Origin of the sequence: Achromobacter sp. UMC46, assembly GCF_014170335.1 — a bacterium.
Taxonomy (GTDB): Bacteria; Pseudomonadota; Gammaproteobacteria; order Burkholderiales; family Burkholderiaceae_B; genus Achromobacter.
Window position 1 is genome coordinate 113,936 of the sequence record NZ_LZZS01000040.1, and the last position, 111,604, is coordinate 225,539.

Sequence of the window (111,604 nt, forward strand, 5' to 3'; positions counted from 1 at the left end):
CCGTTGACTCGGGCACGACCGTGCAAGCGCTGCGTGGCGGCCTGGTCGATCACGTTGACGCCGAGCGCGTCGTGATTCGTGTGAACGACGAAGAAAACGTCGCCGGCGAAGTCGGTGTCGATATCTACAACCTGATCAAGTACACGCGTTCGAACCAGAACACGAACATCAACCAGCGTCCTATCGTCAAGCGTGGCGACAAGGTTGCCAAGGGTGACGTGCTGGCCGACGGCGCATCGACCGACCTGGGCGAACTCGCCCTGGGTCAGAACATGCTGATCGCGTTTATGCCGTGGAACGGCTACAACTTCGAAGACTCGATCCTGATCTCCGAAAAGGTTGTGGCCGATGACCGCTACACCTCGGTGCACATCGAGGAACTGACGGTTGTCGCCCGCGACACGAAGCTCGGTCCGGAAGAAATCACGCGCGACATCAGCAACCTGGCTGAGACGCAACTGAACCGTCTGGACGATTCGGGCATCACGTACATTGGCGCCGAAGTCAGCGCCGACGACGTGCTGGTCGGCAAGGTCACGCCGAAGGGCGAAACCCAGCTGACGCCGGAAGAAAAGCTGCTGCGCGCCATCTTCGGTGAAAAGGCGTCCGACGTTAAGGACACCTCGCTGCGCGTGCCTTCGGGCATGACCGGCACCGTGATCGACGTGCAAGTGTTCACGCGTGAAGGCATCGTGCGCGACAAGCGCGCCCAGTCCATCATTGACGATGAACTGCGCCGTTATCGCCAAGACCTGAACGACCAGTTGCGCATCGTTGAAAACGACCAGTTCGACCGTATCGAAAAGATGCTGGTCAACAAGACCGTCAACGGCGGCCCGCGCAAGCTGGCCAAGGGCGCCACGATCACCAAGGCTTACCTGGCTGATCTGGACCGCTGGCAGTGGTTCGACATCCGTCTGGCCGACGAGCCGCACGCTGTCGTCCTCGAGCAGGCCAAGGAATCGCTGGAGCAGAAGCGCCACCAATTCGATCTGGCCTTCGAAGAGAAGCGCAAGAAGCTGACGCAAGGTGACGAGCTGCCCCCGGGCGTGCTGAAGATGATCAAGGTCTACCTGGCCGTGAAGCGTCGTCTGCAGCCTGGCGACAAGATGGCAGGCCGTCACGGCAACAAGGGTGTGGTCTCGCGCATCACCCCGGTGGAAGACATGCCGCACATGGCTGACGGCACGCCGGCCGACATCGTTCTGAACCCGCTGGGCGTGCCCTCGCGGATGAACGTCGGCCAGGTGCTGGAAGTGCACTTGGGCTGGGCTGCCAAGGGCGTGGGCCACCGCATCGCCGATTTGCTGCGCGACGAGCGCACTGCGCAGGTCAAGAACATCCGTGCCTACCTGGACAAGGTCTACAACACGACCGGTTCCGGCGCCCGCATCGACGAGCTGACCGACGAAGAAGTCATGGAAATGGCCCAGAACCTCAAGAACGGCGTGCCGTTCGCGACGCCCGTCTTCGACGGCGCGACCGAAGAGGAAATCACCACGATGCTGGAGCTGGCCTATCCGGACGATGTCGCCGAGCGCATGGCACTGACGCCTTCGCGTACGCAGGCATGGCTGTTTGACGGCCGCACGGGCGAGAAATTCGAGCGCCCCGTGACCGTCGGCTACATGCACTATCTGAAGCTGCACCACTTGGTCGACGACAAGATGCACGCGCGTTCGACGGGTCCGTACTCGCTGGTGACTCAGCAGCCGCTGGGTGGCAAGGCGCAGTTCGGTGGTCAGCGTTTCGGGGAAATGGAAGTGTGGGCGCTGGAAGCATACGGCGCCGCCTATACCCTGCAAGAAATGCTGACGGTGAAGTCGGATGACATCACTGGCCGTACCAAGGTATACGAAAACATCGTCAAGGGCGACCACGTCATCGACGCCGGCATGCCGGAATCGTTCAACGTGCTGGTTAAGGAAATCCGCTCGTTGGCCCTGGATATGGATTTGGAGCGTAACTAATGAAAGCGCTACTCGACCTATTTAAGCAAGTCTCGCAAGACGAGCAATTCGATGCCATCAAGATCGGCATCGCCTCGCCCGAGAAGATCCGTTCGTGGTCTTACGGCGAAGTTCGCAAGCCCGAGACCATCAACTACCGCACGTTCAAGCCTGAGCGCGACGGCCTGTTCTGCTCGAAGATCTTTGGTCCGATCAAAGACTACGAGTGCTTGTGCGGCAAGTACAAGCGCTTGAAGCACCGTGGCGTGATCTGCGAGAAGTGCGGCGTTGAAGTCACCGTCGCCAAGGTTCGCCGTGAACGCATGGGCCACATCGAGCTGGCCAGCCCCGTCGCGCACATCTGGTTCCTGAAGAGCCTGCCGTCGCGTCTGGGCATGGTGCTCGACATGACCCTGCGCGACATCGAACGCGTCCTGTACTTCGAAGCCTGGTGCGTGATCGAACCTGGCATGACGCCGCTCAAGCGCGGCCAGATCATGTCGGATGACGATTTCCTCGCCAAGACCGAAGAGTACGGCGACGACTTCCGCGCTCTGATGGGCGCGGAAGCCGTGCGCGAACTGCTGCGCACCATCGACATCGACCGCGAAGTGGAAACGCTGCGCGGCGAACTGAAGGCCACCAGCTCGGAAGCCAAGATCAAGAAGATCTCGAAGCGCCTGAAGGTGCTGGAAGGCTTCCAGAAGTCGGGCATCAAGGCCGAGTGGATGGTCATGGAAGTGCTGCCCGTGCTGCCGCCGGACCTGCGTCCGCTGGTGCCGCTGGACGGCGGCCGCTTCGCGACCTCCGACCTGAACGACCTGTACCGCCGCGTCATCAACCGCAACAACCGCTTGAAGCGCCTCCTGGAGCTCAAGGCGCCGGAAATCATCCTGCGCAACGAAAAGCGGATGCTGCAGGAAGCCGTTGACTCGCTGCTGGACAACGGTCGCCGCGGCAAGGCCATGACGGGCGCCAACAAGCGCCAGCTGAAGTCCCTGGCCGACATGATCAAGGGCAAGAGCGGTCGTTTCCGCCAGAACTTGCTGGGCAAGCGCGTCGACTACTCGGGCCGTTCGGTCATCGTGGTGGGTCCGCAGCTCAAGCTGCACCAGTGCGGCCTGCCCAAGCTGATGGCCCTGGAACTGTTCAAGCCGTTCATCTTCAATCGTCTGGAGATGATGGGCCTGGCCACGACCATCAAGGCTGCCAAGAAGCTGGTGGAAAGCCAGGAACCGGTGGTCTGGGACATCCTGGAAGAAGTCATCCGCGAACACCCGGTCATGCTGAACCGTGCGCCTACGCTGCACCGTTTGGGCATCCAGGCGTTCGAGCCGGTCCTGATCGAAGGCAAGGCCATCCAGCTGCACCCGCTGGTTTGCGCGGCGTTCAACGCCGACTTCGACGGTGACCAGATGGCTGTCCACGTGCCGCTGTCGCTGGAAGCCCAGCTGGAAGCGCGCACGCTGATGCTGGCGTCGAACAACGTGCTGTTCCCGGCCAACGGCGAACCGTCGATCGTGCCGTCCCAGGATATCGTGCTGGGTCTGTACTACACGACGCGCGAGCGCATCAACGGCCGCGGCGAAGGCATCTTCTTCACCGACGTCGCTGAAGTGCAACGCGCTTACGACAACGGCGAAGTCGAGCTGCAATCCCGCGTGACCGTGCGTCTGAAAGAGCACGAGCGCGACGAGGCTGGCGAATGGCAACCGGTAATCCGCCGTCACGAGACGACGGTCGGCCGCGCGCTGCTGTCCGAGATCCTGCCGAAGGGCCTGCCCTTCACGGTGCTGAACAAGGCACTGAAGAAGAAGGAAATCTCGCGCCTGATCAACCAGTCGTTCCGCCGTTGCGGCCTGCGCGACACGGTGATCTTCGCCGATAAGCTGATGCAGTCCGGCTTCAAGCTGGCCACGCGCGGCGGTATCTCGATCGCCATGGGCGACATGCTGATCCCGACCGCCAAGGAAGGCATCCTGGCTGAAGCCAGCCGCGAAGTGAAGGAAATCGACAAGCAGTACTCGTCGGGTCTGGTCACGTCCCAAGAACGCTACAACAACGTGGTGGACATCTGGGGCAAGGCTGGCGACAAGGTCGGCAAGGCGATGATGGAACAACTGGCCACCGAGCCGGTCGTCAACCGTCACGGCGAAGAAGTGCGCCAGGAATCGTTCAACTCGATCTACATGATGGCTGACTCGGGCGCCCGCGGTTCGGCCGCCCAGATTCGCCAGCTGGCCGGTATGCGCGGCCTGATGGCCAAGCCGGACGGCTCGATTATCGAAACGCCCATTACCGCGAACTTCCGTGAAGGTCTGAACGTGCTTCAGTACTTCATCTCGACTCACGGCGCGCGTAAGGGTCTGGCTGATACGGCACTGAAGACCGCGAACTCGGGTTACCTGACCCGTCGTCTGGTCGACGTGACGCAAGACTTGGTGATCACCGAGGACGATTGCGGTACGTCGCTGGGCTACAACATGAAGGCCCTGGTGGAAGGCGGTGAAGTCATCGAACCGCTGCGCGATCGCATCCTGGGTCGTGTTGCCGCCGTGGACATCATCAACCCGGACACGCAGGAAACGGCCATCGTCGCCGGCACCCTGCTGGACGAAGATCTGGTCGACACCATCGACCGCATCGGCGTGGACGAAGTCAAGGTCCGCACCCCGCTGACGTGCGAAACGCGTCACGGCCTGTGCGCAAGCTGCTACGGCCGCGATCTGGGTCGCGGTTCGCCGGTCAACCAGGGCGAGGCAGTCGGCGTTATCGCTGCCCAGTCCATCGGTGAACCGGGCACGCAGCTCACGATGCGTACGTTCCACATCGGTGGCGCGGCGTCGCGTTCGGCTCTGGCCAGCGCGGTGGAAACCAAGTCCAGCGGTCTGGTCGGTTTTGCCAGCACGATGCGCTATGTCACGAACGCCAAGGGCGAACGCGTGGCGATCTCGCGCTCCGGCGAACTGGCGATCTTCGACGACAACGGCCGCGAACGCGAACGCCACAAGATCCCGTACGGCGCGACCGTGCTGGTGGGCGATGGCGAGGCCGTGAAGGCGGGCGCACGTCTGGCGACGTGGGATCCGCTGACCCGTCCGATCGTGTCGGAATACGGCGGTGCCGTCCGCTTCGAGAACATCGAAGAAGGCGTGACCGTTGCCAAGCAGGTGGACGAAGTCACCGGCCTGTCGACGCTCGTCGTCATCACGCCGAAGACCCGTGGCGGCAAGATCGTCATGCGTCCGCAGATCAAGCTGGTCAACGAGAACGGCGAAGACGTCAAGATCGCCGGCACCGATCACTCGGTGAACATCTCGTTCCCGGTGGGCGCACTGATTACCGTGCGTGACGGCCTGCAGGTTGCCGTGGGCGAAGTCCTGGCGCGTATTCCGCAAGAATCGCAAAAGACCCGCGACATTACTGGCGGTCTGCCGCGCGTGGCCGAGCTGTTCGAAGCCCGTTCGCCGAAGGATGCCGGCATGCTCGCCGACGTCACCGGTACGGTTTCGTTCGGTAAGGACACGAAGGGCAAGCAGCGTCTGGTCATCACCGACCTGGAAGGCGTGAGCCACGAGTTCCTGATTCCGAAGGAAAAGCAGGTTCTGGTGCACGACGGCCAAGTGGTGAACAAGGGCGAAATGATCGTGGACGGCCCGGCCGATCCCCACGACATCCTGCGCCTGCAAGGCATCGAGAAGCTGGCGACGTACATCGTCGACGAAGTTCAGGACGTTTACCGTCTGCAGGGCGTGAAGATCAACGACAAGCACATCGAAGTGATTGTTCGTCAGATGCTGCGCCGTGTGAACATCGTTGACGCGGGCGACACCGAGTTCATCCCGGGCGAGCAAGTCGAGCGCTCCGAACTGCTGAACGCCAACGACCGCATGACAGCCGAAGAGCGTATCCCGGCAACGTACGACAACGTGCTGTTGGGTATCACGAAGGCCTCGCTGTCGACCGACTCGTTCATCTCGGCCGCTTCGTTCCAGGAAACCACCCGGGTCCTGACCGAAGCCGCCATCATGGGCAAGCGCGACGACCTGCGCGGCTTGAAGGAAAACGTCATCGTTGGCCGCCTCATCCCGGCGGGTACCGGCCTGGCTTACCACCACGCACGCCGCGACAAGGAAGAGCTGGAGGCGGCGGAACGCGAAGCCGCGCGCCAGCAGGCCAACCCGTTCGAAGACTCGCCGGTCACGGTGGGTGCGGACGCGGAAGCGCCTGTCTCCGACGCCGGCACCGAGGACGCCGCCGAATAGGCGGAGCCTCGGTCAGCCCCCCGCGCGCCGTCCTGGCGCGGGGGCTGAATGCAAAAAAGGCCGCTGATGCGAATCAGCGGCCTTTTTCATTGTCAGTGGCGCCTTATCTTGCGGCCTGCCGCGGGATGCGGCGCGCGGCTATTTCCCGGCTTGTGCCCGGGCGCGTTGGAACGCAGGTCCCCAGGACGGATGTCCGGCTTCGTTGGGGGCAAGGTCAAAAGTGGGGTCCAGCGCCAGGATACGGGCGAAGCTGTCTTCGCACAGTTGGGCGTACCGCGTGACGCAATAGCTGAAGGCCTGCAGCTTGTAGGCCTCGACGCGCACGGCGCGGGGGGAGGAGGCCAGGGCGTCGGAGGTGGCGACGCTGCGGATGACCTCGCCGTAGCGGCCGGCGCCGTAAGCGTCGCGGACTTGTTGCAATTGCGCCAACGCCTCGGGCGTGGCGGGGGCTTCGGCTTGCCGGGAGGGGATCCCGGCGCAGCCCGCCAGCATCAACGACGCGCCGAGCAAACTGCTCAGAAAGCGAATTTTCATAGCTTCAAAAGGGAAGTAGGGAGAATGGGCGGTACGCTATCGTGCCACAGCCTGATGCGCTCGGACATTTTCGGCAATGTCCTGATGTTGCGGATTGGATAATATTCAGGCTATTCAACCTTTGCACACTACGCGCATGAGCGCAATTCCGATAATGCCTTCGTCCACCGGCCTCCTGACGCCGCGTGGCCCCTTCTCCGGCGCCGCGCCGCTTGCCCTGCGTCCCTTGAGCGCGATCGCCGCCAGTACGGCGGGAGGCGTGCCGGAAACACGCATCAAGCGGCTTCTGTCGGATCTGCTGCCGTCGCTGATCGCCCTGCACGCGCAGGGAGAGATCTGTGGCGATATCTCGCTGGAAACCGTAGGGATGGACGAGGGCGCGCGCGCGCACCTGCTGCCCGAACTCGTCGTGGCGCGCTCGCGCCGCGCCAGCCGGAGCCCGGCGCCAGGTTTCGCGCCGTTCGAGCTCTATTCCGACTCCATGGAATGGCCGCGGGGCCCCTGGAGCGATGTCTACGCCCTGTGCGCCGTGATGCATGCGCTCGTGACCGGCCATCGCCCGCCGCCCGCGCCGGAGCGCCGCGCGACGGACAACTACGAGCCGTTGGCCTCGCAAGGCCTCTCCAAGTACAACCCCGACTTCCTGATCGTCATTGACGCCGGCCTGTCCATGGCGCCGGCTGACCGGCCGCAGACGCTGGCCGAACTGGCCGCCTTGCTGGGCGTGGCGGCATACATCGAACCGGCGCCGGCTGAAGCGGACGTCGCGGCGGGGGCCGCCTATGCGCCGCCGCCCGCGGCCCCCGCGGCCAAGCCCGCCGGCGGCCGACGCCCCTTGTTGGGACTGCTGTGCGTTGCGGCATTGATCGGCATGGGCACCTATGCCTGGTTCCATTGGGGCATGGGAACGCCCAATGTCCTGATCACAAGCTCGGAACTGGTTCAACCCAACCCGCCCGCCGTCTATCCCGCCCCGCAGGTGACATTGCCGCCCGTTGCGCCGGCGGCGCCGTTGCCGACCGCGCAATGGCAGCCCTCCGCACCCGTGCCGTCCCAGCCGGAACCGGCGCCTGCCACCAAGGACTCAAGCGCGGCGGAATCCCCTCCCGCGCTCTCGGCGGAAACCTCGGACCCTGCCGCTCAAGCGCCGGCGGCCGCGGCGCCTGCCGCTGCTGACGAGGCGCCCAAGCCCAAGCCGCTGGCGGTTCCCGTGACGGTGCGGCTGGACATCCGTCCTTGGGGCGAGGTGTGGATCAACGGCATCGCACGTGGCATCAGCCCGCCCGTCAAAGAGTTGCGGCTGATCCCCGGGAAATACCAGGTGGTGCTGCGCAACGCGGACTTGCCGCCGTACCGGGGCACTCTCGAGATCAAGGCTGGCAAGCCCGGCGTGATCTCGCACACATTCCAGTAGGGCTGGCGCTACGGTGCGTCGGGTGCTTCGGGCGCTGCAGGCAGGCGTAACGTGAATACCGAGCCGACGCCCAGTTCGCTGCTGACTTCGACCGACCCGCCATGGCGCTCGGCCACCGTGCGCACGAACGCCAGGCCCAGGCCGGCGCCGCCCACATCGCCGCGGGTTTCGACGCCCACCCGCGAGAAGGGTTCGAACAGACGAGCAATGTCCGCTTCGGCGATGCCTTGGCCCTGGTCGCGGATATCCACCCGCCAGAAGCCGGGCTCTTCGTCGATGCCGCATTCGATGCGCGTGTGGGCGGGGCTGTACTTGATGGCGTTGTCGATCAGGTTGCACAGCGCGCGCATCAGCAGCGTCTGGTCGCCGCGCGTATAGGCGGCGGGCAGCGGCATGCGCAGATCCAGCGCAATGCCGCGCTTTTGGGCGGACGCCCAGAACTCGTCCACCCCGTCCTGCAGCAGGCTGCCCAGGTCCAGTTCCACGGCGCAGATCGTCATGGACTCGGCCCGCGTCAGATGCACGAAGTCGTCCACCAGATGCAGGGTGCGGTTGGCCAGCGTGGCGATGCGGGCAAGGGTATCGCCTTGGCCGTCTTGCATGCCGGCTTCCTGCTTCATTTCCACCAGCGCCAGGATGGAGCTTTGCGGCGCGCGCATGTCGTGCGAGATGAAGCGCAGCGTTTCTTCACGCTGGCGTTCGGCCTGGCGGATGCGCGAGATATCGGTCAACGTGGCGACGGTGCCGGCGAAGTTTCCTTCAGCGGTGTGGATGGGCGCGCACTTCAGGATGAGGTCGCGGCCGGCGTAGTCGCGCACTTCCAGGTCGGCGCTCCAGGGCGACGTGGCGTCCACGGCGCGTTGCCCGGCTAGTGCCTCGGCTACGCGTTGCCGCGTGGCGTCGTCGGAAATGGTCTTTTCAAGCAGATGGGTGGCGGGATGGCCCACGCGGGGCGGACGCATGCCCAGGCGCTGGAAGTACATGACGGCGGCCTGGTTGCGGAATTGCATGCGGCCGTCCTGGTCGAAGACCAGCGTGGCGTCGGGCATGCCGTCGAGCCCGTCGGCCAGGAAGCGCCGCAGGTTTCGCACGCGGGCCAGCGCGCGCCGCAACTCGCCCACCCGGCTTTCAAGCGACGCGTTGGGGCCGGTGAGCTGGGCGCGGGCCTCGTTCAGCACGGGCGGGTACTCGCGCTGCAGCCGGCGCAATTCGTTGTCCATGTAGCGCAAGGCGGCTTCCTGGCTGCGCCAGCTCCACAGCGGATAGCACAGCGCCACACCGACCAGGGCGGCGGTGGGGGCGAACCACAGGTTGTTTTGAGCCAGCAGCATCCAGGACGCCAGCAGGATGGCCGCGATCAAGGCGACGCTGACCAGCAGGGCGCGCTTGGGCGATAACCGCCATAACGCCAGGCAGGCCAGCAGTACGGGCAGGGCGGAGAACATCGCGTTCCAGGCGGCGGCCGGCCGCTGGTACGAAATACCGTCGCGCGCCGCTTGCAACAGATTGGCGATGATCTCCACGCCGGACATGCCGCTCAAGTCATGCGAGACGGGCGTGGGGTAGGCGTCGCCCAGGCCCGTGGCCCAGGCGCCGACCAACACATATTTGCCGCGCAATTCGTCGGGCGGCACGTCGCCGCGCAGCACCGACAGGTACGAGGCGGTGCGCATGTGGGCCGCGGAGCCGGTGTAGGGGATCAGGATGCTGCCGTCGGGACCTGTCCGTTGCAGCAGCTGTTGCGCCTTGTCGGATTGGCCGCCGACCTCAAGCATGGACAGGGCAAGGTGGAACCGGCGTTCGCCTGCGAACTCCGCCGCGGGCGTCGCTTCGCGCACGACTCCGTCGGAATCGACGCGGGCGTTGATGAAGCCGGTCGACGCCGCCGCTTGCGCCAGCATGGGGATGGGGGCGGCCAGGGACGACGGGTTGGTCAAATGGTCCAGCACGACAGGCAGGACGGTGCGGCCATTGCGCCGGATGCTGTCGGCCAGGATCCGGTCGTCGTTGGGATTGACGGTGTCGCTTTCCGCGAAGATCAGGTCCAGCCCGACGGCGCGGGCGCCTTGCAGGCGGTCCAGCAGCGCGGCATGGATCGCGCGCCGCCATGGCCAGCGCCCCAGCGTATCGATGCTGGCGTCGTCGATGGCGACGATCAGGATGTCGGGATCCGCGGCGCGGCCCGTCAAGGCCGCGACACGGTCATAGAGGATCTGGTCGACCCGGCCCAGGCCATTGAGAGAACCCAGCACCGCCGCCAGCACTGCCAGCACTATCGTCAACCACAGCCCTGAGCGCGAGGTCCGGTCAACGGTGTCGGCGGCGTCGGCCATGAGGCGGCCCCTAGTACTCGGTCAATATGATGGGCACGCCCGAACCGCTGGCCACACCCAGGCCATAGGAAGTCATCAGCTGGTTGGCGCCCTCGAACGTGGCCACCGCATCCTGGCCGCTCAGGCCAAGCTCATCGATGGCGCGCACCGACACGTAATACGTGCCGGGTCCGGGCGCGGTGAAGCGGATGTCGTTCGTCGGGAAGGCGACCGACGACACAGGCATGGCGCCGTCGGCGTCGTGCGAAACGCGCACCAGGTAGCTTTGCGCGCCGGCCACGGGGGCGAAGGCGCTGGTCCAGCCGCCGCCGCCAGAGCGTTCGGGAGTGGATAGCTGCGGCGCGGCCAGCAGTTCGCGCACGCCTGACACGCTGCCGTCGTTGCGCACGGCGGCGCCATAGCCGCGCGCCACGGCGACCGGCTTGGCGGGCGCGGTTCCCGGCGCGTGCGGTTGCAAGCGCACACTGCCTTCCAGCACTTCGCTTTGCACGCCGCCCGCGCCGCTTTGCACGCGGAAACGCGTGCCGCGCACGCCGGTGACGGCGACGGGGGTGCGCACTTCAAAGCGGCCGACGCCTTGCCCGGTGGGCGCGACGGACGATTCAACGCTGCCGCGCTGCACATGGATGACGGAGTCCGTCAGTTCGGTGCCTTCGAATTGGCGCAGGCGCGCCAGCTCGACCGAACCACCGGCGGGCAGGGTGAGCTTGGATCCATCTGCCAGCTCCAGCGTGACAAAGCCGTTGGGCGAGGTCACCACGGTGCTGCCTTCCGACAGGCTCTGGCCCGGTTGCAAGGGCTTGCCGTTCATACTGGCCTGGCCGCTGACGTGCATCACGCGCGCCTGGGCGGCACGTTCGGGAATCATCGCCAGGGGAATGCGCAGTTCCTGCCCGATGGGCAGCCGCTCTGGCGCGTCCACCTTGTTCAACGTCTGCAGCGGCGCCCAGTTGGCCTGGTTGCGCGTGTATTGCGTGGCCAAGTTAATCAGGGTGTCGCCCTGGCGGACGCGATAGATGAAGTCGTCGCCCAGGGCGCCCGCAGGCTGGCCATGGACAGGGGCCGTCAGCGCACAAGAAAGCAAGGCAAGCAAAGAAAGCGCGCGGCAGCGGCTCATAGCGATCGGTTCTCCAGAGAGGCGCGCAAAGGCGTCTACGGCAGGCTCGCCGGGTTGTCTTCCGACGCGCCGGTCAGTTCGAGCCGGTAGCCCAGGGCGTAGGACGAGGTCAGGCGCACACCGTTCTCAGGGCGTAGCTGAAGCTTTTGCCGGATGTTCGACAAGTGCGTATCCAGCGTGCGCGAGGTCGCGGGGATTTCCCGGTTCCAGACGCATTCCGCCAGGACATCGCGCGACATGAGGCGGCCCAGGTTGCGGAAGAACAATAGCGCCAGCTCGAATTCCTTCGGCGCCAGGCTTACCGCGGCGCCGTTCAACGAGATGACGCGCGCCGCGGGTTCGACGCGGTAATGGGCGACATCGAAGGAATCGTTGGCGGGTTCGGCGGGCTGGGTGCGTCGCAGCAAGGCCGCCACGCGGGCCAGCAATTCCAGTGGCCGCAAAGGCTTGACGATGTAGTCGTCGGCACCGGCGCGCAGGCCTTCCACCAGATCGTCTTCGCTGGACCGGTTGGTCAGGAAAATGACGGGCACGCGGGCGCCGATATTGGCGCGCAGCCAGCGCACCACATCGTCGCCGTCGATATCGGGCAAATGCCAGTCCAGCAGCACCAGGTCGAAGCTCTCGGTGCGCAATGCGGCCAGCAGGTCACGGCTTTGGTGATAGCTGGTGCAGGTGTATCCCGCGGCGGTCAGCACTTGCTGGATTCGCCGGGCTTGATCGAGGTCGTCTTCCAGCGACGCGATTTTCATCAAACGTGTTCTCGCGAAGGTTTGCTACGCAAGCGCGCCCTGTGGCGCCCTACTGCAAGAGGGGTGAGCGAATTTATGTAATCGAATGATAACTCGGGAGGCTCTTGGACTGGCTACGTTGTGGAAAGAACTGTCAAACATTGCAAAGTTAACGAATCTTGACTGGGGTTGTTGCGTAACAAGACGCCACACTGTCTCAATCGCCCCACGCATGGCTGTCACATTTCAGCGATGTCGAGCGATTTCGGGTAAGAGGTGGAAATTAGCTATGAATCAATTGCGCATACTTATGATGTCGCCGGACGAAGTGGCCCGCAACGCCGCCGTGTCCGCTTTACTGCAGGCCGGGATCTCGGCACGCGGCTGCTCGACGTCTCTCGAGCTGTTCGGATTGCTCAATAGCGGTATCTACGATGCCGTTGTCCTGGATGTCGGGACACTGGGCGAAATCGGCTATGCCCTGGTCGCCCGGCTGCATGGCTCGTCCCCCATGGGGATCGTGGTCTCCGGCCGCGGCATGTCCGTGGATAGCCGCCTGCGCTGCCTGCAAAGCGGTGCAGACGCTTGTTTGACCGATCCCCAGGATCCGCGCGAACTCGCCTGCATCCTGCTGGCGTTGGCCCGGCGCCTGCCTGCCGGCCAGGAGAACCCCGTCTCGGACGACACGGTCAATGGCCAATGGGAACTGCGGGACCAGGGCTGGACGCTGGTGGCACCGTCGGGCGCCGCCATTTCGCTGTCTGCCAATGAGCGCCTGATCGTGCGTTCGCTGCTGGAAGTGGCGGGCAGGGCGGTGGGGCGCTCCGAGTTGGGCGACGAACTGCGCGTGGAAGGGGGCGGGGTGCGCTCCAGCGGGTCGCGCAGCATCGATGTGATCGTCAGCCGGCTGCGCCGCAAAGCGGAATTGGCGGGCGTCATGCTGCCGATCCGCACGGTCTACGGCAGCGGATACCTGTTCGCCGACCAGTAGGTCCAACGGGCAGGTCAACTGCCCTGGTACGTGCGGTAAGTGGCCCCATTTTCCACGACCCGCGCCGAAACCGTTGTCATTGCGCCGCGATCTCACCGCCGGCGCGCCGCGCTGCGGCAATTACAAATTCCTTTGACAGTATCCCTTGATCTCAGTTATGCTAAAGGGCTTACTGCTTTATTTCGCGCGCAAAATCTGTACGCTAAAGGGTAAACAGTCCAGGATCCGAAATCAAGGTGCGTCACGAGCCTTTTGTTTTGGGTCCATCGGTCCGACTGCCCCCAGAGGCACCAGTTTTGTGCGTTTGTCATAGTTTGTTGGCAAGCCCGCTCTTTTACGTATATGAACGTTTGAGGCGGTTTTGCGCGAACTGCCTTCTCCGAAGACACTCTTCTGGAGACGAGTACGTAAGTACTTACCAGTGGTACGTAAAAGGGATTTCAAAGGTCATGCCTACCATTAGCCAACTCGTGCGCAAGCCGCGCGAAGTCAGCATCATCAAAAGCAAGAGCCCCGCGCTCGAAAACTGCCCGCAACGCCGCGGCGTGTGCACTCGCGTGTACACCACCACCCCCAAGAAGCCGAACTCCGCTCTGCGCAAGGTTGCCAAAGTGCGTCTGACCAACGGTTACGAAGTCATTTCGTACATCGGCGGTGAAGGCCACAACCTGCAAGAGCACTCGGTGGTTCTGGTGCGTGGCGGTCGTGTGAAGGACTTGCCCGGTGTGCGTTATCACATCGTGCGCGGTTCCCTCGACCTGCAAGGCGTCAAGGATCGTAAGCAAGCCCGCTCGAAGTACGGCGCCAAGCGCCCGAAGAAGGCTTAATAACGAGTCAGCAGTACCCCCGCGTGGCGGAAGTCCGTCACTAGGGAAGTGCGACCGCGCCCTCCGGTTTCTGGGATGGAGCGCGGCACGTAAGGGGTCGTCCCAATGGGCGGCCATGGCCGTGTAATGAAACACGGTTCAACTGAACAGACACAAGGAAGCAACAATGCCCCGTCGTCGCGAAGTACCCAAGCGCGAGATCCTGCCCGATCCCAAGTTCGGCAGCGTCGAACTCGCCAAGTTCATGAACGTCGTCATGCTGGACGGCAAGAAGGCCGTCGCCGAGCGCATCGTCTATGGCGCCCTCGAGCAAGTGCAAACCAAGACCGGCAAAGAGCCGATCGAAGTTTTCAGCCTGGCGATCAACAACATCAAGCCGATCGTCGAAGTGAAGAGCCGCCGCGTTGGCGGTGCCAACTACCAAGTGCCGGTTGAAGTGCGCCCCGTGCGCCGCCTGGCCCTGGCTATGCGTTGGCTCCGTGAAGCCGCTAAGAAGCGTGGCGAGAAGTCGATGGATCTGCGTCTTGCTGGCGAACTGATCGACGCCTCCGAAGGTCGTGGCGCCGCGATGAAGAAGCGCGAAGACACGCACAAGATGGCAGAGGCCAACAAGGCCTTCAGCCATTTCCGCTGGTAATTTAAGGACTAATCCACCATGGCCCGCAAAACCCCGATCGAGCGCTATCGCAACATTGGTATCTCTGCGCACATCGATGCAGGGAAGACCACCACGACCGAACGTATCCTGTTCTATACCGGCGTCAATCACAAGATTGGCGAAGTGCATGATGGCGCAGCCACCATGGACTGGATGGAACAAGAGCAAGAGCGTGGCATCACCATTACGTCGGCAGCTACGACGGCGTTTTGGCGTGGCATGGCGAAGAACTATCCCGAACACCGCATCAACATCATCGACACCCCGGGGCACGTGGACTTCACCATTGAGGTGGAACGTTCCATGCGCGTCCTGGACGGTGCTTGCATGGTCTACTGCGCAGTGGGCGGCGTTCAGCCCCAGTCCGAAACCGTGTGGCGCCAAGCCAACAAGTACGGCGTGCCGCGTCTGGCCTTCGTCAACAAGATGGACCGCACCGGCGCCAACTTCTTCAAGGTCTATGACCAGCTGAAGAACCGCCTGCGCGCCAATCCCGTGCCGATCGTGATCCCGATCGGTGCGGAAGACACGTTCCAAGGCGTGGTCGACCTGGTCAAGATGAAGGCGATCATTTGGGACGAAGCCAGCCAAGGCATCAAGTTCGACTACCACGACATTCCGGCCGAGCTGGAAGGCCTGGCCAACGAATGGCGCGAAAAGCTGGTTGAAGCTGCCGCCGAATCGTCGGAAGAGCTGATGAACAAGTACCTGGAAACGGGTTCCTTGGACGAAGAAGAAATCAACCTGGCCATCCGCCAACGCACCATCGCTGGCGAAATCCAGCCGATGCTGTGCGGCACCGCCTTCAAGAACAAGGGCGTGCAGCGCATGCTGGATGCCGTCATCGACTACCTGCCTTCGCCTGTGGATATTCCCCCGGTTGACGGCATGGACGATGATGGCAATCCGGTCAAGCGTTCGGCTGACGACAGCGAGAAGTTTTCGGCGCTGGCATTCAAGCTGATGAGCGATCCGTTCGTGGGTCAATTGACCTTCGTGCGCGTTTACTCGGGCGTCCTGAAGTCGGGCGATACGGTCTACAACCCCATCAAGGGCAAGAAGGAACGTATCGGCCGCATTCTGCAGATGCACGCGAACAACCGCGAAGAAATCAAGGAAGTGTTGGCAGGCGACATCGCCGCCGTGGTGGGTCTGAAAGACGTGACCACCGGCGAAACGCTGTGCGACATCGACTCCCACATCTTGCTCGAACGCATGATTTTCCCCGAGCCCGTGATTTCGCAGGCCGTGGAACCGAAGTCGAAGGCTGACCAGGAAAAGATGGGTCTGGCGCTGTCGCGTCTGGCTCAGGAAGATCCGTCGTTCCGCGTGCGCAGCGACGAAGAATCCGGCCAAACCATCATTTCCGGCATGGGCGAGCTTCACCTGGAAATTCTGGTCGACCGCATGAAGCGCGAGTTCGGCGTTGAAGCCAACGTCGGCAAGCCGCAAGTGGCCTACCGTGAAACCATCCGCAAGACCTGCGACGAAGTTGAAGGCAAGTTCGTCAAGCAGTCGGGCGGCCGCGGCCAGTACGGCCACGTGGTGCTGAAGGTCGAGCCGTTGCCTCCTGGCGGTGGTTTCGAATTCGTGGACGCCATCAAGGGCGGTGTGGTTCCTCGCGAATACATCCCCGCGGTGGACAAGGGCATCCAGGAAACGCTGCCTTCGGGCGTGTTGGCTGGCTACCCGATCGTCGACGTCAAGGTCACGCTGTTCTTCGGTTCGTACCACGATGTGGACTCGAACGAAAACGCGTTCAAGATGGCCGGCTCCATGGCATTCAAGGAAGGTCTGCGCAAGGCCAGCCCCGTGCTGCTGGAACCGATGATGGCCGTTGAAGTCGAAACGCCGGAAGACTACGCTGGTACCGTGATGGGCGATCTGTCCTCGCGTCGCGGCATGGTCCAAGGCATGGACGACATGGTTGGCGGCGGCAAGACCATCAAGGCTGAAGTGCCCCTGGCTGAGATGTTCGGTTACGCCACGAACCTGCGTTCGCTGACGCAAGGTCGTGCCACGTACACGATGGAATTCAAGCATTACTCCGAGGCTCCCAAGAACGTCGCTGACGAAGTCATCGCCGCTCGGGCCAAGTAAATAACCCTAGCCAGGTCCGCTCATCCGGGCGGCCTGGCAGATTCAAGTTTCCTTGAAAGTTAAAGGATAGAGATCATGGCAAAAGGCAAGTTTGAACGTACCAAGCCGCACGTGAACGTGGGTACGATTGGTCACGTTGACCACGGCAAAACGACGTTGACGGCAGCTATCACGACCGTTCTGTCGAACAAGTTCGGTGGCGAAGCCAAGGGCTACGACCAGATCGATGCGACTCCTGAAGAAAAGGCTCGCGGCATCACGATCAACACCGCCCACGTCGAGTACGAAACGGCAGCGCGCCACTACGCGCACGTTGACTGCCCGGGCCACGCTGACTATGTGAAGAACATGATCACGGGCGCGGCTCAAATGGACGGCGCGATCCTGGTCGTGTCGGCTGCTGACGGTCCGATGCCGCAAACGCGTGAACACATTCTGCTGTCGCGCCAGGTTGGCGTGCCGTACATCATCGTCTTCCTGAACAAGGCTGACATGGTTGACGACGCCGAGCTGCTCGAGCTGGTGGAAATGGAAGTTCGCGAACTTCTGTCGAAGTACGACTTCCCGGGTGATGACACCCCGATCGTCAAGGGTTCGGCCAAGCTGGCGCTGGAAGGCGACAAGGGCGAACTGGGCGAGCAAGCCATCATGGCCCTGGCCGATGCGCTGGATTCGTACATCCCGACGCCTGAGCGTGCTGTTGACGGCGCGTTCCTGATGCCGGTTGAAGACGTGTTCTCGATCTCGGGTCGCGGCACGGTGGTGACTGGCCGTATCGAACGCGGCATCGTCAAGGTCGGCGAAGAAATCGAAATCGTGGGTCTGGTTCCGACGGTCAAGACGACTTGCACGGGCGTTGAAATGTTCCGCAAGCTGCTCGACCAAGGTCAAGCCGGCGACAACGTGGGCATCCTGCTGCGCGGCACCAAGCGTGAAGACGTCCAGCGCGGCCAAGTTCTGGCCAAGCCGGGCTCGATCACCCCGCACACGGACTTCACGTCCGAGGTGTACATCCTGTCCAAGGAAGAAGGCGGCCGTCACACTCCGTTCTTCCAGGGCTATCGTCCCCAGTTCTACTTCCGCACGACGGACGTGACGGGCACGATCGAGCTGCCGGCCGACAAGGAAATGGTTCTGCCGGGCGACAACGTGGCCATGACGGTCAAGCTGTTGGCTCCGATCGCCATGGAAGAAGGCCTGCGTTTCGCTATCCGTGAAGGCGGTCGTACCGTCGGCGCCGGCGTCGTCGCCAAGATCCTGAAGTAATTCGGATCACTTAAGCAGCAAACAACCAGCGAGGGCGACTTCGTCGCCTTCGCCTCTCGTTCTTTAGGAAACGCCATGAAAAACCAAAAGATCCGTATCCGCTTGAAAGCCTTCGATTACAAGCTGATCGATCAATCGGCCGCTGAAATCGTCGACACCGCCAAGCGTACCGGCGCCGTTGTCCGCGGCCCGGTGCCGCTGCCCACGCGTATCCGTCGCTATGACGTCCTGCGTTCGCCGCACGTCAACAAGACGTCGCGCGACCAGTTCGAAATCCGTACCCATCAGCGCCTGATGGACATCGTTGATCCCACCGACAAGACCGTTGACGCGCTGATGCGTCTGGACCTGCCGGCCGGCGTCGACGTCGAAATCGCGCTGCAGTAAGGCGTACCGGACCTGCCACCTTCGCCGGCAGGTTCGAAAAGAATGGCCGTATTCCTCCGGGAGTACGGCCGTTTTGTTTTTTGGCCTATACGTTAGCGGGTGCTCACTGTCCCGGTAGCGGCTGGTTTTCTGCTGTGTTGGCAGCGTTGCACCGCAGTGTGGCAAAACAGCTGCTTTGCACACGCCCGAAGTGGGCTAAGTACTTGTGCCGACTCAGAAAATCATGCTAATATGCCAAGCTTGCCATTTTGTGGCAAGACTGACTATGGGAACGGGATGGCGGGATGGGCTAAAACCCAACTGATCCCCCCAAATTACTCCCCGACCCAGGTTGAACATAGTCGTAGGGCAAAGGCCGTTACCTTTTGCCCGATTAGCCCCGACCAATCGCAGTCGGGAATGGAGAAAACGATGTCGAATTCGACACCCACGCCCGCCGCTCATCGGCTGGGGCTGGTGGGTCGCAAGGTCGGCATGACCCGCATTTTTACCGAGGAAGGTGAATCCATCCCGGTAACCGTGCTGGACGTGTCGAACAACCGCGTGACCCAAGTTAAGTCGCAGGAAACCGACGGCTACGCCGCGATCCAAGTGACTTATGGCACTCGTCGTGCCTCGCGTGTGGTTCAGCCGCAAACGGGCCACTACGCCAAAGCCGGCGTTGAAGCCGGTAGCATCCTCAAAGAATTCCGCCTTGATCCCGCTCGCGCCGCTGAATTTGCGGCCGGTTCCGTGATCGCCGTGGAATCCGTGTTCGAAGCCGGCCAACAGGTCGACGTGACGGGCACGACCATTGGTAAAGGCTTCGCCGGTACCATCAAGCGTCACCACTTCGGTTCGCAACGCGCTTCGCACGGTAACTCCCGTTCGCACCGCGTTCCCGGCTCGATTGGTCAAGCACAAGATCCGGGCCGTATTTTCCCGGGTAAGCGCATGGCTGGTCACCTGGGTGATGTCACCCGCACCGTTCAAAACCTCGACGTCGTTCGCGTTGACGTTGAGCGTGGCCTGTTGCTGGTCAAGGGCGCTGTCCCCGGCCACGCTGGCGCCGACATCGTCGTGCGCCCGGCCATCAAGGCCCCGGCCAAGAAGGGAGCGTAAGTAAATGGATCTCAAGCTCCTGAACGACCAAGGTCAGGCCGCTGCTACGTTCAGCGCGCCCGATACGATCTTCGGCCGTGACTTCAACGAAGCGCTGATTCATCAGATCGTGGTGGCTTTCCAAGCCAATGCCCGTGCCGGCAACCGCGCTCAGAAGGATCGTGCCGAAGTTAAGCACTCGACCAAGAAGCCCTGGCGCCAGAAGGGTACCGGCCGCGCACGCGCTGGTATGACTTCGTCGCCTCTGTGGCGTGGCGGTGGTCGGATTTTCCCGAACTCGCCCGAAGAGAACTTCAGCCAGAAGGTCAACAAGAAGATGTACCGCGCCGGGATCCGTTCGATCCTGTCGCAACTGGCTCGCGAAGACCGCATCGCTGTTGTCGAATCGTTCGATCTGGAATCGCCCAAGACCAAGGACGCAGCCGCAAAGCTGAAGAGCCTGGGCCTGGACTCGGTCCTGATCATCACCGACAGCGTTGATGAGAATGTTTACCTCGCCACCCGCAACCTGCCGCACGTTGCTGTTGTCGAGCCCCGTTATGCCGATCCGTTGTCGCTGGTCCACTACAAGAAAGTGCTGATCACCAAGCCGGCCATCGCTCAACTCGAGGAGATGCTGGGATGAACGCTGAACGCTTGATGCAAGTCATTCTGGCTCCGATCGTGACCGAAAAGGCCACGTTCGTCGCTGAGAAGAATCAGCAAGTCGCTTTCCGTGTCGTGGCTGACGCTACCAAGCCGGAAATCAAGGCTGCCGTCGAACTGCTCTTCAAGGTGCAGGTCGAGTCCGTGCAGGTCCTCAACCGTAAGGGCAAAGTCAAGCGCTTTGGCCGATTCGTTGGCCGTCGCCGTAATGAGCGCAAGGCTTACGTGTCGCTCAAGGACGGCCAGGAAATCGACTTTGCGGAGGTGAAGTAAATGGCCCTCGTAAAAGTTAAGCCGACTTCGGCCGGCCGCCGTGGCATGGTGAAGGTTGTTAGTCCCAACCTGCACAAGGGTGAGCCCTACGCGCCGCTGCTGGAAAAGAAGACCCGTGGTTCTGGCCGTAACAACAACGGTCACATCACGATCCGCCATCGTGGCGGCGGTCACAAGCAACACTACCGCTTGGTCGACTTCCGTCGTGACAAGGACGGTATCCCGGCGAAGGTTGAGCGTCTGGAATATGACCCCAACCGTACGGCGCACATCGCTCTGCTGTGCTACGCCGACGGCGAACGTCGTTACATCATCGCTCCGCGTGGTCTGGAAGTGGGTGCCACGGTGCTGTCGGGTATTGAAGCCCCGATCCGCGCCGGCAACACGCTGCCGATCCGCAACATCCCGGTGGGTACGACGATTCACTGCGTCGAAATGCTGCCTGGCAAGGGTGCTCAGATGGTCCGCTCGGCTGGCGCTTCCGCCGTCCTGCTGGCTCGCGAAGGCATCTACGCTCAGGTTCGTCTGCGCTCGGGTGAAGTCCGCCGTGTGCACATCGAATGCCGCGCCACCATTGGTGAAGTCGGTAACGAAGAACACAGCCTGCGCCAAATCGGCAAGGCCGGTGCAATGCGTTGGCGTGGTATCCGCCCGACGGTCCGTGGCGTTGCCATGAACCCGGTGGATCACCCGCACGGTGGCGGTGAAGGCCGTACCGGTGAAGCACGCGAACCGGTCAGCCCGTGGGGTACTCCGGCGAAGGGTTTCAAGACCCGTCGCAACAAGCGGACGAACAATATGATCGTCCAACGGCGCAAGCGCAAGTAAGAGGCGAACACTATGTCACGTTCGATCAAGAAAGGCCCGTTTGTCGATGCTCACCTGATCAAAAAGGTGGACACGGCCGTCGCGGGCAAAGACAAGAAGCCGATCAAGACCTGGTCGCGTCGCTCCACGATCCTGCCCGAGTTCATCGGTCTGACGATCGCTGTGCACAACGGCAAGCAACATGTCCCCGTGTATATCAACGAGAACATGGTCGGTCACAAGCTGGGCGAGTTCGCGCTGACCCGTACGTTCAAGGGCCACGCTGCGGACAAGAAGGCGAAGAGGTAAGCGATGGAAACTACTGCCATTATCCGTGGGGTGCACATCTCGGCACAGAAGACCCGTCTGGTTGCGGACTTGATCCGTGGTCAGAAGGTCGGCCGTGCCCTGGAAATCCTCACCTTCTCGCCGAAGAAGGCTGCCGTCATCCTGAAGAAGGCTGTCGAGTCCGCCATCGCCAACGCCGAGCACAACGACGGCGCCGATATCGACGAACTGAAAGTCACCACGATTTTTGTGGACAAGGCTCAGTCGATGAAGCGCTTCTCCGCTCGCGCCAAGGGCCGCGGCAACCGTATCGAGAAGCAGACCTGCCATATCACGGTCAAGGTCGGAGCTTAAGGAGTCACGATGGGTCAGAAAATTCACCCCACTGGGTTCCGTCTCGCGGTCACCCGTAATTGGTCCTCGCGTTGGTTCGCCGACGACAAGGCCTTCGGCACGATGCTTGCCGAAGACATTCGCGTTCGCGAGTACCTGAAAAAGAAGCTCAAGAGCGCCTCCGTTGGTCGCGTGATCATCGAGCGTCCGGCCAAGAATGCCCGCATCACCGTCTACTCGGCTCGTCCGGGCGTGGTGATCGGCAAGCGCGGCGAGGACATCGAAAACCTGAAGGCCGATCTGCAGCGTCTGATGGGCGTGCCTGTGCACGTCAACATCGAGGAAATCCGCAAGCCGGAAACCGATGCTCAACTGATCGCCGACTCGATTTCGCAACAGCTCGAGAAGCGCATCATGTTCCGTCGCGCAATGAAGCGCGCGATGCAAAACGCGATGCGTCTGGGTGCCCAAGGCATCAAGATCATGAGCGCGGGCCGTCTGAACGGTATCGAAATTGCTCGCACCGAGTGGTATCGCGAAGGCCGTGTGCCGCTGCACACCCTCAAGGCCAACATTGACTACGGCACCTCCGAAGCCCACACCACGTATGGCGTGATTGGCATCAAGGTCTGGGTCTACAAGGGCGACATGCTGGCTAACGGCGAATTGCCGCCGGAAACCGCTGCCCCGCGCGAAGAAGAACGTCGTCCGCGCCGCGCTCCGCGTGGTGATCGTCCGGACGGTGCTCGCACCGGTCGTCCGGGTGGTCGTGGTCGTGGTGGTCCCCGCAAGGCGGACGCTGCTCCGGCGCCTGAAGGAGAATAACCATGCTGCAACCCTCTCGCAGAAAGTATCGCAAAGAGCAGAAGGGCCGCAACACCGGTCTGGCGACTCGTGGTACCCACGTGTCGTTCGGCGAATTCGGTCTGAAGGCCACCGGCCGTGGCCGTCTGACCGCTCGCCAGATCGAAGCCGCTCGTCGTGCTATCAATCGTCACATCAAGCGTGGCGGCCGTATCTGGATTCGCATTTTCCCGGATAAGCCCATCTCGCAAAAGCCCGCCGAAGTCCGCATGGGTAACGGTAAGGGTAATCCTGAGTACTGGGTCGCTGAAATTCAGCCCGGCAAAGTGCTCTACGAAATGGAAGGTGTGAGCGAAGAGATCGCGCGTGAAGCTTTCCGCCTGGCCGCTGCCAAGCTGCCGATTTCGACCACGTTCGTCGCGCGTCATATCGGTGCTTAAGGAGTACTAACATGAAAGCTAGCGAACTCCGTTCGAAAGACGCCGCCGAGCTCGGCAAAGAGCTCGAAAGCCTGCTGAAGGCACAATTCGGTCTGCGTATGCAGAAGGCCACGCAGCAACTGGCCAACACCAGCCAGCTGCGCAACGTGCGTCGCGACATCGCGCGCGTTCGTACCTTGCTGACCGAGAAGGCAGGGAAATAAACATGAGCGAAACTCAAAACACCCAAGTGGCCAAGCGCCAGCGTACGCTGGTTGGCAAGGTCGTCAGCAACAAGATGGACAAGACTGTCGTTGTGCTCGTCGAGCGCCGCGTCAAGCACCCCATCTTCGGCAAGATCATCGTGCGCTCCGCGAAGTACAAGGCACATGATGAATCGAACCAATTCAACGAAGGCGATACGGTTGAAATCGCTGAAGGCCGTCCCATCTCGCGCTCGAAGTCGTGGCGTGTGGTGCGTCTGGTTGAAGCCGCACGTATCATCTAAGTAGTGCATCGGAACGGTTCGCCGTTCTGATATAAAACGGCAAGGGCTAACCCCCTTGCCGTTTTTTTTCGCCCTGGAGATTCCTGCGATGCGGGTAAAAGAAATCTTACGCAGTACGTTCGGCGCCGGCCTGCTTGGCGTTGCGCTGTGCATGGCGGGGGCAGCCAGCGGGCAAGGCGCCGGCGCAGGCGCCGAGGTCACGGCGGTCTCGCCCGTCGACGACGCGCGCGCAGGCAAGAACGTCTTGAACGCCGGGCCGGAACCGCGCGTCAAGTTGCCGCCAGGATCACGCGACCATGCGGCCATTTTCGGCACCGACGACGAAGGCGAACAGGCCCTGTCGCAGCAAGAGCAAGCGCTGCAGGGGCAGCGCGATCAACTGCGGCTGCTTGAGCGGCTGCTTAACCAGAAACCCGTGGATGCCGCAACGGCGCCGCCGGCCATGATGCCTTTGAACTCGGGTTCAACGATGCGGCCGTTGGCGCCCACGCCTGGGGGATCGCAGCTGGACCGCGGCAAGATCGACGAGATGCAGCGGCGCGTCGACAGCTTGCGGCGCGAAGCCGATACCTTGCGCCAGAGCGGGAAATAGCGCGACTTCCCAAGCGTCATTCCCCAGCGATCAACGCCGCCGCGCCAACTCGCGCAGCCGGCCGGCGATGCCGGTCGGGAAGTAGTACACCGACACTACGAACAGGATCCCCAGCCACAGCAGCCAGCGGTCCGGTTCGAACAGCAGGGCCAGCGGCGCCACGCCCGACACCGCGTCGTGGATCACATGCAGGCCGTCCTGCAGATAGCTCTGCGCGAACACGAACAGGCTCGCGCCCACCACCGCGCCATACATGGTCCCCATACCCCCGATCACAAGCATCAGCAGGATGTTCAGCATGATCTCGAACGACAGGGACGTGTCCGGGCCGTTGTAGCGCAGCCAAAGCGCGTACATCGCGCCGGCCAGCGTGGCGAAGGCTGCCGCCAGCAGATTGGACAGGCTGCGGTACAGCACGGTGCGGTAGCCGATTGCCTCGGCGCGGAACGGGTTCTCGCGAATGGCTTGCAGCACGCGGCCGAACGGCGAATTCACGATGCGCAGCAACATCAGGAACAGCACGACGCAGACCGCGGCGATCAGGTAGTACGTGATGATGCGGCCGTCGACGGTGACGCCGAACAGCGGTTCCGACAGCGGTCGGAATGCAGGCCGCAGCATCTGCGGCACTTTGAAGTTCAAGCCGTCTTCGCCGCCGGTCACGTCCGACAGTTGCGACACCAAGGTCTGGAAAGCGGCCGCGACCGCCAGCGTGATCATCGCGTAGAAGATGGCGCGCACGCGCAGGCTGGCCAGGCCGATCAGCAACGCGAAGGCGAGCGACACCGCTAACGCCCCGCCGACGCCCGCGAACACCGCGGTCCAGCCAGGCTCCATCCGGATGCTGGCGATCGCCACGCCGTAGGCGCCGATGCCGAAGAACATGGTGTGCGCGAAGCTCACGATGCCCGTGTAACCCAGCAGCAGGTCGTAACTGGCGACCAGGATCACGAACACCAGGATCTTGGCGGCCACCGCCAGCGATTTGGGTCCGGGGAAAAGGAAGGGCGCGGCGGCCAGCAGGGCGACGACCGCGATCAGCACCAGCGCCAGGAAGGTGCTGCGCGGCGGGTCGCCGGAGAGCAGGCGGAAAGACATGGCGGCGGTTCCTAGCGGTTCGTGACCGGATACACGCCTTGCGGGCGCCACAACAAAATGGCGACCATCAGGGCGATGTTGGAGAACAGGGCGGCCTTGGGCATCAGGAAGCCGGTGTAGTTGGCCATCAGGCCTACCAGCAGCGCACCGATCAGGCACCCTACGGTCGAGCCCAGGCCGCCGATCATGATCACGATGAAGATCAGCACGTTGACTTGCGCGCCCAGCTGCGGCACCACCGATTGCTGGTACATGCCCCACAGTACGCCGCCCAGCCCGGCGAGCATCGATCCGGCGACGAACACGCCCACGAAGAGGTGCCGGATGCGGTAGCCCAGGCTTTCCACCATCTCGCGGTCTTCCACGCCGGCGCGGATCAGCAGGCCCAGCTTGGTGCGGTTCAGCAGCCACAGCATGCCGCCCAGCACAAGGACGCCCACGACCAACGCGACGATCCGGAACTTCTCGATCGCCGCGTCGCCCAGCAGGAATGCGCCGCGCAGCGCTTCGGGCAGCGGCAGCGACAGGGTCTGCGGGCCCCAGATCATCTTGATGATTTCTTCGCCGATGATCATGCCGCCCATCGTGATGAGGATCTGTTTCAGGTGCTGCCCGTACACCGGCCGCACGATCACGCGTTCGAACGCCAGGCCCACGGCGCCCGCTACCAGCATGCCCACGATCATGGCCGGCAGCACCGCGGCCAGGTTCATCCACAGGCTGCCCGTCTGGGTCCAGTCGGCCATGCCGCCCAGCACCGTCGCCGCCATGTAGGCGCCAATGGCGATGAAGAGGCCGTGCCCGAAGTTCAGGACGTCCATCAGACCGAACACCAGCGTCATGCCCGAAGCCACGATGAAGATGATCATGCCCATCGCCAGGCCCGCGAGCGTCAAGGTGACCCAGGTTGAAAAGGAACCCACCAGCGGCAAGGCGATGGCGGCCAGCGCTGCCACCAGCAGGACGGGGCGCAGGTCCGCGCGCGTGCGCGGCAGCGGCGTATCGATATCGATGGTGCTCATTGGTGGCTTCCCAGCGACAGGCCCAGCAGGCGTGTCTGTAGCGCGTCGTCTTCGGCAAGCTGGCGCATGCCGCCGGCGTGGACGACTTGGCCGTTGTCCATGACCGCGACGTGGTCGCCGACCCGTTGCGCGAAGTTGAAGTTCTGTTCGACCAGCAGGATGGTGGTGGCCGCCTGCTTGAGTTCGATGAAGGCGTCGATCATGTTCTGCACGATGGCGGGCGCCAGCCCTTTGCTGGGCTCGTCGATCAGCAGCAGCCGGCGGGGTTCGATGATGGCGCGGGCCACCGCCAGCATCTGCTTCTGTCCGCCCGACAGCTTGCCGGCGGGGTGCAGCCAGAACTTCTTCAGCGCGGGGAAGAAGCCGAAGATCCATTCCAGCCGCGCAGTGTCGAGCTGCTCGGCGCTTCGGGCCTGGCGAGCCGCCAGCAGGATGTTCTCCTTGACCGACAGGTCGGCGAAGATGCCCATGTTCTCGGGCACATAGGCCATGCCCATGCGCGCCATGTCGGGAGGCGACTTGCGCGTGTCCGGGCCGCCGATGGGCATGCCGTCGAACGCGATTTGCCCTTGCGAGGCGCGCCACAAGCCCATGATCGTGCGCAGCGTTGTCGTCTTGCCGGCGCCGTTGCGGCCCAGCAGCATGGTCACGGCGGCAGGCGGCACGGCCAGGTCCACACCATGCAGGATGTGGTACGCGCCGATATGCGTGTGCACGCCCTTGAGTTCCAGCAGCGGGGCCGTCATGCCTGTTGCTCCGTCGGGCTGATGCCCAGATAGGCTTGCTGCACGACGGGGGACGCGATGACGGTGGCGGGGTCGCCGTCCGCCATCAACTGGCCGTTGTGCAGCACGACGATCCGGTCGGCCAGTTCGCGCACCACATCCATCTTGTGCTCCACCAGCAGGATCGTCTTGGACGGATCGTTCTTGATCTCGCGGATCAGTTCCAGCACGACGGGCACATCGTCCACGCTCATGCCCGCCGTGGGTTCATCGAACATGAAGACCTGCGGTTCCAGCGCGATCAGCATCGCGATCTCCAGCTTGCGCTGATCGCCATGCGGCAGGTCGGCGGCGGCCTGGTCGCGCCGCGCGGACAGCCGGGTACGTTCCAGCAACGCATCGGCGCGCACCAGCAGCTCGCGGTCATCGTCCCAGGTTCGCCAGAAACGGATCTGGCGCCAGCTCATGCCTTGCTGGCGCGATTGCAGCGCCAGCCGCACGTTCTCATGCACGGACAGGCGCGGGAACAGCTGCGTCAGCTGGAACGCGCGGCCCAGGCCGGCGTGCATGCGTGCCGGCGCCGGCAGCGAGGTCAGGTCGCGGCCGTTCAGCCGCACCGATCCCGCGCTTGCGCGCAGCTGGCCGGAGATCAAGTTGAAGTACGTGGTCTTGCCCGCGCCGTTCGGGCCGACGATGGCGGTCAATGTGCCAGGCGCGTAACGGCAGCTGACATCGTTGACGGCCACGTGCCCGCCGAAACGGATCGTGAGCGACTGGGTTTCCAACATCGCAGCGGCGCGCCTTCAGCGTTTGTTCTGAATCGGCACGGCCATCTGGTCGGGCGTGATTTCCTTGACCAGGTCCTGCACCGCCCACGGCACCGAGGGGTCGCTCTTGATGCGGAAGTGGTACATGGATTGCATGGCCTGGTGGTCTTCGGGCCGGAACGTCATCTTGCCCTTGGGCGTGTCGAAGCTCATGCCTTCCATCGCCTTGATGAGCGTGTCGGTGTCGGAGTTGCCCGCGGTCTTGTTCAGCGCCGCCACGATGGCGATGCCGGACGACATGCCGCCGGCCGTGAAGAAGTCCGGCGGTTGGCCGTAGCGCTTCTGGTGTTCAGCGACCAGCCAGTCGTTGATCGGATTCTTGGGGATGCCGTAGTAGTAATAGGTGGCGCCTTCCATGCCGGCCAGCGATTTCAGCGGCGTCATCGCGGCCAGCGTGTTGCCGCCCGTCGCGATTTCGATGCCGAAGCGCTTGGGATCCAGATCGGCGATCTTGAACGGGTTGCCCGCGCCGGCCCACAGGATGAAGATGATCTTGCGGCCGGGCTTGTCCTTCAACGCGTCGAACAGGCGCTGCGCGCCGGCGGTGAAGTCGGTGGCGTTGGCGGGCAGGTATTCCTCGTGCACGATCTTGGCGTTCTTCAGCGCGCCCTTGAAGGCCTTCACACCGTCGCGGCCGAAGGCATAGTCCTGCGCCAGCATGGCAATCGAGGTGCCGGCCTGGTCGAAGGCCACCGCGTTGGCGATCGCGTCCTGCGACGAATTGCGGCCGGTGCGGAAGATGTACTTGTTCCACTTTTCGCCTGTGATGGAGTCCGCCACGGCAGGCTCCACCAGCAGGATCTTTTCGTACTCTTCAGCGATCGGCAGCATGGCCAATGCAACGCCCGACGAGGTGGGGCCGACGGCGATGTCGGCGTTGTCGTCGGCATAGGCGGACGCCAGCTGCGCACGCGCCACGTCGGGCTTGCCCTGGTTGTCCTTTTCGATCACGCGGATCTTGCGGCCGGCCACCGTCATGGTGCCCTGCGTGGCGTACTCCAGGCCCAGCATCAGCCCGTTCTGCGTCTGTTTGGCGTAGGCCTCCAGCGGACCGGTCTTGTCGTAGACGTGGGCGACGACGAAGTCCTTCGCGGCCACTGCGGAATTCATGCAAAGGGCCGCCAGCGCGGCAAGCAGAATGCGATTCATGGATGTCTCCTGTTATCGGCGGGCGCGCACGGCCGCGGTATGGTCATGCAAGGGGTCCGGCGTGGCCAGGAACCGGCGGATGGCCTCGATCTGCGGCGCCACGTTCAGCGCCGGCGCGTGGCCGCAATCGGGAAAGTCGATGCGTTGCGCGCACGGTCCGCGCCGCGTCATCGCATCGGCGACGTCGGGCAACAGCAGATCGGATTCGGCGCCACGCAGCAGCAGCACCGGCAGGCGCAGCGAGTCGTAGCCGCTCCACCGGTCATAGTCGCCGGGGTGATGGCTGAACTGGCCGACGATGGCTGGATCGTAATGCGCGGTGACGCGGCCATCGGGCAGCCGCCGCATCGACGTCTCGGCCATCCGGCGCCATTGCTCGTCGCTTTGCCAGCCATAGGGCTTGTAGGCGACGCGCAGCCAGGCCTCCAGTTCGGTGACGGTGTCGAATGCGGGCGGGTTGCCCGCATACGCCAGGATGCGGTCGATGGCCGGCTGCGGCAGCTCGGGTCCGATGTCGTTGACGACCAGGTGCGAGATCCGGCCGCGTAGCGTCGTGGCCGCGGCATGCATGCCGGTGGCGCCGCCCATCGACGTGCCGACCCAGCGCAGGCGGGCAAGGGACAAGCCGTCGGCCAGGGCGCAGGCAAGGCGCGCGTAGAAGTCCAGCCGGTATTCGCCGACCGGATCGGGGCTCCATTGCGACAGGCCGCGGCCGATCGTGTCGGGGCAGATGACGCGGTAGTCGTCCGCCAGCGCGTTCGCCAGTTCGTCGAAGTCGCGGCCGGTGCGGGCCAGGCCATGCCACATGACGACGGGGGGCGCGTCGGCCTTGCCCCATTCGGTCAGATGCAGCTCGCGGCCTTCGCAGCGCAAGTAGCGCGAAGCGGGCGTGTGGCGGGCGGCCGTTGCAGGCGCGTGGGCCATGAGTCTCCTCCCGGGTTGTCCAGGTTGTGTGCTTATCGGGCTGACTATAGACTTGCGCCAAACGCATCCACAATGCGCTGCGCACCCCAAAGCAGGGTGAGTCAAGAAGTTGTAGACGCAAGATCAAATTGCGCTTCCCCCCGCGTACAGGAGACCGCGCCATGCCCGATACGGAATTTGCCATTTCGGCCAGCGCCGGCGCTGACCGGCGCGAGCAATGGCGCGCGGCATTGTCGGACGCTTTTGGTCCGTTCGAGGTGCACGGGGGCATGCCCAGCCATTTCGCCGGGCATGTGCGCTACGCGCGCCGCGCCAGCCTGCAATTCAATGACCTGCACTATCAGGGACAGAAGCTGGAGCGCACGGCGGGCAATGTGTCGCGGCTGGACCAGGAGTTCTATACCTTTGGGCTGCCGCTGGCCGGTCCGCTGGCCGTGCGGCAGCAGGGCCGCGAGTTCCAGGTGGAGCCCGGTTGCGTGTACCTGATGAACCAGAGCCTGCCTTACCAGGCGACGGCGTTGGGGGCGTCCGGCTACCGCAGCCTGAGCGTGTCTTTTCCGCGCAGCGCGTTGTCGCAGCGCGATTCCCGCATCGGCGCCTTCTACAAGCTGCGCGTCGACGACGGGTCCCCGCGCGGCGCGATGCTGGCCAGCTATATGGACCACCTGTTCAAGGGGATGGGCGGCTGGTCGGATACCGAAGTGACCGAGTTGGGCGAGCGCTTGATCGACCTGATCGTGCTGTTCCTGGTGCAATCGGGGCAGGGCCATGCGTCGGAGTCCGACAGCAGCGTGACGGTGGCGCACCGGCAGCGCGTATTGGCGTATATCCGGCAGCATCTGGCCGACCCGGCATTGTCGCCGCAGGCGGTGGCGCAAGGATGCGGCGTGTCGGTGGCCTACCTGCACCGCATCCTGCGCGCGGGCGGCCTGTCGGCCGAGTCCTTCATTTTCGATCAACGCCTGGACAAGTGCCGCGAGCTGCTGCTGAATCCGCAGCACCGCCACCGCAGCATTGCCGAACTGGCCTATCAGGTGGGTTTTTCACACCCCTCGCATTTCAGCCGCCTGTTCAAGCGGCGCTTCGGCATGACGCCGCGGGACCTGCGCGCAAGCTCGTAGGGCGCGCCGGGAGGCGTCAGCCGCCGTAGAAATGCATCAGTGTCCACGTCGTCACGTATAGGCCGACGCCGAACACGGCGTGCGCCATCAGGCTGCGCAGGCGTGCCGTGTTGGGGCGCGGCGTCTTGCTGGCCGCGATGCCGGCGCCCATGCCCGGTTGCAAGATGAAGAATGGCGCGGCGACGCTCAGGATGCCGAAGAGCAGGGCGGGCGCCAGCGTGGGGCGCAGCGTCCAGGGGATGCCCACGACGGCCAGCAGCATGGCCGCGAAGACGATGCCGATGGCGTAATGCGCGCCCCAGCCCAGCCACGCTTCGCCACGCACAGGCGCCGACCGAGCCATGTTCTCGTGGCGGAAGCGGCCGCGGGGCAGGTGCCCGATCCAACGGCCCACCATCGCGAAGTTCAGGGACGGGATGCCGAAACAGCGCTTGATGACTATCGCCCACAGGTCCATCACCAGCGTGGCCCCCACGCCGATCAGCACGGCGCATTGGATGAATTCAAGGACTGCTGGGTTCATGGAGAGACCCCCCTGGTTTATGTCATTCAATTTATTGATTGAATGTTAGAGTGATGATATCGTCGTGTCAATGAATCCGACGGACATCCCGCAACCCTCCCAGCGCTTCGACGCGCTTGCCGAGATCGCCAAGACCCTGGGGCAAGCCCACCGCCTGGCCTTGCTCGAACACATCGCGCAGGGCGAACGCGCGGTCGAGCGGCTGGCCGAGCTATCAGGGCTCTCGGTCGCCAACACGTCTCAGCATCTGCAGCACCTGCGCCGCGCCGGCTTCGTGCAGACCCGGCGCGACGGCAAGCGGGTGCTCTATCGGCTAGGGGCGGGACCGATCGCGCCGCTTCTGGCCGCGCTGCGCGGCTACGCCGAACATCAGCATGCCGAGATCCGGGACGTCATCGCCGACAGCATCCATCAGCGCAACCGCCTGGACGGCATCTCCATCGAAGAGTTGCTGGGCCTGCTGGACAGCGGCAGCGTCGTGCTGCTGGACGTGCGTCCGCCCGAGGAGTTCGCGCAAGGCCATTTGCCGGGCGCCATCAACATCCCCACCGAAGACCTGAAGCGCCGCTTGGCCGAGGTGCCCGCCGGCGCCGATATCGTCGCCTATTGCCGCGGACCGTACTGCGTGCTGTCCTCCGACGCCGTGGCGGCGCTACGCGCGCATGGCGTGCCGGCGCGCCGGCTGGATGCCGGCTTCCCGGAGTGGAAGGCGGCGGGCCTGCAGGTCGAGGCCGCGCAGGCTTGAATCCCCGGCAGGCGTCTCTGCCGGTCCGAAGACGAAAAAAAGCCCCGCGAACCGAACGGCGGGGCTTTACGGTGTTGCGGGCTAGCGGTCAGATGTGCGTGATGAATTTCGTGACCAGGTAGCCGTCGAACGTTTCCAGGCCGCCTTCGCTGCCGATGCCGCTGTCCTTGATGCCGCCAAACGGCGTCTCTGCCAGCGCGCTGCCGAAGTGATTGATGTTGACCATGCCGGCTTCCAGGCCGTTCGAGACTTTCGTGGCCGTCTTCAGCGAGTTCGTGAATACGTAGGACGACAGGCCGAACGGCAGGCTGTTGGCGCGGCGCAGCACCTCGTCGGTGTCCTTGAAGCGGACAACCGGCGCGACCGGGCCAAAGGGCTCTTCGGTCATCAGCATGGAGTCGTCGGGCAGGTCCGTCACGACCGTGGGGGCGAAGAAGAAGCCCTTGCGGTCCAGCGGGCCGCCGCCGACCACGACCTTGCCGCCATGCTTTTTGGCGTCGTCGATGAAGGCGCTCATGGCGGGCACGCGGCGCTCATGGGCCAGCGGGCCCATGTCGGTGCCGGCTTCCAGCCCGTCGCCGACCTTGATGTTCTTCAGCACGTCCGAGAAGCGCGCCAGGAATTGCTCGTAGGCGCCTTCCTGCACGTAGAAGCGGGTGGGTGACACGCAGACCTGGCCTGCGTTGCGGACCTTGAACTTCGCCAGCATCTCGGCGGCGCGCTCGACATCGGCGTCGTCGAACACCAGCACGGGCGAATGGCCGCCCAATTCCATCGTGACGCGCTTCATGTGCGCGCCGGCCAGGGCGGCCAGCTGCTTGCCCACCGGCACGGAACCGGTGAACGACACCTTGCGCACGATCGGCGAACGGATCAGGTAGTCGGAGATCTTGGCGGGCTCGCCCCAGACGATGTTCAGGCAGCCCTTGGGCAGGCCGGCGTCATGGAACATGCGGGCAATCGCCATGACGGCGCTGGGCGAATCTTCCGGGCCTTTCAGCACCACTGTGCAGCCGGCGCCGAGCGCGGCGGCGATCTTGCGGATGGCCTGGTTGTACGGGAAGTTCCAGGGCGTGAAGGCGGCGCAGACGCCGATGGGTTCGCGCACGACGAACTGGCGCACGTCCGGGTTGCGGGGCGGCACGACGCGGCCGTAGATGCGGCGGCATTCTTCGGCATGCCAGTCGGCGTGCTCGGCGCAGGAGGTGACTTCGCCCACGGCTTCGGCCAGCGGCTTGCCCTGGTCCAGCGTCATGTTGCGGCCGATTTCCTTGGCGCGCTCGCGCGACAGCGTGGCGACCTTGCGCAGGATGGCGGAACGGTCCATCGGGGAAGACTTCTTCCAGGACTCGAACGCGCGCTGGGCGGCGGCTAGCGCGCGGTCCAGATCCGCTTCGGTGGCGTGAGGCAGCTGGCCAAGCACTTCCAGCGTGGCCGGGTTGATGACGTCCTGGGTGCGCCTACCCTCGCCGGAGATGAATTCGCCGTCGATATACAGCGCCAACTGTTCATACATGCCTGTCGTTCCTTGCGAAATGGAAGTGGAGTGCGACCGCTGTCGCCCGCGCCAGTCTAAACCAGCTTATGCGCGCCAGGGAGGGCCACTCCCGCGCGCGAACCTGGGGCCAATCGGGGGCCAATCGGGGGGGGCGCCCGGCGGCCCGTCTTGCAAGCCCCGGTCCGCATGGCGACAATGGGGCTCTTTGGCTGACGAACACCGAATCCATCGTGCAACCCGCCGACGCGCGTCCCGCAGGCAAGCCCAGTCTCTATTCCCGCGTGTTGTTCCGCTTCATCGATTGGCTGCGCCATCGGATCGCCCAGGCGTCGCTGGTGGGGGACCGCCCCATCTTCCAAAACAGCCAATTCCCGTGGATCACCGCCCTGGAGGTCCAGACGCCTGCCATCCGCGCCGAATTGACGGCACTGCTGGGCCATCGGCAGCAACTGCCCGCCTTCCACGAGATCTCCCCCGATGTGGGCATGATCACGTCGGACGACCAATGGAAGACGTTCCTTTTCATGGGTTACGGCCTGCGCTCCGAGCGCAACCTGGCCAGTTGTCCGGCGACGGCCCGGGCGCTGGAGGGAATCCCGGGCATCCGCAGCGCCTTCTTCTCGATCCTCGAACCCGGCAAGAGGATCCCGCTGCACACCGGCCCCTACAACGGCGTCCTGCGCCTGCACCTTGGGCTGGTCGTGCCCGAGCCCGCGGACCGGTGTTGGATCGAGGTCGGGGGCGAACGCTACTCCTGGCGGGAAGGCCGCGCCGTCGTGTTTGACGACCTGTATCCCCACCAGGTGCACAACGATACGGACGGCTTGCGCGCCGTGTTGTTCGTGGACTTTGAACGGCCGTGCCGGGTTCCGGTAAAATGGCTGAATCGCCTGGTGCTAAGGGCGGCCCCGTTCACGGACGAAATCCGTCGCGGCAAGGCCAACCACGATGCCTGGGAGAAGGGCTTTTACCGCAACAAATAAGGGGCGGATGGCTCGAAAACCGTTCCCCTCATAGAGGGGGTGTGGTGTTTTGTGCGTCATTCCAACAAAGTGCTTGCGCTCAAAATTTAACCACGCTAGAATGATCAGCTTTCCCAGATTGTCGATTGAGTTCACCGAAAGTTGTTTCGAAAACTCGCCGGCGTGTTGGGGGAATACCCGCAGGATTTCAACCCAGGGTCGTTGCGTTGCCAACCAGTTGCAGAGGTAGAGCGAAAGCTCTAGCGCTACAACACATAAAGCAGGGCGGCAGACCTGACGGGACCAAAACTGGCAGGAATTGCAGAGTTCCTCGGGGGGAAAACCCCGGGAAAACAGTATTTCCAGTTAAGTTGGAACAGGAAAAATCATGATCCAAATGCAGACCACGCTGGACGTGGCCGATAACACTGGTGCGCGTCATGTCATGTGCATTAAGGTGCTCGGTGGCTCCAAGCGCCGTTATGCCGGTATCGGCGACATCATCAAGGTGAGCGTCAAAGATGCGGCTCCGCGCGGACGCGTCAAGAAAGGCGAAATTTACAATGCCGTGGTGGTTCGTACCGCCAAGGGCGTGCGCCGTAAAGACGGTTCGCTGATTAAGTTCGGTGGCAATGCCGCCGTGTTGCTCAACGCCAAGCTGGAGCCCATCGGCACCCGCATCTTCGGACCCGTTACGCGTGAACTGCGTACCGAGAAGTTCATGAAGATCGTGTCGCTGGCCCCGGAAGTGCTGTAAGGAGCCCTACGATGAACAACATTCGTAAAGGCGACGAAGTCATCGTCCTGACCGGCCGCGACAAGAAGCGTCGCGGTACCGTGCTGGCTCGTGTTGATGCCGACCACGTTCTGGTCGAAGGCGTCAACATCGTCAAAAAGCACGTGAAAGCCAACCCGATGGCTAACAACCCGGGCGGGATTGTCGAAAAGACCATGCCGATCCACATCTCGAATGTGGCGCTCTTCAACCCCGCAACCGGTCGTGGCGACCGCGTGGGCGTTCAAGATGTCGAAGGTCGCAAGGTCCGCGTGTTCCGTTCCAATGGTGCCGTTGTCGGCGCCAAGGCGTAAGGGGCGACAGACATGTCTCGTTTGCAAGATTTCTACAAGAGCAAGGTCGCTGGCGACCTGCAGGCCAAGTTTGGCTACAAGAGCGTCATGGAAGTGCCGCGCATCACCAAGATCACCCTGAACATGGGTGTCTCGGAAGCCGTGTCCGATAAGAAGGTTATCGAACACGCGGTGTCGGACCTGACCAAGATTGCTGGCCAAAAGCCTGTCGTGACGAAGACCAAGAAGGCTATCGCCGGTTTCAAGATCCGCGAAAACTACCCGATTGGTTGCATGGTCACGCTGCGTGGTCAACGCATGTATGAATTCCTGGATCGCCTCGTTGCGGTCGCGCTGCCTCGTGTGCGCGACTTCCGTGGTATCTCGGGTCGTGCATTTGACGGCCGCGGCAACTACAACATCGGGGTGAAAGAGCAGATCATTTTCCCCGAAATCGAGTACGACAAGATCGACGCGCTGCGTGGGCTGAACATCAGCATCACCACCTCCGCGAAGACCGACGAAGAAGCCAAGGCGCTGTTGACGGCCTTCAGCTTCCCGTTCCGTAACTAAGGGGCTGATGACGTGGCAAAACTTTCCCTCATCAATCGCGACATCAAGCGCGCCAAGCTGGCTGACAAGTTCGCTGGCAAGCGTGCTGAGTTGAAGGCGATCATCGACGACCAGTCGAAGACCGACGAAGAACGTTACCAAGCTCGGCTCAAGCTGCAACAGCTGCCGCGCAATGCCAATCCGACGCGCCAACGTAACCGTTGCGTGGTCACCGGTCGTCCGCGCGGTGTGTTCCGCAAGTTCGGCCTGACGCGTCACAAACTGCGTGAAATGGCGATGAAGGGCGAAATCCCCGGCATCACCAAGGCCAGCTGGTAGGAGATACATTATGAGCATGAGCGATCCCATCGCCGATATGCTGACCCGCATTCGCAATGCGCAGCAAGTGGACAAAGTTACGGTGAGCATGCCCTCCTCGAAGCTGAAGGCGGCTATTGCCGCTGTGCTGAAAGACGAAGGCTACATCGACAGCTTTGAAATCAAGGGCACCCAGGCCAAGCCTGAGCTCGAGATCACCCTGAAGTACTACGCTGGCCGTCCGGTTATCGAGCGCATTGAACGCGTTTCGCGCCCCGGTCTGCGTATCTACAAGGGCCGTACCAGCATTCCTCAGGTCATGAACGGCCTGGGCGTGGCTATCGTTTCGACCTCGCGCGGCGTCATGACCGACCGTAAGGCTCGCGCCAACGGCGTCGGCGGCGAAGTGCTGTGCTACGTGGCCTAAGGAGAAATTCTAATGTCACGTATCGCTAAGTATCCGGTCGAACTGCCGAAGGGTGTCGAAGCTGACATCAAGCAGGATCAGATCATTGTCAAGGGCCCGCTGGGCACCCTGACTCAAGCCCTGACTGGCGACGTCACGGTTGCGTTGGACGAAGGCAAGCTCACGTTTGCCGCCGCCAACGAAACGCGTCACGCCAATGCCATGTCGGGTACCGTGCGCGCTCTGGTGGCCAATATGGTCACTGGCGTGAGCAAGGGCTTCGAGCGCAAGCTGACCCTGGTTGGCGTGGGTTACCGCGCCTCGATCCAAGGCGATGCCGTTAAGCTGCAGCTCGGTTTCTCGCACGACGTTTTGCATCAGTTGCCGGCCGGTATCAAGGCCGAATGCCCCACCCAGACGGAAATCGTCATCAAGGGCGCCAACAAGCAAGTCGTCGGTCAGATGGCCGCTGAAATCCGCGCGTACCGCGAACCCGAACCCTACAAGGGCAAGGGTGTGCGTTACTCGGACGAACGCGTCGTCATCAAAGAAACCAAGAAGAAATAACGGCGCACGCAAGGACGAATCATGGACAAAAAAGTTTCCCGTTTGCGTCGTGCGGTTCCGACCCGCCGGAAGATCAACGAGTTGCGCGTTCACCGCCTCTCCGTCTTCCGCTCGAACCAGCACATCTACGCCAACATCATTTCGCCGGAAGGCGATCGCGTTCTGGTCAGCGCCTCGACGGTGGAAGCCGAAGTGCGTGCGCAACTGGCCGGCCAAACCGGTCAGGGCGGCAACACTGCCGCTGCGACGCTGGTCGGCAAGCGCGTGGCCGAAAAAGCCAAGGCTGCCGGTATCGAACTGGTCGCTTTCGATCGCTCGGGCTTTCGTTACCATGGCCGCGTGAAAGCGCTGGCCGATGCCGCGCGTGAAGCCGGCCTGAAGTTCTAAGCGAGGATCTGTCAAATGGCTAAAGTACAAGGCAAGAACGCCGCGGAAAAAGAGAACGATGACGGCCTCCGCGAAAAGATGATCGCGGTCAACCGCGTGAGCAAAGTCGTCAAGGGTGGTCGCACCATGAGCTTTGCCGCGCTGACCGTGGTTGGCGATGGCGATGGTCGCGTCGGCATGGGTAAGGGCAAGGCGCGTGAAGTGCCGGTGTCCGTTCAGAAGGCAATGGAACAGGCCCGTCGCGGCATGTTCAAGGTTGCCCTGAAGAACGGCACGTTGCACCACACCGTGGTTGGCAAGCATGGCGCCGCTACCGTGCTGATCTCGCCGGCTGCTGAAGGTACTGGCGTTATCGCCGGCGGCCCGATGCGCGCTATTTTTGAAGTGATGGGTGTGCGTAACGTGGTTGCCAAGAGCTTGGGCTCGAGCAACCCCTACAACATGGTTCGCGCCACGTTGAATGGTCTGCGCGCTTCCCTGACCCCGGCCGATGTTGCTGCCAAGCGCGGCAAGTCGGTCGAAGAAATCCTGGGGTAAATCATGGCTCAGAAGCAGATCAAAGTGACCCTCGTGCGCTCGGTGATCGGTACCAAGCAATCGCACCGTGATACGGTTCGCGGTTTGGGCTTGGGCCGCATCAACAGCAGCCGCGTGCTGGTCGATACGCCCGAGGTGCGTGGGATGATCCGTAAGGTGGATTATCTCGTTTCCGTCTCGGAAGCCTAAGGAATCACCATGTCGGATATGCAACTTAATTCGCTGAAGCCCGCTGAGGGCAGCAAGCACGCCAAGCGCCGCGTCGGCCGTGGCATCGGTTCGGGTCTGGGTAAAACCGCCGGCCGTGGTCACAAGGGTCAGAAGTCGCGCTCGGGCGGTTTCCATAAGGTTGGCTTCGAAGGCGGTCAAATGCCGCTGCAGCGTCGTCTGCCCAAGCGTGGTTTCACCCCGCTCGGTCAACACCTGTACGCCGAAGTTCGTCTGTCGGACCTGCAAGCCCTGCCCATCGACGAAGTCGACGTGCAAGTGCTGAAGGCGGCTGGCGTGATTGGCCAGGCGGTTCGTTACGCCAAGGTCATCAAGTCGGGTGAACTCTCGCGCAAGGTCGTGCTCAAGGGCATTACCGCGACGGCTGGTGCTCGCACCGCCATCGAAGCCGCGGGCGGCTCGCTTGCTTGATCACGAGGTGACGAGTGGCTAACGCGCAGGCATTGGGCAAAACCGGAGCACGGTACGGTGATTTGAAGCGCCGTCTTGTGTTCCTGGTGCTCGCTCTGGTGGTTTACCGTTTGGGTACACACATCCCCGTACCGGGTATTAATCCGGATGCGCTGGCGGACTTGTTCCGTCAGAACCAGGGCGGGATCCTGGGCCTGTTCAACATGTTCTCGGGTGGGGCGCTCTCGCGTTTCTCGATTTTTGCCCTGGGGATCATGCCGTACATTTCGGCATCCATCATCATGCAGTTGATGTCGGTGGTGGTGCCGTCGCTGGAAGCGCTCAAGAAAGAGGGCGAATCCGGTCGTCGGAAGATTACCCAGTACACCCGCTACGGCACAGTCGTGCTGGCGCTGGTGCAAGCAGTGGGCATTTCGGTAGCGTTGGAGTCCCAACAGGGACTGGTGATCGATCCGGGTATGCTGTTTCGCTTCACGACCGTTGTAACTCTGGTCACTGGCACCATGTTCGTCATGTGGCTGGGTGAGCAGATTACGGAACGCGGTCTGGGCAACGGGATTTCCATCCTGATCTTCGCAGGTATCGTTGCGGGTCTGCCCGCGGCGCTGGCTGCACTGTTGGACCTGGTCCGCACCAACGCGATGTCCGTGCTTTCGGCACTGTTCATTGTGGCTCTGGTGGTGCTGGTTACCGCTTTTGTGGTGTTCGTGGAACGTGGACAGCGCAAGATCACGGTGAACTACGCCAAGCGTCAGGTCGGCAACAAGGTCTACGGTGGTCAAAGCTCGCATTTGCCGCTGAAGCTGAACATGGCAGGGGTGATTCCGCCGATCTTCGCGTCGTCGATCATTCTGTTCCCGGCCACGATCACGAGCTGGTTCTCCAGCAGTGAGAACATGCGCTGGCTTAGCGACCTGGCTGCGGCCCTGTCGCCTCGTCAACCGCTCTACATCACGCTGTACTCCGTCGCGATTATTTTCTTCTGCTTTTTCTACACGGCTCTGGTGTTCAACAGCCGCGAAACGGCGGACAACCTGAAGAAGAGTGGTGCGTTTGTTCCGGGTATTCGTCCGGGCGAGCAAACAGCGCGCTACATCGACAAGATCCTGATGCGTCTGACGCTCGCAGGTGCCTTGTACATCACTTTGGTGTGCCTGTTGCCTGAATTCTTGGTGATGCGCTGGAACGTTCCTTTCTACTTCGGTGGTACGTCTCTGTTGATTATTGTGGTGGTGACGATGGATTTCATGGCACAGGTTCAGGCCTACATGATGTCGCACCAATATGACTCGTTGCTCAAGAAGGCCAACTTCAAGGGCGCGGGTTTGCCGATGCGGTAAGCAAAAGAATGTCCAAGGACGACGTCATTCAGATGCAAGGCGAGGTTCTTGAGAACCTCCCGAACGCGACATTTCGCGTCAAGCTCGAAAACGGCCACGTGGTGTTGGGCCATATTTCCGGCAAGATGCGTATGCATTACATCCGGATCCTGCCGGGTGACAAGGTCACAGTGGAGCTCACGCCCTATGATCTGACGCGAGCCAGGATAGTTTTCCGCTCCAAATGAGCGGAACCGGATTACGGAAAATTAGGAGTCAACCATGAAAGTAATGGCATCGGTTAAGCGGATCTGCCGCAACTGCAAAGTTATCAAACGTCACGGCGTGGTGCGTGTTATCTGCACCGACCCGCGTCACAAGCAGCGTCAAGGCTAACTCGGGTTAGCGACTACGCAACAGATTTATTCAAGGAATAGTCATGGCCCGTATTGCTGGCATTAACATCCCGCCGCAACAGCACGCCGAGATCGGACTGACCGCCATTTTTGGCATTGGTCGTACGCGCGCTCGCAAAATCTGCGAAGCGGCAAACGTACCCTTTGACAAAAAGGTCAAGGATCTGAACGACGCTGAATTGGAACGCGTCCGCGAACATGTTGGTTTGTTCACGGTTGAAGGCGACCTGCGTCGTGAAGTACAGCTCTCGATCAAGCGTTTGATCGACCTGGGAACCTACCGCGGTATGCGCCACAAGCGCGGTTTGCCCGTGCGCGGCCAGCGCACTCGCACCAACGCACGGACCCGTAAGGGCCCGCGTCGTGCAGCTGCGTCCCTGAAGAAATAATCGAGGAACAGGATTATGGCGAAAGCTTCCACCAGCGGCGCTTCGCGCGTGCGCAAAAAGGTTAAGAAGAACGTCTCGGACGGCATCGCGCACGTTCACGCTTCGTTCAACAACACCATCATCACCATCACCGATCGTCAGGGCAACGCACTGTCGTGGGCCACGTCGGGCGGTGCTGGTTTCAAGGGTTCGCGTAAGTCGACCCCGTTCGCCGCGCAGGTCGCTGCTGAAACGGCTGGCCGCGTCGCGCTGGAGTACGGCATCAAGACTCTGGAAGTGCGTATCAAGGGCCCCGGCCCCGGTCGCGAATCGTCTGTCCGTGCGCTGAACGCGCTGGGCATCAAGATTTCGTCTATCGCCGACATCACGCCCGTTCCGCACAACGGCTGCCGTCCGCCGAAGCGTCGTCGTATCTAAAGGGAATCCACATGGCACGTTATATTGGACCCAAATGCAAGCTCTCGCGCCGCGAGGGTACTGACCTGTTCCTGAAGAGCGCCCGTCGCTCGCTGGATTCCAAGTGCAAGCTGGATTCCAAGCCTGGCCAACACGGCCGCACTTCGGGTGCCCGCACTTCCGACTACGGCCTGCAGCTGCGCGAAAAGCAAAAGCTGAAGCGCATGTACGGCGTGCTGGAAAAGCAATTCCGCAAGTACTTCGCTGAAGCAGAGCGTCGCCGTGGCAACACCGGCGAAACCCTGATCCAGCTGCTGGAATCGCGCCTGGACAACGTCGTCTACCGCATGGGCTTCGGCTCGACGCGCGCCGAAGCTCGCCAGCTGGTGAGCCACCGCGCCATCGAACTGAACGGCCACACGGCTGACATCGCTTCGATGCTGGTCAAGGCTGGCGACGTCGTTTCGATCCGCGAAAAGGCCAAGACGCAAGGCCGCATCAAGGAATCGCTCGACCTGGCCACCAGCATCGGCATCCCCCAATGGGTGGAAGTCGATTCGACCAAGCTGACCGGTACGTTCAAGTCGGTCCCCGATCGCGCTGACGTCGCTCGCGACATCAACGAATCGATGGTCGTCGAACTGTACTCGCGTTAATCAGGTCTCTGCCGGCGCCTCCTTCGCAGGTGTGCCGGCAAGAAGCTGGTCTCGCGACCCGTTTGCACGCACCGCAGCAGCCCGCTTTCCGCCTTTTGGTGGGGCGGGCTTTGCGGTAAGTATCGGCCGGCGATTTGCCGTCGTCCGAGTTTCATGTTTCACCCTGTCCATCAGCCTTATCGGTGTAACGAGCCGAGGGTATTGAAAAGGAACACAGTAAATGTCCACTCAAGGTTTCCTGAAGCCGCGCTCCATTGAAGTCGAACCGGTCGGCACGCACCATGCCAAGATCGTGATGGAGCCGTTCGAGCGTGGCTACGGTCATACGCTGGGCAACGCCCTGCGCCGCATCCTGCTGTCTTCGATGACCGGCTACGCGCCGACCGAAGTCCAGATGACGGGCGTGGTGCACGAATACTCGACCATCCCGGGCGTTCGCGAAGATGTCGTCGACATCCTGCTGAACCTGAAGGGCGTGGTCTTCAAGCTGCACAATCGCGACGAAGTGACCCTGGTTCTGCGCAAGTCCGGCGCGGGCACCGTGCTGGCCAGCGACATCGAGCTGCCGCACGACGTCGAGATCATCAACCCCGGCCATGCCATCTGCAACCTGACGGACGCAGGCAAGCTGGAAATGCAGATCAAGGTTGAAAAGGGCCGCGGCTACGTGCCGGGCAACGTGCGCGCGCTGTCGGAAGACCGCACCCACACCATCGGCCGCATCGTTCTGGACGCTTCGTTCAGCCCGGTCCGCCGCGTGAGCTACGCGGTTGAAAGCGCCCGCGTGGAACAGCGCACCGACCTGGACAAGCTGGTTCTGGACATCGAAACCAACGGCGTGATCTCGCCCGAGGAAGCGGTGCGCCAGTCGGCTCGCATCCTGATGGACCAGATCTCGGTTTTCGCCGCCCTGGAAGGCGCTGGCGATTCGTACGAAGCCCCGGTCCGCGGCACGCCGCAGATCGACCCGGTGCTGCTGCGCCCGGTCGACGACCTGGAACTGACCGTGCGTTCGGCCAACTGCCTGAAGGCCGAAAACATCTACTACATCGGCGACCTGATCCAGCGTACCGAAAACGAGCTGCTCAAGACCCCGAACCTGGGTCGCAAGTCGCTCAACGAGATCAAGGAAGTCCTGGCTGCACGTGGCTTGACTCTGGGCATGAAGCTCGAGAACTGGCCGCCCCTGGGTCTGGAGCGTCCGTAAGTCTTAAGAGGGTGGCGCCCCGGAAACGGGGTGTTTCCCGCAGCGCCCGGCTTTCCCGCCGGGCGATTTGCGAAATCGTCGTAAAATGCACCGTTTTCTACCGGACCGCGGCCTGATTGCAGGTTGATAGAAGAGCCGGCAACCCGATGGCGAACGCCATCTTTAGATTCAAAGGAAACTTATCATGCGTCACGGTAATGGCTTGCGTAAGCTCAACCGCACCAGCAGTCACCGTCTTGCCATGTTTCGCAACATGGCCGTTTCGTTGATCACCCACGAAGCCATCAAGACCACGCTGCCGAAGGCGAAAGAATTGCGCCGCGTCATCGAACCCCTGATCACGCTGGGCAAAGAGCCCACGCTGGCGAACAAGCGTCTGGCATTTGCCCGTCTGCGCGATCGCGATGCGGTGGTGAAGCTGTTTGCTGAAATCGGCCCGCGCTACGCGGCCCGTAACGGCGGCTACACCCGCGTGCTGAAGATGGGCTTCCGTCAAGGCGACAACGCTCCCATGGCTTTCATGGAACTGGTTGACCGTCCGGAAGTCGATGAAGCCGCTGCGGACAGCGCCGAGTAATCCTCGGTAGCTCGATAAGCGACAAGGGCGGGTCTTCGGACCCGCCCTTGTTTTATTTGCGCGCCCGCCACGGCGTTTCGATCACGAGGCGTGCAATTCCCCCCGCAGCTGCGCCGCGGTGGCCGCCAGCGCCTCCTGAGGGGGCTGGGGCGGCATTTTGAACGTCAGGTCTTGCTGCTCGATGTACTGCGTCGACGTCACGTCCTGCGTGTGATGCATCGGGATCACGTGGGCGTGGGCGTGCGCGACGTGGATGCCGGTGAAGGCAAAGGCCACGCGTTCGACCTCATACAAGCGTTTCATGTGCCGTCCGAGCTTCTGTCCCAGGTTCAGGATGTGGCCGGCCAGGTCGGCGGGCATGTCCTCGTAATAGGGATAGTGCTGCTTCGGGATGATGAGGACGTGGCCCGGCCGCACCGGCTGAATGTCCAGGAATGCCAGCAGGCGCTCGTCTTCGTGGATGATGTGCGCGGGGATCTCATGCCGCGCGATGCGGCAGAACAGGCAGTTGTCGGACATGCGTGCCTCGATGGAAACGGATGGCTTGGCGGGCAGGGTGGCGCCGGAGGATCCGGGCAGTTGCCTCAATACCGATAAAATACCCCGAGTGACATCCCACACGGGTATCCCAAGGAGGCTCCATGTTGCGCGATGACGACGTCGTGCTGGTCATCAGCAATGCGCCCGACCTGCTGCTTGCGAAGCGCATCGCCCACGTGCTGGTCGAAGACGGGCTGGCGGCCTGTGTGAACCTTGGCGCGCCGGGCCTGTCCATCTACCTGTGGAACGGAGAGGTCGAAGGGGCGGAAGAAGTCCCCATCCACATCAAGACCACCTACGCGCGCCATCAGGCAGTGGTTCAGGCCCTGGCGCAGATGCATCCCTATGATGTGCCCGAGATCATCGTGCTGCCGGTCATCGGCGGCGCGGCGCCTTATCTGGATTGGGTGCGCGAGCAGACGGCCGTCACGCAGAACAAGAGAGACTGATGTTGCAACTTGCCGGTATCGTCGGCGCGCCGCGGCGCCCGATTCACGCCTCCCGCGCGACCCGCGCGGCCCATGCCCTGTTCAGGCAATGCCTGATGTTCCTGGCGATGGCGCTGCTTCTGATGGGGTGGCAGGCGGCGGCGCATGCCGAAGCCGAGTTCCTGGAACCTGAAAAGGCCTTCGTGTTCAGCGCGCAGATGATGGCGCCCGATACGCTGGAGCTGCGCTACAAGGTCGCGCCCGGCTACTACATGTACCGCGAGCGCTTCGGCATCACGATCAGCCCGGTCGGCGCGACGACGCTTGGCGAGGCGGTCTATCCCAAGGGCGAGGTCAAGTACGACCCCACCTTCGAGAAAGACATGGAGGTCTTCCATCAGGACGTCGCGATCCGCGTGCCGGTCCGCGCCGGCGGGCAGCCCTTCACCCTGACCTTGACCGGACAGGGCTGTGCGGATGCCGGCCTGTGCTATCCGCCGATGGACAGCAGCGTGAAGCTGACGCCGGTGGCGGGCGGCTACGCGCTGGCGGGCGGCGCATTGGCGGCGGTATCGTCGGGCGGGTCCTCTGGCGGGTCTTCGGGCTCTGCTTCGAACGCCTCTTCCGTCGCCTCCGCGGGCGGTCTGAGCGCGCTGTTCAACGCGGGCGACACCGGGCTGGCCGACGCGTTGGGCGGGCTGGGCTGGGCCAAGACGGCGGGCGTGTTCCTGGTGCTGGGCCTGTTGCTGGCCTTCACGCCCTGCGTCCTGCCGATGATCCCCATCTTGTCTTCGATCGTCCTGGGCGGCGTGGCGCAGCCCCGGCCGACGCGCGGCCGCGGCCTGGCGCTGGCGGCGACCTATGTGCTGGGCATGTCGGTGGTCTATACCGCGCTGGGCGTCGCGGCGGGCCTGAGCGGCGCGGGGCTGGCTGCCTGGCTGCAGACGCCCTGGATCCTGACCCTGTTCGCCATCCTGCTGGCCGTGCTGGCGCTGGCGATGTTCGACGCGTTCACCTTCCAGATGCCGTCGGGCATCCAGGCGAAGCTGGCGGAACGTTCGTCGCGCATTCCCGGCGGACGCTACACGGGTGCGCTGGTGATGGGCGCCTTGTCCGCGCTGATCGTCGGGCCCTGCGTGGCGGCGCCGCTGGCCGGCGCGCTGCTGTATATCTCGCAAACGGGCGATGTGGTCCTGGGCGGGTCGGCGCTGTTCGCCATGGCCTGGGGCATGGGCGTGCCGCTGTTGATCGTAGGCGCCTCGTCGGGCGCGCTGCTGCCCAAGGCAGGCCCCTGGATGGACGGGGTGAAGCGCCTGTTCGGCATGTTGCTGCTGGCGACCGCCTGGTGGATGCTGATCCCCGTGGTGCCGACCTGGGTGCAGATGACGGGCTGGGCCTTCCTGGCGGTGGTGTCGGCCGTGATGCTGCGGGCGTTTGACGCCTTGCCGGCGGGCGCGGGCGCGGCACGCATGTTCGGCAAGGGGCTGGGCCTGCTGCTGGCGCTGGCCGCCGCAGCGTGGCTGGTCGGCGCGGCCAGCGGCGGGCGCGACGTGCTGCAGCCGCTGTCGCATCTGGCGTCGCGCGCCGGCGCGCCGGCGGGCACGGCGGCCGCAAGCGGGGAAGTCCATTTCACGCGCGTGCGCAACAACGCCGAACTGGACGCGCTGCTGGCGCAGAGCCGCCAGCCGGTCATGCTGGATTTCTACGCCGACTGGTGCGTGTCGTGCCGCGAGATGGAGCGCTTCACCTTCACCGATCCGGGCGTGGCGCAACGGATGTCGGGCATGCTGCTGGTGCAGGCCGACGTGACGGCCAACAACGCGGATGACCGCGCGCTGCTCAAGCGCTTCCGCCTGTTCGGCCCGCCGGGCATCATGTTCTTCGAACCGGGGGGCAAGGAATTGCCGGACGCCCGCGTGGTGGGGTTCCAGGACGCCAAGCGCTTCACGGAATCGCTGGACAAGGTGCTGGTGCGCTGACGCCCGGGCGTATACCATGGCTGCTGCGCCGCGTGGGCGGCGCACTCCATTCCCTTCAGGCCGGCGCCCGTGACGTCCCCGACAATTGATGCAAGCCAGGACCGGCACGGTCTTATCTATCTTCAATTGATGTTCGTCATGGCCACATGGGGCCTGAACATCGTCTCCATCAAGTACCTGACGCAGCACATGGACATCCAGGCGCTGGCCGCCGTGCGGATCGTCGTCGCGTTCATCACCGTCACCCTCATCATCAAGGCCCGCCGTGGCCGCATCCCCAAGCTGGGACGCGTGGAGCTGGGCTGGGTCGCGCTCGCCGGCTTCCTGGTGGTGTACGCGCACCAGGTGGCGCTGGTGTCGGGGCTGCGGTATTCATCGGCCGCCAACGGCACGCTGATCATGGCCACGAGCCCTCTGCTGTCGGCGCTGCTGGCCGCCATTTTCTACCGCGAAAAGCTGACACTGGTCCGCGTCTCCGGCGCCATGCTGGGCCTGCTGGGCGTGGGCATGGTGGTCGCGGGCAGCGGCGCGCAGTTCGGTCTGACGGGCTGGGGCGACGCAGTCGTGTTCATGGCCGTGCTGGTGTTCGTATGCGGGGGCCTCGTCATCCAGCGCATGTCGCGCACGATGGATCCGCTGGGCATGCTCTGGTACATGTACCTGGCGGGCGGGCTGATGCTGGTGGCGCATGCGGCGGTGACGCCCGCGTCGTACCAGAGCGGCACGTGGCAGATGCCGTGGTGGCCGTGGCTGGTGCTGATGTTCTCGGCGGTGATCGCCTCGGGCGTCAGCAACATCATCTGGAACGCCGGCATCGCGCGCCTGGGCATCAGCCGCGCGGCGCTGTTCGTCAATTGGCTGCCGATCTTCGGGCTGCTGTTCGCGTCGCTGTTCCTGGATGAGCACGTCACACCGACGCATGTCGTGGGGCTGGCTTGCGTGCTGGGCGGAACGTGGCTGGGGCTGCGCCGCACGGGGCCTGTCGCGGCGCGCGACGGGCGGGCGCGCTAAGTCCCGACAAGCCTTGCTTGCCGGCGGGACACGCCCGGCCAGCAAGGCGTTGCGCGATCAGCGCTGGGCTTTCAGCAGCTTGGCCGCTTCGATGGCGAAGTACGTCAGGATGCCGTCGGCGCCGGCGCGCTTGAACGCCAGCAGCGCTTCCATCATGACCTTGTCGTGGTCCAGCCAGCCATTGGCGGCGGCGGCCTTGATCATCGCGTATTCGCCGCTGACCTGATAGGCGAAGGTGGGCACGCGGAACGTGTCCTTCACGCGGCGCAGCACGTCCAGATACGGCATGCCGGGCTTGACCATGACCATGTCGGCGCCTTCCTGCAGATCGGCGGCCACTTCGCGCAGCGCTTCGTCCAGGTTGCCCGGGTCCATCTGGTAAGCCATTTTGTTCGACTTGCCCAGATTGGTGGCCGAGCCCACGGCGTCGCGGAACGGGCCGTAGAACGCGCTGGCGTACTTGGCGGAATACGCCATGATCTGCGTGTGGATATGGCCGTTGGCCTCAAGCGCGCGGCGCACGGCGCCGATACGGCCGTCCATCATGTCGCTGGGCGCGACCATGTCGACGCCGGCTGCGGCTTGCGTCAGCGCCTGCTTGACCAGGATCTCGACGGTGGGCTCGTTGATCACGTAGCCGTCGTCGTCGATGACGCCGTCCTGGCCGTGGCTGGTGTAGGGATCCAGCGCCACGTCGCACAGGATGCCGAGTTCCGGAAAACGCTGCTTCAGTTCGGCGACCACGCGCGGAATCAGGCCGCGCGGATTGGTCGCTTCGATGCCGTCGGGGGTCTTCAGTGAGGCGTCGATGACAGGGAACAGCGCCAGCACCGGGATGCCCAGCTTCACGCATTCTTCGGCCACGGGCAGCAGGGTGTCCAGCGAATAGCGGACCACGCCGGGCAACGACGGCACGGCTTGCTGCAAGCCCGCGCCTTCGGCCACGAAGACGGGATAGATCAGGTCATTGACCGTCAGCGCGTTCTCGCGCACCAGGCGGCGGGTGAAGTCGTCGCGACGCAAGCGGCGCGGGCGGGAAACCGGAAACTCGGGGGTGATGATCTGCGGGTTCATGGTACGACCTTGGGAGAAATCCAATTTTCGATATGGGCGCCGGCTTCTTCCAGACCGATGCGCTCGGGCGCCGAGAACGGAATGGTGTGCAGGGCGCCGATATCCGCCAGGTCCTTGCGGACCGAGAAGACGGTGCGCATGCGCTGGCCGTAAGGCAGCTTGTCGGCCTTGGTCAGCAGCGCCAGCACGGGGCGTCCGGTGGGGGCGATGAAGTTGGCCAGGCGGCGGTCCAGTTCAGTGACGCCGCGGCGGATGTCGATCAGCAGCACGATGCCCGCCAGCGACTCGCGGTCGCGCAGGTAGCCGCCGAGGATGTCGGCCCATTTTTCTTTCTCGTTGCGGGCGACCGACGCATAGCCGTAGCCGGGCAAGTCGACGAGAAAGCCGATGTGGCCTTCCGGATCCAGCGGGTCGGGCAAGCCGAACATGTTGATCAAGCGCGTGCGGCCCGGCGTCTTGCTCGAGAAGGCAAGGCGGCGCTGGTTGCACAACACGTTGATGGCCGTGGATTTGCCGGCGTTCGAGCGGCCGACAAAGCAGACCTCGGGAGCGCCGGCGGCCGGCAACTGGTCGAGGCGAGCTGCGGAGGTAAGGAAGGAGGCGCGATGTAGGAGGGACACGGATGGGCTTTGGATACGGTTGGTTTCGAGCCCTATTGTATAATCCGGCGTTTGCAACAGTGGTCCCCGTGCGCGGAGCCGTCTTTTTTGCTTACTCTTTGGGTTGCCGACGGCAGTCTGGGAGGCAGAATGGGCAAATCAGGTTCGAGACGGTTTTCCAGGGTGTGCGGGGCAGGCGTGGGCGCCTTTTTGCGCCTTGATCGATGCGATCGTCGAGGTCTTCATGAAGCGTGTGCTGTCCCGGATGTTGGTTGCGAGCGGGCTGTTGCTCGGCGCCTCCGCCTTATCTACACCCAGTTTCGCCGCTGACGGCGCTGCGGGCCCGGCCAAGCCAGATGCCGCCAAAGGCGGGCAGCTGTTTGACCAGGGCGATGCCTCAAGAGGCATCATCGCCTGTGCGTCCTGTCATGGCGCGGCGGGCAACAGCACCATCCCGGTGAACCCCAACCTGGCCGCGCAACCCCACGAATACCTGGCCAAGCAATTGGCCGACTTCCAGGTCAAGCAAGGCGCCAAGCTGCCCGTGCGCAACGGCGCAGGCGGCAATCCGACCCCGATGACGGCCATGGCGCAGAACCTGACGCCGGCCGACATGCAGAACATCGCGCTGTATCTGGCGCAGCAACCGCTGAAAGAGCCCGCCACGGCCGGCCAAGAGAAGCTGGTTGATCTGGGTCAAAAGATCTGGCGCGGCGGTTTGCCCGAACGCAATGTTCCCGCGTGCGCGGCGTGCCACTCTGCCAATGGCGCGGGCTTGCCCGGCCAATACCCCCGCTTGTCGGGACAGTTCCCCATGTACATCGAAGAGCAGCTCAAGCTGTTCCGCAGCGGTGACCGCAAGAACGACATCATGTTCGCCATCGCGGACCGGATGTCGGACGCCGACATCAAGGCGGTGTCGGATTACGCGGCTGGCCTGCGGTAGGCTTGAGGCCTGCAACACGCGCGGCTGGTCCGCGTTTCATGCAACCTGGGCATGACGGAACCTGTTTCCGCCATGCGCTGTCTATGAGGGGGGTAGCCGATTGCGCGGCCCCCCTTTTTTCATGAATTCAACACGAACCCACACCCGCCCCTCTCTGCGCAGCCTGCCTCGCGACTTCTTCGAACTGCTCGGTTCGATGCGTTTCGCCGTCAGCCTGCTGATGTTCATCTGCGTGGCGAGCCTGGTCGGGACCGTGTTGCAGCAGAACCGCTCATCGAACAACTACATCGATCAGTTCGGCCCGTTCTGGTTCGAAGTGTTCGACAAATTCTCGATCTGGCACGTCTACAACAGCTGGTGGTTCTTGCTGATCATGGGGTTCCTGGTCGTGTCGACCTCGGTCTGCCTGACCCGCAACGCGCCCAAGATGCTGCGCGACGCGCGCTCGTTCCGCGAACACGTGCGGGCCAGCAGCCTGCGGGGCTTTCCGCACCGCGTCGAAACCGAAGCCCCCACCGATGTGCCGCAGACGGCGGCCGGCCTGACGTCCATGCTGCAACGCATGGGCTATGCCGTGCGCCAGCGCACGGACAACGACGGCGTGATGCTGGCCGCCAAGAAGGGCAGCGCCAACCGGCTGGGCTACGTGTTCGCGCACGCGGCGATGGTCATCATCTGTATCGGCGGCCTGCTGGACAGCGAACTGCCGGTGCGCCTGCAGGTGATGCTGGGGGGCAAGAAACCCATCGTCGAGAACATGTTGATTTCCGAAGTGCCGGAAAGCGGCCGTCTGTCGGTGGACAACCCGAGCTTTCGCGCCAGCGTACTGGTGCCTGAGGGCGGCCAGGCCAGCACCGCAGTCGTGATGGTGGGAGACGGCGCGCTGGTGCAGCCGATGCCCTTCACGCTGAAGCTGAAGAAATTCGTCGTCGACTACTACTCCACGGGCATGCCCAGCCGCTTTCTCAGCGAGGTCGAAGTCACCGACCCCGACACGGGCAAGACGTTCGACTCCACGATCGAAGTCAACGAGCCGCTCCGCTTCAAGGGCATGACGGTCTACCAGTCCAGTTTTGACGACGGCGGCAGTACGGTGGCATTGAAAGGCTATCCGCTAGTAGGTTCCAACGACAAGACATTCACGGTTGACGGCACGGTGGGCAAGACCGCCGAAGTAACCGCTCACACTGCTGCAGGACTGCGCAGCATGGGCGTCGAGATCACGGCCATGCGCCCGATCAACGTGGAAGACCTGACGCGCGGCGACCCCAAGGGGGCCGACCGGAGCTTCGCCGAGCATGTGGCGTCGGTGTCGGGCAGTGCGGCGGGCAAGAAGAACGAGAACCTGCGCAACGTGGGGCCCAGCGTCGAATACAAACTGATCGACGATGCGGGGCAGGCCCACGAATTCCAGAATTACATGCTGCCCATGGAGCTGGACGGCGCCAGCGTGTTCCTGGCGGGCGTGCGTAACAACGCGTCCGAGCCGTTCCGCTACCTGCGGATCCCGGCCGACGCCGACAGTTCGATCGCTGAATTCATGCGCCTGCGGGCCACGCTGGCCGACCCGGCGGCGCGCCAGGAGGCGGCCCGCCGCTTCGCCGAGCGCAACAGCCCGTCGGGCGCGGACCGCCAGCCTTTGCAGACGGCCGCCGAACGCGCGCTGGAGACCTTCTCGTCGGGGGGGCTGCAAGCGGTCGCCGCCTTCCTGCAGGCCAATACGCCCGCCGCCGACCTGGAGCGCGCGGCCGACGTGGTGATCCGGCTGATCGGCGCCAGCATGAACGAATTGCGCGCCATCGAACGCGAACGCGCGGGCCTGCCCGCCGTGGCGGTCGAAGGCCCCGACGGTGAGCGCGCGGCCGTGTGGTCGCGCCTGGCCGTGGCCGCGCTGTCGGACTTGACCGTCTATCCGGCGCCGGTCTTCCTGTCGCTGGCCGATTTCAACCACGTGCAGGCCAGCGTGTTCCAGGTCAGCCGCACGCCGGGCAAGAATACCGTCTACCTGGGCAGCCTGCTGCTGGTCCTGGGGGTGTTCTCGATGTTCTATATTCGAGACCGCCGCATCTGGATCTGGGTCAAGCCGCAGGACGGCGGAAGCAGCGTCATGGCGGCCATGACGTCCCAGAAGCGTACACTCGACTTCAATCAGGAATTCGAACGCTTCAAGCAGGCGCTGCTGCGCCAGAAGAGGTCTTAAGGTTCATCTATGTCGACTACGACCACTACCCATCCCTCGTCGCCGGAGACGCTGAACGCGTCGGCGGATACGCTCTGGCAGGACAGCCTGTCGGAAACCGGCGATAGCCGCGCCCGGCGCGGCAAGCCGGACTGGACCGACGTCGTCTTCTTCCTGCTGCTGTCGGTGGGCGCCGCTTTCGCGCTGACCCGCCACGGCGACGCGATGGACTACTACGAGAAGATCATCCTGTGTGGCACCGTGCCGGCGTTGGCGTGGTTGGGCTGGCTGTGGCGTCCGCTGCGCCATCTGATGATCGCCTGTGCCATCGCGGCCGGGCTGGCCCTGGTGCTGTACGGCAACGACCTGGCCCGCGCCGAGCAGGTGTTCTTCCTGAAGTACCTGTTCTCTTCCCAGTCCGCCATCCTGTGGATGTGCGCGCTGTTCGCGTTGGCGATGGTCTGCTACTGGATCGGGGTGGTCAGCCCCACGGCCGCATGGCTGGGCACGGCGCTGACCTGGGGCGCCGTTTTCGCCGGCGTCACGGGCTTGCTGGTGCGCTGGCGCGAAGGCCACCTGATGGGGCCGGACCTGGGCCATATCCCGGTCAGCAACCTGTACGAAGTGTTCGTGCTGTTCTCGCTGATCACGGCGCTGTTCTACCTGTATTACGAACGCAAGTACGCGACCCGCGCGCTGGGCGGCTTCGTGCTGCTGGTGGTGACGTCGGCCGTGGTCTTTTTGCTGTGGTATTCGTTCACGCGCGACGCGGGGCAGATCCAGCCGCTGGTGCCGGCCTTGAAGAGCTGGTGGATGAAGCTGCACGTGCCCGCCAACTTCATCGGCTACGGCACGTTCTCGCTGGCGGCGATGGTGGGTTTCGCGTATCTGATCAAGCAGCACGGGCAGACCACGTCGTGGGCCAAGCTGGCGCCGCTGTTCGTGCTGGGCGTGCTGCTGTGCGCCGAGCCGATGGTGTTCCGCACCGACGGCCTGTCGGCGACCTGGATGCTGTACTTCGGCATCGGCGCCGTGATCGTGGGCGCCATCCTGCTGGGCCGCCGCCGCATCGCCGCCGCGCTGCCGTCGCTGGAAGTGCTGGACGACATCATGTATCGCGCCATCGCGATCGGCTTCGCCTTCTTCACGGTCGCGACCATCCTGGGCGCGTTGTGGGCGGCCGACGCCTGGGGCGCGTACTGGCAGTGGGACCCCAAGGAGACCTGGGCGCTGATCGTCTGGCTGAACTACGCAGCCTGGCTGCACATGCGCCTGATCAAGGGTCTGCGCGGCACCATGGCGGCCTACTGGGCCTTGATGGGCCTGCTGATCACGGGCTTCGCCTTCCTGGGCGTGAACATGTTCCTGTCCGGCCTGCATTCCTACGGGGAACTGTAGCCGCCGGCAGGCGGGTCACGCCGCCAGCGCGAACATCGATTTCTGCGGCGTGGCCGCCTTGAAGCCCGGCGTGTTGATGGTGTTCTGCACTGTCAGGCTGGTCACGCGGACAAGGGGGGCGGCACGCACGAGCACCGTGAACGCCCCGGTCATGTAGCGCGCCTGACCCATGAAGGTCTGAGAGATCACGCCTCCGCCCACGCCAGCGGTATCGCCCAAGGTGACGGGGATCGGCGTGACCATGTTGTGCATCGGCGCGCAGCACAGCCACACGTTCCAGACCACGGGGATGCCCATGGACGACGTCGACACGTCGATATGCGGCACGGGCAGCACGGGGGTCTTGCAGACGTCGGGGAATCCTAGGCCGACGCTGGGCAACTGGCAGAGCACTTGCATGTTTTCCACTCCTGGTGCGATGGCGATGCAGCGATGCTGCACCGGGTCAAGGGGTTGCGCGGGCGGCCGACCACAGTTCGGCTTCCAGCAGCGGCGCGTCGTTTTCGATGATGCCGTGGCGCTGCGTCCAACGCGCGCCGCGCGTCAGCGCGCGGTGCATGCGCGTGCGCAGGAAGGTGGCGTCGCGCAGGTCGGCGCGGCTCAGGTCGGCCAGTGAGAAATCGGCGTCGACAAGATGGGCGCCGCGAAAGTCCGTGTCGGCGCAACACGCGCGCTGGAAGATGCACAGGGACAGGCTGGCGCCTTGGAGGGTTGCGCCATCCAGGGTCGCCCCGGCCCAGATGGCGCCGTCGAAACGGCCGTTGCGCAGGTCGGCGCCGGTCAGGTCGGCCAGCGGGAATAGCGCCTGAGGCGCGGAGACGCCGGTAAAGCGCGCACCCCGCAGGGACGATCCTTTGAAACCCGCCTGGCGCAGGTCGGCATTGCGGAAGTCCGCGGCGTCCAGTTGGCAGTCCGTGAAATGGCACAGCGGAAACGCGCGACCGGAAAAGTCCTGCTCCGACAGATTGCATTCGATGAACATCGTGCTGGCGGCGTTGGCGCCTGCCAGCGTGACGCTGCGCAGGTCCAGCTGATGGAACAGGGTGTCGCTGGCCTGGGTGTTGGACAGGTCAGCGCCTGCCAGTGCGCCGCGCGAGAATACCGAGCGTTGCAGCCGGGCGGACTGCAGCGAGGCGCCCTCCAACGAGGTGGCGGTAAAGGTCGATTCATGAAAGTCGGCGTGGTCCAGCCTGGCGCCTGAAAAGTCACATTCCGTGAAGCTGGCGCCATGGAACCGGCCGCCGCCGAGCATGGCGCCCGGAGCCCGGCAGCGCATCAGGCGCGCCGTGTCCAGATTGGCGCGGGCGGCTTCCCAGCGCGTCATCACGCAATTGAGGAACTGGCTGTCCTGCAACTGGCAGTCGCCCATTCGCGTACCGCTGAAGTCCACGTGATCGAAGAACGCGCCAGCCAGGTCCAGGCCGGAGAGGTCGGCGCCCGCAAGGCTGAGGTGCTGGATCGGCTCGCCATGGCGAACGCGATCCATCAACGTGTCGGGGGTCATGCGGGGCTCTCCGGCTGTCTGGCAGGCCAGCGCTTGGCGCCCTGCGTGTACGAGTCGCTCAGCCCGGTGCTGTCGTCCATCCGCGTCTGCGCGACGTCGGCGCGGAAGAAATTCGCGCCGTCGAGGTCTGCGCCCAGGAAGATGGCCTTGCCCAGCAGGCTGTTGATCAGGGTGGCGTTGCGCAGGCATGCACCGGTGAAGTCCGCGCGTACGAAGTGCGTATCGGGGGCGGCGAGGCCGCCGAGGTCGGCGTCTTGCAGGCGGCATTCCGAGAAGTCGCTGGCGTTCAGTCTGGCGCCGCGCATGTCGGCGCCGGTCAGCGTGGCGCCGCGCGCACTGCCATGCGTGAACTGCATGCCGCGCAAGCGGGCGCCGGCCAGCTCGACGCGGCCCGCGAAGGCGCAGCCGTCCAGGGTCGCGTCTTCCATGCTGAAACCGCTGGAGAAGGCCACGTCCATGAAGCTCACGCGCACCAACGCGGCGCCGGTGAAATCGGCGTTAACGAGCGCGCCTTGCATGAATACGCACTGATCCAACCGCGCGCCCTGAAAGCGGCAGTCTTCCAGCGTCGCGCTCATGGCAGCCCATTGGCTGAAGGATGCGCGGCCAAGGTCGCAGCGCAACAGCCGCGCTTGGTGCAGGCGCCCCTGCCGCCATGCGCTATCGAGAAAGCTGCAGTCTTCACAGTGAGCATGGTCCCATGTGGCTTCGCTGATTTGGCATTCTGCGAAGTCGGTCTGCAGGCAGCGCGTGCGCCCCAGATTGGTGCGCGTCAGGTTGACGCGGCGCAGGCCGGTCCGGGTCAGGTCGGCGCCGGTCAGCACCGCGTCGGTGAGATCGCTGCCGTCCAGTCGCGCATCGACGAGCGTTGCCCCCGCCAGAATCGCGCGTTGAAAATTGACGCCGGCAAGGTCCATGCCCGACAGGTCCGCGCCGGTGAGGTTCATGTCCCGACAGTCGCGGTTGTCTTTCAATCGTGCATCCAGTTTTCGGCGGGTGCGCTGAGCGCGCAGCGGCGGCATGGGTGGAGGCGGGGCAAAATGGTGCGCGGATTGTTGATAGGCCTGGTGAACCTGGGGACCGAGCGTGTCAGCCAGCGGAGGTGCCGTGCCCTCGGCATCGGCCGCCGCGCGTCCGGCCTGAGCATGGGGGCTGCGATCGAACTCGGCCAGATGCCGCTTTATCTTGCGGGGATCGAAACCGGTCGTGAGCTTGCCGTCGTCTTCCTGCCGGCGCAGCGCGTCCAAGTCCAAGCCGGCCACGTCGGCCATGACTGGCAGGCTGGGATCAGCCAGCGCCCGCGCTGCGGGCCCACTGGACAGTCTCCTGGCTTCTTCCAGCTCATGCTGCATGCGCAGGATCGTCTGCGGCAGGTCGGCGAGCCTGGGCGCCGTTGGCGGCGGATCCAAAGGTGCCATGTACAGGTCAGGGTCCAGGCCCTGCGCCAGCAGCGATTCGCGTTCGCGCGCGTGGCGGCGTGCGGCGCCGGCATGGATGTTCCGGTTGGAAGGGCGCACGGCCAGGGCCTGCGCGTCGCCCTCAGGCCGTCCGCCGCAGATGTCGTCCGGCACAAGTTGCGCGTCCAGCAACGCATAGACGGCGCCCAGTTCAGGGTTCAGGCGCTGCCGCACCACGCCTTCATAGTGGGCCGTGTCCTTCGGCTGGTCGGCGTGTTCCAGCGCGGGCATGATGTGGCGGATGTCCGCCGCGTCGTCTTCGCGCACATGCAGGGCGCCATGCCAGATCAGCACTATCTTCGCGTGGTCGGGGAAGAACCAGGCCGTGCCCAGGCCCAGGCCGACTTCTTCAAGCGCGCCGCCGTCGGCCAGGCGGCTGACGAAGCAGCGGGCACGCCAGTCGGGCAGCCGGCCGCGTATCACCGGCTGTTCCGGGTGCATGTTCCACAGCTCGTATTCCGTGCCGCCGGCAAGCGCCGTGTTTGCAGGCCCCCATTGGTCGGGCTGGGCCGCGTTGAAGAAGCGCCAATCCATATCGGGCGCGAACCCGGGGAAGTCGTGCTCAAGCCATTCCTGGCCATACTCGCGGCCCATGTGCGCCGCCCGTTGCGGCCACTCCAGGGGCAACGCGGAAAAGCCCGCTGGCGCCACTCGCTGCCCGGGGGCGTCGATCCGTTGCAGCGGGTGCTCGACGTTCGGCAGCCGCCGCACGCGCACGCCGTTGATGTCTTCGTCTTGCGCTCCGATGCCCAGCGGGTTCTCGGCAATGTCAGGTCCGCCGTAAGCGCGGCTCCAGTCCAAGCGCATGCGCTCGAACGGTTGCGGCGCGGTGGCCTTGCCGTCGACCCAGTAGCGGTCGCCGAACACCAGCAGCGATTTGTCTATCGCACCGACTTTCAAGCGCACGCCGCAGGCGCCAGAGCTCTTGGGATCATGCGGGTAGGCATGGCCCGAGACCAGCACTTCCGGGTGCTGTTTCGGCGTGGCCAGGTCCAGCGCGCCGATGCCTTCGGCGGCCACGAGCGTCCACAGCTCCTGCTCGGTCGACAAGGCGACCGTGTCGCGCGCGATGTCGACCAGCGCGAAGACCGACACGCCCAGCAGGTCGCGCCGTTGCCAGCGATAGGGCCTGGTGAGTATGCCCAGGCGGAAAGGCTTGATGGTCTTCATGGTTTATCCGGTGAGCTGATCCACGGCGACCTCATGCGTGGCGGCATCCACGCGCACTTGCACGGTCTTGCCCACGCCGTAGTCGGCCAGATGCAGCGGCGACAGGGCGACGCTGAGCCTGCGCGACAAGGCAGGGGTGGCGGCCGTGGCGGCTACGTCAAGATCCAGCTCGATGATGAAATACAGGGCCTCGCCGATGCGGCTGCGCGTGTCGCGCGCAGCGGTGATTCGCGCCGTGCTGGCCACCCCGCTGGCGCGCAGGGCCTCCTGCCGCTGCGCGTCCTTGCGCTCCGCCGCCCGGCGCTTGTGTCCGCGCCGGAGCATGAACCCCGCCTGCACGCAAGACAGCAGCAAGGCCAGCCAGACCCACTTCGCCCAATCCGGCCAGGCTGCCAGGAAGTCCGACATGGAAGCCATCAGATGATGGACCAGAGGCCGACCATCGATGCGCCCAGGCCGACCTGCTCTGCTTTCTGAAGGTCGAACGCGTAGCTGGACCCCGTGGTGCGGTAGGAAACCATCTGGCCGATGCTGCTGACCATCGCGTAGTTGGTAAAAGACAGGTTCAACATGACCGTGGAATGGAACAGCGCGACGCGGTGGGTGCCGAACTCCGCCTTGGCCACAGTCAGGCCGATGGAGAACGGCGTGGCCTGCAGCCAACTTTCTTTGGAAAGGTCCTTCACGTTGGCGGCGTCCATCACCACGTCCGCCGGCGTTTTCAGGGTGATGTGGCCGTCGGCCTTGATCATCACGGTGGAGCCTTCGGACTCCATGTGCATCTTGCCCTTGGACTTGAGGTCCATCGTGGCGGTTTCCGACTGCACGAGCATCGCGGTCTTGGCCTTCACATCCATGTCCGCATCGGTGGAGCGCAGTTCGACCTTGCCCTTCGCCTTCTCGGTCAGCGTGCCCGCTTTGACGTGATGCAGCGAATCGCCTTCGTCAACAAACACTTGCTGGCCCGTCTTCAGGGTTTCCTTGAACAACCCTTTGACCTCGCGTTCTTCGCCCTTGGCGGCGACGGTCGTCTTCAAGCCGTTGTCGAACTTCTCTTCCATCAGGCCGTCCTTCACGTTGACGGTGCGCGATGCCTTGACGGTGTATTCCTCATGCCCCTTGACGAAGACGTCGCGGCGTTTGCCGACCTCGAGCTTGTCGGTGCCCGTGATCTTGATGTCGCGGAAGCCGCCGATCTTGGTGGTGTCGTTTTCGCCGATGGTGGTGTCGCGGTTCAGGTCCGTCGAGTGGATCTCGTTGGCTTCGACCTCGGTGCAGAGCTCGCGCTCCGCGTGCAGCCAGATGCGTTCGCTGCCGCTCTTGTCGTCGAACATCAACGCATTGGCGGTCGCGGGCGTGCCGCTCTTGGAGCGGCTCAGGAAGCCGCTTTGCGTCGCATTGTCGGGCAGGTCCCAGGGCGGCAGGTTGTTCGCGTTGAACACGCGGCCGATCACGATGGGGCGGTCGGGCTGGCCGCCGATGAAATCCACGATCACTTCGTCGCGCACGCGCGGCAGCTGGATGCCGCCGAAGCCGCCGCCGGCCCACGGGCTGGACACGCGGACCCAGCACGAGCTGTTTTCGTCTTTCTTGCCATAGCGGTCCCAGTGGAACTGCACCTTCACGCGGCCCATCTTGTCCGTCCAGATCTCTTCGCCCTGCTTGCCCACGACCGTCGCGGTCTGAGGGCCGTGCGTGCGGGGGACCGGCGTGACGCGCGGCGCGCGGAACTGCGTGCTGGAGGGCAGCACGACGAACTCCAGATCGAAGTCGCCCGGGTCGATCTGGCCGCTGGCATAACCCGATTCGCGGATCCGGTAGTAGGTGCTGACGACGAGATATTCGCGGTTCTCGGCTTGCCGCGGATGATTGCGAAGGGTGAAGAGATGTCCGGTGGAGAGCCCGCGCGCATTGGAAGCCCCCGTGCTCTGCTCCTGCCTGCATTGCAGGTCTTGCAGGCGGACGCGCGCATAGTGCTCGGCGTCGTCAGGGTTGGTGTAGCCGCCCTGCCATTCGTACATCTCCAGGTCGCCGTGGTCGTAGGCGCCGGGATTGTTGCGCCGCGCCTCCAGGCTGGCGGCGGGCGTCAGCGGATGGTAGTCGGTGGTGGCGAATGCGCCGGGCGTGATCTGTTCGGCGACTTCCCATTTGTGGATGTAGTCTTCGCGCGGGACCGTGACGCGGTCAGGGCCGTAGTAGGGGATCTGCTCGTAGTCGGCAACGGGCTCATGTTGCGTGATGTCGTCCGTGAGGATCAGCGTGTGCTTGCCGTTGTCGTGCTTGAACCAGAAGTAGATGCCCTCGTGCTCCATCAGCCGGCAGATGAAGGCGTAGTCGGTCTCTTGGTACTGCACGCAGTACTCCCAGCTGCGGTAGGTGTCCGTCAACTTGAACTCCACCGGATAGCTGTAGTCCTTGAGCACCTCGCGGATGACGTCGGGCACGCTCTTGTTCTGGAAGATCTTGTTGTCCGACGTCTGCGTCAGGTACCAGAGCCAAGGGCGCACCGTGGCGCGGTAGATGGTGTAGCGCGACGTATTGTTCTCGCGGCCGATCAGCATGCAGCGCGTGATGTGCCCGCTGAGATAGCGCGGCGTGGACGAGGCGGTCTCGACCTCTAGCGTCAGCGGCTTGCCCAGCAGCGATTTCATGTCCAGCGAATAGGATTCCGAGACCAGCTCGACCTCCAGTTCGAATAGCTGCGAAAGGCTCTCGGCGCCATGGACGCTCCGGAACTTCAGTTGCTCCGGCGGCAAGGGCGTATGCGCCTTGACGACACGTTCGCTTGGCACATTGCGATCCATCTCATCGTCTCCTTATGAGAATTCACCTGATGCTGCGCTTGCTGTTCTGGATGTTCGCGGACGCGCAACCGGCGCGTGCCGCAATGACTGCAAAGGGATGGCCGGCCACGCAACGGGGCCGCTTGCAAAGGGCGGGCTTGGCCGTGATGGCCGTGCCGGAGCCGGGGGTTTCTGTCTCTGATTCTGGATGCGCGCCGGTCTGCCGCCAGCGTGAGCGCCGATTGTAGGCATCGCGGAAAGCGGTCGAGAAGCGCTATCACATGCTTTTGTGTTTTTTACGATTCAGTAACAACGCTTGCGCACGTGTCCTGTCCCCGTAAGGAATATGTCAAAACATCAGCGTAGCAGGGCCAGAAGTGTTCAATTGTTTAGGTGGTTGTTAGCTGGCTGTAAGAAAAATCTGAAGTTGTTAGTTGTTCGTTGCATACGGAAAGACGTGCCTAGAATTCTCCCTTCCGTGAAGCAGCGCGGAGCGTAGTGGTTGTATCCAGGCAGCATCCCAAGGCATCTAAGCAATGACTATGGACTTCGCCGATATCCTCAATACACTCGATTCACGTCTGCCCTGCGGGGAGGACCTCGAATACGACGCTGACTTCCTGCAACTGCAGCAAGCTGCGGCCGGCCGTGACGAACAACAGTTCGGCTCGACCATCATCGCTGCGCAGCCGCCCGATTGGCACGAGGTCGAACGCCTTGCCCGCGCGTTGCTCGAACGCACGCGGGACCTTCGCGTGATCGGCCTGCTGACCTGCGCATGGACCGAGATCCGGGGTTTGCCCGGTTATGGGGATGGGCTGGCGCTGGCCGTCGACACCCTGGAACGCTACTGGGAACCCGTGCATCCGCGCCTGGACAGTGCCGGCGAAGACGATCCGATGCCCCGCATGAATGCCCTGGCGGCTTTCGGCGACATGCTGGGCTGTGCGCGCAGCGTGCGGTCCGCGAGCCTGGTCACCGGCGTGCACGGTCAACTCTCTTTGCGCGATACCGAGGCGCTGCTGGATGGCAGCCGCCAGGACGCCGACTGCTATCCCGGCGGGCGTCCCCGCGTGGCCGCGCGCCTGCGCGAAGCCTGGACGCAACGCGAAACCGACGTGCTGGCGCTGGCGTCCGCCGCGCACGCGCTGCGGCGCATGCAGAAATTGGTGACGGACAAGTTGGGCGGCACCTGGTCGCCGGATTACTCCGCCATCCTGCGGACGCTGGACGTCGTGCTGGATGCGGCGCGCGACCCGCCACAAGCGGCGCACGCGGCGCCCGAGACCTCCGGCGCCGCTGCCCACGATTCCGCCACGTCCATCGAAGCGCCTGCCGGTGATGCCGCGCCGGCGGCCGGCACGCGCTGGCAGGACGCGCGGATCCAGTCGCGCGAAGAAGCCATCGCCATGTTGGGCAAGGTGTGCGCGTATTTCGAGGCCAACGAGCCCGGCCATCCCGCGCCGTATCTCATCCGTCGCGCGCAGCAACTCATTCCATTGAGCTTTCACGACATCATCAGGAACCTGACGCCTCAAGGCCTGGAGCAATTCGAGGCATGGCTGCCGCGGGACGCGGGGAGCCGGTCGGACGCATAGGCGGGCCAGCAAGGAAAACAAACAAGAGGAGACAACACCATGGCGACCAGCCTGAAAGGAAGCGGCCAGAAGTTCATTGCCAGGAACCGCGCGCCGCGTGTGCAGATCGAGTACGACGTGGAGATCTACGGTGCGGAGCGCAAGATCCAGCTGCCGTTCGTGATGGGCGTGCTGGCCGATCTGGCCGGCAAGTCCGAAACGCCCCAACCGGACGTGGGCGAGCGCAAGTTCCTGGACATCGATATCGACAACTTCGATGAGCGCATGCGTTCGATCCAGCCGCGTGCGGCGTTCCAGGTTGCCAACACCCTCACCGGCGAAGGCAATCTGAACGTGGACATCACGTTCGAGAGCATCGACGACTTCTCGCCGGCCACGGTCGCCAAGAAGGTCGGCGCCTTGAATGAGCTGCTGAGCGCGCGGACCCAGCTGGCCAACTTGCTGACCTACATGGACGGCAAGACGGGCGCCGAAGAACTGATCGGCAACGTGCTCAAGAACCCCGCGCTGATGAACGCGCTGGCGGCCGCGCCGAAGCCGGAATCCACGCCCGCGCCCGATCCCGCCGGCGCGGACCCGGCCGCCTAGTTTCCGTTCGAACCGTTTTTCGGAGAATGCCATGACCGCAGTGGCCAAACGCGCTGACGCGCGTGCTGTCGAGACCCTGGAGGCGGACGGCCTGTCCGCGCTTCTGAAGAAAGAGTTCAAGCCCAAGACCGAGCAGGCACGCGTCGCGGTGGAACACGCCGTGCGAACCCTGGCGCACCAGGCGCTGGAGAACAGCGGTGTCGGCCTGTCGTCGGATGCCTATCGCACCATCCAGGCGATCATCGCCGAGATCGACCGCAAACTGTCCGAACAGATCAACGGCGTGATGCATCATCCCGATTTCCAGCAACTGGAAGGCGCCTGGCGCGGGCTGCATTACCTCGTCACCAACACCGAAACCGACGAGCTGCTGAAGATCCGCGTGATGAGCCTGTCGAAATCCGAGCTGGGGCGAACCCTCAAGCGCCACAAGGGCGTGGGCTGGGACCAGAGCCCCATCTTCAAGCGCGTGTACGAGGAAGAGTACGGCCAGTTCGGCGGCGAGCCGATCGGCTGCCTGGTGGGTGATTACCACTTCGACCACAGTCCGCCAGATGTGGAGCTGCTGGGCGAGATCGCCAAGATTTCGTCCGCGGCCCATTGCCCCTTCATCGCAGGCGCATCACCCAATGTGATGCAGATGGATTCGTGGCAGGAACTGGCGAATCCGCGCGACTTGACCAAGATCTTCACCAACACCGAGTACGCGGCGTGGCGCAGCCTGCGCGAGTCCGAGGATTCGCGCTACATCGGATTGGCGATGCCGCGCTTCCTTGCCCGCCTGCCCTACGGCGCGCGCACCAATCCGGTCGACGAGTTCGACTTCGAGGAAGACACCGACGGCGCGAACCACGACCGCTACACCTGGGCCAATTCCGCTTACGCCATGGCGGCCAACGTCAACCGGTCGTTCAAGCTGTACGGCTGGTGCACGTCGATCCGCGGCGTGGAGTCGGGCGGCGCGGTGGAGAACCTTCCGTGCCACAGCTTTCCCAGCGATGACGGCGGCGTCGACATGAAGTGCCCGACCGAGATCGCGATCAGCGACCGGCGCGAAGCCGAGCTGGCGAAGAACGGTTTCATGCCGCTGGTGCATCGCAAGAACTCAGACTTCGCGGCGTTCATCGGCGCACAGTCCTTGCAGAAGCCGCACGAGTACTACGAGGCGGACGCGTCCGCCAATGCCAAGCTGGCCGCGCGCCTGCCGTACCTGTTCGCATGCTGCCGCTTCGCCCACTACCTGAAGTGCATCGTGCGCGACAAGATCGGCTCGTTCCGCGAACGCGACGACATGGAGCGGTGGCTGAACGACTGGATCATGAATTATGTGGACGGCGACCCGGTGAACTCGTCCCAGGAAACCAAGGCGCGCAAGCCGCTGGCGGCCGCCGAGGTGCAAGTGCAGGAGATCGAGGACAACCCGGGCTATTACTCCGCCAAGTTTTTCCTTCGGCCGCACTATCAGCTTGAAGGGCTGACGGTGTCGCTGCGGCTGGTGTCCAAGCTGCCTTCGCTCAAGCAGAACGAAGGTTGAGTATCAGACTAGACGGGCGCATCCGCGCCCGATAACTCCAGGAGACAGATGTGGCTGTGGATATGTTCATGAAAATCGATGGGGCCAACGGCGAATCCAAGGACGCCAACCACAAGGACTGGACCGACATCGTGTCGTTCTCGTGGGGCGCGACCCAACCCGGCAATCTGGCCAGCGGTGGCGGCCTGGGCGCGGGCAAGGCGAGCTTCAACGACCTGCACGTGGTGGCGCGCATCGACAAGGCGGCGCCTGCCGTGATGAAGCACTGCGCCAGCGGCAAGCACCTGGGCAAGATCGAATTGTCCATGTGCAAGGCGGGCGGCGAGCAGGTCGAATACTCGAAGATCACGCTGGAAGACGTGCTGGTGTCCTCGGTGCAGATCTCGGGAGACCGCAGCGCCGAGGGCGTAGTGGTGAACTTCGCGTTCCAGGCCGCCAAGGTCAAGCAGCAGTACTGGGAGCAGACCGAAAAGGGCGGCAAGGGTGCCGAAAGCCTCGTCGCCTGGGATATCAAGCAGAACAAGGAAGTGGGCTAAGGCGAATCTTCCATGTCTATCGCTGCGGTTCCATTCAGCGCGATCAGCTTGTCTGGCCAGTTGGACGACGTGCAGGCGCAGATCCGCCACCGGCCGGCCGACGCGGATCTGCGCGCGCAACTGTTCCAGTTGCTGGTGGCGCAGGGCGATTGGGCACGCGCCGCCGAACAACTGGAGGTCTGCGGCCAGTTGAGCGCGCAGGCCCGTCCGCTGGTGGCGATGTACGCCAGCGCTATCTCGGCGGAACGCGAGCGCGAAGCCGTGCTTGCCGGCGAGGGCGAGCCGTTTCTGCTGGGCGAGGCCGAAGACTGGATGCGGGACCTCGTGTCGGCGCTGCGCCTGGATGGGCGCGGCGCCCCGGCCGAGGCGGCTGCGGTGCGCGGCCAGGCCTTGCAGGACGCGGCGGCCAGCGCGGGGGCCGTGCAGGCGGCCACGCACGATGCGCCGTTGCCGTTCCATTGGATCTGCGACGGCGACAGCCGCTTGGGGCCGGTCTTCGAGTTCCTGGGGGGCGGGCAGTACGCCTGGTTGCCGTTCCTGGCGCTTAAGCGGGTGCGCCTGCTGGCGCCGGAAGGCCTATGCGACATGGTCTGGGCGCGTGCCGAGATCGAGTTGGCCGACGGCAAGGTGCTGCAGGGCATGGTGCCGGCGCGCTATCCGCCCGTGCTGGGCGGACGCATGGTCGACTTGCCGGATGCGGTCAAGCTTGCGAGGGTGACCGAATGGCGCGCGTTGCATGGCGAGACCTATGCGGGCGTGGGACAGAAAATGTGGATGACCGACGCGGGCGAATTCGCCTTGCTGGACATTCGTAGCCTGGAGCTGGCGTGATGGGCCACGCCGACGATCCCACCGGCTGGGCGCCGCTTGCGCGCAGTCAACGCGCGGCCCGGGATCGCCTGCAGCCATCGTTGCTGGACCGCCTGATGGACAACGATCCGGCCCGCCGCGCGGAGCCGCGCGACAGCGCCATGCTGACGCATGAGCAGCTGCGCGCGGCCGTGCTGCGGGATCTGCGCTGGTTGCTCAATACGGTCAATCTTCAGACATCGCAGGACTTGTCGGCGCATCATCGCGTCGCGGCGTCGACGGTGAATTTCGGCGTGCGCGCCATGGCGGGAAAGCGCATGTCGGAGATCGACTGGATCGACGTGGAAGAGTCTATCCGCAACGCGATTTCGGCATTCGAGCCGCGCATTCTGGATTCTTCGGTCGAGGTGCGTTGCGTGACCGACACCGGCACGCTGGAGCACCACAATGTGCTGAGCCTGGAGATCCGGGGCATGCTGTGGTGCGTGCCGCATCCGCTCGAATTCCTCTTCCGCACGGACATCGATCTGGAAAGCGGCCATATGGATCTGCGCGACCTGGGCGGCATCTGATGGACGCCCGCTTGCTGGACTACTACAACCGCGAGCTCGTGTACCTGCGCGAACTGGGCGCGGAATTCGCGCAGGCCTATCCCAAGGTCGCCGGGCGGCTGGGCATGAACGCCACGGAAGTGGCCGACCCGTACGTCGAGCGCCTGCTTGAAGGCTTCAGTTTCCTGACCGCGCGGATCCAGATGAAGATGGATGCGGAGTTTCCGCGCTTTTCCCAGCGTTTGCTCGAGGTGGTGTATCCCAACTACCTCGCGCCGACACCCGCGATGGCGATCGTGCAGTTCTCCCCCAGCATGAATGAAGGCACGCTGGCGGGAGGCTTCGAGTTGCCGCGCGGCACGTTGCTGCGCGGCCGCGTGCCGCGCGGCGAGCAGACGCCCTGCGAATTCACGACAGGGCACGCCGTGCGGCTGTGGCCCTTGCAGGTGACCCAGGCCGAATTCACCGCCGCGCCGCAAGACTTGCCGCTGGCGCGGCTAGGCCTGGCGGGTCGCGCCGTACGCGTACTGAGCGCGCTGCGCATCCGGATCGAAGTGGGCGGCGGCCAGCGGCTGGAGGACCTGGACCTGGATCAGCTGGTCTTCCATCTGAACGGCCAGGACCTGCAGATGCAGCGCCTGCTGGAAGTGGTGATGGGACACACGGTGGCAGTGCTGGGCCACGACACGGCGCGGCCGGTCGCGTGGATCAACAAGCTGCCGGCCAGCGCGATCCGCCACGAAGGCTTTGCCGACGACCAGGCCTTGTTGCCGGGCGATGCGCGCGTGTTCCAGGGCTACCGCTTGCTGCAGGAGTACTTCGCGTTCGCGCAGCGTTTTCTGTTCTTCAGCGTCAATGGCTTGAAAGCCGGATTGCGCGGTGGGCCACAGCCGCAAGGCGTACCACGCGAAACCCGCGCTTTCGATCTGACCTTGCTGTTCTCCATGGCGGCGCCGGAGCTGGAGGGCGCGATATCGGCCGCCAACCTGGCCTTGCATTGCGCGCCGGTGATCAACCTGTTCCCCAAGCGCGCGGACCGCGTGGCCGTCACGCCGCGGACGTCCGAGTATCACGTGGTGGTCGACCGCAGCCGTCCGCTGGACTACGAGGTCTTCGGCGTGACACGCGTTACCGGCCATGCGTCCGCGCAGCGGCAGGAACAGGAGTTCCGTCCGTTCTACGGGTCGCTGGGCAGCGACCCGGATGATTACGGCGCGTACTTTTCCGTGCGCCGCGAGCCTCGGCTGATCTCGGACACGGCGCAGCGCAACGGCACGCGGACGGGCTACACGGGCAGCGAAGTGTTCCTGTCGCTGGTGGACCGCCAGGAAGCGCCGTTCTCCGGACAGTTGCGTCACCTGACGTTGGAGACGTTGTGCTCCAACCGGGACATGGCGATGCTGCTGCCGCTGGGCACCGAGACGGACATGACGTTGCGCGTGTCGGCGCCCGTGCGCGCGGTGAAGGTGCTGCACGGGCCGACCCGTCCTTGTCCGGCGCTGGCCGAGAACGCCGCTACCTGGCATCTGATCAGCCACTTGGGCCTGAACTATCTGAGCCTGACGGACCTGGACACGGAGCAGGGCGCTCAGACGCTGCGCGAGATGCTCCACGTCTATGGCAACCTTGCGGACCCCGCGGTGCGCAAGCACATCTCGGGCTTGCGGCACGTCAGCGCCGTGCCCGTGCATCACCGCCTGCCGGTGCCCGGTCCCATCGTCCATGGACGCGGCGTTCGCATCGCGCTGCAGGTGGACGAGGCAGCCTTTTCCGGCATCAGCCCTTATTTGTTTGGCGCCGTGCTTGAACAGTTTTTTGCGCGCCATGTCTCGATCAACATGATGTCGGAGCTGGTCCTGTCGACCCTGCAGCGCGGCGAAGTCGCCCGCTTCAAGCCCCGCATGGGGCGCCGGCCCGCGGTCTAGGCCGGCCCCCGCCACAAAGAGGATCGCGTGATGAAATCCGCCGCTAGCTTGAACCGCATGGCCTACGACCCCGTCCACCTGTTGGGCGAGGTGCTGCGCTGTGAACCCGATGGAAGCTTTGCCGTGGCCTGCGATGGGCGCGCATGGTCCGCACGGCGCGCCGCCAGCTGCCTGCTGGCGCCGCAGCCGGGTGACGAAGTGCTGATCAGCGGACCCGACCCGTCGCGGGTCTATCTGATTGCGGTGACCGTGCAGGCGGAACCCGCGCATGCCACGTTGGAGACACAGGGCGAACTGGTGCTGCGGTCGCTGGGTGGCAACGTGCTGGTGCAGAGCGCGGGCGAGGTGATGCTGCAAGGGCAGGGCGCCGTGCGCGTGCGCACGCCGGAATACGCGGTCGAGGCCGACGACGAACGCCACGCATGCAAGCGCGTGCGCATGGTCGCCGAACAATTGCATGCCACCATCGGCGAGACGAGGCTGGCGGGCCGCAGCTATGAAGCCGTGCTGGACCGTATGACGTTGATGGCGCGCCTGTCGATGCGCAGCGTGAGCGAGGTGGAGCAGGTGCGAGCCGGGTCCATCGACTACCAGGCCGAGCAGACCGCGCGGCTGCACGCGTCCTATACGCTGGTGACGGGCGCCGACCTCGTCAAGGTGGACGCCAAGCAGATCCACATGGGGTGACGCGGTGGACGTCACGCAACCCGCAGTTGATCCGGTTTCCCCCGGCGCCGCTTTGTCCGAAGCCCGCGCGCAGTGGTGGCGCGCGCTTGAGCGCGAGCCCTACGCGCACGACCTGTTCCATGCGCTGCGCTGGATCGATGCGCATGCCGGCGCGCGCAAGCCGCTGGGGCGCGACACGGTTGCGCGCTACGAGCCCGTGCGCCTGCGGCAGGAACCCTCGATGGCGTTCGCGCCGTCTACCGTGGCGCGCGCCCAGGCGGGCCACAACGGCCGGCCGGCGGAGGTCTCCATATACGGGTTCGGCCTATTCGGCCCCAACGGCCCCTTGCCGTTGCATCTGACCGAGCATGCCCATGAACGCATGGCGCATTACGGGGACCGCACCCTGGCGGCGTTTGCCGACGTGTTCCATCACCGGCTCATCCTGCTGTTCTATCGCGCCTGGGCCGACGCGCAGAGCACGGTCAGCCTGGACCGCAAGGAAGAGCGCTTCACGCGGTACGTGGCCAGCCTGCTGCACCTGGGCGAACCATCGATGCGGCGGCGCGACGCCGTGCTGGACCATGCCAAGTACTTCATGGCGGGGCATCTGGTGCGCCAGACCCGCAACCCCGAAGGCCTCAAGCACATTCTGCAATGGTTCTTCGGCCTGCCCGTTCGCATTTGCGAATTTGTGCCGCAATGGATCCGGCTTGAGCCGGAACAACGGCTTGGCTTGGGCGGCACGGCGGGCCTGGGGCGCGATACGGTGCTGGGCGTCGCGGTGCGCGATGCCCAGCACAAATTCCGCATCGAGATCGGGCCGCTGACGCTGGAGGACTACACGAGCTTTCTGCCGGGCGGCTTGCGTGCGCAGCAATTGACGCATTGGGTCAGGCACTACGTCGGCGTGGAGCTGGCCTGGGACGTGCGCCCGGTGCTGCGCGCCGAGGACGCGGGCGGGCTGGCCCTGGGCGCTTCGCGGCCGCTGGGCTTGTCGGCATGGCTGGGCAAGCGCCAGCCTGCGCAGGGCGAGGCGCGCGACCTGTTGCTGGACTATGAACGCCGGGGGCAAACGCCGGCTCGTGGCCGCCCGCCGGCCCAACCTTCAAGGACCCCGCGCGCTTGAACGCGCCATGACGCCATGTCGGATATCGGCCGCATCGAACTCTTCGGAAAGCTCAATCCCGTGCTCTATCAGGCGCTGGAGGGCGCCACCGCGTTTTGCAAGCTGCGCGGCAATCCTTATGTGGAACTGGTGCATTGGATGCATCAGATCCTGCAGCTCCAGGATAGCGACCTGCACCGCATCGCGCGCGGCTTCGAACTGGACCTGGCGCAATTGCAGGCTGACCTGACGGCCGACCTGGACCGGCTGCCGGCCGGAGCCGGATCGGTGTCCGACCTGTCGGAGCATATTGATCACGCGGTCGAGCGGGCCTGGGTGCTGGGGTCGTTGCGATATGGCGCGACGCGCATCCGCAGCGGCCATCTGCTGGCGGGGCTGGTGCGCACGTATGCGCTGCGCCATGTGCTGCTTGGCATGTCGCCGCAGTTCTCGCGCATCGTGCCGGACGAGTTGCTGGCGCGCATGGGCGAGATGGTGCGGGGATCGCCGGAAGCGGCCGTCGCGGAGGCGGACGTCGAGACGCCGGACGTCGGCGGAGCGCAGGCGCAGGGCGGGGCGCTTGCCGCGTTGGAGCGCTTTGCGGTCAACCTGACGGCGAAGGCGCGCGAGGGCGCGATCGACCCGGTGTCCGGACGCGACGAAGAGATCCGCCAGATCATCGATGTGCTGATGCGGCGCCGGCAGAACAACCCGTTGCTGGCCGGCGAGGCCGGCGTGGGCAAGACCGCGGTGGTGGAAGGCCTGGCGCTGCGTCTGGCGGCCGGCGATGTGCCGCCGCCCTTGCGCGACGTGTCGTTGTATCTGCTGGACATCGGACTGCTGCAGGCGGGCGCCGGGGTGAAGGGCGAGTTCGAGCAGCGGCTGCGCGGCGTGATCGACGAGGTGCAGGCCAGTGAGCGGCCCATCGTGCTGTTCATCGACGAGATCCATACGCTGGTGGGCGCGGGCGGCGCGGCGGGCACGGGCGATGCCGCCAATCTGCTTAAGCCGGCGCTGGCGCGCGGCCAGCTGCGCACCATCGGCGCGACCACCTGGTCGGAATACAAGAAGCACATCGAAAAGGACCCTGCGCTGAGCCGGCGCTTCCAGGTGGTGCAGGTCCATGAACCGGACGAAGCGCGCGCATTCGGCATGCTGCGCAGCCTGGCCGAGACCTTGCAGGCGCATCATGGCGTGTTGTTGCTGGACGAAGCCATCACGGCGGCGGTGAGCCTGTCGCACCGCTACATCCCCGCGCGTCAGTTGCCTGACAAGGCGGTGGCGTTGCTGGATACGGCTTGCGCCCGCGTGGCCATCAGCCAGCATGCCGTGCCGCCGGCGCTGGAGGACGCGCGGCGACGCATCCAGGCATTGGAGATCGCGCAGCGCATCGCTCAGCGCGAGGCCCATCTTGGCGAAGGCGACACGCTGCGTGTCGACCGCCTTGCCGCCGAACACGCCGAGGCGGTGCAGGCGGAGCTGGTGTTGGCGAAGCGCTGGGAGGCCGAGCGGGCGTTGGCGGCAACGGTCTTGTCCTTGCGGCAGGCGCTGGATCAGGCCCCGGTATCCGAGCAGGCGGCGGCGCGGCAGGCGCTGGCGCGCGAAACGTCGACACTGGCCGGCCGCGAGGCGCCGATGATCCATGTGTCCGTCGATGCGGCGGCGGTGGCCGCCGTCGTGGCCGATTGGACTGGCATCCCCGTGGGCCGCATGGTGCGCGACGAGGCACAAGCCATGCTGGCGCTGGCGGATACGCTGGAGCGGCGCGTGATCGGCCAGCGCGATGGCCTGGAGGCGGTGGCGCGCCGGATCCAGACGTCGCGCGCCCGACTGACCGATCCGGACAAGCCCGTGGGCGTGTTCCTCTTGTGCGGCCCGAGCGGCGTCGGCAAGACCGAGACCGCGCTGGCGCTGGCCGAAGCCCTGTACGGCGGGGAACAGAACCTGATCACCATCAACATGAGCGAATTCCAGGAGCCGCACACGGTCTCTACGCTCAAGGGCGCGCCGCCCGGCTACGTGGGCTACGGCGAGGGCGGCGTGCTGACCGAGGCGGTGCGGCGGCGGCCCTACAGCGTGGTGCTGCTGGACGAGGTGGAAAAGGCGCACGCCGACGTGCACGAGATTTTCTTCCAGGTGTTCGACAAGGGCTGGATGGAGGACGGCGAGGGACGCTACATCGATTTTCGCAATGCCGTAATCATCCTGACATCCAACGTCGGCGCGGACCGCATCGCGGCCCTTTGCCGGGATCTGGCGTTGATGCCCAACGCAGAAGGGCTCGCGGCCGCGCTGCGGGAGCCCTTGCTGCAGGCCTTTCCGGCGGCGCTGCTGGGAAGGCTGGTTGCGGTGCCCTACCTGCCGCTGTCGGACGCCATGCTGGCGCGCATCGTCGACCTGCAGTTCGAGCGCGTGCGGCGCCGGCTGCAGGAACACCATGGTGTCATGCTGGACGTGGCGCAAGACGCGACGGCGCTGGTGGTGGCGCGCTGCACGGAGGTCGAGTCGGGCGCGCGCATGGTGGACGCCATTCTCACCAATACGGTCTTGCCGCAGATCAGCCGCGAACTGCTGGGCGCGTCGATGCAAGACCGCAGGCTGCACTGCGTGCGGCTGTCCGCGGACGGCGGGGAGTTTCGCTATGACTACGCGTGAACCGCTAGCGGTCCTTGCCGTCCGGGGCTTTCTTCACCGGCGCAGGGCGCATGAAGCTGCCGATCTCACGAAGATGGTCGGAGGCGCTGCGGCTATCCGTGGCGTCGCGCGGCGCGCGCAAGGTGTCGTCGACGGGGTGAACCCGGTGTTCGGCCAATGGGTCGTGGGCCGGCAGGGTGGACGGCGTGCCGTCGTCGAAGACGCTGGGCGGGCTCTCGCCGGGGGTGTCGAACAACGCCAGCGGATCGGTGACCGGACGCGACACGGCGGCGTCGCCGGGCGGCAGATGGCGCAGGGGATCGTCGGGGTTGCGCGCTTGCGCGGACTCCAGATCGAAGGGATGGGCGGACACGTCGGGCGCGCTGCCGACGGGCAAGGTGCCGGGACCGATGAGGTCGCCGAAGATGTCCTCGTCGGTCGTCGCCGCCAGGGGGGGCGCGTCGAGGGCGGGCGCGGCCGTTTCTGCCCGCAGCCGGTAGGCGCCGATGTCGAGCTCGTCGCCCGGATTCAGCGGCACTTCCTGATCCTGCGCAACCGGGTGGCCGTTGACGCTGACGGCGCTCATGCTGCTCAAGTTCACCAGAAAGCCCGCCGCGCTGGTGTCATTGATGCGGATGGCCGCCTGCACGCGACAGATCTCGCGCGCCGGATCGGGCAGGGCGAGATGGTTTTCGGGACTGCGGCCCAGCGTGCCGCCAGGCGCCGCGAATTCGGCGTGGATGGGATCGAAGGCGGGGTCGCCGGCATGTTGGATCACGGTGAGTTTCATGCCTGTCTCCTTGGCGCCCGCGGCGCGTCAGTGGGCCTGGGCCGCCTTGGCCGATTGGAACGCGGGGCCCCATTGAGGATGCCCGGTTTCGTTGGGCGCAAGTTCGAACGAGGGTTGCAGTTGCAGGATGCGGGCGAAGCTGTCTTCGCAGAGCTGGCGGTAGCCGATGACGCAGTAGCTGAAGGCCTGGAGCTTCAACGCCTCCACCCGCATGGGCGTGGGCGCCGTGGCCAGGGCATCGGAGGTGGCGACCGTGCGCGCCACCGCGCCGAACTGGCTGGCGGCGTATTCGTCGCGCACCTGTTGCAGGGCGTCGGCGGCTTGCGGCGAGGGGGCGGAACTACAGGCCGCGAGAACAGCGAAGAGGGACATCAGGCAGATACGGACGGGCTGTTTCATGGCGCGGGCGTGTCGGTCAAGGAGAAGGATGCAAGGCTATTGCGCCGATGATAGCGGCCCTGCGCGGCAGGGGTGCGTCTCGGCGTAACAGACGTGTGTGTTTTTATTTCCGAGGTCTTATGAACGCTTTACTTCATCGAACGGCCTTGACGGGATATCGCGCCGGAGGGCCATTGCGGCGCCTGGCGCTGATCGCCGCGGGCGTGGCGGCCGGCGCACTGATCGCCGGGTGCTCGTCGACCGCCAAGCGCGTGCCGGCGCCCTACGCCATCGAATTGCGCGCGGATCCGAAGGTGAACGAGAACGCCAGCGGCAGGCCCTCGCCGGTGCAGGTGACCATCTATGAATTGAAGTCGGCCAGCATCTTCGAGTCGCGTGATTTCTTCACCTTGCAGGCCGATGCGCATGCGGCGCTGGGCGCAGAGCTGCTCAACACCGATCAGGTGATCCTGCGGCCGGGCGAGACGAAGGTGCTGCGGTATCCCGGCAACGCGGAGGCGCGCGTGGTGGGCGTGGTGGCGGCCTATCGGGAGCTTGAGCAAAGCAAGTGGCGCCTGCTGGTGTCGCTGCCCGAGCCCCAGGACACCAATATCTACAAGGTTTGGCAGTTTTCACCGAACGAGGAGACGGTGAAAGTCGCGGTCAAGCGCGCGGGCCTTGAGGAAGTGGACCGCGACCGTTCGTGGTGGCCCTTTTAGAAACAGAATAAGAGAACCAGACCATGGTGAGCAAAGACAAAGTGATCTGGTCGGAGGGAATGTTCCTGCGGCCTCAGCATTTCCAGCAACTGGAGCGCCATCTGCTGCACGCGGCGCAGCAGCGTGCGCTGGCGGCGCAGGGATTCTTCTGGGGATTCAGCCATCTGTCGTTGGACCGAGACGCGCTGGCGATCGGCAAACTGGTGCTGACGCAGGCGCACGGCGTCATGCCCGACGGCACGCCCTTCGATTTCTCGGCGCCGGATGCCGCGCCCGTTGCGCTGGAGGTGCCGCCGCAGACCCGCGACGCGCGCGTCCTGCTGGCGATGCCCCGCGCGCGACCCGGCGCCACCGACGTGATCTACGAAGGCGAAGAGGACACCTTGGCGCGCTACCTGGTGCACGAGGCCGAGGTGGACGACACCGGATCGATGGGACTGGAGCCGGCGCTAATGCAGCTAGGCCGACTACGGTTGCGCCTGATGCTGGAACACGAGCTGACCGACGATTGGCTGGGCCTGGGCGTGGCGCGCGTGGTGGAACGCCGTCAGGACAACCGCGTGGTGCTGGACGAGGGTTACGTGGCGCCCTGGCTTGCCGCAGGCGAACATCCGGTGCTGCGCGGGCTGGTCAACGAACTGTACGGCCTGTTGGGCGCACGCAGCGAAGCACTGGCCGACCGCCTGTCGCAGCCTGGCCGCGGCGGCGTTTCCGAAGTCTCCGATTTCATGCTCCTGGAAACCGTCAACCGCTATGTGGGCGCGCTCTGGCATGCGCGCCAAAGCGCCGGACTGCACCCGGAGCGCTTGTTCCACGACTGGCTGATGCTGGCTTGCGACCTGTCCACGTTCACTTCGGCCACGCGGCGCCCGGAGGTGCTGCCCGATTATGTTCACGACGACCTGCAAGGCAGTTTCGCGCCCTTGATGAATGAGCTTCGCCGTTCGCTGTCGGCAGTGCTGGAGCAACGCGCCTTGCAGATCCCGCTGCAGGACCGGGGGCAGGGCGTTCGGGTGGCGCAGATCAAGGATGCCGAGCTGCTGCAAACCGCCGGTTTCGTGCTGGCCGTGCATGCCGACCTGGGCACCGACACGGTGCGCGCGCGCTTTCCCGCGCAGGTAAAGATCGGTCCGGTGGAACGCATCCGCGACCTGGTGCATCTGCAACTGCCGGGGGTGACAGTGCGCGCGCTGCCGGTGGCGCCGAGGCAGATTCCCTACAGCGCGGGACACGTGTATTTCGAACTGGATAAAAGCGGCGAATTCTGGAAGCAGCTGGAGCGCACCGGTGCGCTCGCGTTGCACCTGGCCGGCGATTTTCCCGGGTTGACGATGGAGTTCTGGGCATTGCGCGATTGAACGCGGAGACAACTATGCATGCATCGGACCACACGCTGTCCGCCCCGCCGGGAGGGTTGGGCGACGGCTCTTCCCAAGGCTCCGGCCGAGTACGGCCTCACGACTATGTCATCAGCGGGACCAATCCGCTGGTGGCGGCCGCCAACCCGCTGCTGGACTTGATTCCGCAGATCCGCGCGACCGTGGCGCATCCGTCGGCGGCGATGTTGCGCGAGCACTTGCTGGACGAAGTCCGCCAGTTCGAACTGCGCGCGCAACAGGCGGGCATCTCCAACGAAACGATCCTTGGCGCGCGCTACTGCCTGTGCACCGCGCTGGATGAAGCCGCGGCGCTGACGCCGTGGGGCGGGGGCGGCGTCTGGTCGGCGCACAGCCTGCTTGTCACGTTCCACAACGAGACGTGGGGCGGGGAAAAATTCTTCCAGCTGCTGGCCAAGCTGTCGCAGAACCCCGCGCAGCATCTGGACCTGCTGGAATTGCTGTATTACTGCCTGCTGCTGGGTTTTGAAGGCCGCTACCGGGTGATGGACAACGGCCGCTCTCAACTGGAAACGTTGCGTCAGCGTTTGCTGCGCATCCTTCGGGGTGCGCGCGGCGAATATGCGCTGGCGTTGTCGCCGCATTGGCGCGACGAGCCGGCCCAGACGCCGCTGCGCCGCTTGCCGGTGCCCCTGTGGGTATTCGGCGCGCTGGCCGCCGTGCTGGCGCTGGCCCTGTACTGGGGGCTGGGCTGGAGGCTGGGCAGCCAGTCAGATGGCGTGTTCGCGGCCATCAGCCAGCTTAAGCCGCCCGCGGTGCAGATCGCCCCGGCGGTCGCGCCTCGGCCGGCGCCTGCGCCGCGGCTGGCCTTGTTCCTGGCGCCCGAGATCCGCGACCAGCTGGTGACGGTGCGCGACGAAGTCGACCGCAGCGTCGTTGTCCTGCGGGGCGACGGCGTGTTCGAGTCCGGCGCCAGCTCGGTGCGCGATCCGTACCTGCCGGTGCTGTCGCGCGTGGCGGATGCGCTGCGCCAGACGCAGGGCGCCATCGTCGTGCGCGGCTACTCCGACAATACGCCGATGCGCAGCGCGCGTTTTCCGTCCAATTGGCATCTGTCGCAGGCGCGCGCCGATGCGGTCAAGGACATGCTGGAACAACGCCTGGGGCAGTCGGCGCGGGTGCGGGCGGAAGGGCGCGGAGATGCCGATCCCGTGGCGCCCAACGATACGGCCGCCGGCCGCGCGCTGAACCGGCGGGTGGAGATCACGGTGCTGGTGCCGCCGGCCCCGCATGAGATCGACGGACAGGGAGGCCAAGAATGATCTACAGGCTGTTCGGATGGTTCTTCAGCCGGCGCGTGTGGAACTTCCTGGGGCTCGTGGCCCTGGCGCTGCTGATCTGGATCGCGGGGCCGCTTGTTGCGGTGGGCACCGTGCGGCCGCTGGAAAGCGAGGCCGTGCGCGTCATCGTGATCGTGGCGATATTCGCGATATGGCTGCTGCGCCTCGTGTGGCGCAAGTGGCGCGAAGGGCGCTTGAACGCGCAGTTGCTGGGTCAGTTACGGCCCCGGCCACGCGCGGAGAAGGCGGTGGAGGAGACCGCTGAGAACGATGAGATCCGTCAACTGGAAACGCGATTCGACGAAGCGGTGGAACTGCTGCGCAAGACGCGCTTCGAGAACCGCGGCAAGCGCCGTCCGCTGGACCGCTTCTCGAAGCAGTACCTGTACCAACTGCCCTGGTATGTGATCATCGGCGCGCCGGGAGCGGGGAAAACCACGGCGCTGGTGAATTCCGGCTTGAATTTTCCGTTGGCCGAACGTTACGGGAAGGTGGCCTTGCGTGGCGTGGGCGGCACGCGCAATTGCGACTGGTGGTTCACCGACGACGCGGTGCTGCTGGATACGGCGGGACGCTACACCACGCACGAAAGCGACCCCACGGGCGACGAGCAGGAGTGGCGCGGGTTTCTCGGCCTGCTGACCAAGTACCGTGGCCGGCAGCCGATCAACGGTGCGATGCTGACGGTCAGTGTCGAAGACCTGTTGTCGGCGTCCGATGCGGAACGGGCACAGCATGCCGCGGTGCTGCGGCGGCGTTTGCAGGAATTGCGCGAGCAGTTGGGCATCGCGTTTCCGGTGTATGTGCTGGTGACCAAGACCGACCTCTTGTCCGGCTTCGAAGAGTACTTCGCGTCCTTCAGCCGCGACGAGCTGGCGCAGGTCTGGGGCTTTACGTTGCCCTACGCGCGCACGCAGGAGCCCGGCTTCGATTTATACGAGGCCTTTCACGCCGAGTACGCACTGCTGCAGCGGCGCCTGGATGATGCGCTGCCGGAAGTGGTGGCCGCTGAAGAAGACCCGTCGCGGCGCGCGCTTGCTTACATGCTGCCGCAGCAGTTCGCCGGGCTTCAGGCCATCCTGGGCCATTTCCTGAGCGATGTGTTCGCTACGTCGAAGTTCGAGGCCCGGGTGATTCCGCGCGGGGTGTACTTCACCAGCGGCACCCAGGGCGGCGAGACGTTCGATCAGGTGACCGGCCATCTCAAGCGCTACCTGCGCATCGAGGGCGCCGCCGCGCCGGCTCCAAGCGTGTCGGGCGAGGGGGAGGGCCGCAGCTACTTCCTGAAGAACCTGCTGAGGGACGTCATCTTCCGTGAAGCGGGCCTGGCCGGGCGCAACCTGCGTTGGGAGCGCCGCTACCGGCAATTGCATTGGGCGGGTTACGGGCTGGTCACCGCGCTGTTCATTGCGCTGATCGCGGGCTGGGCATTGAGCTACCGCAACAACTCGGCCTATGTGGAGGAAGTCGCGCGGCGCGTTCCCGCCGTGGAGAAACTGACGCGCGACATCAAGATCACGCGCACCGGCGACCTTCTTGGCCTGATGCCCTTCCTGGACAGCCTGTGGTATTTGCCGCGGCATGAGCGCTTCGAGATCGACCAGCCGCCGCTTGGCTACCGCTTCGGCCTGTATCAGGGCCAGAAGCTGCAGGCGGCGGCGCAGGGGGTCTACGACAACACGCTGGACCAGGTGCTGCTGCCGCAAGTGGCGCGGCGCGTCGAGGCCGCGTTGCGGGACGCGTCGGCCAGCGACCTGGAGTATTCCTACGAAGCGCTGCGGGCCTACCTGATGCTGTACGAGGCCGACCGCTACGACCCGGAGTTCATGCATGCGTGGCTGTTGTCAGACATGCAGGCCACCTTGCCGGATGGGTATACGCGCCGCCAGTACGAGCAGTTGTCGCTGCATCTGCGCCACCTGACGCAGGGCCGCGTGCTGGCGTCGCCCTTCCCGAAGGACGATGCGCTGGTGGCGCAGGCGCGCGAGAAGCTCGCGCGCTACACGTTGGCCCAACGGGCCTACAGCCGGCTGCGCCGCACGCTGGCCAATACCGATGCGGCGCCCGAAAACACGGTGGTGACGCTGGGCGGCCCGCAGGCCAGCGCCGTGTTCGTGCGTAAGAGCGGCAAGCCGTTGAGCCAGGGCATCCCGTCTCTCTACAGCTATCGGGGCTATTGGGACGTGTTCAACAAGCGGGTCGCCAGCGTGGCGGAGGTGCTGAGATCGGACGACGCGTGGATCCTGAACATCCCCCCGCCCGGACTGCTGGACCAGGCCGCGCAGCGCCAGCTGGTGGCGGGCATCAAGCGCCTGTACATGAACGATTACGTGGCGCAGTGGGACGGCTACCTGAATGACCTGCAGCTGGCGCCCAGCAAGTCCTTGCTGCAGAACATCCAGATGGCGCGCACCTTGTCGGCGCCGGAATCGCCGCTGGTGCAACTGGTGCGCGGCGTCGCGCGCGAGACCGCCTTGCTGCGCGATTCCGGCAAGGACGACCGGTCGCTGGTGGACCAGGCGCGCGACCGCGTCAGCAGCACGCGCGAAGCGCTGGAGCAGATGTTCGGCCCTACGGGGCCCGATGCCGCCACGCGCGCCGATGCCTCGGACGAAAAACTGGAACGTATCGTGGACCAGTATTTCGAGCCCTACCGCCGCCTGGCGCAAGGCGAAGGCGGGGCTGCGGGCGCTGCGCCGCCGATTACCGCGACGACGGGCCTTATCAACGAGCTTTACACCTACCTGACCGCGGCGGATGCGGCGCTGCGCAGCGGCAGTCCGGCGCCCAGCTCGGATTCGGTGACGAAGTTGCGCGCGGAGGCCGGACGGCTGCCCGGACCCTTGCGTGACGTGCTCAATTCGCTGTCCGTGAACGCGTCGGGAGAGGTGTCCGATGTGGCGCGGGCACGCATGGGTGAAACCGTGTCCGCCACCATCGGCGTGTTCTGCGGCCAGTCGGTGGCGGGACGCTACCCGTTTTCCAGCCGTTCGACGCGCGACGTGGCGCCCAATGACATGGCGCGCCTGTTCGCGCCCAACGGCATGATGGATGACTTTTTCCAGAAGAACCTGGCGACCCAGATCGACGTTTCCGGGCAGCGCTGGCGCTTCAAACCGGGAGTCGACGGGCGATCCGGGGGCAACTCGGCCACGCTGGACGCCTTCCAACGCGCAGGCGTGATCCGCGATGTGTACTTCATGGCCGGCAACCCCATGCCGTCGTACCGGGTGGCCATCCGGCCGGTCGAGATGGACGCGGGGATCACGCAATTCGTGATGGACGTGGACGGCCAGCCGGTGCGTTACGCGCACGGACCGCAGGTGGCGACTACGGTGCAATGGCCGGGCCCCCGGGGCAGCAACCAGGTGCGTATCGAGCTGACGCCGCAAGGGGGCGCGGCAGGCATGACGACCTCGGGCCCGTGGGCGCTGAACCGCATGCTGGACCGCGCGCAGCTGCAGCGCGGCGCTTCGCCGGAGATCACCTTGGCCACCTTCGACCTGGGCGGGCGCAAGGTGGTGCTTGAGATCACCGCCAGCAGCGTCAAAAGCCCTTTTCATCTAGCCGAGATGCAGGGTTTCGCCTGCCCCGGCGCGTCGTGACCAGGACAGGGATATGGAGCTAGGCTTGGAGTTCGGGCAGGTAGGCTGGTACGGCAAGATCCCGGCAGCGGGCGACTTCGTGCACCGGCGCCTGCCGCGTGAATTGATCGCCTGGTGGGACCGTTGGCTGCAGTTCGGGCTGGTCGCGATCAAGCAGGCGCCGGATGCTGCGGCAGCGCGCAGTTTCGCGTCCGCGCCGATCTGGAATTTCGCCATTCCGGCGGGGCCCGGGACGGGCGTGGCGCAATTGGGCTGCATCACGCCCAGCCGCGACCGCGTGGGGCGCGGCTACCCGCTGTGCGTGGTCGCGGCGTTGCCGCCCGCGCAGTATCACAGCAGCATCCTGGACGGGGCCAGCGACTACTACCGGCAGGTGGGCGCCAGCATGCTGGCCGCGGTCCGCCACGGCTGCGCCCCGGAACAGTTCGACCGCAGCCTGCAGCAGGTGCGCATGCCAGCCGCTGCGCCACGCCCGTCCGCGCCGCCGGCGGGCAACGACATCATGGACATCCTGCGCGCGGGGCGCGAGCAGGAATCGGCGCCTTTGTCGCGCCGCGCGCTGGGTGCGTGGCCGGATTTGCCGTTTTGCTTCAACCCCAGTTCGCACACCAGCTATTGGTGGACCAACCAGGCGGACGGCGCGGCGTTGCAGACCTATGTGCATGGCGGCGCGCTGAATGCCACCTTGTTCGCCCGATTGTTCTCGTCGCTGCCCACGTGGCGGCCATGACCCTTATCGAACCCGGAGGAGCGCGCATCATGTCCACCCCTTCCGCAGTGCCGCCGGACAATCTCACCCGCCTGCCTCCCGGTCCGGGGCGCCAGGCGGCGATCGAGCGGATGGTCGCCGGGTTGGCCGGGCCGCTGGCGGCGCTGCACGCTGCGGGCCAGGTGCATGGTGGCATTTGTCCTGCGGCCGTCGCCTATGGCCCTTCGGGCCAGGCCATTCTGGCCACGCCGCCTGTCGCGCCGTCGCCGGACGCCGAGGACGCGCCCCGGCAAGCCGGCTATGCGGCATTCGAGCAATACACGGACGACCCGGCCTATCCCTGTGGCCCGTGGACCGACGTTCACGGGCTGGCGGCGGTGGCCTATTTCCTGGCCACCGGAAGCGCGCCGCCAAGCGCTCTGGCACGCCGTGTGCGCGATGACTACCGGCCGCTGCATGAATGGGGGGCGAACAACTACGGCCAGGCGTTCTGCGACGCGGTCGACAGCGGCCTGGCCTTGCCCGCGCACGCGCGGCCCGCGACGATGGCGGCGTTTGCCGCGGCGATGGGAGCCGCATTGCCGCCGCCGGAAAACACGGCCGCGCCGGCGTCGCTCCTGCCTTCACCGGCGGACGAGTCCCCGGTCGTCGATGACATGCCGGCGCAGGCAACGGAGGATGCCTTGACCGTGGCGCCGCCGGAAGCTTCCCGCGGCCGGCGCATCCTGCCGTGGGCGCTGGTATGCGCCTTATTGTTGGCGGGGGGAGGCTACGCCTGGATTCAAACGACGGCGCCGCCCGTGCAACTGGCCAACACACCGCCGGCATCGCCGCCCGCGCTCGCGCCGGCGCGGCAGCCGGATCCTCCCCAAGCCCCGCCTGCCGCGGATCCCGCCGTGCCGCCGGCAACCGGCAATGCGGCACCAGCGCCGGCGTCCGCCGAACCCGCCATCAACCCGGTCCCCGAGCCGGTCCCCGAACCGGTCCCCGAACCGCCAGCGCCGGCCCCCGCCGCCGAGCCCGCTGCGCCGGCCGCGGCCGTGCCGCCGGCGCCGCCCAAGACGGCGCCCGTGGTGGTGCGTGTGGCCGTGCGTCCGTGGGGTGAGGTGCTGATCAATGGCCGTTCACGGGGGTTCAGCCCGCCATTGCGGGAGCTGTCGCTGGCGCCGGGGCGTTACCGGGTGACGGTGCGCAACGCGTCGGCGGGGGACCACAGCATGACGCTGACCGTCGCGCCCGACAGGCCGGCCGTCATTTCGCATGACTTCAAATGAAGGGATGGAAACCTGCGCCTGGCCGCCCGAGGCCGCCTGACGGCGGACGCGGGCTTACGGCAGCGTGGACTCGCCCTTGAGCAGATCGTCCAGGGTTTCCCGCTGACGCACCACGTAGTACCTGTCGCCGTCGACCATCACTTCGGCCGGGCGCACGCGCGCGTTGTAGTTGCTGGCCATGGCCATGCCATAGGCGCCCGCCGATTCCACCGCCAGCACGTCGCCCTGCTGAATCGCCAGGGGGCGCTGCCGGGCCAGCCAATCGGCGCTTTCGCATACCGGGCCGACGATGTCGTAGTCGGCCGGCTCGTCTGCGCGCGGACGCAGGGCCCGCACGCCATGGAACGCGTCGTACAGGGCCGGGCGCAGCAAGTCATTCATGGCGGCATCGACGATGGCGAAATTGCGCGCCTCGGCATGCTTCAGGTACTGGACCGTGGTCAGCAGCACGCCGGCGTTGCCGATCAAGGAACGGCCGGGTTCCAGCACCAGGTGCAGATGCCCGTGGCCGCGCGCGTTCAGGCGTTCGAAGACCCGGTCCAGCAAGGCTTTGGGCGAAGGCGGCGTCTCGTCCGCGTAGCGGATGCCCAGGCCGCCGCCCAGGTCCAGGTGAGCGATCTGGATGCCTTCCTGGCCGAGCGTGTCGATCAGGTCCAGCAGCTTTTCCAGCGCGTCGAAATAGGGACTGATGTCGGTCAGCTGCGAGCCGATATGGCAATCGACGCCGACGATATCCAGGCCCGGCAAGGATTGCGCCGTGCGATAGGCGTCCAGCGCCGCATCGATGGCGATGCCGAACTTGTTTTCTTTCAGGCCGGTGGAGATGTAGGGGTGGGTCTGCGCGTCGACGTCGGGGTTGACCCGTAGCGACACGGGGGCGCGCACGCCCATGTTTTCGGCCACTTCCGACAGCCGGTGCAATTCGGCCACGGATTCCACGTTGAAGCATTTCACCTGGGCCAAGAGCGCGTCGCGCATTTCCCAGGCCTGCTTGCCCACGCCCGAAAACACGATCCGGGACGGGGCGGCACCGGCCGCCAGCGCGCGTTTGAGTTCGCCGCCGGACACGATGTCGAAGCCTGCGCCCAGGCGCGCGAATTCCTTCAGCACCGCCAGGTTGGAATTGGCCTTCATGCCGTAGCAGACCAGCACCGGCCGCTGCCCGACTGCGCTGCGGTAGGTTTCCCAGGCGGCTTTCAGGGCGGCGCGCGAATAGACGTACAGCGGTGTGCCTAGCCCATGCGCCAGATGGTCCAGCGGCACATCCTCGGCGTACAGTACGTTGTTGCGGTACTGGAAGTAGGGGTGGCCGGCCAGGTCTGGCTGCACGGGATAGGCGGGCGTCATGGGATCGTCGGCGCCGGCGGAATCTGTTGGGTGGGCTGTGCCGGCGTGCGCGACGGCGGCTTGCCGTCAGGCGTCGGCATATACAAAGGACCCTTGTACCCGCAGGCCGCAACCATGCCGGAGGCCAAGAGCGTGGCTACAATGCGGAAAGCCATGCGGCTGAATGCCAATTGGAACACTGGGAACTCCGTAATTCTTGCAGGCTCGATTATGACCGAAACCGAATTTCTTGCATTGATCGACCAGGTGCTGGACAGCATCGAAAGCCAGGCCGATGACTGGGCGGCTTCGCTCGACGTCGACGTCGAAACCAGCCGCAGCGGTAATGTGCTGACGATGGTGTTCGAGGACAATACCCACGTCGTGGTGAACAGCCAGGCCGCCATGCAGGAGCTATGGGTGGCCGCGCGCAGCGGCGGTTTCCACTACCGCTACGACGGCCAGCACTGGAACGATACCCGGGGTGGCCCGCAATTGCCCGACGCCTTGTCCCAGATCTGCTCCGCCGCGGCGGGCGTGCCCGTGACGCTGAAACTGTAAAACTGCCCACCCCGACATAAAAAGGCCGGCCTATCAAGGCCGGCCTTTTTTCATCAGAACGGGATCTTCTGCGACCAGGGAGCGGCGTTCTGCGTCCCGACGCCTGGCGCAACCTTGATCTTCGTGTCTTCGTTGCTGCTGCCCAGGCCGTGCAGGAATTCACCCAGCGTGTCGGCTTCCGCCAGCCCCAGGCGGGCGACGGCTTGTCCAGGCGGGAACTCCGAGAAGTAGAACTCGCCGTTCTCGACGATGATGCCGTCGGGGCGGGCGCGCGGCTTTTCTTCCGGCACGCCTTTCAGCACTTCCTGCATGTAGTCGACCCAGATCGGCATGGCCACGCCGCCGCCGGTTTCACGCGAGCCCAGCGACTTGGGCTGGTCGAAGCCCAGCCACGAGGTCGCCACCAGGCTCGGCGTGTAGCCCGAGAACCAGGCGTCCACGGATTCGTTGGTGGTGCCCGTCTTGCCGGCGATGTCGTTGCGCTTGAGCAGGGCGCGGGCGCGTGCCGCGGTGCCGTAGGTGGCCACGCCGCGCAGGATGTCGTCCATGATCCAGGCGGTGCGCGGATCGATGGCGCGCGCGGCCGCGTCGCCGGCCACGACCGGCTTGGACTGCATGATGACTTTGCCGTTGCTGTCGGTGACGCGGTCGATCAGGTAGGGCGTGACGCGGTAGCCGCCGTTGGCGAACACCGAGAACGCGCCGGCCAGTTGCAACGGCGTGACCGAACCCGCGCCCAGCGCCAGCGGCAGCACGGCCGGCTGGCGGGCCTTGTCGAAGCCGAAGCGGGTCAGGTAGTCCTGCGCGTACTGCGGGCCGATGGCTTGCAGGATGCGGATCGACACCATGTTCTTCGACTTGTACAGGCCCTGGCGCAAGGTCAGCATGGGCTCGTACTGGTTGCCGTAGTTCTTCGGGTTCCAGGCCTTGGAGCCGGTCTGCGCGGCGGTCAGCTCGAACGGCTGGTCGGAAATCTGCGTGGCCGGCGTCAGGCCGCGCTCCAGCGAGGCGGCGTAGATGAAGGGCTTGATGTTCGAGCCCGGCTGGCGCCAGGCCTGCGTCACGCGGTTGAAGTTGCCGCGGTAGAAATCGAAGCCGCCCACCATCGCGCGGATGGCGCCGTCCTGCGGCGCCAGCGCCACGAAGGCCGCCTGCACCGAGGGCAGGTTGATGATTTCCCAGTTGTCGCCGAACTTGCGGATGTAGACGACGGAACCGCGCTTGATGCGCTGTTCGGGCTTGGCCTTGTCGTTCAGCGCGCGGGCCACCACGCCCAGCACCTTCTTGTCGGTGACGGTGATGATCTCGCGCGAGCTGCGGGCCAGCTTCACTTCGGTGGGGCTTGCCGACAGCACCAGCGCGGTCAGCAGGTCGCCGCTGTCGCTGAACTTGTCGAACACGCCGTCCAGGAATTCATCCAGCGCGGCGGGATTGTTCTCGGTGCCCGGGGGCAGGTCCAGTTGCTCTTCGGGGCCGGGGTAGGGCGCGCGGCGCGTGTATTCCAGCACGCCTTCGCGCACGGCGCGGTAGGCGGCTTCCTGGTCCTTGGACTGCACGGTCGTGTAGATGTTGATGCCGCGCGAATAGACGTTGTCCTGGTACACGTTGTAGAGCAGCTGGCGGGCCAGTTCGGCCACGTACTCGCCGTGGATGGAATAGCCGCCGGCCGGCGTGCCTTCCGCCGACTTCATGACGATCTGCTGCGCCATCGCCTGCTTGTACTCGGGCTCGGTCAGATAGCCCAGCGATTGCATGCGGCCCAGCACGTAGCGCTGGCGCAATTCGGCGCGGGGGCGGTTCGAGATCGGATTGAAGCGCGAGGGGGCCTTGGGGATGCCGGCCAGCATGGCGGCTTCGGCCGGCGTCACTTCCGACAGCGGCTTGCCGAAGTAGGTGCGCGAGGCGGCGGCGAAACCGTAGGCGCGGTGGCCCAGGTAGATCTGGTTCATGTAGAGCTCAAGGATCTGGTCCTTGGAGAGCTCGGATTCGATCTTGAACGTCAGCAGCAGCTCGTAGAACTTGCGCGAATAGGTCTTTTCCGACGACAGGTAGAAGTTGCGCGCCACCTGCATCGTGATGGTGCTGGCGCCCTGCGTCTTCGACATGTTGATCAGGTTGGTCAGGCCGGCCCGCGCCACGCCCATCCAGTCGATCCCGCCGTGCTGGTAGAAACGGTCGTCTTCGGCCGCCAGCACCGCGGACTTCATGACGTCCGGAATTTCATTGAAGCGCAGCACGTTGCGGCGTTCTTCGCCGAATTCGCCGATCAGGACGCGGTCCGCCGTATAGACGCGCAGCGGCACCCGCGGGCGATAGTCCGTCATGGCGTTCAGGTCCGGCAGGTTCGGCCAGGCCAATGCCAACGCCATCCCCGCCAGCAGTACGCCGCACAGGAACAGGCCGGCACAGAAGATGCCGGCCTTCACGAAGAATCGCAGTATCGGGGAGCCGCTCTTGGCGGGCTTGTCTTTCTTGGAGGAATTCTGGGGCTTGCTCATCGCGGCGATTTTACGGGACTCTCCGGGCCCGGCTTAGCGCGGGGGATCGGTTTCTGTAACAAGATAGTTCAATGTGGTGCGCGGGCAACTGGCGGCAGATGTGATAATGCCGTCATGAACTTTTCCGCCCACTCATGTCCGGAGGCTGATCCGGACCCAGCGCCCTCCGACGAGGGGACTGAAAACTTGCCTTGCGCCATGGAGTGCACAGGCAAGACCGTGTCGTTGCCGCACGACCTGCCCGTCTTCCTGGTCGGGATGATGGGGGCGGGCAAGACGACCATCGGCCGGAGCCTGGCGCGTGCGTTGGGACGCGAGTTTATGGATCTGGATCATGAGCTCGAGGCGCGTTGCGGCGTACGGGTGCCGGTAATCTTCGAAATCGAGGGCGAAACCGGTTTCCGTCGCCGTGAGTCCGCCGCTTTGGAAGAGTGTACCCAACGGCGCAACATTATTCTTGCCACCGGCGGGGGCGCGATCCTGGCGGCGGAAAACCGCCAGCGCCTGCACGAACGCGGAATCGTCGTCTATTTGAGGGCCAGCGTGGACGAATTGTTCCGCAGGACCTGCCGCGACCGCAACCGCCCCTTGCTGGCCACCGCGGATCCCCGCGGCACCCTGCGGGATCTGATGACCCTGCGGGAACCCCTCTACAAGGAAGTCGCCGATCTGGTGGTGGAAACCGGGTCGACGCCCATCCACACCCTGGTCAAGGCGCTGCTGCCGCAATTACAAGCCTTTGAGAAGCGCATATGAACGTTGTTGACGTCGACACCCCGGGCGGAAGCTATCCGATCCATATCGGTCCCGGTCGCATCGATGCCCTGGACCAATGCATCCCCGCCGACGCCACCGCAATCGCGGTCGTCACCAACCCCACGGTGGCGGCGCTGTACGGCGAGCGCGCCGAGGCGGCGCTGGCCCGCAGCGGCAAGCGGGTGCTGCGCATCGAACTGCCCGACGGCGAGGCCTACAAGGACTGGCAATCGCTGAACCTGATTTTCGACGCCTTGCTGACGCATCGCCTGGACCGCCGCTGCGTGCTGGTGGCGTTGGGCGGCGGCGTGATCGGCGACATGACAGGCTTCGCGGCCGCCGTCTACATGCGCGGCGTGCGCTTCCTGCAGGTGCCCACGACCCTGCTGGCCCAGGTGGATTCGTCGGTGGGCGGCAAGACGGCCGTCAACCATCCGCTGGGCAAGAACATGATCGGCGCCTTCTACCAGCCAGTGGCGGTGGAAATCGACACGGATGTGCTGAACACCTTGCCGGCGCGTGAAGTTTCCGCCGGCCTGGCCGAAGTGATCAAGTACGGCCTGATCCTGGATCCGGCCTTCTGGACCTGGTGCGAAGCCAATGTGCAGCCATTGCGCGACCTGGACCCGCAAGCCGTCGCCTACGCCATCCGCCGCTCTTGCGAACTGAAGGCGCAGGTGGTGGGCAAGGACGAACGCGAGTCCGGCCTGCGCGCCATCCTGAACCTGGGCCATACCTTCGGCCACGCGATCGAATCCGGACTGGGCTATGGCGCCTGGCTACATGGCGAGGCCGTGGGCTGCGGCATGGTGCAGGCGGCTGAATTGTCGGCGGACGTGGCGGGCTTCGACCGCGCCGACGTCGAGCGCGTGCGCGCGCTGGTGGCGGCCATCGGCTGCCCGGTGGTGGCGCCCGACCTGGGCGCGGACCGCTGGCTGGACCTGATGCAGGTGGACAAGAAGACCGAGGGCGGCTCGATCCGTTACGTGCTGATGCCCCGCATCGGCGAAGCCTTCATGCAGTCCGCTCCGGACGACGCGGTGCGCGCCGTCCTGGCCCGCACCACTCAATAACCGCGACCGGAGACGGTGTTGCAGATGAAAGAACTGGCTTCCTACGCATCCGACCCGTCTCAATCGCGCGGCCGGGCCTATGCCGAGCCGCCGCCTGAAAATCGGACGGAATTCCAGCGCGATCGCGACCGCATCGTGCATTCTGGCGCCTTCCGGCGCCTGGAATACAAGACGCAGGTCTTCGTGAACCATGAAGGTGACCTGTTCCGCACGCGCCTGACCCACAGCCTGGAAGTGGCGCAAATCGCCCGCACGCTGGCCCGCAGCCTGGGGCTGTCAGAAGACCTGACCGAAGCCATCTCGCTGGCGCACGACCTCGGCCACACGCCGTTCGGGCACGCGGGGCAGGACGAGCTCAACGCCTGCATGCGCGAACTGGCGCCCGAGGCCGGCGGCTTCGAACACAATCTGCAAAGCCTGCGCGTCGTCGACGAGCTTGAAGAACGCTACGCGGACTTCAATGGCTTGAACCTCTGTTTTGAAACCCGGGAAGGCATCCTGAAGCACTGCTCGACCGCGCACGCGCGTCAACTGGGCGACGTGGGCGAACGCTTCCTGAACCGCACCCAGCCGTCGCTGGAAGCGCAACTGGCGAACCTGGCGGACGAGGTGGCCTACAACAACCACGACATCGACGACGGCTTGCGTTCCGGGCTGATCACGCTGGAGCAGCTGCAAGAGGTCTCGATCTTCGAACGCCACCATGCCTATGTGCTGGACCGCTATCCGGGCCTGGCCTCGCGCCGCGCGGTGGCCGAAACCATACGGCGCATGATCAATACGCTGATCGTGGACTTGACGCAGACGTCGCTTGCGCGCATCCGCGACGCGGCGCCGGCCAGTGCCGACGATGTGCGCCGCGCGCCGCCGCTGGCGGGTTTTTCAGACGATATCCGCCGCGAGGCCGATGCGCTGAAGAAGTTCCTGTTCGACAACCTGTACCGGCACTTCCAGGTGCTGCGGATGACCGCCAAGGCGCGCCGCATCGTGCGCGAACTGTTCGTGGCCTTCCTGGAAGACCCGCGCCTGCTGCCGCCGGATTACCGCCGCCCGGCCTTCAATGACCAGGCCCGCGCGATCGCCGACTACATCGCCGGCATGACCGACCGCTACGCCATCCGCGAACACAAGCGCCTGTTCGAGATGGCGTAGGGCGGGCAGGCCGTGCCTCAGCGCGCCAGATAGCGCTGGGTCAGCAACACCCAGTACGCCGCGCCCACGGGCAGGCTGTGGTCGTTGAAATCGTAGCCGGGGTTGTGGACCATGCAGGCGCCGTGGCCGCTGTTGAAGCCGTCCGCCGAGCCATCGCCGTTGCCGACCAGCAAGTAAGAGCCGGGCACGTCTTCCAGCATGAAGGCGAAGTCTTCGCTGCCGGTCAGCGGCCGGGTCTGCGGATCCACGTTGTCGGTGCCGACGAGTTCCACCGCCACCTGCCGCGCGAAATCGGTTTCGGCCAGGGTATTCACCAGCACCGGATAGCCGCGGCCATAGTCGATCGTCGCTCGCACCTGGTAGCTGGCCGCCTGGTTGTGGACCAGTTCGGTGATGCGCGCCTGCAAAGTGTCGCGCACCGTCCGGTCCAGCGCGCGGACGCTGAGCTTGAGCGTCGCGGTCTGCGGAATGACGTTGTTGGCGCGGCCGGCATTGAACGCGCCCACGGTGATCACCGCCATGTGCAGCGGGTCGATGTTGCGGGCCACGATGCTCTGCAACCCCATCACGATCGCCGCGCCCGCCACGACGGGGTCGGCGGCGCGGTGCGGCACCGCGCCGTGCCCCCCCACACCCTCCAGCACGATGGTGACGTTGTCGGACGAGGCCATGGTGGGGCCGTCGCGCAGCAGCAGCTGGCCTTGCGGGTGGCCGGGCATGTTGTGCATGGCGAAAATGGCGTCGCAGGGATATTTCTTGAACAGCCCGTCCTCCATCATGCGTTTGGCGCCGCCCAGCCCCTCTTCGGCGGGTTGGAAGATCAGGTTGAGGGTGCCGTCGAACTCGCCATGCCTGGCCAGATGGTGCGCCGCCGCCAGGAGCATGGCGGTGTGGCCGTCGTGGCCGCAGGCATGCATGACGCCCTCGTTGCGGCTGGCGTGGTCCAGGCCGGTGGCCTCCTGGATGGGCAAGGCGTCCATGTCGGCGCGCAGGCCCAGGCGCTTGGGGCCCGTGCCGCGGCGCAACTGCCCGACGACGCCGGTGCCGCCCAGTCCGCGTTCCACGTCATAACCCCATTGGGTGAGGCATTGCGCGACCAGGTCGCTGGTGCGGAATTCCTGGAAGCCGAGTTCGGGGTGGCGATGGATGTCTCGCCGGATCGAGATGAACTCGTCGGCCTGGGCGGTCAGGGTCTGCAGGATCGGATGCATGGCGGGTGGTTCCTTGTCTTGGGGGCGGCGTCGGTCAGGGTTTGCCGGCCAGTTCCAGGCGGCGGGCGATGTCGCGGAAGCGGCCGGTTTCGCTGCGGTACATCGCTTCCGCCGCATCCGCGCCCATGGGTGCCGAGACCTCGATGTTCTGGAATTCCAGGCCGCGTTTCACGGTGGGATCCTGCATGGCGTCGTTCAGTGCCGCGTGCAGGCGCAGGACCACGTCGTCGGGGGTGTCGCGTTTGACGAAATAGCCGGTCCAGGTGGTGAAGTTGAAACCCTTCAACTGTTGGCCTTCATTGACCGACGGTACCGCCGTCAAAGACGGGAGCTGGCTGCGTTGCGGGTCGAGCGTGGCCAGCAGCTTGATGCGGCCCTGTTCGGCCAGGGCCATCTGCTGCTGCGACAGCGGCAGGATGGCCAGATCGACCTGGCCGCCGCCGATATCCTGCATCAGCGGCGCGCCGCCCTTGTAGGGCACGTGGATCATGGTCGCGCCAATGGTGCGGGCCAGGTGTTCGCCCAGCACGTGGTAAAGCGAGCCGACGCCGACGCTGCCGAAGGTGAGCGGCTGGGACGCCGAGCGCGAGCGCGCCAGCGCGGCCAGTTCGTCGGCGCTGTTGGCGGGCAGGTCGCTGCGCGCGACGATCACCAGCGGCGCCATGCCGATCATCTGCACCAGCCGGAAATCCTCGCTCTTGAGCTTGACCGCGGGGTTGGCGATGGGCGACAGGATCAGTTCGTTGGGGGAGCCCTGGAACAGGTAGTAGCCGTCGGATTTGGCCGCCAGGACCTTTTGCGCGCCCAGCGCGCCGCTCACGCCGCCCAGGTTCTCGACCAGCACGGGCTGGCCCAGCGTCTTCGACACGGGGGTCGCCACCAGGCGGGCGATGGCGTCGGAAGTGCCGCCGGCCGGGTAAGGCACCATCATCATGACGGGCCGGCTGGGATAGTCGGCCGCCCGGGCCTCCAGAGCCGGCAGCAGCGCTGCGCCCAGCGCCAGCGCACAGGCCGTGCGGCGCAGGTGTTCGGAAAGCGTGCTCACGAGTTTCCCCTTGTGATGTGGTGGTGATCCGCATGCTAGGGACAGGTCTCGCTAGTTGTCTAACGAATTGTTATCCTGGAAGCTATAAGAAAAACTCATAGTTGAAGATGAACCTCAAACAGCTCGAGCATCTGCTGGCGGTCGCTGAAGCAGGTTCTTTCAGCCGCGCCGCCGACCGCATGCATCTGACGCAATCGGCGTTGAGCCGCAGCATCCGCCTGCTGGAGGAAGACCTGGGCGCGTTGCTGCTGGACCGCATGGGGAAGCGCACCGAGCTGACCCCGTTGGGCCTGACCGTGGCCGGCCGGGCCCGGCGCATCCTGTTCGAATCGGCCGAACTGCGCCGCAGCGCTGAGCTGCTGACCCACGGGGACCAGGGGACCCTCCGCATTGGCCTGGGTTCGGGGCCTGGCGCGATGCTGATGACGCCGCTGCTGACGCATGTCGCGCAGCGCCACCCGCAATTGCATCTGGAACTCATGCGCGGCCCGCTGGAGGCGCATTTGGCGCTACTGCGCGAACGGCGCCTGGACGCGCTGGTGGTCGATACCCGGGGCATCTCGCCCTCGGCGGACCTGCGCATCGAACCGGTCTCGCAGATGCGCGCCGGTTTCATCTGTCGGCGCGGCCACCCCTTGGCCAGCCAGGCGCGGCCGCCGCGGTTCGCCGATATTGCGGCCTATCCCTTGGCGTCCACTTTTCTTGCGGCCGATACCGAGCGCATCCTGATCGAGCATTTCGGCATCGAGCCGGATCCGCGCCTGTCGGTGCGCCTGCGCTGCGACGAGATCGGCAGCCTGCTTGACGCGGTGCGCGTGTCGGACGCGGTGTTCCTGGGGATCGTGGGCGCGGCCCGCGCCGGCATCGCCGCCGGCGAATTGATGGAATTGCCCAGCGATCCGCCGTTGCGCAGCCACGCGCTATTCGCGCTGGTGACCTTGACAGGCCGCACCGAAGCGCCCGCGATGGCACTCGTGCGCGGCTTCATGGCGCAGCGGCTGCACGATTGAGCAGACCGACGCGGCGCGGTTCAGCGATGTTTTCGGTAGGGCTCGTCTTCGGGAACGAAGGTGGCCTCGGCGCGCGCATCGCGCATCCATTCCTGCATGGCCGGCAACGCCAGTACCGCGTCCATGTAGTCGCGCACGGGGCCGGCGGCGGCAACGCCATAGGTGGTGAAGCGCGACACGACCGGCGCGAAGAACGCATCCGCGATCGAAAACGCCCCGAACAGAAACGGGCCGCCCTGGCCGAATTCGGCTCGCGTTTCACGCCAGATGGATTGCAGGCGCAAGACGTCCTGCTTCGCCGCTTCGGGCAGGTCGATGCCGGGAAGATGCGCTTCGATGTTCATCGGCATGGCCTGGCGCAGCGCACCGAAGCCGCTGTGCATCTGCGCCGCCAGCGATCGCGCGCGGGCGCGCGCCTTCGCGTCTTTCGGCCATAGCTGCGCGTCGGGGCGCTGTTCGGCCACGTATTCGCAGATGGCCAGGGAATCCCAGACGGCGAAATCCCCGTCCAGCAGTACCGGCACCAGGCCCGCGGGCGACACCGCGCCCACCTGGCGCGTGAACGCTTCCGTGAAAAACCCGAGCTTTTGCTCGGTAAAGGCAACGCCCGAGGCGCGCAGTGCGATCCAGGGGCGCAAGGACCACGACGAGTAGTTCTTGTTGGCGATGATCAAGGTGTACATGCCGTATTTCCTTACACAGGGGTTGCCCGGGTTTTCGCTTCGGTGTGCAGGTTCATCGTGCGGCATTGCGGCGCAGCAGCTTGCCCAGGTACTGCCCGGTGTGGCTGGCCGCTGCGGCCGCGACATCTTCGGGAGTGCCTTGCGCCACCACGTAGCCGCCGCCGTCGCCGCCTTCCGGACCCATGTCGATCAACCAGTCGGCCGTCTTGATGACGTCCAGGTTGTGTTCGATGATGAGCACGGTGTTGCCGCTGTCGACTAGCTGGTTAAGCACTTGCAACAGTAGCTCGATATCGCGGAAATGCAAGCCGGTGGTGGGCTCGTCCAGGATGTACAGCGTGCGACCGGTGCTGCGGCGCGACAGTTCCTGAGACAGCTTCACGCGCTGCGCCTCGCCGCCCGACAGCGTGGTCGCGCTTTGGCCTAGACGAATATAGGACAGACCGACGTCGATCAAGGTGTGCAGCTTGCGGGAAATCGCGGGCACGGACTCGAAATACTCCAGCGCCTGTTCAACCGTCAGGTCCAGCACTTCGCTGATGTTGCGGCCGCGGTAGCGGATTTCCAGCGTTTCGCGGTTGTAGCGCTTGCCGTGGCAGACGTCGCAAGGCACGTACATGTCGGGCAGGAAGTGCATTTCGACCTTGACCACGCCGTCGCCCTGGCAGGCCTCGCAGCGGCCGCCCTTGACGTTGAAGCTGAATCGGCCGGGGTCGTAGCCGCGCGTGCGCGCTTCCGGCACGCCGGCGAACAGTTCGCGGATGGGCGTGAACAGGCCCGTGTAGGTGGCCGGGTTGCTGCGCGGGGTGCGGCCGATGGGGCTTTGGTCCACGCTGATGATCTTGTCGAAGTTCTCCAGCCCCTGCATGGACACGTAGGGGGCGGGCTCGCTTTGCGCATGGTGCAGCTGGCGCGACACCGCGATCGCCAGCGTGTCGTTGACGAGGGTGGACTTGCCGGATCCCGACACGCCCGTCACGCACACCAGCCGCCCGGCCGGAATGCGCAGTTCCACATCCTTCAGGTTATTGCCGCTGGCGCCGGTCAGCGTCAGCCAAGGCAGTTCGTCGTTGACCGGACGGCGCGGCGGGATCGCGATCTCGCGCGCGCCGCTCAGGTACTGGCCCGTCAGCGAATTCGGGTCGCGCTGCACGGTGTCGGGATCGCCCTGCGACACGACTTCGCCGCCGTGCTCGCCCGCGCCCGGGCCCATGTCCACCACCCAATCGGCCATGCGGATCATGTCTTCGTCGTGCTCGACGACGATGACGCTGTTGCCGAGGTCGCGCAGGTGCTGCAAGGTGCCGATCAGGCGGTCGTTGTCGCGCTGGTGCAGGCCGATGGAGGGTTCGTCCAGCACGTACATCACGCCGGTCAGCCCCGACCCGATCTGGCTGGCCAGCCGGATGCGCTGCGCTTCGCCGCCCGAGATCGTGTCGGCGCTGCGGTCCAGCGACAGGTAGTTCAGGCCGACGTTGTTCAGGAAGCTGAGCCGCGCTTCGATTTCACGCACGATGCGCTGCGCGATCTCTTGCTTGGCGCCGGTCAGGTTCAAGTCGCGGAACCAGGCCAGGCAGGAGGACAGCGGCATGGCCTCGACTTCGTAGATGGCCTGGCCATGGCGTTCGCCGCCGCGCGGATCGTGGCCGATCAGCACGTTGCGCGCTTCGGGGCGCAGGCGCGATCCGGCGCAGTCCGGGCAGGTCTTGATATTGCGGTACTTGCCCAGTTCTTCGCGCACCGTCGCCGAATCCGTCTCGCGCCAGCGGCGCTCCAGGTTCGGGATGACGCCTTCGAACGTGTGGCGCTTGACCGTGCTGCGGCCCTTCTCGTTCAGGTACAGGAACGAGATCTCTTCTTCGCCGGAGCCGTACAGCACCTTGTCGCGCAGCGCTTCGGGCAGCTCTTCGAAGGGGGCTTCGATGTCGAATTCATAATGCGCCGCCAGGCTCGTCAGGAGCGAATGCGTGAACGCGTTGCGGCGGTCCCAGCCGCGGATCGCGCCGGCGGCCAGGCTCAGTTCCGGGAAGGCGACGACGCGTTTCGGGTCGAAGAAGCCCACTTGGCCGATGCCGTCGCAACTGGGGCAGGCGCCCATCGGATTGTTGAAGCTGAACAGCCGCGGTTCCAGTTCGGGCAGGCTGTGACTGCATACCGGGCAGGCGTAGCGGCTGGAGAAGACCTGTTCGCGTTCGCTGTCCATGTTCAGCGCCAGCGCGCGGCCGTCGGCCAGCAGCAGGGCGGTTTCAAAGCTCTCCGCCAGGCGCTGCTTGCTTTCGGGCTTGATGCGCAGCCGGTCGATGACGACGTCGATGTCGTGCTTCTCGGTCTTCTTCAACGGCGCCATGCCGTCGATTTCCACCAGTTGCCCGTCCACGCGCAGCCGCACATAGCCCTGCGCTTGCAAGCTGGCGCATTCGTCTTCGAAGCTGCCTTTCTTGCCGCGCGCGATGGGCGCCAGCACCGCCAGGCGCGTCTCCGGCGTCCAGCCCAGCACCGCGTCGACCATCTGGCTGACGCTTTGCGCCTGCAGCGGCAGGCCGTGGTCCGGGCAGTAGGGCGTGCCCACGCGTGCATACAGCAGGCGCAGGTAGTCGTGGATCTCGGTGATGGTGCCGACGGTGGAGCGCGGGTTGTGCCCCGCGGCCTTCTGCTCGATCGATATGGCCGGCGACAGCCCTTCGATCAGGTCCACGTCCGGCTTGTCCATCAGCTGGAGGAATTGGCGGGCATACGCGGACAGGCTTTCCACGTAACGTCGTTGGCCCTCCGCATACAGCGTATCGAACGCCAGCGAGGACTTGCCCGAGCCGGACAGGCCGGTGACGACCACCAGTTTGTGGCGCGGCAGGTCCAGCGAGACGTTCTTGAGATTGTGGGTGCGTGCACCCCGGATGCGTATTGTCACGTCGGTCGGGCGTCCATAGGCTCTTTTAAGCGGTTTCAAAGGCCAACTTGGTACTATAGCGCGCCGAATCCCCCTGCGTTCAGGGTAGTTCGTCAAGTTGGACTGAACCGGGTCCGGCGCGGCACCGCTAGATCAGACCGTGAGCGTGTGACATTCACGCGCGACCGCCCTTGTCATTGTTGAAATTTCCGCATGTCGGCAGATACCAGACTGAAATTGACCCCTTCCGAGCGCCGCGCCAGCATCGCGCTGGCCGGCCTGTTCGCCGCGCGGATGCTGGGGCTGTTCCTGTTGTTGCCGGTGTTCGCCGTGGCGGCCGCCGGGCTGCCGGGCGGCAACGACCCGGTCCGGGTCGGCCTGGCGCTGGGCATGTACGGGCTGACCCAGGCGTTCATGCAGATCCCCTTCGGGCTGGCGTCCGACCGCTGGGGCCGCCGCCCGGTGGTGCTGTTCGGCCTGCTGCTGTTCGTGGCGGGCAGCATCGTCTGCGCCCAGGCGACGGACGTCTACTGGATCACCATCGGGCGCGCCATCCAGGGGGCGGGCGCGATTTCCGCCGCCGTCACCGCCTGGCTGGCCGACGCCACCCGCGACGAGGTGCGCACGCGCGCCATGGCCATGGTGGGCGGGTCGATCGGCCTGTCGTTCGCCGTGTCGCTCGTCCTGTCCCCCGTGCTGGTGGGCTGGTGGGGCCTGTCGGGCCTGTTCTGGACCATTGCCTGTCTGGGCGTCGTCTGTCTGGCCGTGGCGCGCTTTGTCGTGCCGGTAGTGCCGCGCACGCAGGCCCGCACGATGCAGGCCGCCAATCCACGCGAAGTCCTGACCCACCGCGACCTGCTGCGCCTGAATTTCGGCGTGTTCGTGCTGCATTTGATCCAGGTGTCGTTGTTTGTCGTCGTGCCGGCGCTGCTGGCCAAAGTGGGCGGCCTGGACGCGCGCGAGCTCTGGAAAGTCTATCTGCCCGTCATCCTGGTGTCGTTCGTGCTGATGGTGCCCGTCGTCTTCATCGCGGAAAAGCGCCGCGCACACCGGGGCGCTTTGCGCGCCGCGGTGGCGGGGCTGGTGGTGGTGTGCGCCTTGCTGCCCGCGGCCAGCCACGGTTTCTACACGTTGGCCATCGCGCTGACGGGGTTCTTCGTGGCCTTCAACGTGCTGGAAGCGCTGCAGCCGTCGCTGGTGTCGCGAGTGGCCCCGCAGGCCTACAAGGGCCTGGCGCTGGGCTTCTACAACACGGCGCAGGCGGCGGGCCTGTTTGCGGGCGGCGCGCTGGGCGGATGGCTGGCTTCGCATTCGGGCGCCAGCGCCGTCTTTGTCGGCGCCGCAGTCCTGTCCGCGATCTGGCTGGCGGTGACCTGGGCACTTCGGCCCCTGGCCTGATCCTTGCGGGGATGCGTCCCCGACTTGGCGGGAAAGTCGCCGATTGTGCCGCCTACGGCGGCCAACAGCCCCGAATTCGTTTTCCGGGCTGGACGGATTTGTCACCAATGGCGTTTGGCGTACTGGGCGCTTTTCGTCGATAATACGTACCAAATTATGGCTTCACCCGGCGTCGCCGGTCATCCTTGCGGTGACCGGCGTGTTTCATGAAGCCGGTCTTCAACATCGCTTTTTATGTTGTTGCCGGCGCGCTAGCGGCAACGCACAGGCGCAGGCTGTCAACAACAGAGGGACAACGGCATGGCATCGGTTAACAAAGTCATTCTCGTGGGCAATCTGGGGCGCGACCCGGAAGTCCGCTACAGCCCCGACGGGGCGGCAATCTGCAACATGTCGATCGCCACCACTTCGTCCTGGAAGGACAAGGCCAGCGGCGAAAAGCGCGAAGAAACCGAATGGCACCGCGTCGTCATGTACAACCGCCTGGCTGAAATCGCCGGCGAATACCTGAAGAAGGGCCGCTCGGTCTACATCGAAGGCCGCCTGAAGACGCGCAAGTGGCAAGACAAGGACACGGGCGCTGACCGCTACAGCACCGAAGTCGTCGCCGACCAGATGCAAATGCTGGGCGGCCGCGAAGACGGCGGTGGCGGTGGCGCAAGCTTCGGCGGTGGCGGCGGCTACGACGACGCCCCGTCGCGTCCGCAGCAGCAACGCGCCCCGGCGCAACGCCCGGCGCCCCAACAGCGCCCGGCCCCCGCAGCGGCTCCGGCCAGCAGCGGCGCCAATCTGGCCGACATGGACGACGACATTCCGTTCTAAAACGGATTCGCGGTACGTTTATGCGGAAAGCCCGCCTTCTTCGGAGGCGGGCTTTTTTCTGGCTGCCGCATGGCGACTGGTCGTTTACGCTCCGGCCCGGATGCCGTCGGAGAGTTTTCGAACCTCATTTAACGCCGCATCGATTCCGCCCGTCGCTAACACCTCGACCAGGTGCGTACCGACAGCGACCAGGTCGGCATGGCGGCTGACGGCGCGGGCCTGCTCGGCAGACCGTACGCCGAAGCCTGCCGCGACAGGCAGCAGCGTCCGCGCTCTTACCCGTTGCAGGGATTCGGCGATCGCGTCATCGGATGGCAACGCGCCGCCCGTGGTCCCCGCCAGCATGACGTGGTAGACGAAGCCGCTTGCGCCGCGCAGCACCGCATCCAGCCTGGCGGCGGGCGTCGTCGGGGCCGTCATCCGGATGACGTCGATGCCATGGGCTTGCGCCTGCCGGCCGATCTCGCCGGCGTGGTCCGGCGACAGGTCCACGATGATCAACCCGTCCACGCCCGCCTGGCCCGCGTCGGCCATGAAGGCCGCGACGCCGTAGCGCAGCATCGGGTTCAGATATCCCATCAGCACGATCGGGGTTTGCTGATCCTGCTGCCTGAACGCTTGGACCAGGTCGAAGGTCCGCCGCATCGTCTGGCCGGCGCGGATGGCGCGGTCATTGGCCAGTTGCAGCACCGGGCCGTCCGCCACCGGGTCGCTGAACGGCATGCCGAGTTCGATCACGTCGGCGCCGGCTGCGGGCAACTGGTTCAAGAGTCGCAGGCATTCGTCGTAAGACGGATCGCCCGCCGTGAAGTACGCGGCCAGCCCCGCTTGGCCGGCCGCCCGCAGCGCGGCGAGCTTGTGTTCCAGACGGCTCATGTCGATGCTCCGGAAAATTGCAGGACGGTATTCAGGTCCTTGTCCCCGCGTCCGCTCAGGCAGACCACGATGGTCTTGTCCGCGTCCAGGCGCGGAGCAAGCTTGCGGGCGTAGGCCAGGGCATGGGCGCTTTCCAATGCCGGGATGATCCCTTGCATCTGCGTCAGCCAACGGTAGGCGTCGACCGCCTCGTCATCGGTGACCGAGACATAGCTCACGCGGCCCGTGTCCTGCAGCAACGCGTGTTCCGGCCCGACGCCGGGGTAGTCCAACCCGGCCGAAATCGAGTGCGCGTTGGTGATCTGGCCGTCCTGATCCTGAAGGAAGTAGCTGCAGCAGCCGTGCAGCACCCCCATCCGGCCCGCGCTGATGCTGGCGGCATGATGCGCGGTGGCGACGCCATGTCCGGCGGCCTCGACGCCATGCAGCTGGACCTGCGCATCCTCCAGGAACGGATAGAAGAGGCCGATCGCGTTGGAGCCGCCGCCGACGCAGGCGATCATCGCGTCGGGCAGGCGGCCTGTCTTCTCCAGGATCTGCGCGCGGGTCTCTTCGCCGATCACCTTTTGGAATTCCCGGACGATCCAGGGGTAGGGATGCGGCCCGGCGGCCGTTCCCAGCAAGTAGTACGTGTCGTCCGGGCGGGAGATCCAGTCGCGGATGGCCGCATTCATCGCGTCCTTCAGTGTTGCGCCACCGTCCGGTATTGCCCGCACTTCTGCGCCCAGCATCTTCATGCGGGCCACGTTGGTGGCTTGACGTTCGACATCGACCGCGCCCATGAAAATCACGCATTTCAGGCCGTACAACGCACAGACCGTGGCCGTCGCTACCCCGTGCTGGCCGGCACCGGTCTCCGCGATGATCCGTGTCTTGCCCATTCGCCTGGCCAGCAGGATCTGGCCCAGGCAGTTGTTGATTTTGTGGGCGCCGGTGTGGTTCAGGTCTTCCCGTTTCAGGAAGATGCGGGCGCCGCCAAGCGACTCGGTGATCGCTCGGGCATAGAGAAGAGGGCTGGGCCGTCCAACGTAGTCGGCCAGCATCGACCGGTATTCGTTCCAGAACGCGTCGTCGTCCAGAACATCGCGATAGGTCCGCTCCAGGTCATCAAGCGCCGGGATCAATGTTTCGGGCATGTACCGGCCGCCATACTGGCCGAATTGCCCAAGAGGGTCGGGGGATACGGGGTGGGAGGCAAGAGACATGGCATTAGCCTGTTGAACACATTGAAGCTATGGTAGCGAGGGTTATTCCCTTGATAAATCATAGATTTCTTGCTTGCGATTATTAGATTTTCTAATATCCAAGCCATGCGTACCCTTCCCCCCATGAACTCGCTGCGCGTCTTCGACAGCGCCGCCCGGCACTTGAACCTGTCCCTTGCCGCCGAGGAGCTGCGGGTGTCGCACAGCGCGGTCAGCCAGCAGATACGGCAGTTGGAAACCTGGTTGGGCGGCAAGTTGTTCGAACGGCACTCAGGGGGCGTACGGCTGACCGCGGCGGGCCACGACCTGCTGCGCGCCTGCCAGCCGGCCTTCGACATGCTCGAGCAACGATGCGCCGCGCTGCGCGGCAGAACCGCATCCGCCGATGTGGTCATCGGCGCCCCGGCCAGTCTGCTGTCCAACTGGATCATTCCAAGGCTTGAGCACTTCGAGCGCGGGCATCCCGATATCCAGGTCAGGCTGCAAACGGCAACCGATATCGCGTTGTTGGAGCGCGGGGTTGTTGACGTGCTGATCGTTGCCGAGGATCACCAGTCCGCGGCGATTGGGGCGACGCCGTTGTTCCCGGAGGCGATCGGTCCGGTCTGCACGCGCGAGCTGGCGCAGCGGCTCGCCACGCCGGCCGACATCCTGGCCTTGCCGCGGCTGCAGACGTCTTCGCGGCCCCGCGCGTGGGAACAGTGGGCCGCCGCGTGCGGGTTGGCAGAGGCCCCGGCGCTGGCGCCGCCGAAACATCAGTTCGATCAGCTGGGCCACATGCTGGACGCCGCGGCGGTGGGCCTGGGCATCGGCATTGCGCCGGAAATGCTGGTGCAGGCCGATATCCTGGCAGGCAAGCTTGCGGCTCCTCTCGGCTTCAAACAAACGGGAGGATGGTTTAGCCTGTACGTCCGCGCGGACGCCAGAGCCGCCGTGGAAGACCTGAAGCGCTGGTTGAAGACCGAGGCGGCAGCGAAAGCCGATTGCTCTGCATGACCCAGAACATCTACGACACCCCTGAATTCTTCGACGGCTATAGCCGGATGGCGCGTTCGGTGCATGGCTTGGACGCCGCGCCCGAATGGCCGGCATTGCAGGCGATGCTGCCGGACGTGCGCGGCAGCCGGGTGGTGGATCTGGGCTGTGGCTTCGGCTGGTTCTGCCGTTGGGCGCAAACGCAAGGGGCGGCCGAAGTGGTGGGCATGGACGTGTCCCAAAACATGCTGGATCGGGCGCGGGCGACGACCCCGTCGCCGCAGGTCGCCTATGTGCATGCCGACCTGGAGCGATTGCATCTGCCCTGGGGCCGCTTCGAGCTGGCCTACAGTTCGCTGGCGCTGCATTACGTCGAACACTTGGCAGACGTGTTCGCGATGATTCATCGCACGTTGGTGCCAGGCGGACGCTTCGTGTTTTCGGCCGAGCACCCCATCTACACCGCGCCGGCTCAACCGGGTTTTGTCCAGGATGCGACGGGCCAACGGGTATGGCCGCTGAACCAATATTCGCTGGAAGGGCCGCGCACGACCGATTGGCTGGCCAAAGGTGTGATCAAGCGGCATCGCACGCTCGCGACGTACCTGAATCTGCTGATCCAGGCGGGCTTCACGATCCGGCAGGTGGAGGAATGGGCGCCGTCGGCGGAACAGTTGGCGGCGCAGCCCGCGCTGGCTGAGGAGCAGGACCGGCCGATGATGGTGCTGGTGTCGGCCAGCCGTTAGGGCGGCCGACGAGCGTGGCGGAAGGGCATCAAGAAATATATTGTTTCACAATACCCGCTTGCGTTGTCTATCTAGTAGTAGGTAAGATTCATCCATCGACGCAGCAAACCCAACCAAGCCGCTGACGCCGGAACCAGAAATACAGTAGCACCGCTTTTTTATTTCCCTCGGTATCTACCTATAAGTAGATAGTTTAATCGAAACCCGCATCGAATCCGTTATCTGGAGATCAACCATGAAGACCCTCGTATCCGCCCTGATCCTGTCCGCTTCCTTCATCGGCGCCGCCCAAGCCGGCGAACTGGACTACCCGCCCGCCCTGAACACCGAAAGCACGGTCACCCGCGCCCAAGTGCAGCAAGAGCTGGCCGCCGCCCGCGCCAATGGCGAACTGGTGTCCGGTGAAGAAGGCTACGCCGCCACCGCATTCGCCGCCGCAGGCACCGACAAGACCCGCGCCCAAGTGAAGCAGGAACTGGCCGCTGCCCGTGCCCAAGGCCTGACCGAAAGCGGCGAACTGGACTACCCGCCCGTTCAAGGCTGAGTTGTCGACGTCTTTTTTTAGAACTGTATCTATCTAGCGATAGATAGCTTTAGTGCCCAACCCCTGATGCAGCACTGATCCTTATTGGAGATCAATCATGAAGACTCTCGTATCCGCCCTGATCCTGTCCGCTTCCTTCATCGGTGCCGCCCAAGCCGGCGAATTGGACTATCCGCCCGCCCTGAACACCGAAAGCACGGTGACTCGCGCCCAAGTGCAGCAAGAATTGGCCGCCGCCCGCGCCAATGGCGAACTGGTTTCCGGTGAAGAAGGCTACGCCGCCACCGCGTTCGCTGCCGCCGGCACCGACAAGACCCGTGCGCAAGTGACGCAGGAACTGGCCGCTGCCCGCGCCCAAGGCCTGACCGAAAGCGGTGAACTGGACTACCCGCCCGTGCAAGGCTAAGCAGGATGCCGGCACATGCGGACCCCGGGGGGCGGGATGTTTCCCGGCCGGGGTCCGCACGGGCGTTTTTTGGACCGCGCTTAGGGCGGCCCCCGATGACGAACCGACCTATTAGTAGGTAATATTCAGCCATGGACACTCCGACCCCCAACACCACCCGAGACCTGCTGCTGGCGCACGCCGAGAAGCTGATCCGCACGCGCGGATGCAATGGTTTCAGCTACCGCGACCTGGCGGAGCATGTGGGCGTGAAGACGTCCAGCATTCACTATTACTTTCCAGGCAAAGACGACCTGCTGTACGAAGCGGTCGAGGCCTACAGCGCACGCGCGCTGGGCAACGTGCGCGCGATCGATACCGCGCAGCCGGCGCAAGCGCAGCTTGAGCAATATCTGTCCATGATGGAATCGCGCGCTTGCGGCGCCGGCGAACTCTGCCTGGGCGGCATGCTGGCCGCCGACGTCATGAGTTTGTCTGAGCGCGTGCGCGGCGCATTGCAGGGCTTTTTCCGCGCCCATGAAGCGTGGCTGGCCCGTGTGCTGGCTGAAGGCGCGGCGCAGGGCACGCTGAAATTTTCGGGCACCGCGGACGCGGCTGGCCGGGCGGTGTTCGCCACGGTGCAGGGCTGCCTGCTGGTGGCGCGCCTGTTCCAGCAGCCGCCCGCCTTGTGCGAGGCCATCAGCGCGCTGTATGTGGAGTGCGACAAGGCAGCCAAGCCTGCCGCCGCCGCATAGCCGAAGCGATCCCTCGAAACACGGCCGCCATGCGCAAGCAGGCGGCCGTTGTCATTCGTGACGCGGAATCGTCCGCGTATCAGGCCTGCAAGGCGCGCGCCATGTCCACGCTGGTGCGCTCCTGCACGCCCAGGTCTCGCATGCGCTGCAGGAAGACGGATTGCGCATCGGTGAATCCGGCGACGGGGCTCATGCAGTCGGTCAGCAGCACCACGCGCGACAGGTTGCCGCCCGGCAGGTGTTCGGCCAGGTGCTCCACGGTGGCTTTCACGCAATGGCTGCCGGCTTCTCCGGCGACGACGATGAGTTCGGCGCGGTCCAGCGAGTCGACCAGGTTGCGGTTGAGCTGGCTGCGCGGGTCGTCGGGATCAGGCACTTCAGCCATTAGCGCGCTGTAGTGTTCGGTCCAGGGGTTCGTGCCCTTGGGCACCTTGCGCACGATGAACTGGCCGGCGTCTTCCCAGCGGCTGTAGGCCGCGCGCACATCGGCGTGCACGTTGTGCCCCCAGGTGCCGATTTCGCAATGCACAGGCCACACCATCAGGGTGTAGCGGCCGCGCGCTTCCAATTCTTCCAGATACGCCCGGGTGCGGGGCAGGTCGTCGTCGTGCCTGGGCTGGAATTCGCCCGTGTGCAGCTGCGCGGCGGTGATCGGCGTGAAAGGCGTGACGGGCTGGCCGTCGCCGGTGCGCCAGAACGTGGGATGGGCGATGTCCAGCCGATGGTGGGAATCCAGCGTCACCGTGATGGAGGTCAGCACCGGCGCGGTGGCGTCGATGAAGCGCGCCAGCCGCTGCATGTCGGCATGCGCGCCCGCCACCGGCAGCGCGGGCTGCGTGGTGTTCCCGGTCAGCGGATCCGTGGGCAGGTAGGCCTCGGGCAAATCGCAGAAATCGTTCTGCGGATCAATGATCAAGAGATGGATTGAACGCGGCATGACGGGATTCGGTAGGGATATCCCGGAATATAGACCGGGACGCGCGGTATCCACTAGAACAGCACCAGATGTTCGGCGCAGTCGGGCAGTTGCCGCAGCAACGCGCGCCATTGCCGCCAAAGGTGCGCCAGCAGGCCGGCGGCGATGACTGCGATCAGAATCCACATGACGGGCTCCGGATGAATTATTCGCACTATCGTGCGAAATTAGGGAAAAGAAACACCGGCACAGGCCGGTGCGGGGACGGGTTAGTCGAGGTACGTGAAGCTGCGATAGGTGGAGATCAGCCGGTCATAGGCGGCGCGCACGCGGGCGGGCGCCTTCGGGTCGCGCAGGAAACGCGCGTCGTGCATCAGGCCGATCATCAGGCTGTAGATTTCGAACACCAGCTGTTCCGGATCGGTATCCGGCCGCAGGTGGCCCGCTTCCAGCGCCTGGGTGACGGTGCGCACCATGGCGGCACGCCACCGGCGCAAATTGTCTTCCAGCACCGCGCGCAGCGGCGACTCCACGTCGTCGTATTCGAAGGCGCCGGCCACGTAGATGCAGCCCGTCAGCAATTCGACGTTGCTGGCCCGTTCGACCCACAGCGAGACCAGCGCGTTCATGCGGGGCAGTCCACGGGGGTAGGCCATGGCGGGCGTGAAGACGGCGGCCACGAAGCGCCGGTCGTATTCGTCCAGCACCGCCTGCTGCAAGGCTTCCAGCGACCCCACGCGCGAGAACACGCCGCTTTTGCTGATGCCCAGATGCCGGGCGATCTGGCCGAGCGACAGGCTTTCGATGCCCTGGGCGGCGGCCATGTCCAGGGCCGCGTCCACAATGGCCGCGAAGGTCAGCTCGCTCTTTTCGGTTTTGGCAGTCATGGCGGCAAATTTAGCACGACTGTGCGAAACAGGAGAGTTACTTTATTTATTGGGCCCGCATCGGCGCTGCGTGGCCGGCGTCCAAATGAAAAAACCGGACCGCGATGGCGGTCCGGTTCGATCGTGCGGCAGGGATGCGGTCAGACGGCGGTCTTGAATTGCAGACGGTACTTGTGCAGCAGCGGTTCGGTGTAGCCGTTGGGCTGCGTCAGGCCCTCGAACACCAGCGCGCACGCGGCCTGGAACGCCAGCGAGGTCTCGAAGTGGCCTGCCATGGGCTGATAGGCCGCGTCGCCGGCATTCTGGCCGTCAACCACTTTGGCCATGCGCTTGAAGGTCTCCATGACCTGGTCCTTGTGGGTCACGCCGTGGCGCAGCCAGTTGGCGATGTGCTGGCTGGAGATGCGCAAGGTGGCGCGGTCTTCCATCAGGCCCACGTTGTGGATGTCGGGCACCTTGGAGCAGCCCACGCCCTGGTCGACCCAGCGCACCACATAGCCCAGGATGCCCTGGACGTTGTTGTCCAGTTCCTGCTGGATGTCGGCGGCGGACCACTTCGAGGGATCGCCGACCGGCACGGTCAGCAGGCCGCTCAGCAGATCGTCCCGGACGTCGGCGAGCTTGGTGCGTTCCAGTTCTTTCTGGACTGCCTGCACGTCGACTTGATGGTAATGCAGCGCGTGCAGCGTGGCGGCGGTGGGCGAGGGCACCCAGGCGGTATTGGCGCCGGCCTTGGGGTGCGCGATCTTCTGTTCCAGCATGGCGGCCATCAGGTCCGGCATGGCCCACATGCCCTTGCCGATCTGGGCGCGGCCGCGCAGGCCGGTGTCCAGGCCGACCAGCACGTTGTTGCGCTCGTAGGCGGTGATCCACGCGGTGGACTTCATGTCGCCCTTGCGCAGCATCGGGCCGGCTTCCATGCTGGAGTGCATTTCGTCGCCGGTGCGGTCCAGGAAGCCCGTGTTGATGAAGGCCACGCGCGACGCGGCGGCGCCGATGCACGCCTTCAGGTTGATGCTGGTGCGGCGCTCTTCGTCCATGATGCCCATCTTCAAGGTGTTGCGCGGCACCTTGATCAGGTCTTCGACGCGGTCGAAGAGTTCGCTGGCGAACGCGGCTTCGACGGGTCCGTGCATCTTGGGCTTCACGATGTAGACGGAACCGGTGCGCGAATTCAGCTTGTGCTTTCGGTCTTGCAGCGCGGCCAGGCTGGTGACGACGGCGTCCAGGATGCCTTCGGGGATTTCAAGGCCGTCGCGGTCCAGGATGGCCGGGTTGGTCATCAGGTGGCCGACGTTGCGCACGAACATCAGCGAACGGCCATGCAAAGTCAGCGACGACCCGTCGGGGCGCGTGTATTCGCGGTCGGCATTGAGCTTGCGGGTGAAGGTCTTGCCGCCCTTGGTGACGGCTTCGGTCAGGTCGCCCTTCATCAGGCCCAGCCAGTTGCGGTAGATGTGCACCTTGTCGTCCGCATCGACGGCGGCGACCGAATCTTCGCAGTCCATGATGGTGGTCAGCGCCGCTTCGACCAACACGTCCTTGACGCCAGCGGCGTCGGTGCCGCCGATGGGGGTGGCGCGGTCGATCTGGATTTCGAAGTGCAGGCCGTTGTTCTTCAGCAGGATGGCGGTGGGGGCGGAAGCCTCGCCCTGATAGCCGGCGAATTGCGAGCCGAATTTCAGGCCGGTGGCGCCGCTGGCCAGCGCCACGCGCAATTGGCCGCCTTCGACCGTGTAGCCGTGGGCGTCGGCGTGCGAGCCTTGGGCCAGCGGGGCGGCGGTATCCAGGAAAGCGCGGGCGCGCGCAATGACGGCGGCGCCGCGTTCGGGGTTGTAGCCCTTGCCGGTGTCGCCGGGGGTGGCGGGAATGGCGTCGGTGCCGTAGAGCGCGTCGTACAGGCTGCCCCAACGGGCGTTGGCGGCGTTCAGCGCGTAGCGCGAATTCGACATCGGCACGACCAGTTGCGGGCCGGCCTGTTGCGAGATTTCGGTGTCGACGTTGTCGGTCGTGGCTTGGACGGTGGCCGGTTGCGGCAGCAGGTAGCCGATGCCTTCCAGGAACTTGCGGTAGACGGCGGGGTCGGCGATGGGGCCCGGATGGGCGCGGTGCCAGGCGTCGAGTTCGGCCTGAAGGCGGTCGCGTTCGGCCAGCAGCGCGCGGTTCTTGGGGCCCAGGTCGTGCACCAGGGCGGCGAAGCCTTGCCAGAAGCCGTCGGCCTCCAGGCCGGTGCCGGGCAGGGCTTCCTGTTCGATGAATTGGTTGAGATTGGCCGCCACTTGCAGGCCGTGGTGCTGGATGCGTTGAGTCATGCGGATCTCTAGCGGTAAGAAGGGCTGGCCGGCGCCGGGCGCCGGGCGAATCTGTCCTGACATCATCGTTCGCACCTGCCGCAATGTCCATATCAAAACCAACTGGTCATACCAGTTTATTTCTCTCCCTTCAGGCAAAGCCGATATTTTTATGGTTTTATATCAGCTACTTACAGCGGGACGATCAAGCGGCTTGAGTTGATGCCGCGCTTGGTCATACCACTGGTCCCGGAGAGTGCATGTACGCGGAAACAGAAGAGAAACCCCGCCAGGTGGCGGATGAGGTCGCCGAACGGATCGAGCGCCTGATCCTGGACGGCGTGCTCAAGGCGGGGCAGGCGCTGCCGTCCGAACGGCGCCTGACCGAAAAGCTGGGCGTGTCGCGCACGGCGCTGCGCGAAGGGCTCAAGCTGTTGCGCGCGCGCGAGATCATCCATACCGCGCAGGGCAAGGGCTCGTTCGTGGCGCACATCTCGAAGGTGGATGCCGGGCCGCTGATGCACCTGTTCAACTCGCAGCCGCGCACGCTGTACGACCTGCTGGAAGTGCGTTCGCTGCTGGAGGCCGAGTCGGCCCGGTTGGCGGCCATCCGCGGTACCGAGGCCGATTTCATCATGATCCGCCGCCGCTACGACGAGATGGTCAGTGCGCAAGGCACCGCCACCGACACGGCCACGCATGCGCATCTGGATCATGCGTTCCACCTGGCCATCTGCGAGGCTTCGCACAATCCCGTGCTGGTGCATACGCTGCAATCGCTGACGGACCTGCTGCTGGGGTCGGTGTTCGCGTGCGTGAACAACCTTTACCACCGCGAACCCGAAAAGCGCCAGATCGACCGCCAGCACACGCGCCTGTTCAATGCCGTGACGGGGCGGCAGCCCGAATTGGCGCGCAAGGCTGCGGCAGATCATGTGGACAGCGTGCGCCAGAGCCTGGCCGAGATCGAACAGGAAGAGCAACGCCTGGTGCGCGCGACGCTACGCCTGGAAGGCTGGACGTAGCGCCGCGCCGCGGGCGGGGAAAGCCCGCCGGCGCTTAGCGGTCGGCCGTGGCGCAGCCAGCCAACGCCAGCGGCTTGCCGGCGTAGATGCGGCCGAAGCGGTTGTTCAGCAGGGCGTCCAGGTCGATGGATTCCTGGCCCACGAAGCCTTGCTGCGGCAGCGCGCCTTGGGCCACCAGGTCCAGCGCGGCGCAGATGCCGGCGGCTGTGGATAGCTGGATGGCGCTCAGGCGATGGCCGTCCACGTCCGCGCCGAAGACGCGGATCGGGTAGGACTCTTCTTCCAGGCGGCCATGGCGGTGGCCCGATGCGGACGCCTGGATCACGATCACATCCTGTTCGGTGGTGGGGATGGCCGATTCGAAGATGTCCTTGAGCAGATCGCGGCGGTCGCGCAGGCGCAAATCGTTAAGCAGCAGCTTCATGATGTTGCAGTGGCCGGGATAGCGCACCGACTTGTAGTCCACGTTGCGCGCGCGGCCCAGCAGCGTGGCGGGCAGCGTGCCCAATCCGCCCGAGGTGTTGAAGGCCTCGTATTCCACGCCGTCCAGCGCGAACGTCTCGTAGCCTTCCAGCGCAGGGACGCTGGTCAGCTGCCCGTCGACGATGGCCTCGCAGGGGTTGCAATATTCGTTGATCAGCCCTTCCGTGCTCCAGGTCAGGTTGTAGCGCAGGCTGTTGGACGGATAGCGCGGCAGGGCGCCGACGCGCATGCGCAAGTCCAGCAAGGTGTCGAAGCGGCGCGCCAGCGCATTGCCGACGATGCCGATGAAGCCGGGGGCCAGGCCGCATTGCGGCATCAGCACGCTGCGCGCGTTTTCCGCCAGCGCCTGGATGGCATGGGTGCTGGCGACGTCTTCGGTCAGGTCGAAGTAGTGCACGCCGGCCCGCGCGCACAAACCGGCCACCGCGGTGGCGCGATGGAACGGCAGGGCGTTAACGACCGCATAGGCGCCTTCGATCGCGCGCGCCACCGAGGCGTCGTCGCTGATCTGGCGCGTTTCGCAACCCAGTTCGGCCAGGACGGCCAGACGGGCG

Annotated in this window: 111 protein-coding genes (2 of these 111 cut by a window edge); 76 read left to right on the top strand and 35 right to left on the bottom strand. The window is 64.9% G+C overall.

Annotation, left to right across the window (positions count from 1 at the left end):
- A protein-coding gene (gene rpoB / locus A9973_RS29015; RefSeq protein ID WP_183017048.1) for a DNA-directed RNA polymerase subunit beta crosses the window boundary here: on the top strand, positions 1 to 1,970 show its 3' portion. 2,143 nt of this gene lie to the left of the window's left edge; 1,970 of the gene's 4,113 nt are visible here — the last part of the coding sequence; the start codon falls outside the window, past its left edge; it ends in the stop codon at positions 1,968 to 1,970.
- Positions 1,970 to 6,214 (top strand): DNA-directed RNA polymerase subunit beta', encoded by a 4,245-nt coding sequence (rpoC, locus tag A9973_RS29020; RefSeq protein ID WP_183017049.1) that lies wholly within the window; start codon positions 1,970 to 1,972, stop codon positions 6,212 to 6,214. Before rpoB ends, rpoC begins: the two co-directional genes overlap by 1 nt.
- Before the next feature lie 138 nt (positions 6,215 to 6,352).
- Here rpoC and A9973_RS29025 read toward each other — a convergent pair whose 3' ends face one another.
- The gene (locus A9973_RS29025) at positions 6,353 to 6,748 is read right to left on the bottom strand and encodes a TssQ family T6SS-associated lipoprotein (RefSeq protein WP_183017050.1); all 396 of its coding nucleotides are present in this window, start codon (positions 6,746 to 6,748) and stop codon (positions 6,353 to 6,355) included.
- Positions 6,749 to 6,902: 154 nt separating this feature from the next.
- On the opposite strand from A9973_RS29025, the gene A9973_RS29030 reads away from it, so the two are divergent.
- The gene (locus A9973_RS29030) at positions 6,903 to 8,162 is read left to right on the top strand and encodes a serine/threonine protein kinase (RefSeq protein ID WP_183017051.1); all 1,260 of its coding nucleotides are present in this window, start codon (positions 6,903 to 6,905) and stop codon (positions 8,160 to 8,162) included.
- 8 nt (positions 8,163 to 8,170) lie between these two features.
- Here the strand turns inward: A9973_RS29030 and A9973_RS29035 are convergent, their stop codons facing one another.
- Genes A9973_RS29035 through A9973_RS29045 form a run of 3 tightly spaced genes read right to left on the bottom strand, consistent with a single transcriptional unit; the run spans position 8,171 to position 12,364 of the window.
- Positions 8,171 to 10,495 carry a CHASE2 domain-containing protein gene (locus A9973_RS29035; RefSeq protein ID WP_183017052.1) on the bottom strand — a complete coding sequence of 775 codons (2,325 nt, stop codon included), beginning with the start codon at positions 10,493 to 10,495 and terminating at the stop codon, positions 8,171 to 8,173.
- Between the two features lie 10 nt (positions 10,496 to 10,505).
- The gene (locus A9973_RS29040; protein ID WP_183017053.1) at positions 10,506 to 11,612 is read right to left on the bottom strand and encodes a FecR domain-containing protein; all 1,107 of its coding nucleotides are present in this window, start codon (positions 11,610 to 11,612) and stop codon (positions 10,506 to 10,508) included.
- A 35-nt stretch (positions 11,613 to 11,647) separates the two neighbouring features.
- A complete protein-coding gene (locus A9973_RS29045) occupies positions 11,648 to 12,364 on the bottom strand; it encodes a response regulator transcription factor (protein WP_183017054.1) in 717 nt (238 codons plus the stop codon).
- Positions 12,365 to 12,632: 268 nt separating this feature from the next.
- Between A9973_RS29045 and A9973_RS29050 the strand changes: the two genes are divergently transcribed.
- The 17 genes from A9973_RS29050 (at position 12,633) to A9973_RS29130 (ending at position 24,342) form a co-directional block, all read left to right on the top strand.
- Positions 12,633 to 13,334, top strand: a complete 702-nt coding sequence (locus A9973_RS29050) for a response regulator transcription factor (protein ID WP_183017055.1) — start codon at positions 12,633 to 12,635, stop codon at positions 13,332 to 13,334.
- Between the two features lie 449 nt (positions 13,335 to 13,783).
- Positions 13,784 to 14,161, top strand: a complete 378-nt coding sequence (gene rpsL, locus A9973_RS29055; protein WP_005017264.1) for a 30S ribosomal protein S12 — start codon at positions 13,784 to 13,786, stop codon at positions 14,159 to 14,161.
- 166 nt (positions 14,162 to 14,327) lie between these two features.
- Positions 14,328 to 14,798: a 30S ribosomal protein S7 gene (gene rpsG / locus A9973_RS29060; protein ID WP_006216561.1), complete on the top strand. Its 471-nt coding sequence runs from the start codon at positions 14,328 to 14,330 to the stop codon at positions 14,796 to 14,798.
- Positions 14,799 to 14,816: 18 nt separating this feature from the next.
- Entirely contained in the window at positions 14,817 to 16,919 is a 2,103-nt protein-coding gene (gene fusA / locus A9973_RS29065; protein ID WP_183017056.1) for an elongation factor G, read from the top strand.
- A gap of 75 nt (positions 16,920 to 16,994) precedes the next feature.
- Entirely contained in the window at positions 16,995 to 18,185 is a 1,191-nt protein-coding gene (tuf, locus tag A9973_RS29070) for an elongation factor Tu (protein ID WP_183017046.1), read from the top strand.
- A 75-nt stretch (positions 18,186 to 18,260) separates the two neighbouring features.
- Entirely contained in the window at positions 18,261 to 18,572 is a 312-nt protein-coding gene (gene rpsJ, locus A9973_RS29075; RefSeq protein WP_003806903.1) for a 30S ribosomal protein S10, read from the top strand.
- 411 nt (positions 18,573 to 18,983) lie between these two features.
- On the top strand, positions 18,984 to 19,673 hold the full coding sequence (rplC, locus tag A9973_RS29080) for a 50S ribosomal protein L3 (protein WP_169270130.1): 690 nt from the start codon (positions 18,984 to 18,986) through the stop codon (positions 19,671 to 19,673).
- Between the two features lie 4 nt (positions 19,674 to 19,677).
- Positions 19,678 to 20,298 carry a 50S ribosomal protein L4 gene (gene rplD, locus A9973_RS29085; protein ID WP_105555697.1) on the top strand — a complete coding sequence of 207 codons (621 nt, stop codon included), beginning with the start codon at positions 19,678 to 19,680 and terminating at the stop codon, positions 20,296 to 20,298.
- Positions 20,295 to 20,591, top strand: a complete 297-nt coding sequence (gene rplW, locus A9973_RS29090) for a 50S ribosomal protein L23 (RefSeq protein ID WP_006216557.1) — start codon at positions 20,295 to 20,297, stop codon at positions 20,589 to 20,591. Before rplD ends, rplW begins: the two co-directional genes overlap by 4 nt.
- Complete coding sequence (gene rplB / locus A9973_RS29095; RefSeq protein ID WP_006227020.1) at positions 20,592 to 21,419, top strand: 50S ribosomal protein L2; 828 nt, start codon at positions 20,592 to 20,594, stop codon at positions 21,417 to 21,419.
- A 12-nt stretch (positions 21,420 to 21,431) separates the two neighbouring features.
- Entirely contained in the window at positions 21,432 to 21,707 is a 276-nt protein-coding gene (gene rpsS, locus A9973_RS29100) for a 30S ribosomal protein S19 (RefSeq protein WP_006216555.1), read from the top strand.
- Between the two features lie 3 nt (positions 21,708 to 21,710).
- The gene (rplV, locus tag A9973_RS29105) at positions 21,711 to 22,040 is read left to right on the top strand and encodes a 50S ribosomal protein L22 (protein ID WP_006227021.1); all 330 of its coding nucleotides are present in this window, start codon (positions 21,711 to 21,713) and stop codon (positions 22,038 to 22,040) included.
- A gap of 9 nt (positions 22,041 to 22,049) precedes the next feature.
- Positions 22,050 to 22,844 carry a 30S ribosomal protein S3 gene (rpsC, locus tag A9973_RS29110; RefSeq protein ID WP_175176071.1) on the top strand — a complete coding sequence of 265 codons (795 nt, stop codon included), beginning with the start codon at positions 22,050 to 22,052 and terminating at the stop codon, positions 22,842 to 22,844.
- 2 nt (positions 22,845 to 22,846) lie between these two features.
- Positions 22,847 to 23,263 carry a 50S ribosomal protein L16 gene (gene rplP, locus A9973_RS29115; RefSeq protein ID WP_006216552.1) on the top strand — a complete coding sequence of 139 codons (417 nt, stop codon included), beginning with the start codon at positions 22,847 to 22,849 and terminating at the stop codon, positions 23,261 to 23,263.
- A gap of 11 nt (positions 23,264 to 23,274) precedes the next feature.
- Positions 23,275 to 23,466, top strand: a complete 192-nt coding sequence (gene rpmC / locus A9973_RS29120) for a 50S ribosomal protein L29 (protein ID WP_003806912.1) — start codon at positions 23,275 to 23,277, stop codon at positions 23,464 to 23,466.
- A 2-nt stretch (positions 23,467 to 23,468) separates the two neighbouring features.
- Positions 23,469 to 23,750, top strand: a complete 282-nt coding sequence (gene rpsQ, locus A9973_RS29125) for a 30S ribosomal protein S17 (protein ID WP_006227023.1) — start codon at positions 23,469 to 23,471, stop codon at positions 23,748 to 23,750.
- Between the two features lie 88 nt (positions 23,751 to 23,838).
- Positions 23,839 to 24,342 (top strand): hypothetical protein, encoded by a 504-nt coding sequence (locus A9973_RS29130; protein WP_183017057.1) that lies wholly within the window; start codon positions 23,839 to 23,841, stop codon positions 24,340 to 24,342.
- 30 nt (positions 24,343 to 24,372) lie between these two features.
- On the opposite strand, the gene A9973_RS29135 is transcribed toward A9973_RS29130, so the two are convergent.
- The 6 genes from A9973_RS29135 to A9973_RS29160 are packed head-to-tail and all read right to left on the bottom strand — an operon-like array spanning position 24,373 to position 30,087.
- Positions 24,373 to 25,440, bottom strand: a complete 1,068-nt coding sequence (locus A9973_RS29135; RefSeq protein WP_183017058.1) for a branched-chain amino acid ABC transporter permease — start codon at positions 25,438 to 25,440, stop codon at positions 24,373 to 24,375.
- 11 nt (positions 25,441 to 25,451) lie between these two features.
- Positions 25,452 to 26,462, bottom strand: a complete 1,011-nt coding sequence (locus A9973_RS29140) for a branched-chain amino acid ABC transporter permease (RefSeq protein WP_183017059.1) — start codon at positions 26,460 to 26,462, stop codon at positions 25,452 to 25,454.
- Positions 26,459 to 27,208: an ABC transporter ATP-binding protein gene (locus tag A9973_RS29145; RefSeq protein WP_183017060.1), complete on the bottom strand. Its 750-nt coding sequence runs from the start codon at positions 27,206 to 27,208 to the stop codon at positions 26,459 to 26,461. The genes A9973_RS29140 and A9973_RS29145 overlap by 4 nt, the downstream gene beginning before the upstream one ends.
- Positions 27,205 to 27,975, bottom strand: coding sequence for an ABC transporter ATP-binding protein (locus tag A9973_RS29150; protein ID WP_183017061.1), 771 nt, complete (start codon positions 27,973 to 27,975; stop codon positions 27,205 to 27,207). Before A9973_RS29150 ends, A9973_RS29145 begins: the two co-directional genes overlap by 4 nt.
- A gap of 15 nt (positions 27,976 to 27,990) precedes the next feature.
- Positions 27,991 to 29,163 (bottom strand): substrate-binding domain-containing protein, encoded by a 1,173-nt coding sequence (locus A9973_RS29155; protein WP_183017062.1) that lies wholly within the window; start codon positions 29,161 to 29,163, stop codon positions 27,991 to 27,993.
- Positions 29,164 to 29,175: 12 nt separating this feature from the next.
- Entirely contained in the window at positions 29,176 to 30,087 is a 912-nt protein-coding gene (locus tag A9973_RS29160; RefSeq protein ID WP_183017063.1) for an alpha/beta fold hydrolase, read from the bottom strand.
- A gap of 161 nt (positions 30,088 to 30,248) precedes the next feature.
- Between A9973_RS29160 and A9973_RS29165 the strand changes: the two genes are divergently transcribed.
- Entirely contained in the window at positions 30,249 to 31,208 is a 960-nt protein-coding gene (locus A9973_RS29165) for a helix-turn-helix domain-containing protein (protein ID WP_183017064.1), read from the top strand.
- A gap of 16 nt (positions 31,209 to 31,224) precedes the next feature.
- On the opposite strand, the gene A9973_RS29170 is transcribed toward A9973_RS29165, so the two are convergent.
- On the bottom strand, positions 31,225 to 31,731 hold the full coding sequence (locus A9973_RS29170; protein ID WP_183017065.1) for a DUF2938 domain-containing protein: 507 nt from the start codon (positions 31,729 to 31,731) through the stop codon (positions 31,225 to 31,227).
- A 70-nt stretch (positions 31,732 to 31,801) separates the two neighbouring features.
- Here A9973_RS29170 and A9973_RS29175 point away from each other — a divergent pair, with 70 nt between their 5' ends.
- Complete coding sequence (locus A9973_RS29175) at positions 31,802 to 32,476, top strand: metalloregulator ArsR/SmtB family transcription factor (protein ID WP_183017189.1); 675 nt, start codon at positions 31,802 to 31,804, stop codon at positions 32,474 to 32,476.
- A gap of 88 nt (positions 32,477 to 32,564) precedes the next feature.
- Here the strand turns inward: A9973_RS29175 and A9973_RS29180 are convergent, their stop codons facing one another.
- Positions 32,565 to 33,992 (bottom strand): NAD-dependent succinate-semialdehyde dehydrogenase, encoded by a 1,428-nt coding sequence (locus tag A9973_RS29180; RefSeq protein WP_006227034.1) that lies wholly within the window; start codon positions 33,990 to 33,992, stop codon positions 32,565 to 32,567.
- A 212-nt stretch (positions 33,993 to 34,204) separates the two neighbouring features.
- On the opposite strand from A9973_RS29180, the gene A9973_RS29185 reads away from it, so the two are divergent.
- The 19 genes from A9973_RS29185 to rplQ all read left to right on the top strand — a co-directional run bounded on the left by A9973_RS29185 (position 34,205) and on the right by rplQ (position 44,370).
- Entirely contained in the window at positions 34,205 to 34,957 is a 753-nt protein-coding gene (locus tag A9973_RS29185; protein WP_183017066.1) for an aspartyl/asparaginyl beta-hydroxylase domain-containing protein, read from the top strand.
- Positions 34,958 to 35,324: 367 nt separating this feature from the next.
- A complete protein-coding gene (gene rplN, locus A9973_RS29190; RefSeq protein WP_046807446.1) occupies positions 35,325 to 35,693 on the top strand; it encodes a 50S ribosomal protein L14 in 369 nt (122 codons plus the stop codon).
- Between the two features lie 11 nt (positions 35,694 to 35,704).
- Positions 35,705 to 36,025: a 50S ribosomal protein L24 gene (rplX, locus tag A9973_RS29195; protein WP_183017067.1), complete on the top strand. Its 321-nt coding sequence runs from the start codon at positions 35,705 to 35,707 to the stop codon at positions 36,023 to 36,025.
- A 12-nt stretch (positions 36,026 to 36,037) separates the two neighbouring features.
- Positions 36,038 to 36,577 (top strand): 50S ribosomal protein L5, encoded by a 540-nt coding sequence (gene rplE, locus A9973_RS29200; RefSeq protein WP_006216529.1) that lies wholly within the window; start codon positions 36,038 to 36,040, stop codon positions 36,575 to 36,577.
- Positions 36,578 to 36,589: 12 nt separating this feature from the next.
- Positions 36,590 to 36,895: a 30S ribosomal protein S14 gene (gene rpsN, locus A9973_RS29205; protein WP_105555707.1), complete on the top strand. Its 306-nt coding sequence runs from the start codon at positions 36,590 to 36,592 to the stop codon at positions 36,893 to 36,895.
- Positions 36,896 to 36,905: 10 nt separating this feature from the next.
- Entirely contained in the window at positions 36,906 to 37,301 is a 396-nt protein-coding gene (gene rpsH, locus A9973_RS29210; protein ID WP_006216525.1) for a 30S ribosomal protein S8, read from the top strand.
- 12 nt (positions 37,302 to 37,313) lie between these two features.
- Positions 37,314 to 37,847 (top strand): 50S ribosomal protein L6, encoded by a 534-nt coding sequence (gene rplF / locus A9973_RS29215; RefSeq protein ID WP_183017068.1) that lies wholly within the window; start codon positions 37,314 to 37,316, stop codon positions 37,845 to 37,847.
- A gap of 21 nt (positions 37,848 to 37,868) precedes the next feature.
- On the top strand, positions 37,869 to 38,234 hold the full coding sequence (rplR, locus tag A9973_RS29220) for a 50S ribosomal protein L18 (RefSeq protein WP_006227039.1): 366 nt from the start codon (positions 37,869 to 37,871) through the stop codon (positions 38,232 to 38,234).
- Positions 38,235 to 38,249: 15 nt separating this feature from the next.
- Positions 38,250 to 38,771 carry a 30S ribosomal protein S5 gene (gene rpsE, locus A9973_RS29225; protein ID WP_006216521.1) on the top strand — a complete coding sequence of 174 codons (522 nt, stop codon included), beginning with the start codon at positions 38,250 to 38,252 and terminating at the stop codon, positions 38,769 to 38,771.
- Positions 38,772 to 38,774: 3 nt separating this feature from the next.
- A complete protein-coding gene (gene rpmD, locus A9973_RS29230) occupies positions 38,775 to 38,960 on the top strand; it encodes a 50S ribosomal protein L30 (RefSeq protein WP_006216520.1) in 186 nt (61 codons plus the stop codon).
- Positions 38,961 to 38,969: 9 nt separating this feature from the next.
- Positions 38,970 to 39,410, top strand: a complete 441-nt coding sequence (gene rplO / locus A9973_RS29235; protein ID WP_105555709.1) for a 50S ribosomal protein L15 — start codon at positions 38,970 to 38,972, stop codon at positions 39,408 to 39,410.
- A gap of 14 nt (positions 39,411 to 39,424) precedes the next feature.
- Positions 39,425 to 40,750, top strand: a complete 1,326-nt coding sequence (secY, locus tag A9973_RS29240; protein ID WP_105555710.1) for a preprotein translocase subunit SecY — start codon at positions 39,425 to 39,427, stop codon at positions 40,748 to 40,750.
- Between the two features lie 8 nt (positions 40,751 to 40,758).
- Positions 40,759 to 40,977: a translation initiation factor IF-1 gene (infA, locus tag A9973_RS29245; RefSeq protein ID WP_003806927.1), complete on the top strand. Its 219-nt coding sequence runs from the start codon at positions 40,759 to 40,761 to the stop codon at positions 40,975 to 40,977.
- Positions 40,978 to 41,011: 34 nt separating this feature from the next.
- Positions 41,012 to 41,125, top strand: coding sequence for a 50S ribosomal protein L36 (gene rpmJ, locus A9973_RS29250; RefSeq protein ID WP_003806928.1), 114 nt, complete (start codon positions 41,012 to 41,014; stop codon positions 41,123 to 41,125).
- A 43-nt stretch (positions 41,126 to 41,168) separates the two neighbouring features.
- Positions 41,169 to 41,534, top strand: a complete 366-nt coding sequence (gene rpsM / locus A9973_RS29255; RefSeq protein ID WP_006216517.1) for a 30S ribosomal protein S13 — start codon at positions 41,169 to 41,171, stop codon at positions 41,532 to 41,534.
- A 15-nt stretch (positions 41,535 to 41,549) separates the two neighbouring features.
- Positions 41,550 to 41,951, top strand: coding sequence for a 30S ribosomal protein S11 (gene rpsK, locus A9973_RS29260; RefSeq protein ID WP_006216516.1), 402 nt, complete (start codon positions 41,550 to 41,552; stop codon positions 41,949 to 41,951).
- A gap of 11 nt (positions 41,952 to 41,962) precedes the next feature.
- Entirely contained in the window at positions 41,963 to 42,586 is a 624-nt protein-coding gene (rpsD, locus tag A9973_RS29265) for a 30S ribosomal protein S4 (RefSeq protein ID WP_105555711.1), read from the top strand.
- A 220-nt stretch (positions 42,587 to 42,806) separates the two neighbouring features.
- Positions 42,807 to 43,793, top strand: coding sequence for a DNA-directed RNA polymerase subunit alpha (gene rpoA, locus A9973_RS29270; protein WP_105555712.1), 987 nt, complete (start codon positions 42,807 to 42,809; stop codon positions 43,791 to 43,793).
- A gap of 184 nt (positions 43,794 to 43,977) precedes the next feature.
- A complete protein-coding gene (gene rplQ / locus A9973_RS29275) occupies positions 43,978 to 44,370 on the top strand; it encodes a 50S ribosomal protein L17 (RefSeq protein WP_006216513.1) in 393 nt (130 codons plus the stop codon).
- 81 nt (positions 44,371 to 44,451) lie between these two features.
- On the opposite strand, the gene A9973_RS29280 is transcribed toward rplQ, so the two are convergent.
- Complete coding sequence (locus tag A9973_RS29280) at positions 44,452 to 44,889, bottom strand: HIT family protein (RefSeq protein WP_183017069.1); 438 nt, start codon at positions 44,887 to 44,889, stop codon at positions 44,452 to 44,454.
- A gap of 122 nt (positions 44,890 to 45,011) precedes the next feature.
- On the opposite strand from A9973_RS29280, the gene cutA reads away from it, so the two are divergent.
- The 3 genes from cutA to A9973_RS29295 all read left to right on the top strand — a co-directional run bounded on the left by cutA (position 45,012) and on the right by A9973_RS29295 (position 48,328).
- Positions 45,012 to 45,359: a divalent-cation tolerance protein CutA gene (cutA, locus tag A9973_RS29285; protein WP_105555714.1), complete on the top strand. Its 348-nt coding sequence runs from the start codon at positions 45,012 to 45,014 to the stop codon at positions 45,357 to 45,359.
- A 95-nt stretch (positions 45,360 to 45,454) separates the two neighbouring features.
- Positions 45,455 to 47,317, top strand: a complete 1,863-nt coding sequence (gene dsbD / locus A9973_RS29290) for a protein-disulfide reductase DsbD (protein WP_255469342.1) — start codon at positions 45,455 to 45,457, stop codon at positions 47,315 to 47,317.
- Between the two features lie 129 nt (positions 47,318 to 47,446).
- On the top strand, positions 47,447 to 48,328 hold the full coding sequence (locus A9973_RS29295) for a DMT family transporter (protein ID WP_183017190.1): 882 nt from the start codon (positions 47,447 to 47,449) through the stop codon (positions 48,326 to 48,328).
- A gap of 57 nt (positions 48,329 to 48,385) precedes the next feature.
- Here A9973_RS29295 and hemB read toward each other — a convergent pair whose 3' ends face one another.
- Entirely contained in the window at positions 48,386 to 49,402 is a 1,017-nt protein-coding gene (hemB, locus tag A9973_RS29300) for a porphobilinogen synthase (RefSeq protein ID WP_183017071.1), read from the bottom strand.
- Positions 49,399 to 50,022, bottom strand: coding sequence for a ribosome biogenesis GTP-binding protein YihA/YsxC (yihA, locus tag A9973_RS29305; RefSeq protein ID WP_006227427.1), 624 nt, complete (start codon positions 50,020 to 50,022; stop codon positions 49,399 to 49,401). The genes hemB and yihA overlap by 4 nt, the downstream gene beginning before the upstream one ends.
- Before the next feature lie 223 nt (positions 50,023 to 50,245).
- Between yihA and A9973_RS29310 the strand changes: the two genes are divergently transcribed.
- From A9973_RS29310 to ccsB, 3 genes are all read left to right on the top strand, one after another.
- Positions 50,246 to 50,947, top strand: a complete 702-nt coding sequence (locus tag A9973_RS29310) for a c-type cytochrome (RefSeq protein ID WP_035214109.1) — start codon at positions 50,246 to 50,248, stop codon at positions 50,945 to 50,947.
- 121 nt (positions 50,948 to 51,068) lie between these two features.
- Positions 51,069 to 53,147, top strand: coding sequence for a cytochrome c biogenesis protein ResB (locus tag A9973_RS29315; protein WP_183017072.1), 2,079 nt, complete (start codon positions 51,069 to 51,071; stop codon positions 53,145 to 53,147).
- A gap of 9 nt (positions 53,148 to 53,156) precedes the next feature.
- Complete coding sequence (ccsB, locus tag A9973_RS29320; protein ID WP_255469335.1) at positions 53,157 to 54,524, top strand: c-type cytochrome biogenesis protein CcsB; 1,368 nt, start codon at positions 53,157 to 53,159, stop codon at positions 54,522 to 54,524.
- A 15-nt stretch (positions 54,525 to 54,539) separates the two neighbouring features.
- On the opposite strand, the gene A9973_RS29325 is transcribed toward ccsB, so the two are convergent.
- From A9973_RS29325 to A9973_RS29345, 5 genes are read right to left on the bottom strand one after another with little or no spacing between them, the layout of a single operon-like run.
- Positions 54,540 to 54,923: a DUF4150 domain-containing protein gene (locus A9973_RS29325; protein ID WP_183017073.1), complete on the bottom strand. Its 384-nt coding sequence runs from the start codon at positions 54,921 to 54,923 to the stop codon at positions 54,540 to 54,542.
- Between the two features lie 46 nt (positions 54,924 to 54,969).
- On the bottom strand, positions 54,970 to 56,028 hold the full coding sequence (locus A9973_RS29330; protein ID WP_183017074.1) for a pentapeptide repeat-containing protein: 1,059 nt from the start codon (positions 56,026 to 56,028) through the stop codon (positions 54,970 to 54,972).
- The gene (locus A9973_RS29335) at positions 56,025 to 58,655 is read right to left on the bottom strand and encodes a DUF2169 domain-containing protein (protein WP_183017075.1); all 2,631 of its coding nucleotides are present in this window, start codon (positions 58,653 to 58,655) and stop codon (positions 56,025 to 56,027) included. The genes A9973_RS29330 and A9973_RS29335 overlap by 4 nt, the downstream gene beginning before the upstream one ends.
- A gap of 3 nt (positions 58,656 to 58,658) precedes the next feature.
- Positions 58,659 to 59,072, bottom strand: a complete 414-nt coding sequence (locus A9973_RS29340; protein ID WP_255469336.1) for a hypothetical protein — start codon at positions 59,070 to 59,072, stop codon at positions 58,659 to 58,661.
- Positions 59,072 to 61,459, bottom strand: coding sequence for a type VI secretion system Vgr family protein (locus A9973_RS29345; RefSeq protein WP_183017076.1), 2,388 nt, complete (start codon positions 61,457 to 61,459; stop codon positions 59,072 to 59,074). Before A9973_RS29345 ends, A9973_RS29340 begins: the two co-directional genes overlap by 1 nt.
- Positions 61,460 to 61,974: 515 nt before the next feature.
- On the opposite strand from A9973_RS29345, the gene tssA reads away from it, so the two are divergent.
- The 10 genes from tssA to tssH are packed head-to-tail and all read left to right on the top strand — an operon-like array spanning position 61,975 to position 73,409.
- On the top strand, positions 61,975 to 63,036 hold the full coding sequence (tssA, locus tag A9973_RS29350; RefSeq protein WP_255469337.1) for a type VI secretion system protein TssA: 1,062 nt from the start codon (positions 61,975 to 61,977) through the stop codon (positions 63,034 to 63,036).
- Positions 63,037 to 63,075: 39 nt separating this feature from the next.
- Positions 63,076 to 63,624, top strand: a complete 549-nt coding sequence (tssB, locus tag A9973_RS29355) for a type VI secretion system contractile sheath small subunit (protein WP_183017077.1) — start codon at positions 63,076 to 63,078, stop codon at positions 63,622 to 63,624.
- Positions 63,625 to 63,655: 31 nt separating this feature from the next.
- A complete protein-coding gene (tssC, locus tag A9973_RS29360) occupies positions 63,656 to 65,158 on the top strand; it encodes a type VI secretion system contractile sheath large subunit (protein ID WP_183017078.1) in 1,503 nt (500 codons plus the stop codon).
- Between the two features lie 50 nt (positions 65,159 to 65,208).
- Positions 65,209 to 65,694: a type VI secretion system tube protein Hcp gene (locus A9973_RS29365; protein ID WP_183017079.1), complete on the top strand. Its 486-nt coding sequence runs from the start codon at positions 65,209 to 65,211 to the stop codon at positions 65,692 to 65,694.
- A 12-nt stretch (positions 65,695 to 65,706) separates the two neighbouring features.
- Positions 65,707 to 66,525 carry a type VI secretion system accessory protein TagJ gene (locus A9973_RS29370; protein WP_183017080.1) on the top strand — a complete coding sequence of 273 codons (819 nt, stop codon included), beginning with the start codon at positions 65,707 to 65,709 and terminating at the stop codon, positions 66,523 to 66,525.
- Entirely contained in the window at positions 66,525 to 67,076 is a 552-nt protein-coding gene (gene tssE, locus A9973_RS29375; RefSeq protein WP_183017081.1) for a type VI secretion system baseplate subunit TssE, read from the top strand. The genes A9973_RS29370 and tssE overlap by 1 nt, the downstream gene beginning before the upstream one ends.
- Positions 67,076 to 68,980, top strand: a complete 1,905-nt coding sequence (gene tssF / locus A9973_RS29380) for a type VI secretion system baseplate subunit TssF (RefSeq protein WP_183017082.1) — start codon at positions 67,076 to 67,078, stop codon at positions 68,978 to 68,980. The genes tssE and tssF overlap by 1 nt, the downstream gene beginning before the upstream one ends.
- 30 nt (positions 68,981 to 69,010) lie before the next feature.
- Positions 69,011 to 69,667 (top strand): DUF3540 domain-containing protein, encoded by a 657-nt coding sequence (locus tag A9973_RS29385; protein WP_183017083.1) that lies wholly within the window; start codon positions 69,011 to 69,013, stop codon positions 69,665 to 69,667.
- 52 nt (positions 69,668 to 69,719) lie between these two features.
- A complete protein-coding gene (gene tssG, locus A9973_RS29390) occupies positions 69,720 to 70,775 on the top strand; it encodes a type VI secretion system baseplate subunit TssG (protein WP_220805700.1) in 1,056 nt (351 codons plus the stop codon).
- 15 nt (positions 70,776 to 70,790) lie between these two features.
- On the top strand, positions 70,791 to 73,409 hold the full coding sequence (gene tssH / locus A9973_RS29395; protein WP_183017085.1) for a type VI secretion system ATPase TssH: 2,619 nt from the start codon (positions 70,791 to 70,793) through the stop codon (positions 73,407 to 73,409).
- 4 nt (positions 73,410 to 73,413) lie between these two features.
- Here tssH and A9973_RS29400 read toward each other — a convergent pair whose 3' ends face one another.
- Positions 73,414 to 74,178, bottom strand: a complete 765-nt coding sequence (locus A9973_RS29400) for an FHA domain-containing protein (RefSeq protein WP_183017086.1) — start codon at positions 74,176 to 74,178, stop codon at positions 73,414 to 73,416.
- A gap of 27 nt (positions 74,179 to 74,205) precedes the next feature.
- Positions 74,206 to 74,577, bottom strand: coding sequence for a TssQ family T6SS-associated lipoprotein (locus A9973_RS29405; RefSeq protein WP_183017087.1), 372 nt, complete (start codon positions 74,575 to 74,577; stop codon positions 74,206 to 74,208).
- A gap of 119 nt (positions 74,578 to 74,696) precedes the next feature.
- Here A9973_RS29405 and tssJ point away from each other — a divergent pair, with 119 nt between their 5' ends.
- The 6 genes from tssJ to A9973_RS29435 are packed head-to-tail and all read left to right on the top strand — an operon-like array spanning position 74,697 to position 83,540.
- A complete protein-coding gene (gene tssJ / locus A9973_RS29410) occupies positions 74,697 to 75,275 on the top strand; it encodes a type VI secretion system lipoprotein TssJ (RefSeq protein ID WP_183017088.1) in 579 nt (192 codons plus the stop codon).
- Between the two features lie 23 nt (positions 75,276 to 75,298).
- Entirely contained in the window at positions 75,299 to 76,633 is a 1,335-nt protein-coding gene (gene tssK, locus A9973_RS29415; protein ID WP_183017089.1) for a type VI secretion system baseplate subunit TssK, read from the top strand.
- 14 nt (positions 76,634 to 76,647) lie between these two features.
- The gene (locus A9973_RS29420; protein WP_183017090.1) at positions 76,648 to 77,934 is read left to right on the top strand and encodes a DotU family type VI secretion system protein; all 1,287 of its coding nucleotides are present in this window, start codon (positions 76,648 to 76,650) and stop codon (positions 77,932 to 77,934) included.
- Positions 77,931 to 81,557 (top strand): type VI secretion system membrane subunit TssM, encoded by a 3,627-nt coding sequence (gene tssM, locus A9973_RS29425; RefSeq protein WP_183017091.1) that lies wholly within the window; start codon positions 77,931 to 77,933, stop codon positions 81,555 to 81,557. Before A9973_RS29420 ends, tssM begins: the two co-directional genes overlap by 4 nt.
- Positions 81,558 to 81,570: 13 nt before the next feature.
- Positions 81,571 to 82,287, top strand: coding sequence for a type VI secretion system-associated protein TagF (tagF, locus tag A9973_RS29430; RefSeq protein ID WP_183017092.1), 717 nt, complete (start codon positions 81,571 to 81,573; stop codon positions 82,285 to 82,287).
- A gap of 29 nt (positions 82,288 to 82,316) precedes the next feature.
- The gene (locus tag A9973_RS29435) at positions 82,317 to 83,540 is read left to right on the top strand and encodes a hypothetical protein (RefSeq protein WP_183017093.1); all 1,224 of its coding nucleotides are present in this window, start codon (positions 82,317 to 82,319) and stop codon (positions 83,538 to 83,540) included.
- 54 nt (positions 83,541 to 83,594) lie between these two features.
- Here the strand turns inward: A9973_RS29435 and lysA are convergent, their stop codons facing one another.
- Positions 83,595 to 84,887, bottom strand: coding sequence for a diaminopimelate decarboxylase (gene lysA / locus A9973_RS29440; protein WP_183017094.1), 1,293 nt, complete (start codon positions 84,885 to 84,887; stop codon positions 83,595 to 83,597).
- Positions 84,884 to 85,147: a lipoprotein gene (locus A9973_RS31410; RefSeq protein ID WP_370539548.1), complete on the bottom strand. Its 264-nt coding sequence runs from the start codon at positions 85,145 to 85,147 to the stop codon at positions 84,884 to 84,886. The genes lysA and A9973_RS31410 overlap by 4 nt, the downstream gene beginning before the upstream one ends.
- Between A9973_RS31410 and cyaY the strand changes: the two genes are divergently transcribed.
- A complete protein-coding gene (gene cyaY / locus A9973_RS29450) occupies positions 85,098 to 85,427 on the top strand; it encodes an iron donor protein CyaY (protein ID WP_006227433.1) in 330 nt (109 codons plus the stop codon). The two genes, A9973_RS31410 and cyaY, sit on opposite strands and share 50 nt — an antisense overlap.
- Before the next feature lie 53 nt (positions 85,428 to 85,480).
- Here the strand turns inward: cyaY and A9973_RS29455 are convergent, their stop codons facing one another.
- Entirely contained in the window at positions 85,481 to 87,925 is a 2,445-nt protein-coding gene (locus tag A9973_RS29455) for a penicillin-binding protein 1A (protein ID WP_183017096.1), read from the bottom strand.
- Between the two features lie 198 nt (positions 87,926 to 88,123).
- On the opposite strand from A9973_RS29455, the gene A9973_RS29460 reads away from it, so the two are divergent.
- The 3 genes from A9973_RS29460 to A9973_RS29470 are packed head-to-tail and all read left to right on the top strand — an operon-like array spanning position 88,124 to position 90,906.
- Positions 88,124 to 88,681, top strand: coding sequence for a shikimate kinase (locus tag A9973_RS29460; protein ID WP_183017194.1), 558 nt, complete (start codon positions 88,124 to 88,126; stop codon positions 88,679 to 88,681).
- The gene (gene aroB, locus A9973_RS29465; protein ID WP_183017097.1) at positions 88,678 to 89,754 is read left to right on the top strand and encodes a 3-dehydroquinate synthase; all 1,077 of its coding nucleotides are present in this window, start codon (positions 88,678 to 88,680) and stop codon (positions 89,752 to 89,754) included. The genes A9973_RS29460 and aroB overlap by 4 nt, the downstream gene beginning before the upstream one ends.
- A gap of 24 nt (positions 89,755 to 89,778) precedes the next feature.
- Positions 89,779 to 90,906 carry a deoxyguanosinetriphosphate triphosphohydrolase gene (locus A9973_RS29470; protein WP_183017098.1) on the top strand — a complete coding sequence of 376 codons (1,128 nt, stop codon included), beginning with the start codon at positions 89,779 to 89,781 and terminating at the stop codon, positions 90,904 to 90,906.
- Positions 90,907 to 90,923: 17 nt separating this feature from the next.
- Here A9973_RS29470 and A9973_RS29475 read toward each other — a convergent pair whose 3' ends face one another.
- Together A9973_RS29475 and A9973_RS29480 are read right to left on the bottom strand one after the other, a co-directional pair.
- Positions 90,924 to 92,117, bottom strand: a complete 1,194-nt coding sequence (locus A9973_RS29475) for a M20 aminoacylase family protein (protein ID WP_183017099.1) — start codon at positions 92,115 to 92,117, stop codon at positions 90,924 to 90,926.
- Between the two features lie 34 nt (positions 92,118 to 92,151).
- Positions 92,152 to 93,162, bottom strand: a complete 1,011-nt coding sequence (locus tag A9973_RS29480) for a tripartite tricarboxylate transporter substrate binding protein (protein ID WP_183017100.1) — start codon at positions 93,160 to 93,162, stop codon at positions 92,152 to 92,154.
- 107 nt (positions 93,163 to 93,269) lie between these two features.
- Between A9973_RS29480 and A9973_RS29485 the strand changes: the two genes are divergently transcribed.
- Positions 93,270 to 94,172: a LysR family transcriptional regulator gene (locus tag A9973_RS29485; protein ID WP_183017101.1), complete on the top strand. Its 903-nt coding sequence runs from the start codon at positions 93,270 to 93,272 to the stop codon at positions 94,170 to 94,172.
- Positions 94,173 to 94,192: 20 nt separating this feature from the next.
- Here A9973_RS29485 and A9973_RS29490 read toward each other — a convergent pair whose 3' ends face one another.
- Positions 94,193 to 94,855, bottom strand: coding sequence for a glutathione S-transferase family protein (locus tag A9973_RS29490; RefSeq protein WP_183017102.1), 663 nt, complete (start codon positions 94,853 to 94,855; stop codon positions 94,193 to 94,195).
- Between the two features lie 52 nt (positions 94,856 to 94,907).
- On the bottom strand, positions 94,908 to 97,763 hold the full coding sequence (uvrA, locus tag A9973_RS29495) for an excinuclease ABC subunit UvrA (RefSeq protein WP_183017103.1): 2,856 nt from the start codon (positions 97,761 to 97,763) through the stop codon (positions 94,908 to 94,910).
- A 192-nt stretch (positions 97,764 to 97,955) separates the two neighbouring features.
- Between uvrA and A9973_RS29500 the strand changes: the two genes are divergently transcribed.
- Together A9973_RS29500 and ssb are read left to right on the top strand one after the other, a co-directional pair.
- Positions 97,956 to 99,140: an MFS transporter gene (locus tag A9973_RS29500; RefSeq protein WP_183017104.1), complete on the top strand. Its 1,185-nt coding sequence runs from the start codon at positions 97,956 to 97,958 to the stop codon at positions 99,138 to 99,140.
- Positions 99,141 to 99,440: 300 nt separating this feature from the next.
- Complete coding sequence (gene ssb, locus A9973_RS29505; RefSeq protein ID WP_169273366.1) at positions 99,441 to 99,962, top strand: single-stranded DNA-binding protein; 522 nt, start codon at positions 99,441 to 99,443, stop codon at positions 99,960 to 99,962.
- Between the two features lie 84 nt (positions 99,963 to 100,046).
- On the opposite strand, the gene trpA is transcribed toward ssb, so the two are convergent.
- Complete coding sequence (gene trpA, locus A9973_RS29510) at positions 100,047 to 100,838, bottom strand: tryptophan synthase subunit alpha (protein WP_183017105.1); 792 nt, start codon at positions 100,836 to 100,838, stop codon at positions 100,047 to 100,049.
- Positions 100,835 to 102,043 (bottom strand): tryptophan synthase subunit beta, encoded by a 1,209-nt coding sequence (trpB, locus tag A9973_RS29515; protein WP_183017106.1) that lies wholly within the window; start codon positions 102,041 to 102,043, stop codon positions 100,835 to 100,837. Before trpB ends, trpA begins: the two co-directional genes overlap by 4 nt.
- A 123-nt stretch (positions 102,044 to 102,166) precedes the next feature.
- Between trpB and A9973_RS29520 the strand changes: the two genes are divergently transcribed.
- From A9973_RS29520 to A9973_RS29540, 5 genes are all read left to right on the top strand, one after another.
- Positions 102,167 to 103,039: a LysR substrate-binding domain-containing protein gene (locus A9973_RS29520; RefSeq protein ID WP_183017107.1), complete on the top strand. Its 873-nt coding sequence runs from the start codon at positions 102,167 to 102,169 to the stop codon at positions 103,037 to 103,039.
- The gene (locus tag A9973_RS29525) at positions 103,036 to 103,764 is read left to right on the top strand and encodes a bifunctional 2-polyprenyl-6-hydroxyphenol methylase/3-demethylubiquinol 3-O-methyltransferase UbiG (RefSeq protein WP_183017108.1); all 729 of its coding nucleotides are present in this window, start codon (positions 103,036 to 103,038) and stop codon (positions 103,762 to 103,764) included. The genes A9973_RS29520 and A9973_RS29525 overlap by 4 nt, the downstream gene beginning before the upstream one ends.
- Positions 103,765 to 103,999: 235 nt before the next feature.
- The gene (locus A9973_RS29530; RefSeq protein ID WP_183017109.1) at positions 104,000 to 104,308 is read left to right on the top strand and encodes a DUF4148 domain-containing protein; all 309 of its coding nucleotides are present in this window, start codon (positions 104,000 to 104,002) and stop codon (positions 104,306 to 104,308) included.
- 97 nt (positions 104,309 to 104,405) lie between these two features.
- Positions 104,406 to 104,714, top strand: a complete 309-nt coding sequence (locus A9973_RS29535) for a DUF4148 domain-containing protein (RefSeq protein ID WP_183017110.1) — start codon at positions 104,406 to 104,408, stop codon at positions 104,712 to 104,714.
- Between the two features lie 131 nt (positions 104,715 to 104,845).
- Complete coding sequence (locus A9973_RS29540; protein WP_183017111.1) at positions 104,846 to 105,448, top strand: TetR/AcrR family transcriptional regulator; 603 nt, start codon at positions 104,846 to 104,848, stop codon at positions 105,446 to 105,448.
- A 79-nt stretch (positions 105,449 to 105,527) separates the two neighbouring features.
- Here A9973_RS29540 and A9973_RS29545 read toward each other — a convergent pair whose 3' ends face one another.
- From A9973_RS29545 to A9973_RS29555, 3 genes are all read right to left on the bottom strand, one after another.
- On the bottom strand, positions 105,528 to 106,385 hold the full coding sequence (locus tag A9973_RS29545; protein WP_183017112.1) for an isochorismatase family protein: 858 nt from the start codon (positions 106,383 to 106,385) through the stop codon (positions 105,528 to 105,530).
- A 248-nt stretch (positions 106,386 to 106,633) separates the two neighbouring features.
- A complete protein-coding gene (locus tag A9973_RS29550) occupies positions 106,634 to 107,251 on the bottom strand; it encodes a TetR/AcrR family transcriptional regulator (RefSeq protein WP_183017113.1) in 618 nt (205 codons plus the stop codon).
- A gap of 140 nt (positions 107,252 to 107,391) precedes the next feature.
- Positions 107,392 to 109,563 (bottom strand): malate synthase G, encoded by a 2,172-nt coding sequence (locus A9973_RS29555; RefSeq protein ID WP_183017114.1) that lies wholly within the window; start codon positions 109,561 to 109,563, stop codon positions 107,392 to 107,394.
- 239 nt (positions 109,564 to 109,802) lie between these two features.
- Here A9973_RS29555 and glcC point away from each other — a divergent pair, with 239 nt between their 5' ends.
- Positions 109,803 to 110,567 (top strand): transcriptional regulator GlcC, encoded by a 765-nt coding sequence (gene glcC, locus A9973_RS29560; RefSeq protein WP_088588592.1) that lies wholly within the window; start codon positions 109,803 to 109,805, stop codon positions 110,565 to 110,567.
- A gap of 34 nt (positions 110,568 to 110,601) precedes the next feature.
- On the opposite strand, the gene A9973_RS29565 is transcribed toward glcC, so the two are convergent.
- Positions 110,602 to 111,604 carry the 3' portion of a saccharopine dehydrogenase family protein gene (locus tag A9973_RS29565; RefSeq protein WP_183017115.1) on the bottom strand. It continues 116 nt past the right edge of the window, so only the last 1,003 of its 1,119 coding nucleotides appear in the window; its start codon lies beyond the right edge, outside the window — the gene reads right to left on this strand; the stop codon is at positions 110,602 to 110,604.

Bases quoted from the DNA above. Each gene is read 5' to 3' on its own strand.
- A9973_RS29490 (WP_183017102.1), bottom strand. From the start codon at position 94,855: ATGTACACCTTGATCATCGCCAACAAGAACTACTCGTCGTGGTCCTTG.
- tssE (WP_183017081.1), top strand. From the start codon at position 66,525: ATGGGCCACGCCGACGATCCCACCGGCTGGGCGCCGCTTGCGCGCAGT.
- rplP (WP_006216552.1), top strand. From the start codon at position 22,847: ATGCTGCAACCCTCTCGCAGAAAGTATCGCAAAGAGCAGAAGGGCCGC.
- A9973_RS29045 (WP_183017054.1), bottom strand. From the start codon at position 12,364: ATGAAAATCGCGTCGCTGGAAGACGACCTCGATCAAGCCCGGCGAATC.
- tssK (WP_183017089.1), top strand. From the start codon at position 75,299: ATGGTGAGCAAAGACAAAGTGATCTGGTCGGAGGGAATGTTCCTGCGG.
- cutA (WP_105555714.1), top strand. From the start codon at position 45,012: ATGTTGCGCGATGACGACGTCGTGCTGGTCATCAGCAATGCGCCCGAC.
- rpmC (WP_003806912.1), top strand. From the start codon at position 23,275: ATGAAAGCTAGCGAACTCCGTTCGAAAGACGCCGCCGAGCTCGGCAAA.
- A9973_RS29165 (WP_183017064.1), top strand. From the start codon at position 30,249: ATGCCCGATACGGAATTTGCCATTTCGGCCAGCGCCGGCGCTGACCGG.
- A9973_RS29535 (WP_183017110.1), top strand. From the start codon at position 104,406: ATGAAGACTCTCGTATCCGCCCTGATCCTGTCCGCTTCCTTCATCGGT.
- rplC (WP_169270130.1), top strand. From the start codon at position 18,984: ATGTCGAATTCGACACCCACGCCCGCCGCTCATCGGCTGGGGCTGGTG.
- A9973_RS29175 (WP_183017189.1), top strand. From the start codon at position 31,802: ATGAATCCGACGGACATCCCGCAACCCTCCCAGCGCTTCGACGCGCTT.
- A9973_RS29330 (WP_183017074.1), bottom strand. From the start codon at position 56,028: ATGACCCCCGACACGTTGATGGATCGCGTTCGCCATGGCGAGCCGATC.
- A9973_RS29025 (WP_183017050.1), bottom strand. From the start codon at position 6,748: ATGAAAATTCGCTTTCTGAGCAGTTTGCTCGGCGCGTCGTTGATGCTG.
- rplV (WP_006227021.1), top strand. From the start codon at position 21,711: ATGGAAACTACTGCCATTATCCGTGGGGTGCACATCTCGGCACAGAAG.
- rpmJ (WP_003806928.1), top strand. From the start codon at position 41,012: ATGAAAGTAATGGCATCGGTTAAGCGGATCTGCCGCAACTGCAAAGTT.
- rplO (WP_105555709.1), top strand. From the start codon at position 38,970: ATGTCGGATATGCAACTTAATTCGCTGAAGCCCGCTGAGGGCAGCAAG.
- tssA (WP_255469337.1), top strand. From the start codon at position 61,975: ATGACTATGGACTTCGCCGATATCCTCAATACACTCGATTCACGTCTG.
- A9973_RS29145 (WP_183017060.1), bottom strand. From the start codon at position 27,208: ATGACGGCCCCGCTGCTGGAACTCAAGGGCGTGCACACGCATATCGGC.
- A9973_RS29135 (WP_183017058.1), bottom strand. From the start codon at position 25,440: ATGTCTTTCCGCCTGCTCTCCGGCGACCCGCCGCGCAGCACCTTCCTG.
- rplW (WP_006216557.1), top strand. From the start codon at position 20,295: ATGAACGCTGAACGCTTGATGCAAGTCATTCTGGCTCCGATCGTGACC.
- rplN (WP_046807446.1), top strand. From the start codon at position 35,325: ATGATCCAAATGCAGACCACGCTGGACGTGGCCGATAACACTGGTGCG.
- fusA (WP_183017056.1), top strand. From the start codon at position 14,817: ATGGCCCGCAAAACCCCGATCGAGCGCTATCGCAACATTGGTATCTCT.
- A9973_RS29140 (WP_183017059.1), bottom strand. From the start codon at position 26,462: ATGAGCACCATCGATATCGATACGCCGCTGCCGCGCACGCGCGCGGAC.
- A9973_RS29370 (WP_183017080.1), top strand. From the start codon at position 65,707: ATGTCTATCGCTGCGGTTCCATTCAGCGCGATCAGCTTGTCTGGCCAG.
- A9973_RS29460 (WP_183017194.1), top strand. From the start codon at position 88,124: ATGGAGTGCACAGGCAAGACCGTGTCGTTGCCGCACGACCTGCCCGTC.
- trpA (WP_183017105.1), bottom strand. From the start codon at position 100,838: ATGAGCCGTCTGGAACACAAGCTCGCCGCGCTGCGGGCGGCCGGCCAA.
- A9973_RS29520 (WP_183017107.1), top strand. From the start codon at position 102,167: ATGAACTCGCTGCGCGTCTTCGACAGCGCCGCCCGGCACTTGAACCTG.
- tuf (WP_183017046.1), top strand. From the start codon at position 16,995: ATGGCAAAAGGCAAGTTTGAACGTACCAAGCCGCACGTGAACGTGGGT.
- A9973_RS29180 (WP_006227034.1), bottom strand. From the start codon at position 33,992: ATGTATGAACAGTTGGCGCTGTATATCGACGGCGAATTCATCTCCGGC.
- rpsE (WP_006216521.1), top strand. From the start codon at position 38,250: ATGGCTAAAGTACAAGGCAAGAACGCCGCGGAAAAAGAGAACGATGAC.
- A9973_RS29545 (WP_183017112.1), bottom strand. From the start codon at position 106,385: ATGCCGCGTTCAATCCATCTCTTGATCATTGATCCGCAGAACGATTTC.
- A9973_RS29455 (WP_183017096.1), bottom strand. From the start codon at position 87,925: ATGAGCAAGCCCCAGAATTCCTCCAAGAAAGACAAGCCCGCCAAGAGC.
- rplE (WP_006216529.1), top strand. From the start codon at position 36,038: ATGTCTCGTTTGCAAGATTTCTACAAGAGCAAGGTCGCTGGCGACCTG.
- rpsC (WP_175176071.1), top strand. From the start codon at position 22,050: ATGGGTCAGAAAATTCACCCCACTGGGTTCCGTCTCGCGGTCACCCGT.
- cyaY (WP_006227433.1), top strand. From the start codon at position 85,098: ATGACCGAAACCGAATTTCTTGCATTGATCGACCAGGTGCTGGACAGC.
- glcC (WP_088588592.1), top strand. From the start codon at position 109,803: ATGTACGCGGAAACAGAAGAGAAACCCCGCCAGGTGGCGGATGAGGTC.
- A9973_RS29155 (WP_183017062.1), bottom strand. From the start codon at position 29,163: ATGAATCGCATTCTGCTTGCCGCGCTGGCGGCCCTTTGCATGAATTCC.
- rpsQ (WP_006227023.1), top strand. From the start codon at position 23,469: ATGAGCGAAACTCAAAACACCCAAGTGGCCAAGCGCCAGCGTACGCTG.
- rplX (WP_183017067.1), top strand. From the start codon at position 35,705: ATGAACAACATTCGTAAAGGCGACGAAGTCATCGTCCTGACCGGCCGC.
- rpoC (WP_183017049.1), top strand. From the start codon at position 1,970: ATGAAAGCGCTACTCGACCTATTTAAGCAAGTCTCGCAAGACGAGCAA.
- A9973_RS29540 (WP_183017111.1), top strand. From the start codon at position 104,846: ATGGACACTCCGACCCCCAACACCACCCGAGACCTGCTGCTGGCGCAC.
- A9973_RS29035 (WP_183017052.1), bottom strand. From the start codon at position 10,495: ATGGCCGACGCCGCCGACACCGTTGACCGGACCTCGCGCTCAGGGCTG.
- tssH (WP_183017085.1), top strand. From the start codon at position 70,791: ATGTCGGATATCGGCCGCATCGAACTCTTCGGAAAGCTCAATCCCGTG.
- rpsM (WP_006216517.1), top strand. From the start codon at position 41,169: ATGGCCCGTATTGCTGGCATTAACATCCCGCCGCAACAGCACGCCGAG.
- rplF (WP_183017068.1), top strand. From the start codon at position 37,314: ATGTCACGTATCGCTAAGTATCCGGTCGAACTGCCGAAGGGTGTCGAA.
- A9973_RS29130 (WP_183017057.1), top strand. From the start codon at position 23,839: ATGCGGGTAAAAGAAATCTTACGCAGTACGTTCGGCGCCGGCCTGCTT.
- A9973_RS29345 (WP_183017076.1), bottom strand. From the start codon at position 61,459: ATGGATCGCAATGTGCCAAGCGAACGTGTCGTCAAGGCGCATACGCCC.
- A9973_RS29420 (WP_183017090.1), top strand. From the start codon at position 76,648: ATGCATGCATCGGACCACACGCTGTCCGCCCCGCCGGGAGGGTTGGGC.
- rplQ (WP_006216513.1), top strand. From the start codon at position 43,978: ATGCGTCACGGTAATGGCTTGCGTAAGCTCAACCGCACCAGCAGTCAC.
- A9973_RS29280 (WP_183017069.1), bottom strand. From the start codon at position 44,889: ATGTCCGACAACTGCCTGTTCTGCCGCATCGCGCGGCATGAGATCCCC.
- trpB (WP_183017106.1), bottom strand. From the start codon at position 102,043: ATGTCTCTTGCCTCCCACCCCGTATCCCCCGACCCTCTTGGGCAATTC.
- tssM (WP_183017091.1), top strand. From the start codon at position 77,931: ATGATCTACAGGCTGTTCGGATGGTTCTTCAGCCGGCGCGTGTGGAAC.
- A9973_RS29315 (WP_183017072.1), top strand. From the start codon at position 51,069: ATGAATTCAACACGAACCCACACCCGCCCCTCTCTGCGCAGCCTGCCT.
- rpsL (WP_005017264.1), top strand. From the start codon at position 13,784: ATGCCTACCATTAGCCAACTCGTGCGCAAGCCGCGCGAAGTCAGCATC.
- A9973_RS29435 (WP_183017093.1), top strand. From the start codon at position 82,317: ATGTCCACCCCTTCCGCAGTGCCGCCGGACAATCTCACCCGCCTGCCT.
- tssC (WP_183017078.1), top strand. From the start codon at position 63,656: ATGACCGCAGTGGCCAAACGCGCTGACGCGCGTGCTGTCGAGACCCTG.
- A9973_RS29150 (WP_183017061.1), bottom strand. From the start codon at position 27,975: ATGTTGGAAACCCAGTCGCTCACGATCCGTTTCGGCGGGCACGTGGCC.
- A9973_RS29500 (WP_183017104.1), top strand. From the start codon at position 97,956: ATGTCGGCAGATACCAGACTGAAATTGACCCCTTCCGAGCGCCGCGCC.
- rplD (WP_105555697.1), top strand. From the start codon at position 19,678: ATGGATCTCAAGCTCCTGAACGACCAAGGTCAGGCCGCTGCTACGTTC.
- A9973_RS31410 (WP_370539548.1), bottom strand. From the start codon at position 85,147: ATGCTGTCCAGCACCTGGTCGATCAATGCAAGAAATTCGGTTTCGGTC.
- A9973_RS29525 (WP_183017108.1), top strand. From the start codon at position 103,036: ATGACCCAGAACATCTACGACACCCCTGAATTCTTCGACGGCTATAGC.
- dsbD (WP_255469342.1), top strand. From the start codon at position 45,455: ATGTTCCTGGCGATGGCGCTGCTTCTGATGGGGTGGCAGGCGGCGGCG.
- rplR (WP_006227039.1), top strand. From the start codon at position 37,869: ATGGACAAAAAAGTTTCCCGTTTGCGTCGTGCGGTTCCGACCCGCCGG.
- A9973_RS29475 (WP_183017099.1), bottom strand. From the start codon at position 92,117: ATGCATCCGATCCTGCAGACCCTGACCGCCCAGGCCGACGAGTTCATC.
- A9973_RS29335 (WP_183017075.1), bottom strand. From the start codon at position 58,655: ATGAAGACCATCAAGCCTTTCCGCCTGGGCATACTCACCAGGCCCTAT.
- tssB (WP_183017077.1), top strand. From the start codon at position 63,076: ATGGCGACCAGCCTGAAAGGAAGCGGCCAGAAGTTCATTGCCAGGAAC.
- lysA (WP_183017094.1), bottom strand. From the start codon at position 84,887: ATGACGCCCGCCTATCCCGTGCAGCCAGACCTGGCCGGCCACCCCTAC.
- tssF (WP_183017082.1), top strand. From the start codon at position 67,076: ATGGACGCCCGCTTGCTGGACTACTACAACCGCGAGCTCGTGTACCTG.
- rpsS (WP_006216555.1), top strand. From the start codon at position 21,432: ATGTCACGTTCGATCAAGAAAGGCCCGTTTGTCGATGCTCACCTGATC.
- A9973_RS29530 (WP_183017109.1), top strand. From the start codon at position 104,000: ATGAAGACCCTCGTATCCGCCCTGATCCTGTCCGCTTCCTTCATCGGC.
- rpsK (WP_006216516.1), top strand. From the start codon at position 41,550: ATGGCGAAAGCTTCCACCAGCGGCGCTTCGCGCGTGCGCAAAAAGGTT.
- A9973_RS29040 (WP_183017053.1), bottom strand. From the start codon at position 11,612: ATGAGCCGCTGCCGCGCGCTTTCTTTGCTTGCCTTGCTTTCTTGTGCG.
- rpsH (WP_006216525.1), top strand. From the start codon at position 36,906: ATGAGCATGAGCGATCCCATCGCCGATATGCTGACCCGCATTCGCAAT.
- ccsB (WP_255469335.1), top strand. From the start codon at position 53,157: ATGTCGACTACGACCACTACCCATCCCTCGTCGCCGGAGACGCTGAAC.
- A9973_RS29340 (WP_255469336.1), bottom strand. From the start codon at position 59,072: ATGGCTTCCATGTCGGACTTCCTGGCAGCCTGGCCGGATTGGGCGAAG.
- A9973_RS29485 (WP_183017101.1), top strand. From the start codon at position 93,270: ATGAACCTCAAACAGCTCGAGCATCTGCTGGCGGTCGCTGAAGCAGGT.
- hemB (WP_183017071.1), bottom strand. From the start codon at position 49,402: ATGAACCCGCAGATCATCACCCCCGAGTTTCCGGTTTCCCGCCCGCGC.
- A9973_RS29400 (WP_183017086.1), bottom strand. From the start codon at position 74,178: ATGAAACTCACCGTGATCCAACATGCCGGCGACCCCGCCTTCGATCCC.
- A9973_RS29385 (WP_183017083.1), top strand. From the start codon at position 69,011: ATGAAATCCGCCGCTAGCTTGAACCGCATGGCCTACGACCCCGTCCAC.
- aroB (WP_183017097.1), top strand. From the start codon at position 88,678: ATGAACGTTGTTGACGTCGACACCCCGGGCGGAAGCTATCCGATCCAT.
- A9973_RS29170 (WP_183017065.1), bottom strand. From the start codon at position 31,731: ATGAACCCAGCAGTCCTTGAATTCATCCAATGCGCCGTGCTGATCGGC.
- A9973_RS29310 (WP_035214109.1), top strand. From the start codon at position 50,246: ATGAAGCGTGTGCTGTCCCGGATGTTGGTTGCGAGCGGGCTGTTGCTC.
- A9973_RS29030 (WP_183017051.1), top strand. From the start codon at position 6,903: ATGCCTTCGTCCACCGGCCTCCTGACGCCGCGTGGCCCCTTCTCCGGC.
- A9973_RS29160 (WP_183017063.1), bottom strand. From the start codon at position 30,087: ATGGCCCACGCGCCTGCAACGGCCGCCCGCCACACGCCCGCTTCGCGC.
- tagF (WP_183017092.1), top strand. From the start codon at position 81,571: ATGGAGCTAGGCTTGGAGTTCGGGCAGGTAGGCTGGTACGGCAAGATC.
- ssb (WP_169273366.1), top strand. From the start codon at position 99,441: ATGGCATCGGTTAACAAAGTCATTCTCGTGGGCAATCTGGGGCGCGAC.
- A9973_RS29295 (WP_183017190.1), top strand. From the start codon at position 47,447: ATGTTCGTCATGGCCACATGGGGCCTGAACATCGTCTCCATCAAGTAC.
- A9973_RS29050 (WP_183017055.1), top strand. From the start codon at position 12,633: ATGAATCAATTGCGCATACTTATGATGTCGCCGGACGAAGTGGCCCGC.
- rpsJ (WP_003806903.1), top strand. From the start codon at position 18,261: ATGAAAAACCAAAAGATCCGTATCCGCTTGAAAGCCTTCGATTACAAG.
- A9973_RS29405 (WP_183017087.1), bottom strand. From the start codon at position 74,577: ATGAAACAGCCCGTCCGTATCTGCCTGATGTCCCTCTTCGCTGTTCTC.
- rplB (WP_006227020.1), top strand. From the start codon at position 20,592: ATGGCCCTCGTAAAAGTTAAGCCGACTTCGGCCGGCCGCCGTGGCATG.
- rpsD (WP_105555711.1), top strand. From the start codon at position 41,963: ATGGCACGTTATATTGGACCCAAATGCAAGCTCTCGCGCCGCGAGGGT.
- A9973_RS29550 (WP_183017113.1), bottom strand. From the start codon at position 107,251: ATGACTGCCAAAACCGAAAAGAGCGAGCTGACCTTCGCGGCCATTGTG.
- infA (WP_003806927.1), top strand. From the start codon at position 40,759: ATGTCCAAGGACGACGTCATTCAGATGCAAGGCGAGGTTCTTGAGAAC.
- A9973_RS29555 (WP_183017114.1), bottom strand. From the start codon at position 109,563: ATGACTCAACGCATCCAGCACCACGGCCTGCAAGTGGCGGCCAATCTC.
- rpoA (WP_105555712.1), top strand. From the start codon at position 42,807: ATGTCCACTCAAGGTTTCCTGAAGCCGCGCTCCATTGAAGTCGAACCG.
- tssJ (WP_183017088.1), top strand. From the start codon at position 74,697: ATGAACGCTTTACTTCATCGAACGGCCTTGACGGGATATCGCGCCGGA.
- A9973_RS29325 (WP_183017073.1), bottom strand. From the start codon at position 54,923: ATGCAAGTGCTCTGCCAGTTGCCCAGCGTCGGCCTAGGATTCCCCGAC.
- rpmD (WP_006216520.1), top strand. From the start codon at position 38,775: ATGGCTCAGAAGCAGATCAAAGTGACCCTCGTGCGCTCGGTGATCGGT.
- A9973_RS29470 (WP_183017098.1), top strand. From the start codon at position 89,779: ATGAAAGAACTGGCTTCCTACGCATCCGACCCGTCTCAATCGCGCGGC.
- rpsG (WP_006216561.1), top strand. From the start codon at position 14,328: ATGCCCCGTCGTCGCGAAGTACCCAAGCGCGAGATCCTGCCCGATCCC.